A 115,343-nucleotide genomic window follows, 5' to 3' on the forward strand; every position below is an offset into this window, starting at 1 on the left:
AGTAAGTACAACAGATACTAAAAATCTAACACTACCAAATCACTCCTGGAATGCTATAAAACTAAACGGAAGGTGGTACCTCTGCGACCCAACTTGGGCAAGTGGTATACCAAATCCTGCAACAAATCGATTTACTTTTAATTACAATGATGGTTTTTTTCTAGCTAATCCAAAATTATTTGCAGTTAATCACTTCCCTATAGAGCAGAAATGGTGGCTCTTAGAAGGTGAAAATCCGACTTTTGATGAGTTCCTTAACGCACCAGTAATTTATGGGAATGCCTACAAAACACTTGAGCTCCACAATACTCCTAAATACATGCACCATAATTTACAAAGATTTCAAAACCTTAAGCTCCAATATCAGCTTAAAGCTTCAATTGACCCCAAAGACATTTGGCTGTTAATTGATAATGGGTTTCAGTCTAAAAAAATAAAACCCACATCGGTTAAATTAGAAAATAAAAGCCTTAACATTGAGCATCAGTTTAACAGAAAAGGTTTCTTTGATGTTCATTTATATATTGAAGAAGATTTAATTTCCACTTACACAATAAAAGTGGGTAATAACTAAAGCATTTTTAAAGTATTCACCTCTTGCTCTGTAAGATGTTTCCAATGTCCTCTCGGAATATCTTTCTTAGTTAAATGACCTATGGCAACACAATCAATTTTCACTAAATCATATTTAAACGTATCAAAAATGGTACGCAAAATAGTATTACCAGTGTTTTTAATCTTAACACCTACTTTATTCTTAGATTCCCCTTCAATATAGCTTATTTCTTCAACTGTAATAAGCTTGCCTTCTACTTTAAAGCCTTCCTGAATTTTTTTGAGATCCTCAAATTTTAAGTTCTTATCTAGTTCTACTTGGAACAAACGTGCCACACCATTTTTAGAATTGGTAAACTTCTGCACCACCTTATCATCATTAGTAAACAATAATAAGCCTAAAGAGTTTCTTCCAAGTCGTCCTATAGGTTTTATATTAGCATTGGTTGCATTTGCAACTAAATCCATAACCGTTCTGCCTTTGCCTTCTGCAGTAGTGGTGGCAAACCCTTTTGGTTTATTTAATAACACATACACCTTTGCCTCTGGAGTAATACGCTGACCATCAAAACGAACCTCATCAGTACGTTTTACTTTATAGCCCATTTCTGTTATAACTTTACCATTAACAGTAACTAAACCTATTGCAATATTTTCATCAGCTTCTCGACGTGAGCACATGCCAGAATTAGCGACATATTTATTTAAGCGAATTTCATCTGATTGAGAAGCCTTTTTAGTTTGCTGCTTCTTTTTAATAGGAGCATCTCCTCTGGTAAACCTTTTAGATTTACCTTTAGCATTTTCTCTCCCCGAAGTTTTCCCTTTTCCTCTGCTGTCTTGATTTCTGCTCATATCCAAATTTTTTGCAAAGGTATAACAATAGTTAACATTAACTACTTAATTTCTACAGTAGTTTGTCTTTCGGTATTCACTATAAGTTTTGTTACGTCTGGTCTTGAGTAGTGTCCTACAGGATCAAAGTTTTGACGTTCTTCTAACACACGTTTAAAATCAATAGATTGGATAATTAACCCTTCTTTATTAATCACAGGTTCAACAGTCCATTCTCCATCTGGCCCAGCAATACAACTTCCACCATTTGCTAAAGTATCTGGTGCATTTTTAATAATCTCATCTAAATACGGTGTATCTAAAGGAAAATCTGTTTTAGACATTAAACTAGATACTGAAACTACATACGAACGTGATTCTCTGGCAATAAATCGGGTAATATCCTTTGTATTATGATCGCTTCCAGGCCAAACTGCTATATGTAAATTCTCTCCTTGACCATATAAAGCCGTTCTTGGCAATGGCATCCAATTTTCCCAACAGTTAAGTCCTCCAATGGTAAATGCTTTAAGAGGATGTACCCTTAATCCGTTTCCATCTCCTGGTGCCCATGTTAAGCGCTCATCATAGGTTGGCTGCAATTTTCTATGCACAGACTTAATCTTACCTAGTTCATTTATATAAACCAAAGACGCATAGATGCTATGCCCACCTCTATCTGTTGGACGCTCCATAATGCCAAGGTAAATAGCGATCTTATTCTGTTTTGCTAACTGGCAAACATTATCCAATTCACCTTTTTCAATACATACAGAATTATTAACATAATGAGCATGTAATGTTTTATTTAACTCTGTATTCCACTCCGCACCTCCAGTTAAAGCCAACCAAAAGGGATAGCCAGGTAATAAAGCTTCACCAAAAACAATGAGTTCACATTCTTCTTTTGCAGCATCTTTAATTGCCGCTTCTATTTTCTTCAACGTAGCTTCTTTATCTAACCAAACTGGTGCAATCTGTGCCATTGCAATTTTTAACGCTGTATTCATTTATATACGATTTAAAACAATTGAGATGTCAATTAATAAAATAGAAAACACACCAGCCACAATAATAAACTTAAGAATATTATGAAGCATTAAATAATGTGTTTTCTTATTTGATTTCCAGAGTATCAGTAGAAAAATAATGAGCAACATTACACTTAAATAAAAGAAATAATACATATGCCCAATTCTAAAGAATAGAATCAAAGTTATTGCTGCCACTACAGTTAAAACTACTAGTATGGTTAGCATCGCTTTAGAGACTTTTTCCCCATAGACAACAGGAACTGTTCTGTAGTTTAATGCCAAATCCCCTTTAATATTTTCAAGATCTTTTGTAAGCTCTCGCATAGACACTAATAAAAACAAGAATATAGCGTGCGCAAATATGACGAGCTCAAAATTTTGATAATATATGAATATGGCAAAAAATGGAGTAACTGTTAAAATCGCCGAAACTATATTACCCGTCATTGGTTGTTTCTTTAAACGGTGAGAATAAAACCAAATGGCAAAGATGTATAATGCGAAGAAAATAACTGCTTTAAAAGACACATAACTTGCAAAAACAACTGCTAAAAAATTCAACACAAAATAGAAAGACAGCTTAGTATTTTGGCTCACCAAACGGTCTAACATCGTTTTTCTGGGTTTGTTGATTAAATCTTTTTCAGAATCATAAAAATTATTGATAATGTATCCTGCTGCAATCACTGCAGAAGATGCCAGTACCAACATTAATAAATTAAGATCAAAAAGTACTGACTTAATGGTTTTGTTTGGTGCAAAAATGTAAATTGATGCTAAGTATTGGGCAATAACTACTACTAAAATGTTATAACCACGTACAACAGAAAATAAACTGAAAAATTTTAGAAGAATGTGTTTCTGCCGTCTCGATAACATGACTCTAATTTAGTTATATAACCTTTTCGACTACGCTCAAGATGACAGGCAGAATTAAAAGGTATAGACTACTTCTAATTTCTGATCTTTCAGAGCTACTTTAGCTCTATCTATATTCTCTGTAAATCCTAGTATATAACCTCCTCCTCCAGAGCCACAAAGCTTTAAATAGTAATCGTTAGTATCGATACCTTTTTTCCATAGTTCATGGAATTGTTTTGGTATCATAGGCTTAAAGTTATTTAATACTACCTTAGACAACTGTTTTGTGTTTTTAAATAATGATTTTATATCTCCTTTTAAAAAATCGTCTACACAAGCATCTGTATGCTTTATAAACTGGTCTTTTAGCATGCTACGAAAACCTTCATTTTTCATGTTTTCCATAAAAATACTAACCATTGGTGCGGTTTCGCCAACAATACCACTATCTAATAAGAACACAGCACCTTTACCTTCAGTTTTTTGTGAAGGAATACCTGTTGCTTCAATATGATCTTTAGATTTGATTAAAATCGGAAGGCTCAAATAACTATTCAATGGATCCAAGCCTGAAGATTTTCCATGAAAGAACGATTCCATTGCAGAGAAAATAGCTTTTAATTTTAAGAGCTTTTCACGTGTTAGATTCTCTAAAACTGTAATCTTATCAGAAGCATATTTGTCATAAATAGCAGCTACTAATGCGCCACTACTTCCTACTCCATAACCTTGTGGAATAGACGAGTCAAAATACATTCCAGAATTAACATCATTTCGTAATGTATCAATATCAAAAGACACCAACTCATTATCTAAACCTTCTAAATACGTTACAAAACGCTTTAGGCTTTCATTAGACTTCACAGCTTCTTCTGTAGGGTTTTTATCTACTTTAAGTGCTCCATTATAAAAATTATACGGAATAGATAACCCTTTAGAGTCCTTGATAATTCCATATTCACCAAAGAGTAAAATTTTAGAGTAAAAAAGAGGTCCTTTCATTTTAATTTAAGTAGATTACTTTACAAATATACGGATTAATCTTCTATTTGGTTTGCACCAAGTCCTATTTGATCGCAAATATAATGCCCATTTTGACAATGACTAACCAATTCATTTTTAATGAATTCTAAAACATTTACCTTCTCGTTCTCAGGATACAACATATGAATATTTGCGCCTGCGTCTAGAGTAAAACACGCTTTAGAATTTGTTTCGTTTCTGTAGCTCCATATTTTATTAATTATCTCTAAAGTGTTTGGTTTCATTAAAATAAAATAAGGCATGCTGGTCATCATCATAGCATGCAAGGTTAAAGCCTCACTCTCTACAACTTCTATAAACGTGTCTATATCACCTGAGAGTAAACTATTTTTAAGCTTCGCTAAATTTATATGTGCTTGCTTAAATCGCTCTTTAGCAAAGGGATGGCCATACATTAATTGATGACCAACAGTACTACTCACTTGCTTTTCTCCTTTATCAACTAGTAAAATTGTGTCTTGATAATTGTTAAAGTTAGCATGTACTTCTCCTTCAAACCTCACTCCATATAAATCTGAACTTACTGTGCTTTCGTTTTGTCCCCAAACTACAAGTTCCCCTTCAATGCTTCTGCATGCGCTTCCTGATCCTAATCGTGCTAAAAACGAGGCTTTTCTATTGAAATAGTCATCAGCATGATCCATATCTAAGTCTTCTTCAATACTCATTAAACATAAGGCTAATGCGCTCATACCAGAAGCCGAAGATGCAATTCCTGAGCTGTGAGGAAATGTATTACTAGTTTCAATTTTAAAATGGTAATCTCTTAAAAACGGAACATAGGCTTCAATGCGCTCAAAAAACGTTTGAATTTTAGGCTTAAAAGCTTCATTTTTTTCTCCTTCAAAAAAGACATCAAAACTAAAATCGTTTCCTTCTTTCTTAGTATAAGTCACCTCAGTAATGGTCTTACAATTTGAAAGTGTAAAACTTATTGATGGATTTTCTGGAATTTGATTGTCACGCTTTCCCCAATATTTCACCAAAGCAATATTACTTGGTGACGACCATTTTACCTTACCCCTTTCTATATGAGGATTATAGGATTTAAGAATAAAATCTTGTTCTGTCATTGATTTCTAAATATCAGACAAAGATAAGAGTTTTACCATTGTTTTATAATTTCTCGAAGTAGCGCTAACATTTAATTTTCGCTCAAAAAAATTAAGATTAAATTTGGCATTACCATACCCATTGGCACAATAAAAATACAGGCAATCGTTTATAATTTGATACTCTTCATTGTCATAGCTTTTCTCATAAGCTTCTTTAATCAGGTCTTCTTTTGGATATACAGACAATATAGCAAAGTAGCTATTTACTTTTTTAGCTTCAGGAAATGGACAATCGTCAAATATTTTTTTTAACTGCGTTCTAGTTCTAACTAAAACGGAAACCTCAAAACCAAAATGATCTAAAATAGATTGTTTTATTTCGCTTTCAAGTATTTTAGTATCATTACTTAAAGACTGAAAAATGACATTACCAGTTTGTATATAGGTTTTTACATTTTCTAAACCAGATGTAGTTAACAATGCCCTTAGTTCTGCCATCGGGACTTTTTTATGTCCGCCAACATTAATTCCTCTTAAAAGTGCAATGTAAGTTCTCATTATTTTGTAATTGATTGTGATACTATATATGCTCCTGTCCAGGCATTCTGAAAGTTAAAACCACCTGTGACAGCATCTACATTAATAACTTCTCCTGCAAAAAACATATTTGGGATTAATTTACTTTCAAAGGTTTTAAAATTAACTTCTTTTAAGTCTACTCCACCAGCCGTAACAAATTCTTCTTTAAAGGTACTTTTTCCTATTACCTTAAAAACAGCTTCTGTTAACTGTTTTGACAAGCTTTCTACCTGTTCATTATTCATATCTGCCCAGCGTATTGTTTCATTAATATCAGCAAATAAAACCAGTTGTTTCCATAATCGTTTTGGTAAATCGAATTGTGCTGAACCGAAGACTGTTTTTTTTGCAAATTGGTATTTAAAAGCTTTAAGTTGATCTATACACAATTTAAAATCTTGTTGAATAAAATTAATCGCTATTTTAAAATTATAGTTGAGTTTAGCTAATTTAACGGCACCAAAAGCTGAAAGTTTTAAAATCGCTGGTGCACTCATGCCAACATGTGTAATTAACAATGGTCCTTCGGAAACTAAATCTGTTCCTAAGACTTTAACCTCAACATTTTTAGCCACCAGACCTGGAATACTCTTTATACGTTTATCTTTAATATCAAAGGTGAAAAGTGATGGAACTGGCGGCACAATTGCATGTCCCAAACCCGCAAGTAATTTCCATATTTTTGGGTTGCTGCCTGTTGCTATAACAACTTTATTACACTCAAAAGTTTCTTGAGAAGTTTCTATTTTGAATTGCTTATTAAGTTGTGGTGCTTCGACTTCGCTCAGCAAGACATCATCATTATTCTGATAAATAGATTTTACCGAATGATTATAAAGCACTTTTACATTATGTCTTTTAGTTTCTTTCAAAAAGCAGTTTATAATAGTTTGAGACGTATTAGAAACTGGAAACATCCTTCCGTCTTCTTCTATCTTCAACGCTACGCCACGTTCTTCAAACCATGCGATAGTATCTCCTGTCATAAATGTATGAAATGGCCCTAAAAGCTCTTTTTCGCCTCTTGGATAATTTTGCACTAATTCTGAAGGAATAAACTCAGCATGAGTAACATTACATCGGCCACCTCCCGAGATTTTAACTTTCTGAAGTCCTTCTTTACCACGTTCTAGAATAGCTACTGATAAGTTAGGATGCTGTTCGGCAATATTGATAGCTGCGAAAAAACCTGCCGCTCCGCCTCCAATAATTATAATATCTTTACGTTGACTCAATTTAACAATTATGAAATCATAAAATTACAATGATAAAGTTCAAAAGACTAATATTTATTTTGCTTATTACTTCAGCTTGTCAATCCACAGGCAAATTGCAATTTGAAGGCGACATTAGTAATAGCCTTGATGAGGTATCAGCCGCAGAGATCATTAACGGTTCTGATTTAATATGGACCATTCAAGATTCTGGGAATAACAGCAATTTATATGCCTTAAATACTAAAGGAAAAATTGTTAAAGATATTACCATAACCAATGCAAGCAATATAGATTGGGAGGATTTAACATCTGATGAAGATGGTAATATTTACATTGGTGATTTTGGAAATAATAATGAAAAACGAAAGATCTTTAGAATATTAAAAATTAAGCATCAGAATTTAAATCACGGGAGTACTAAAGCAGAGATCATTGAATTTACCTTACCTAAAAAACAAGATTCTAAAGACTTTGAAGCCTTCTTTATTTTTAAAAATTCATTTTACCTTTTTAGTAAAGAAACCAAAAAGTTTGTTGTTTTAAAAGTACCTAATAAAATTGGTAGGCATGAAGCTATTATAAGGTCTGATTACAATTTAGATGGTAAAAAGAATAAAATTACTTCTGCTGATATAAGTGACGATGGCAAAACTATTGTTCTTCTCAACCATGACAAAATCTGGAAACTAAGTAATTTTGAATATGATGATTTCTTTTCTGGAGACATCGAAGCACTTCCCTTTGAACACGACTCTCAAAAAGAAGGTATTGGTTTTAAAACCAACTCTACTGTAATACTTTCGGACGAACGCAATGGAGCTTTGGGCGGTAATCTTTATAGTTTTAATATTAACTAAAAGCCAAATCCAAGCTGAAATGCTAAACGTAAACCATCATCACTATTAAATGCAGAGAGGTTAGCTGTCATCATTTTTGCCATATTTACAAAAAACCCTCCTCCAAATGAATTGTTCCATTTGTCTGAATCATCGTTATCTAACCATACACGTCCATAATCTACACCACCATAAATCCCAATATGAATTGGTAGTAATCCCGTTTTTAGGTTACCAAAATTCCATCGAATATCTGTAGATTGAGAAAAGGCAGATTTACCCGTAAATCTTTGAAATCTATAACCTCTTAACCCTGTCTTTGCTCCTAAAGTTGCCCCTTGATAAAATTCAAAATCATCACCAAGGTTAAAATGCCCTCTAAAATCGGTGGCAAAAACCAATTGCCCGCTCGGAATTAATTTAAGGTCAAACCCTAATTCTGGTATAATATACCCAAAACCTTTCTCTGTATCTACATTATTCTTATAACCTATCTGTAATGATGTTTGAAAGCCTAAAGTTGGAAAGGCCTTATCGTCTTTATTTACAAAATGATATTTTGCATCTATACCATAAAAATCTTGCATATCAAAAACAGGGTTGTTTGCAGGTATTAATTCTACAAAACGACCTTCGGTTCGCTCTACTTCATTACTTTCATAAAGTACACCGACCTTTAAACTAGCTCCTAATTCGCCTCTCCAGATTAATGAAGGTATAAATTTTAACGTTCTGATTTTTACACGATTATAATCTCTATCTACATCTAGCCCATCGTTATCGTCTGCTTCAGGATTAGGAGTCTCATTACCAAATCCAAAAAAGTTAACGGCAAAATTTGGGCTATTAAAATGGGCATCAATCCCAAAGTTTATCTTAGGAAAGACATTAGCAAATTCGCCATAATAATTAAAATCAAACCCACTTGTTGCAAAATAGTAGGCTGCAGAAAACTTATGTTGTGATGTAAACGGGTTTCTCTCAAAACCATATTTAGTAAAAACTGCATTGGCTCCAATTCGTAGTCCATCATCTGGGTTAGCGCCAAAACTTGGTAGTATTTGTGTCGTGTTATTCTTTAGTTTTTTGTAATCATATACGTTGGTATTATAATTATCAGAGAATTTTTGTCGCCCGTTTTTGGTTAAAACTGTATTCTTCTTCGATTTATAGTCGTAATACGTAATACGCTTTCCGTTTTTAATGTTATAAGTATCATTATTTTGCCCTCCTATTAATCGTACTTTTATCATACGATTTCCATCACCAAAGACTTCAAAAGTATCATCGTCATCTAAAGCATAAATCCATATTTCCTTTGTCTCTTCGCAGCTGTATGTACGTTCATGAAATTTATCTTTTTTCTCTCCGCCTTTAATTCTATATGCAGTAACTTTAGTTTTTCCATCTGGTAAGCGTTCAACATCAAACCAATCATCTTTATTTGTTCCTTTTATAACAGCAAATCTATTAACCAACTCAAAATAACGGTCGGATATCTTTTGAAGATTAGAACGTCTGGCCTTTAATGTGTTTTTTAGCCCTTCAACTGTTTCGTCTCTAACTTCCTCTGGCATATTCAAAAATGCATTTTCAATAATTTCGTCAGTGATATTATCTTGAATGTGTTTCACCTCTGCATCCCAAACATCCTTACCAGATTGTGCAATAATCTCCATATCTAATGGATAGGGTTCAAAATTAACACCTTTTACATCTACCAAATCCTCTGAGTATTTTCGAAGTAATCGCGCAGTTGGGATTAACTTAACTGCCGCACCTAATAAAAATCCATCTGACATTATTGAAAATGCTTGATCGCGATCTCTTGGCATAGGTCTGTACACCTTTTTACCATTTTCTTTAAATTCAATCCATCTCCATTGATCTTGATGCCTATCCCAATCGCCTATGAGCATATCAAATAATCTTGCTTTTATATATGATGCTTCGTCCACTATGATATCTTCATCTTTATGAATCTTACTCATCATATCATCAGTACTTAGTAACTTATCTTGGTATCCAAAACTGGCTTTATCACTATGTCCTTCAGAAGTATGTTCTTCAATCATATAAAGTTCGTCACCATACTCATCATTATACTCACCCAATCGTTCTTGCTTAGGGATGTAATACAAAACAGGGTTAGTATGATACACACCTATAGCATCTGCTAAATCGCCAACAACAAAAGGTGCATAAGGATGAGATCCTGTAAAAACATCTAATAATAGCTCTTCTGTAGCTGTATCATCAAACTGACCTTCAATATACTGGTCTTTAAAAAGTACAGCTTGTAAATATTGTAAAGCTTGTTTTCTGAGTGCACGCATTACATACTGTGCTCCATTTTTATCTTCTAATCTTAATGACTTAGATTGGTTTCCTCCTCCTCTACGCACAGGTTTTAAACCACCAAATAATGTATCTAACATAACGCTAGGTGCTTTAACTTTTGTACTAAAGTATTTTCTATAGCGTTCCCCCCAGAGAAATTTACCAAAACCACTAATATCAGTTTCTTCATCAGTATAAATTGATGCTGATGTATGTGTTGGTAAATTAGTTGGAAAATTAACCCTGGCATCTACCTTATTCTCAGAAAAAACTTCTGATTGGAACACTTCTTTTTCATCATCGGCTGAAAAAAATGAAACCAGAGATGAACCATCTTTATACACAATGAGTTTAGCATAGCCTTGTGAGCCATAACCAAATTTACCACTTCCAACATTTCTAACCGCTGATGTTTTAGAACCAGATCCAGACACAATTTGATGTAAATTATCCTCAATTAAATATTGTAAATTATGTTCATGACCTGAGACAAAAACTACTTTTTTATTTACTTGAGCTAAGGTTACTAAACGAAGTTTAAGCTCATTATAACGATTGTTTTGAAGGTCTACATTTGCAACTCCACTTGTTTTTCTGATTACATTTTTAAGAGTGCCCAAAATTGGTAATGGAGACAAATGGCTTACAAAAGTAAACTGTCCTCCATGAGACCCGTTTGTATACATAGGATGATGAATGGCTACAATTGTTGTTTTACCTCTTGATTTCTTAATTAAACTATCAAACTCATCTAAAAAAGCTTGTCTGGTTTTTATATCACAATCATCGTTTATAGTTGGGTGTTTATCCCAATTGGTAATATACCAATGAGAATCAATCAAAATTAATTCTATATCATCTGAGATATGGATTTTATCAATAGGGCATCCTTTTTCTGGTAAAAAAGTATTCTTTCCTAGTTCCTTCTCTACAAGTTTTTCTTGTCCTTTTAATCCTTTTATACCAGAATACCAGTCATGATTACCTGGTATAAAAACAGTATTGCCTTTAAAGTCTTTTACTGCATCCATCTGAACTTGCAATCTGTGTTTTGCTAATTCATATTCAGGATTAGACTTATCTAACAATCCCTTTTCGTATATATTATCTCCAAGAAAGACAGCTGTACTATTCTTTGTTGCCTTTTGCAGTTCTTCCTTAAAAGCCTTCAAAGCTTTTGTGCTTTCTCCTTTTTCAGAATTACCAGCATCTCCAATTAAATAAAATGTGTGTTCAATATCTTTGGTTGGCAAAGGTTTTAATTCTATTTCGCCATCAGAATATTGTGCTTTATATGTTGCGCAAGCATTTAGTATTAAGCCAATAAAAATTATAAAAAAAGTTTTACGAAAGACGCTCATATAAGGGGTTAGTTAATTAATAGTACATCAATATAGCAAATTCTCAGTAATTACTTTTCCCAAAGACTATCTGTGAAGTAATGCTTGCAATCTAAAAAATTAGTATTGATATTAAAACTTGATTTTTTAGCTAATTCTTCAATCTCTTCTATGCTATACTTCTTTGAAAGTTCTGTCCAAATAAGTTCATTATATTCAAAGTCAATTGATGTCTTTAGTTTTTTCAAATAAACTATTTGTTTTCTTAAACTAATGATATAGCTTTTTACATCACCAGTAATTGGATTATAGTGACAATAGAAATCGAAATCATCAATTTTAAAATCTGCATCAAGTTCTCTATTTATTCTCAGAAGTAAGTTTAAGTTAAAACGTTTTGTAATGCCATGGCTATCATAGTAGGCATTGTGGATAGTAATTGGATTTTTCTTTAAATCAAAACCAACCAAAAGTTTATCACCTATTTTCATGTTTTCGTTAAAAAGCTGTAATAATTCTATGGTTTTATCTTCTTGATAATTGCCAACATTGCTTCCTAAAAACAATAGTAAACTTGGATAATCACTTTTTTTATTATCCTTTAAAATTTCGAAATAATCACCTACTTTTGGTTTTATAACTATACTAGGTAAACGTTCCTTTAGCCTAGTCGTTAATAAGTCTATTGCTTCTTGAGAAATATCAATTGGCACATAATAAAAATGAATATTATTATTTACCAAATACTCTAAAAGCTTAAAGGTTTTTAATCCATCGCCTGCACCAAGTTCTATAATATTAAATGGTTGCGAAAACTGCAGTGCTTCAACAATTTGTTTGGATTGCATGGATAGAATTTCAAACTCAGCATCAGTAAGATAATATTCTGGCATATTCATTATTTCCTGAAATATGCGACTACCATTATCGTCATAAAAATACTTAGAGGATAAGTGTTTATTTTTTGCGGTTAAACCATTAAGCACATCTTGTGCAAAAGTATCTGTCATTCTATCTAGCGAGTCTAATTCCTGAAAATTGCCATCTGGTTTGTGGCGTAAAAAAGTTTCTGTATGTGGGTCTGCAATGTCCTTTGGGAGAAGCTACCGAAGCACCACGCATTACTATAGTATTTATCATAAACTTACCATTGTATTCACCTATTGCACCTTCTGCCTTGGTGTAATTTGGATAAGGCAAATAAGCGCTATTTGTCCACTCCCAAAGTTGTCCATAATCAAAATGTTGTGATGCTATCTCCCATTCAAATTCAGTTGGTAACCGCATACCTTTCCACTGTGAAAATGCAAAAGCTTCGTAAAAAGAAATATGATTTACAGGTAAATTTCTTTCAATAACCTTAAACCCCTGAAGTGTATAATGCATCCATTGACCATCAACTTTATACCAATACAATGGTGCTTTTATCTTGTTATTCTGAATCCAATCCCAACCATCGGCATGCCAAAGATTAAAATCTTCGTAACCGCCAGCCTCAATAAATTCAATATATTCCTGATTAGTTATTAATCGATTAGAAATTTCAAAATCATGAAGATAAACTTTGTGTCTTCCTAATTCATTATCCCAACAAAAACAATCTTCATTATGACCTATTTCATAAACACCTTCACTTATGTTAATAAATTCTTGTTCTTTACTTTCAGGTTTTAGACTCATTTCAAAATCTAATTTTGGAAATGAGGACTGATGACCAAAAATATATTTAATATCATAAATTAATAACTCTTGGTGTTGTTGCTCATGTTGCAAACCAACTTCAATAACATCGCAAATATCTTTTGCAACTTCTTCTTCAAGATATTCAGCGATGTTTTTATTCACATGAGCTCTATAGTCTAATATTTCACTTAAGGTTGGCCTAGTCATTAAGCCACGATTTGCCCTAATAACACGATTACCAACATTATTATAATAACTATTGAAGTAATACCCGAAATCCTTATTAAAAACCTTATAGTTGGGTTTATACTTTGTTAATACAAACTCTTCAAAAAACCATGTTGTATGGGCTAAATGCCATTTTGGTGGCGACACAAAATCTACAGGTTGTATCGATACATCTTCTGGTTTTAAGGATTTACAGATTAACTCTGTTCTACTTCTAATACTTAAAAATCGTTCTTTTGTAATTGGGTTCTCGGTAGCTATTTGCACTATTAATCTTGTATTATTTGGGTTTCAAAAATTACTTCACTTGCAATGGTCTTATGAACTGGGCAGCGAGAAGCAATCTCTTTTAATCTTTCTTTTTGAGTAGCATCTAAGTTACCAACAAATTTTAATTTTTTACTAATATGATCAAGGTATTTTGGCTTATCAACCTCAACTTGTAAATCATCACTATGCTTTCTAAAATGGGATATATAAACAAATACTTCTTGCAAATCCCATTTTTTTCGCTCTGCATACATTTTTAAGGTCATTACAGTGCATGCTGCTAGTGCTGCATTGAGATACTCGTATGGTGAGGGGCCAAAATCGCTACCTCCTATATCTACAGGTTCATCAGCAATGAATGTATGATTCTTGGTTTGAATTGAGGTTGTAAAGTTGTCTTCAACGATATTTAAATGACCAACTAATTGCTCTCCTTCAGTACTTAGCATTATATTTTCAACTTTTGGAAAATATCGTTTTGCCCAAGTCCCAATAACATCGCCTACATATTGACTATCCTTTTCTTGCATTAACAGATGGTCTGCATTATCTAAGGTTACAAAGCTTTTAGGATGAAAAGCTGTTTTATATAATTGCTCTGCATTTTCTATACCGACAATTTTATCAAATGGCGAATGCATAATTAGCAATGGCTTTCTTAGATTCTTTACAATAGCTGGCAAATCTGTTTTATCAAATTCTGCCACAAAATCTTCATTAATAACAAATGGCCTACCCCCTATGTTTACTTCAACATTTCCTTCTCCACCAACTTGATTTGAAAACAGATGTTTTACATGACCAACAGTAGCTGGTGCACCGACTGTTGCAACAGCCTTAACAGTATCTAGCTTAGATGCTGCAACCAATACTGCAGCTCCACCTAACGAATGTCCTATCAATAGACTTGGCGCATCGTAATGCTCAGCCATGTATGCATGCACATCTAATAAATCATCTACATTAGCTGAGAAATGACTATCAGAAAATTCACCTTCGCTACGTCCTAACCCTGTAAAATCAAATCTAACGACAGCAAAACCATCTTGCGTTAGCGCCCTACTTATATGCCTTACTGCACTTAAGCTACTACTGCAAGTAAAACAATGTGCAAAAATGGCATAGTAATTCGGTTTTTGATTGGCTGGCAACTCTAAATTTGCATTTAGCGTTACACCTTTTCTGTTTTGTATTTTTAGTTTTGTGCTTTTCATCTTGTGCTGAATTAATTTCAGTATCTATTTAATCTTCAACTTGTACACCTCGCCAAAAAGCGACTCTGTTTTTAATGCCTTTAGCTAATTCTGAAACCTCAGGATAAAACCATGCGGCATCTACATTTTCTTTCCCATCAACGTTTATGGTATAGTAGAATGCCGTTCCTTTCCATGGACAAACCGTATGTGTTTCACTTGGTTTAAAGAATTCTTTTTTTATACTATCGTGTGGAAAATAGTGGTTACCTTCAATAACAACAGTCTCAACGCTTTCTGCTATAATTTGATTATTCCAAATAGCTTTCATAATTATGAGTTTTTAAAATTAAGAACTACAAGATAACATAGAACACCCTACCTTATGCCTTGCCCATTCTGGTCGTTTTGCAAACCATTTTTCGTTTTTTGGTTGCTCATGGTAAGGTTTTTTAAGTAATTGAAATAGTTCTTCAATTAAATTATAATCACCTTTATCTGCACTATCAATGGCTAATTGTGCCATATAATTTCTCAACACATATTTAGGGTTTACCATGTTCATTTTGGTCTGTCGCTCCTGGTCTGTTAGCTCTTCTAGTTGTAATCTTTTGTCGTAAGATATAAACCAACCTTTCCATTGCTCAAGGACTTTATCTTTAATGGCTTCTGAAACATAAAATGCATTGCTAATTATCTCAATTCCAGTTTGCGGATTGCCTTTTTTATAGTTTGAAAGTAACCTGAAGAAGATCGTCATATCTGTTTCCGAAAGTAATAAGCAATCTTCTAAATCTGTCATTAATTGTACATCATTTTCATCTTGAAGCATCAATCCTAACTTAGAACGCATCATATTAAAAGACTTCGTTTCAAAATCTGTTTGATATTGATTTAAAATTATTTCAAAAGGTTCTGCTTCTTCAATTATAGGGTATAAGGCATTGGCTAACTGCAACAAGTTCCAAAGCCCAATATTGGGTTGGTTGCCATAGCGGTAACGTTTGTTCTGCCTGTCTGTGGTATTTGGGGTCCATCCAAAATCGAATCCTTCAAGCCAACCATATGGACCATAATCTATTGTTAAACCAAGAATGGACATATTATCTGTGTTCATTACACCATGTACAAAACCAACACGCTGCCAATGAATAATCATATCTAAAGTTCTGTCTGCAACCTCTTTAAATAATTTAATATAAGTCTCTTTTGAAGGTTTTCCGATATGAGGAAAAAAGTACTTTATCGTATAATCCGTAAGCTTTCTGAGGTTTTTATAATCTTGTCTAGCTGCAAACAATTCGAAATTTCCAAAGCGAATAAAGGTAGGTGCAACCCGACAAACAATTGCTCCTTTTTCGTAATCTGCATTACCATCGTATAGCATATCACGTAGTACATCATCTCCAGACAACATCAAGCTTAATGCTCTTGTGGTTGGCACTCCCAAATAGTGCATAGCTTCGCTGCATAAGTATTCTCTAACAGAAGATCTTAACACTGCCAAACCATCACCTTGTCGGGAATAAGGTGTTTCTCCCGCACCTTTTAATTGTATTACCCAACGACTTTTGTTGTGCTCAACTTCAAAAAGATTGATTGCTCTACCATCTCCTAATTGTCCTGCCCAGTTACCAAACTGATGCCCTGCATAAGCCATAGCATAAGGTTTAGTCTTAGATTGAATTTTAGAACCTGAAAACACGTCTAAGAATGCCTTAGAATTGAGGTCTTCTGCATTTAATCCTATTTCTCTAGCCATCTCAAAAGACACATGTAATAATTCTGGATTTGATGGTTCTCTGGGCTTTACATAAGAATGTGTAGCCTCAAATACCTTACGTCTGGTATTTTCTGTATTAGAATCAGATGGTAATTCTTTATTGAAAGTATCGCTTATTTGTAATCGCATTGTTTTATAATTATACAGCCTTATAACATCTCGTTTCTTTTAGGTAATTATTCATGGTAAATTACGTCTAAAGCTAAATCAAAAAAAGCTTTATAACCTCTAGAGCTAAGATGATTAGCTAAGTTACTACTTTAGTAATTGAAAAAGGTTATAAATAATTCTTAAATTAGGCTCAGATTTTTAGTATATGGAAAGCATTATAGTTGAAGCAGAGAAATACGTTACGTCTTATTTAAATAAAAATTTAGACTCATCTTTTGTTTATCATAATTTAGCTCACACACATCGCGTTGTAAACAAAGTAAAAGAACTTATAGAAGAAAGTGACTTAACTGAAACTCAAAAACAACAATTAATTCTTGCTGCTTGGTTTCATGATTCTGGTTTTACAAAAACCATTGATGGCCATGAAAAAGAAAGTGTAAATATAGCTTCAGAGTTTCTTAAATCGCATAATGTATCCGATGAAAATATCAAAGCAATTTCTAATCTTATCATGGCAACTGAAATGCATTATGAGCCTAAAAATAAGATTGAAGGCTATATAAGAGATGCAGACTGTGCGCATTTATCTAGCAAGAACTATAATGATTATGCCGCGCTCTTACGCAAAGAATGGGAACTAACCCTTGGCAAAAAAGTCTCTAAAAATGAATGGATAAAAGAAAATATCTCGTTTCTAACAAATCATTCCTTCAACACAGATATAGCAACAAGTAAATGGGAAGGCAGAAAAGGGAAAAATTTGGCTGGTCTTCTTCAAAGTCAGAGTAAGATTAAAGAGGATACTGAAAAGTTAAAGCATAAAAAAGCAGAGTTAAACTTTAAAAAAGAGAAACTAGAGTTGCCAGACCGTGGTATAGAAACCATGTTTAGAGTAGCACTTAGAAATCATATAACGCTTAGTGACATTGCGGATACTAAGGCTAATATTTTACTATCGGTAAATGCTATTATCATTTCTTTGGTCTTATCGAATTTAGTTTCTAAGTTAGATAACCCGTCAAATAGTTATTTGATTTGGCCTACGGCTATTTTTGCTGTATCTACAGTTATTTCAATCATATTATCTGTATTAGCTACCAGACCAAATGTTACTAGTGGAAAGTTTACAAAGGAAGATGTTGCTAATAAGAAAGTAAATCTCTTGTTCTTTGGTAATTTTCATAAAATGAAACTCGATGAGTTTGAATGGGCCATGAAGGAGATGATGCAAGACAAAGATTATCTTTATGGCTCACTCACTAAAGATTTGTACTTTTTAGGCTTAGTATTAAATAGAAAATACGGCTTACTTAGACTTACTTATACAGTTTTTGCTATAGGAATTATAATCAGTGTTATTGCATTTGCCATTGCTTTTCAGTTCTCTGGATTGGAGACTGACGTTGCAGATATAGGAAAAACAGTTGGACTTTAAGCTTTTATTTCTTTCATTAAATCGTCATAGGTATAAAAAGCTTTATCGTCTTTATCTTTATGATAAAGCACACTAACTCTTATAGCTTTTAATCCTGTAACAGCCTGTAAATCTTGAAGCTCTACAATTTCTACATCATCATCTAAGTACTTTTTAGATTGTAAAAATTTAATATATCTTAAATATTCTCTCTCATCTTCCTTTTGAGAATATACAATACTAATTTTACCTTTTTGCGTAACACGTTCTTGTGTCCCTTTTATATATGCTTTATCTACACGTTTTTTTACAATTTCGTATCTGGCATTATAAGTGCCATCTACATCAAATTGTTTTTCATCCATTCTAAAACTAATGGATAAAGGTTGATTAAATACCAAAATCATGGAGGCAACATCTAGAGCTACAGGAAATTGTGACTGCATTTGATAGTAGGAGTTTTCCATTTCTACCATGACTTGTAACTGCCACAATCTAAGATTATATAAATATATTGGATTAAAACTTTCCTCTTTTGTTATAGATTCTCCAATGTACATATTATGCTCTACACCATCAGTCTTAAAACGCTCAAAATAATGTGGATACATGGACTGTGCTTCAACTTGTTTTTGATCTAAAAGAAAAGCCATTTCTTTATTAATTAAAGCTATGGTATCATCGTAATGTTTTCTATGATGGTAAAGCACATCAACAGTATCATCTATCTTATTAAAATATTCATCAATGGAATATTTTAATTCATCTGTAGCATAAAGATGTTTTAAAACCGGTTCTATTTCATCTTTAATAAACCCTGAAATTTGCTGCTCGCTATCTACTTGAAAATGTGATTCAAGACCTTCTAAGAAGTTATTTATCTGGTATATATATTGCTCATATATAGGCAAATCTTCAATTTTTGATGCAGATTCCAGAATCGTTTTAATTGTACTTAGTTGTAAGTTTAAGTCTTGTTTTGTTGCCCAATTTCTTGCTTCTGATGAACCTTTTATATCTATTTGCCCATAAAGCGGATATATATTTTCGAACGCTATTTTATTAAAATTCGGTTCGTTACCATTCCACTCCTCTTTAATATAATTTCTAGCTTCTTGCTCAAACCTCCAATGTACACTTGGGTGAATAGATGTACATTCTTTTTGAATAATAGCTTCTATTAAATTCTCTTCCTCATTCTTAGAACGCTCTACTGCAGAAATGATAAACGGCATTACATCTACCAATTTATTGGCGTTGATACTATTTAAAACCTGTGGCTCATTAGATACAATCTCTAAAATCCCCATTAAACCATCATCATTTGCTATTGGCGCAAAAATAGCACTTTTAAAGCCTTGGTCGTACAATACTTTAATATGTGGTGCTTGTCCATTTGAGAGCTTATACATCCTATCTACATCAGACACTGAAAAATATGAATTCTCTTTTATTAGCCTAGAATACGACCATTCACATAATGCATCTTCACATGATAAACTGTCTACTTCATTGAGCAAAAAGCTATTCATACCTACACCATAAACCCGCTCAAAAGTATTTTCTTCTTCATTGTATATAGAAAAACCTACCTCAAGATTCTTAAAACCAAATAGTGAGCGAAAAACCTCATAGAACCCTTGCATAAAACTCTCATCCTTACGCTTGTCTTCTCCTATTAAAGATGATTTTATATTAGATATGGATTGGTCATCTGTGACATCAAAAATGTTTGAAATCACAAAACCTTTAAACTCATAACTATTTGGTGGAAATTTCTCTTTCCAAAGTGCAATATTTTCAAAATTATCAATCAGCTCATCATAATCTTCCTGAGTAATTTTCGGTGCATTTTTCTTTGGAATAATTTCTGTAAAATCTGCATTATATAAAATCTTATAATAACGCATTATACCATTTGCATCAGGAATCTCGTAAAAGAATGGACGTTTAAAGTTAAGGTTGTATCCGTAGCAAAAATTTAAAATAATTGTACATGCAATAATATACCTTTGGTCAACTGGCATGTTTTTGATTTCTAAATCAAAATTATCACCAGCAGTACTTAGAATAGATTTAAAACGCTCTGATGAATTAAAAATAAAATTATGAAAAGGTACCGAAGCCGTCTTAATTTCATTTTTTGTAAGTATAGGACTAAATGCATCTTGAAGAAGGCTCTCAATTTCTTTTTCGTAGGTATTAAATAAAGATGTATCGCTAAAACCTTCTCTTAACAAAGGATTTTCCTCTGCAATCTTTAATACACGACGTGCATTAGCGGTAATAAAGTCATTATCAGTATTGATTAAATCTTCAAACTGATTTAGGTATTTATTAAAGCTAACTTTAAGAATAAGAGGTGATTCTATATTATCATTAATGTCCAAACCGTAATTTTTTCTATAAGCAAAGTTACAAATATTTAAAATAGTCGTTTTTAATAAGACTATCTTACATCATATTTGTTACTAATAAATAGAAGAATTACTTCTTAATTAAGCTGATAGCAAATCCACCGCCTTGAGCAAGATGGATGTTTAATTTTGAAGACGCATCTACATCTATAGTTTCTATATCAATACCTAGTGGGTTGTTATCCCAATGTGCTTCTTTTCCATCTTTATATATGCGTACTTCATAGCTTTGATTTTTGTCCAGAAAACTAAAATCAATCTCAATATCTCTAGCATTCTCGTCTGTAATACCACCTATAAACCAATTGTCTGTTTTACGTTCTTTTCTGGCAATAGTGACATAATTCCCGACTTCCCCATTTAAAACTATTGACTCTTCCCAATCCACACCAACATCTTTTATAAACTGTAAAGGTTCTGGGTTAGCCTCATAATGCTCTACCAAATCGGCTGCCATTTGCACTGGGCTATAGATGACAACATATAAAGCTAATTGATGTGCTAAAGTGGTATTAACTTGATTATCTTTTCGATATGCATTGAACTTTATATTAAAAATCCCTGGTGTAAAATCAATTGGACCTGCCAACATTCTGGTAAACGCTACAATAGATAAGTGTTCTGGTGGATTTCCGCCATCACCAGACCAAGCATTAAATTCTTGCCCACGTAGTCCTTCACGAGAAATAATATTTGGATACGTACGTCGCAATCCTGTTGCCTTTATTGGTTCATGAGCATTAACCGCGACATCATATTCAGCAGCTTTAATTGCTGCATTGTTATATTGATTGACCATATATTGCCCATGATGGTATTCTCCCTTTGGAATTATTTTACCTACATAACCTGATTTTACAGCATGCATGCCATACTTCTGCATTAACGCATAAGCTGTATCTTGCTGTTTTTCGTAAGTCTGTGTTGCAGCAGAGGTTTCGTGATGCATAATAATCTCAACACCCATTTCTTTAGCATAACTAGTAACTTCATCCAAATCATAATCTGGATATGTTGTTACAAAATCGAAAACACCTTCACGGTCTTCAAAACCAATCCATCTCTCCCATCCAGTATTCCAGCCTTCAACTAAAACACCTCCTATATTATTCTTGGCAGAAAAGTCAATAAAATTCTTCACATTTTCAGTTGTTGCACCATGTTTGCCATGAGCTTTTACTGTATCCTTCCAGCTTCCATCAATCATTTCCATACCATAATCCCATGACGATTTTCCTAAATGCATTTCCCACCAAACACCAGTATATTTCATAGGCTTAAACCATGAGACATCACCTAATTTATTTGGCTCATTGAGATTTACAATAAGATTAGATTCTATAAGGTCTGGTGCGTTTTCTGTAATTTGAATAGTGCGCCAAGGTGTATTAAATGGTATACTTCTTTTGACTTTATAATCGGTATTTTTTGAACCAACTAAGCTACTCTTTAAGTTTAAATTTAACGTATCTACTTTTAAAGTCATACCTGAATAATCTACAAGAGCTGCTTCGTGAAAACTAAGATGAATACCATCTTCTCCAACCATAGTTACAGGTGTATTCACAGCGTTTTCAGAAATATATGATTGTGCTAAATTAGTTTTAGGAATATAGGACTTTGCATCAATTTCAGCTAATTTAGTTGTGCTATACAAATGCTCGTAAATGTCCCAATCTCCGGGAATCCAAAAGGTTTTATAATCTTCTGTAAGGTTAAACTCGGTATGCTCGTCTTTAATTAAAGCTTCTGTCCAACCTTCTTGCTTTGGAAATTCATAACGGAATCCAACACCATCATCATAGACTTTGAAAACGATATTTAGCTTTCTTTTTAATTCTGAAGTTTCTTCAAGCTCAATTTTCAATGCGTTGTAATTATTAACAACATCTAATTGTTCTCCCCAAGGCATTTGCCAGGTTTCATTATAACTACTAACACTAGTACTTACTACTCTTAAATTATCTTTAATAGACTTGACCTTCACAAACTCAAAACCTAAATACGAAGTATCTATAACAATCCTATCATTTAACTTCACCATATAGTATGGTTCACCCAAAGAATTTAAATTTAATTCTACATTCAACTTTCCATTTGGCGAAGTAGTAGACAAATTAGTTTTACCATCGTTACTACTTTTACAGGAAAAGAGACAGAATAAGACTGCGAATACAACTAATTTTAGCTTCATAATTATTTCTTTTCTAATAAAACAATGTCAAATTCTGAACTAACAACAGCTTTTCCGTCTACTACAGTAATATTTTGATTAGAATATGCATCATATAACATATCTCCATTCTCAAACACTTTAGATACGTCTAATATTTTCTCTCCTTCGTTTAAATCTAAACCAATAACTACAGAGTCTTCAAAATCATTTTTAGCTAGATTTCTATAAAATACATAAGGTGATTTTGTAATCATTTGATGTACTCCAGCTCCTATTGCAGGATGTTTTGCTCTAAATTGCCCTAACTTTTGCCAATGTGCTAAAACTTGTTTTGTTCTTTTTCTTTTAGTTATAGAATCCCAGTTCATGAATGAGCGTAAGGTTGCATCTCCTTCTGTGCCTGGCACTACCAACGAACGTGAAGATTCGTCACCATAATACACCTGAGATGTTCCTGGTGATAGCAACAATTTGTTTGCTGTTATATAAGGTTTTTTTCTTTGTGCATCAAAAGGACTACCATCATCATGTGAACTCAAATAGTTAAGTGTTCCGAAATCTTTAAGCTCTCCATTTAAAATACCAGAATATTTACTGAATAGATCTTCATAATCTAACTCTTTTGAATTCCATTTGAACTCAAAATTGATTAAACTATGAAAACTTGGAGGATTAAAGTAATTGACTTTTTTATCTCCAAAATCAAAAAACTGTCCACCACTTATGTTATAATTATAAACTTCACCAACCAAATAAAAATCATTATCACCTAAAACCTTATCTGGATTATTCTTTTTGTATTCTCCAAAAGCATAATCACATTCTACTTTAAACTCTTCCCAAACGTATTCTTCGGTGTGTTTAACTGTATCTGCTCTATAACCATCTACACCAAATTCTGTGATATAATCTGTAAGCCATTTTATAATGTAAAATCTTGGTGCTCTTGGGTAACCTGTTCTAGTAAAGAATTCATCTAGTTCTTTTACCTCTTGTTCGTAACGTCCTTCTGCTTTCCACTTTTCTACAAGTTGTAGTGGTAGCTCAACATTATCATTGCTTTCAGTTTTAATATCTGGAAGATTATCCACCAAAGTACAGGTTACTGTATTTTCGTAATTATTGTACTTACATTGCGGATTGGTCCTTACCCAATCATCTGGCCAAACTGGGTCTTTATTAGTCACAGGACCTGTATGATTAATGACAGCATCTAAAACAATTCGTATACCTCTTGCATGTGCTTCTTTAACCAGCTCATGCAAATCTTCTTTTGTGCCATAATTAGGATCTATTTGTGTCCAATCTTTTGCCCAATAGCCATGAAAACCATAAGTAACACCTGTACCTTCATCAGTACCACCATGAATTTGTTCCACGATAGGTGTCATCCAAATGGCATTAATCCCTAAATCTGTAAAATAACCTTCCTTTACTTTTTGAGTCACTCCTTTTATATCACCTCCTTCAAATCCTCTTAATTTTCCTGTTTCTTTTGTTCTATCAAAATTAACATCGTTAGACTTGTCTCCATTATTGAAGCGGTCAGTTAACAAAAAGTATAAGTTGGCACCTTCCCAAATAAATGGTGTTTCAGAACTATTTTCAGGTTTTACAACATCGACCTCAACGTTTTCTTTTGTTGGGTTATTTTTACAATTGACTAACATAAGACTAAGTATTACTACAACTAATGCTCTTTTCATAGGGTTTATTGATTTCTTCTCGATATAAATTTGTTTATACGTTACAAATTCATTCGAAGTGATTACTTTTCTATTTTAAGAATGAATGACTCTAATGGTTTTATATCTATACGTACCTGAGCTTTACCATTTTCTACTTTTAGCATTGACGCATAACTACCATATAACTGATCCGAGAGTTTGTATTCACCATCCGTAAGCTTCAATTTTGAAACCAAATCTTCAGGAAGTTGCAATTCAAAACCATAAGTGTTTTCTGCATTGAAGTTTGAAACGATAATTAATTGCTCATCGTCTGACCAACGCACAAAACTTAAGACTTTGTCATTGTACCATTCTGTATTTTGTTGATTGTATATATGAATATCTTGATAGTCTCCAGCTAGTGCAGAACTATTAATTGTAAAGTTGAGTAAACGCTTATAAAAATCGCGAAGTTCCAATTCTTCTTTAGTGGATTGGCCTCCATCAAAGTTTTTGTTATTAACCCATCTTACTATACTTGGCACAGAACCATAATCAAAAATCGAAGTACGTGTTGGGTCACCAAAGCCTAAATCTTCTGCTCCCGGCTCACCAAATTCCTGACCAAAATAGATCATTGTCGGTGCTGTTGTAGAAATTGCAGAAACTACCATTGCTGGTTTTCCTTTTAATGCATCTCCTGCAAAGTCTGGACTTGCAATACGTTGCTCATCATGGTTTTCTAAAAAATGAAGCATGTGATATTCAATATCACTTAAGTCATCTAAAATTGGTGGAATATTATCTGTTTTTCCGTGACCTTGCATCACATGTTTTAGTGTGTCGTATAACTGCACTTTATCATACAGGTAATCCATTTTGCCTTTTTTGATGTAATCTCTGTATAAATTTGGATTATATACCTCAGCTAATAAAAACGTATCAGAGTTTTCCATTTTTATAGCTGAATTCATATAACTCCAAAACTCAACAGGAACCATTTCTGCCATATCAAACCTAAAACCATCAACTCCCTTAGCTGTCCAATACAAGGCAATATCCTTGAACTTTACCCAAGAACTCGGAATCGTTTTATTACTCCAAAATTCAAAGTGTTTTTTGTAATCTTCATTATCAAAACCATCTGGTAGTTCATCAAAATCTTTCTTCCCTTCTGGTGATACACCGTAATTTACTTTTACGGTTTCGTACCAGTCATTCATATCTGGCTGTGAGGCTCTGGAACCATTCCCTGTCCATTTAGCAGGTATTTCTTCAAACTTGCTATCAGCCATAGGATGGTTTTCACCACCTAAAGGTTGATACCCGTTTTTCCATTCTGGCACTTTAAAAGCCTCTCTCGGATTATAGTAGAAGTTATTATTGACATTATATGTAACTGTTTTATCGTCCTCAGCGCCAAAATCTGTTGTACCTTCAGAGTTGGTTAAACTTTGATAATTACGCGCTACATGATTTGGAACAATATCAATAATAACCTTAAGACCTGCTTTATGCGTTCGCTCAATTAAAGCTTCAAATTCTTGCAAACGATTATCAACATTCTCTGCTAAATCTGGATTTACATTATAATAATCCTTTACCGCATAAGGCGAACCTGCACGACCTTTTACAATATCCGGGTCATCATTAGAAATACCATACTTCGTATAATCTGTTATAACATCGTGATGTGGCACACCTGTATACCATATATGAGTTACTCCTAGATCTTTAATTTCTGATAAAGCTTTATCTGTAAAATCATTGAACTTACCTACACCATTTTCTTCAAGTGTTCCCCATGGTTTGTTTGTGGTATTGGTATTTCCAAAAAGCCTGGTAAACACCTGATATACGACTTCTTTTTTCTTCATTTTCGATTTTATATCTTCAACTTTTGTTTTCTCTAAAGAGTCTTCTTTAGCTTCATCCTTACATCCAACAAAACCTATTGTCAGTATAGCAATTAAGAAGATTTTTATATTTTTCATTTTCTGAATTATTTACTGAGTTTAACTCGTATGTTCTGTTCTCTTGAAGTGTCCCAAATAACACTCAGTGTTAAAGTTTTATACTTTGGATTGTATTTTCCTTTTACTTTGTCTTTACCAATTTTTATACGTTTTGGTTCTTTTTGAATGTTATGTAGTGTTAATTCAATTGTCTTGGTTTTAGCAGAATAATTTTCACCTGTTTTAGCATCAAATTCTATTTCTAACCAGCGCCTTTTAATTTCAGCTTCAAACCTTAAAGTTTGATATTCTTGCTTTTTAATGGCATCTATGGTTTTTCCATCATCAAAATAAAATTCACGCTCAGATACTTCTATGTCATCATGATGATAATATTGAAGTTGAAAATTACTATCGTTATAATCTTTAGTAGATTGCATTGATTTAGCAAGTGGTATGAATGCTCCAGCTCTTACATAGGTTGGAATATATGCAGGATGTGTTTTTATCCCTTTGGTTTGTCCGCCTTTAATAATTTCATCGGTTTCGATATTAAACCAATCTGAAGTTTTTGGAAAATAGACTTCTTGTTCTTTTTTACCCGCTTCTAAGACAGGTGCTACCAAAATATCCTTTCCCCATAAATAGGTTTCAGAATAATTAAATAATTCTGGGTTATCTGGTTCTTCAAACAATAGAGGTCGCATTAGTGGTTTACCATATTGATGATTTTCATACATCAGATTATAGTTATACGGTAGCATACGGTATCGCATTTCTATAGCAAATCTGGCAAAATTCTTTGCCTTATCACTTCTGTAAATAGGCTCACTCGGTACATCTTCCTGAGCGTGTGGTCTAAAAACAGGTTGAAAAACTCCATACTGTAACCAACGTGCATATAACTCATCATCTAAATTTGCACCTGCAAATCCGCCCAAATCAGAATGCATATAGCCAATACCTTGCATTCCCATTTGTAATGCTATTTCTGGTTGAGATTGTAATCCTCCCCAACTACGACTTACATCTCCAGACCAAGGTACCATACCATAGCGCTGACTACCTGAATAACCCGCACGCATTAGAATAAATGGACGTTTATCTGGATTGGCTTCTAAACTTGCTTCATAAACTAATTTAGCCCAGTCGTGTCCATAAATATTATGAACTTCTTGAGCAGAACCCTTAACATGTTGTACCCAATGCGGATGCACTTCGGGCTCTCCTAAGTCTCCCCAAAACCCTGTAACACCTATGCTTGATAAGTCTTTATAAATGTTTTTAAACCATGTATTCCCTTTTTTATCATAGATGTCTATAATACCTGTATTACCAAAATAGAAATCATATTTAGCAGGGTTACCAACAGAGTCTTTTGCAAGAATGTTTTTATCTACGGCTTCATTCCATCGACTTGATGTTGTTAAAACAAATGGCTCAGTAATAAGAATAGTCTCTACATTTTGAGATTGTAAATCCTTTATCATCTGCTTTGGATTTGGAAATGAATCCTTTAAGAATTCTAAATTTCCCATGGTGCCTTTAATGTCTTTTCCGAACCAGTATAAATCCAAAATTATAGCATCTACAGCAATCTTATCCTCTTTAAACTTATTGATGGTCTCGATAGTTTCTTTTTGAGAATGATAGCCAAATCTGCTTGAAAAATTTCCTAACGCCCAACGCGGTAACATGGGTTGCTTACCTGTTAAGCTAGTATAATTTTCAATGATATCATACCAAGATTCACCAACTATAACTTGATAGGTCTTACGACCCGAAATGGTTTCGTATGTTAGTGTATTATATTTTTTACTGTCTAAATCTAAATACCCAATTGGTGCATTGTCGAAATGAATCATGTATTTGTTTGATGACATTACAATAGGCATGGTGTAATTCATCAATTGGGATTCGGTTTGGTAACCATAATGCGCACGATTGAATAATGGCAAACGATGTCCACGACGATTCATCCCCAAAGCTCTTGCTCCTCCTCCGTATAAAACTTCGTCCTTAGTAAGATTGAATTCTATTTTCTCAGTTGAGTCGGCAATAATATTGCCTTTAACCATTTCCATGGGTTCGTGAACATTTTTGTAATAGCCACGTTTCTCAGATATTATTGATTTACCCTTGTAAGAGTAACTAACCTGAAACGGTTTAGTTGTAATAGTAACAGATAGCGCTGTACTTCCAAAAGTGATATCGTTCTCTACATATTTGTAAGTAGTTTCAATGTTTTCAGATTTCATAACAACAGCATGAGACTCACTTTCATAGTTTTCTCCATTTGGAATAAAACTAGCCTGAAGTATTTCTGGCGAATAGAACTGAAATACGTATCTACCGTCGTTAGTTACAACCGTAAATAGTCCATTTTCTTGATTATGGGATTTATAAATTCGATTCGAATTTTGAGCACAAATTGAAATTGAAAATAATACAAGTACTATGTATAAAAATCTTTGCTTCATTATAAAATTTTAAAGACCTCATAGATAAAACACCTACAAGGTCTATATTAGTTGCTATTAATCTTTACCTAAAAGAAACTCTAATGGTTTATCTAAGCGTTGATTCCAGGAATTTTCAGAATGGTCTGTCCCTTCAAAAAACAGGTTCACAGAATTCTTATCCGTATACCCTTTTGCTTTTAAAATTTTATCAACTCTAGGCGCATATTGCGGGTAATGTTGGTCTAAAGTTTTGTTACCATAATCAAAATACAATCTGTGCGTGTTAGGATTTGGTAAGTTTGCTTCCATATAATTAAAAATGGCTTCAGGAAACGGGTTATCTTCCCTAGGCGCAGCGCCTACCCAATGTGTTGATATACATGCGGCTCCTCCAAAAACAATCGGATATTCTGATATGGCATACATAGACATTAAACCTCCCATACTAGAGCCCATAACAAAGGTGTGCGCTCTATCAGTGTATACCGAATAAGAACTGTCAATCATAGGTTTTAATTCCTCAATTAAAAACCTTAAATAATTGTCCCCATTAAATTTTGTATCAGCATTGGCATTAATTGCTTCATCTAAGAGTTTTTCTTGAGTTTCTTTATCTAGAAAGTCAAATGCCTTTTCAGGAAATAAATCCTGCCAACGTATTTGTGGAATATTATGAATGGCCACAACTATAAAATCTTTAGTTTTTTTATCTCTCATTAATTGACTTGCCCACTCATCGACCTTCCATTCTTGCTTGTTCCAGGTGGTTGTACTGTCAAATAGCATTTGTCCATCATGCATGTAAAGCACACTATATTTATTATCTCTTGAATAGTTTTTTGGCAACCAAACATCTACTGGCCTTGGTGTAATATATTGTGATGGAAAGCTATCTACTCTGACTAATTTTCCATCGAATAATTTAGCATTATCAACTGTTCTAAAATGATATGTTATACTTGCAGTACTATCGTCATTAACTTTTTTCCCTTTTTGACACGAAAAGAAAGCTATACAAAAACACAAGATGAATGCCCACTTTTTCATAACTATAGCTTTGTAGTTAGTAGCATTACACCTTTAGATTTCAAATCAATGACATCACCCCATTTTAGAGTTTCTCCAGTAATGATATTCTTAAGTGTTTTTCCCTTTAACCCTATTTCCTTTTGGTAATTAAGGTCTATAGTTATAATATCTTCATTCTTATTTAATATTAAAACAACAGTTTCATCACCCAATGTTCTATACATAAAATAGGTACCAACAAATGGTGCAAAATGCGTAGTTTTTCCTTCATGAATGGCTTTACTGTCTTTTCTGTAGTTGAATAACTTTTTGATGAAAGATTGCATGTCCTTTTGCTCATCTGTAAGACCTTGACCAGTAAATGTATTCACTTTATCTCCTTCCCAACCACCAGGAAAATCTGTACGGATTAATCCATGATCTCCAGGTTTTGCAAAATCGTTCATTAAGATTTCTGTACCATAATACATTTGCATAATTCTAGGCATTACAGCATAAGTTGCCATTGCCATTTTGGTGTTGGTAATATCGCCTTCCATTTGTGTGAAAATGCGACTCATATCATGGTTATCTGGAAACACCATAATATCCTTTGGACTCGCATAATGAAAGTCGTTTGCCAATCCTTCATAGATTTTCACCAAACCTGTATCCCATGACTCTTTTTCCTTTATACCCTCAACTACTAAATTCTGCATAGCAAAATCCATTGAAGATCTTAAGTTAGAGTCGTACCCATCTTTATTATTTGCACCTTCTTGCCAATACCCAATAAGTAACGGATTATAACTCCACTCTTCTCCTACTATACTAAAGTTTGGATATTCAGTCATTATGGCTCCAGCCCAATCGCTCATAAAGTCTTTATCTGGATATGGATAGGTATCTTGACGGATTCCTCCCAATTGAGCTGTTTCAATCCACCAAATGCTGTTCTGAATGATATATCTTGCCATAAAGGGATTACGTTGATTTAAGTCTGGCATTGTTGCCACAAACCAACCCTCGTTGTTTCCTTTTCTATCAGCTTCTGACGCATATATATCTTGATTAGTTGTACGCCTGTGGTTAGAGTTTATGGTATATGAGTTACCCCAGTTTTCTAGATTTTCTTCAAAATTTTCTTGAAGATTAACCCAATCTTTAAAAGGCAAGTCCTTCATCCACCAATGATATAATCCGCAATGGTTAGCCACTTGATCCATAACCAATTTCATACCCTTTTCTTTAAGCTTAGCTGATAATTCCTGATATTCAGCCAAAGTTCCAAAACGCGGGTCAATTTCATACAAATCTGTAACAGCATAACCATGATATGAGCCTCGTTTCATATCATTAGTTAAAAGTGGTTGAGGCCAAACTGCTGTAAAGCCTAAATCGTGTATATAATCTATATGCTGTGTGACTCCAGCAATATCCCCACCATGTCTAGCATAATCATCACTTCGATTTATAGTCTTCTCCAACATTTCTGGTTGCCCCTCAATACCCAATGGCGTATCGTTAGTTGTGATTCCATTTACAAAACGATCTGGAGTTATTAAATAAATAGCATCACTACTGTTGAAACCTATATAATCGTCAGCTGGCTTTACCCGTTCTTTTAATTCATAAGTAGCAATGAGTTCCTCACCCGAGTCTTTTTTAAAAGACATATTGAATTTTCCGGCTTTAGCTTTTGAAATGTCTAAATCAACAAATAAATAATTGTTACTATTATCGCCTTTTGAAACATTTATAATAGAAACTCCTGAGTAATTTACACTTGGTTTATAGTCTGAAATATTTGGATGTTTCACCAAAAGTTGAAGACTATCATTCTTAAAACCAGTCCACCAATTCGGTGGTTCTATACGCTCTATATCATTAACTTCAACCAGAGATGTATCTGATGAAGAAGATGTTTCTGCATTTGGTGAATTCTCTTTACAAGACATTAAAAAAACAAATACCAAAGCTATTAGAGTACTAAATATATTTTTCATACTAGTAAAGTTTTTAATATTCTTGATTTGAGGCGTAATCAATTTTCTTATACTGTGACCAAATTATTTGGTGAAATACTCACGGACTTATCATTAACAACAATTTCTAAATCTTCATTACCTTCTAATTCAAAATGTGTATGTCCTTGGCAAACATTTACTTTGAGTATTTGATGTCTAAAGTTGACCTTAAAAGAATAACCATCCCATTGTTTAGGTATTCTAGGTTCAAAGGTTAATGTATTATCTTTAACACGCATACCACCAAAACCTTCTACGATGCTCATCCAAGTACCAGCCATTGAGGTAATGTGTAAGCCTTCATGTACCTCGTGATTGTAATCATCTAAATCTAGTCGAGATGTTCTTAAATAGAAAGTATAGGCTTGCTCCATACGATCTAACTTCGCTGCCTGAATACTATGTACACAGGGTGACAATGAGCTCTCATGCACTGTGAATGGTTCATAAAAATCAAAATGACGTTCTAATTCTTCAGTGCTAAACTGGTCTTCAAAAAAGTAGAAGCCTTGTAATGTATCTGCTTGCTTAATGTATGGTGAACGTAAAATACGATCCCATGACCATTTTTGATTTATTGGTCGTTGTGACTTATCTAAGTCAGCAACAGAAATTAATTCTTTATCTAAAAAGCCATCTTGTTGCAAATAAACATTATGTTTTTCGGAATATGGAAAATACATATTATCTGCTATAGCTTCCCATTCTTTGATTTCTGCTTTAGACAACTTTGCCTTATTCATTATACGTGTATAATCGGTAGAAAACTCAGAGGCAATACGCGCTATATTTACTATAGTGTAATTAATACACCATTGCGCAATGTAATTAGTATACCAATTATTGTTGACGTTGTTTTCGTATTCATTAGGGCCAGTAACACCAAGGATAACATACTTGTTTTTATCGGTTGAAAATGTTGCTCTTTGATGCCAAAAGCGTGCAATACCAATAAGAACTTCTAAGCCCATTTCTGGGATATAACTATAGTCGCCTGTGTAACGATAGTAATTAAAAATTGCAAAGGCAATAGCTCCATTTCTATGAATTTCTTCAAAGGTAATTTCCCATTCATTATGGCATTCTTCGCCATTCATAGTTACCATAGGATATAATGCTGCACCATTAGTAAATCCTAATTTTTCAGCATTTTCTATGGCCTTACCTAAATGTTTGTAGCGGTAGGTCAATAAATTTCTGGCAACACTTTGATCTTTAGTTGCCATATAAAATGGAATACAGTAGGCTTCGGTATCCCAATAGGTACTACCGCCATATTTTTCGCCTGTAAATCCTTTAGGTCCAATGTTTAATCTTGCATCAGTACCCAGATAAGTCTGATTTAAATGAAAAATATTAAATCGTATGCCTTGTTGAGCTTTAACATCTCCATCTATAGTAATATCTGCCATGTCCCAAATCTTAGACCAGGCATTTTTCTGAGCCTCTAATAAAACAGAAAAACCAGATTTAGTAGCCTTTTCCAGGACTGATTTCGCAGCAGTTACCAATTCATATTTGTCGTGATTTCTATCAACAGTATATCCTCCAAACTTATGTATGGTGTAAGTTTCATTTTGCTTAACTTCATAATTATAACTAAATGAAGCGCTATTAGAATCTGCATTAATATTTGGATTTATGAGAATCGATTTGCCATCAATAAAGACTTGTGACTCCATAAACGTACAAGTATAAAAATCCGTCTTCATGGTCTTAGCCTGAATAAAAGCCTGATTATTCTCGTGGCTTACATTCAACGTATCCCAAAACTTATCATCCCAATTAGTATCTTCGTTTGTAATACCACTATCAATATATGGTCTGTAGGTTATTGACGCGTTAGAATTTAAAGGTGTAACCGAATAGTTAATAGCACCTAATTCATCTATATCCAAGCTCAAAAAGCGTTTTGTATTTACTTTTATTTTTATGCCATTTTTAAGTGTGGCAATAAAACTTCTGGATAGCCAACCTTCTCTCATGTTAAGCTCTCGTCTAAAGTTTTCAACGCTCTTGCAATTATGAAGATCTAATGCTTCGTCATTTATATAAACATTGATACCTATCCAATTTGGCGCATTTAAGACCTTAGCGAAATATTCTGGATAGCCATTTTTCCACCAACCTACTCTGGTTTTGTCTGGGTAGTAAACACCTGCGATATAACTTCCTTGAAATGTAGGTCCCGAATATCTTTCTTCAAAATTGGCACGTTGCCCCATAGCACCATTGCCTATACTAAATAAGCTTTCGGATGCTTTTACATGGCTTGGATCAAATCCTTCTTCTATGATTGACCAATCATTGGGTATGATATAATCTAAATTCATATATATTCTTATTTGAAAGCTCTAATGAGCATTCTATGTTTTAATTTTTAATTAATGCTATTATAAATTCATCTGAGATTTCCGTAAAGTCTTTGAATACGTAATCTGCATCCCTTAGGATCTTTTTGTCTCCAATTCCGATAGAAACCATATCAGCAACATTAGCAGCTTCAACACCTGCGACAGAATCTTCGAAAACAATACAATCTTTAGGGTTAATGTTTAAGAGCTCAGCAGCTATTAAAAACACTTCTGGATCTGGTTTAGCTTTACTAACATCATTACCATCTACTATGGCATTAAAATGTTCTCTTAAATTAACACGCTCTAAAATGGTTCTGGCATTTTTACTTGCAGAACCTAAGGATATGGGTTGCTGTTTTTCTCTCAATCTATTTAATACTCTTGGAACATCTGGTAGAATCTCATTCTCATCCATTTTAGAAATATGACTTAAGTAATCATCATTTTTCTTTGCCATTAATTCCGTAAACTTATCTTCAGAAATTGTTTTATTTCCCCAAGACAATATTTTTTCTAACGACCTTACACGGCTTACACCTTTAAGCTGCTCGTTTTCTTCTTCTGTAAAGTCAATATTTAAACTATTAGCCAATTTTTTCCAAGCTAAAAAATGGTATTTGGCTGTGTCCACAATGACACCGTCCAGATCGAATATGAATCCTTTTTTAGTCATTTAATTTAGTTTTCTACTTTTAAGACTTCATCATCAACATCTTTTACTCTTGAAACAAGAAGAGCAGCAATAATAAATGACACACCACTTAACACTAGAGCGTAGATAGGTTTATCGTTGTATAAGTATTTCACCATTGGACCTCCAATTAGTGCATTTAAAATTTGTGGTAACACAATAAAAAAGTTGAAAATTCCCATATAGACACCCATTTTTCTGGCAGGTATTGAACCTGCAAGAATTGCATAAGGCATTGCAAGGATACTTGCCCAAGCCACACCAACTCCCACCATTGAAAGTATTAACCAATTTTTATCTGGTAAAACATAAAGTGATAGTAGCCCTAATGCACCAACTATGAGTGAATACGAATGTGTTTTCTTACGTCCAATTTTCTTTGCGATAGCAGGCAAGAAAAATGCATATATGGCTGAAACTAAATTATAAACGCCGAACAAAATTCCGACCCAATCACCTGCGTCTTGAAACCCCTTGCTATGAGTATCTGTTATATCTAAACCATAAATGTGCGATGCGATTGCTGGTGTGGCAAAAACCCACATTCCAAAAAGCCCAAACCAAGAAAAAAATTGGACCCATGCTAATTGACGCATCGTATCTGGCATTTTAGCAAAATCGGAAAATATATTTAGTAGACTTGAAGATTCTTCCTCTTCCATGATTTCACCTTCGGCAGCAAGAATTAGAGCCATTTCTTCTGGTGAATACTCCTTGGTAGTTATAACAGTAACTAAAATACTTCCTATTAATACTGCCGCACCAATAAAAAATGACAACAACAGATTTAGGGGAACTTCACCGACACTAGCTTCATTGGTTACACCAAACCAATTGGTTAATACATAAGGTAACCATGATCCTATCACAGCACCTATACCAATTAATATAGTTTGAACACTAAATCCAAGTGTTCTTTGATCTGAAGGTAACACATCTGCAACAAGAGCTCTGAATGGCTCCATGGCAATATTAAATGAAGCATCCATTATCATTAACATTCCAGCACCTACCCATAGCGCAGGCATAAATGCTGTAAACATATCTGAATTGGGCATAAAAATTAAGCCTAAAGAGGCGAGAATGGCACCTACTAAGAAATAGGGTCTACGTCTTCCTAGTTTAGTCCAGGTTCTATCACTATAATGACCTATAATTGGCTGTACAATTAATCCAGTTAAAGGAGCTACAATCCAAAACCATGACAACTCATGAACATCTGCACCAAAAATTTGAAGTATTCTACTTGCGTTAGCATTTTGCAGGGCAAAACCCATTTGAACCCCTAAGAAACCGAAACTTAAATTCCAGATTTCCCAAAAGCTTAATTTACGCTTTTCCATGAAATAGTATGTTTTAAATTAATACTATTCTGACAAGCAAAGCTTATCAAAACTTATGTGTAGAAGTGAAAATATAAGTTTTGATTTGCGGTAAAGATATAAAAGATTTTAAAACCGCAAAGTTAAATTTCTATTTGGTGGACTCGCGCTCAATCAAATCTGTGGCAATAACTACGGTTTGATATTCCTCTTCGACATCCTCATTAATCTCATTTTCTAATTTGTCAATTAAAAGATCTGCAGCTTTTTCGCCCATATGCTGTGCATGCTGACTCACAGTGGTAAGACTAGGCGTTGCATGCTTAGACAAAACCCCATCTGTAAAACCAATTACTTGTACATCCTTAGGTATATCTAGCCCTAATTTTCTGGCAACTTTCATAGCAGAAAGTGCATATAATTCATTAACTGCAAAAACACCATCAATTTTTTTATTAGATTTAAATAGTAATTCTATTTCTGCTTCGAGTTCTTCTAAGTGTACTTTATAGTCTAACGTATCATCAATCTTTAATATTAATTCTGCTTTGGGAGTCATCTTATGCTCTTCTAAAGCTTCCAAATAGCCCTGAGTCCTTAGTTTACCAACACTAACATAGTCTTTAGTGGTAATTAAAGCAATAGATTTACATTTGTTTTCAATGAGTTTTTTTACTGCGTTTTTTGCTCCATTAAGGTCATCAACAATAACTTTATCACATTTAATATCTGATACAACTCTATCAAACATAACAATAGGCATACCCTGGCTCATGGTTTCATTAAAATGATGATAGTCTTGTTGCTGTAAAGTCTCTTTAGAGATTGATAATATAAAGCCATCTATACTCCCATTGGCAAGCATCTCCATATTTATAACCTCTTTAGAGAATGACTCATTGGATAAACCAATAATAACATTATAACCCCTTTTATTAGCTACTAATTCTACACCTCTAATTACCTTAGAGAAGAAATGATGTACAATTTCTGGGATAATAATACCTATAGTATTCGTTTTTCTGTTTTTAAGACTAAGCGCAATATTGTTTGGTCTGTAGTTATAAAGTTTAGCAAATGCTTGTACTTTTTGTTTAGTATCTTCACTTATTTCGGCACTATTTCGAAGTGCTTTCGATACCGTTGAGATAGACACATCCAATTCTCTAGCAATCTGTTTTAAGGTAATTTTTCTCTTCATAATTTTCATTACTCTAAAGACGAATATAACTAAATTATAAAATTTAAATTTCGAATTTCACAATTAAAGCTGTCTTTAATTGAAAATGTGGCATTTTTTAATGTTTTTATCCATATGTTAAACAAAACTTAAAAAGTTTTTAACACGAAAACGTTTTCGTTAGTGTTTACGCTGTTTTTAACACAAAAAACACATTTTATTTACATAGATTTAACCCAAGAAGTGAAAATATAAATCAATTAACTAAGCAATTAACTTAAAAATATTGTATGAAAACATTCTTAAATGCTTTATTATTCTGTTTAATTATGGTACCCGCAACATTGTTTGCACAAACAACAGTTTCTGGTACAATAACAGATAAGGCAGACGCAATGCCTTTACCAGGCGTAAATGTCATTATTAAAGGAACTGCTCGTGGAACAGCTACCGATTTTAACGGTGAGTTCTCACTAGAAGTTAATCAAGGTGAAACCATTGTAATTTCTTATTTAGGCTATATGTCTCAAGAAATAGTCTACAATGGACAATCAACATTAGATGTAGCCCTTGAGGAAGATGCAGCTCAACTTGATGAAGTTGTACTCATTGGTTATGGTTCTACAACAAAACAAGATGCCACAGGTTCTGTTGAAAAAGTTGGAGACGAAGAGTTTAACCGCGGTGCTATAGTAGCACCACAACAGCTTATTGCTGGTAAAGCTGCAGGTGTGCGTGTTACAACTGGTGGTGGAGCCGCAGGTGAAGGTGGTGAAATTAGAATACGTGGTGGTGCTTCTCTTTCGGCAACAAATGATCCATTAATTGTAATCGATGGATTACCAATTGATCAACGTGGTGGAGCGCAAGGAATTACAAATGCATTAAACGCTGTTAACCCAGCTGATATTGAAGATTTTGTAGTTTTAAAAGATGCTTCTGCAACGGCTATTTATGGTTCTAGAGCTTCTAATGGAGTTATTTTAATTACAACTAAGAAAGGACGTGCTAACCAACCTTTTAAAGTTGAGTATGGCTTACAGGCTTCTGTACGTAATGTAGCTAATACCGTTGATGTATTATCTGCACGTCAATATAGAGCCTTAGCTTCAGATCCTCGATTTGATGCATCTTCACTAGGTAATTCAAGTACTGATTGGCAAGATGAAATCTACTCTACTGGTGTAGGTATGATACACAATGTAACGGTATCTAAAGGTTATGAGGATTTTAACTTTAGAGTTAACCTTAACCATTCGTCACAAGAAGGGCCTTTAGATGGTTTGTTTGAAAGAACAGGTGTAAATATGGCTTTTGTACATCGATTCTTAGATAACGATTTGAAATTAACCTTAACATCGAATCTTACACAAAGTGAGTCTGATTTTGCAAATGATGGTGCTATTGGTAGTGCTATTAGATTTGATCCTACACAATCGGTATTTGATGAAAATGGAGATTTCACACAATATCCATTAAATCCTAATGCACCGATTAATCCACTTTGGTATTTAGATCCTGCTAATGATAATGATAGGCAAACTGTAAAACGTGCTATTACAAACTTTAATATAGATTACAGATTCTGGTTCTTAAAGGATCTACGATTTAATCTAAATGCAGGTATCGATTATGCTGAGAATGATGGTCATAAATTTGAAGCAGCAAGACCTAATATTGCAAATGGTGTTGCATTAAACGAAGTATCTTCTGGTCTTAATCGAAATACATCATTAGATTTTTATCTAAATTATAAATCTGAAATAGAATCTTTAAACACTAAGGTTGATATAACTGCTGGACATGCTTTTCAGGAATTTTATATAGAAAGTTTCTTTGATAGAGTATCTAATGCTAGTATTAGCCAAACAGATATTAATAGAAATGCATTAGAATCTTATTTTGCTAGAGCAAGTTTTGACATTGCTGATAAATACTTGATTTCAGCTAGTTACAGACGTGATGGTTCATCAAGATTTAGTGAAAAAAATCGTTGGGGTAATTTCCCAGGTGTCTCTCTTGGATGGAAGATTTCGAATGAAGCTTTTATGGAAGACTCTTTCTTCTCTAACTTAAAACTTAGAGCAGGTTGGGGTGTTACAGGACAGCAAGAATTAAATGATACTAATTATGGTTATTTAGGTATTTATACACCGTCACGTAACGATGCTGCTAATATTCAATTTGGTTACCAACTAACAAATGGGCAACTCGATTTAACTCAGCCAATATTTGTACAAACGCTTCGTCCAGAAGGATTTGACGAAAATCTAAAATGGGAAGAGACTGATCAGTATAATATTGGTTTAGATTTCGGATTCTTTAATAATCGACTTAGTGGTACTATAGATGGATATTATAGAGAAACAAAAGATTTACTATCAACCATCCCTACAGCTGCAGGATCTAATTTAACAGATCTTCTTACAACAAATGTCGGGGAGGTTACCAGTAGAGGTTTAGAATTATCATTAAATGGTGTTATCATCCAAAATGAAGATTTTGGCTGGGATGCTAATGTTAATCTCACATTCCAAGAGCAAGAGATTACACGTTTAAGTTTAAATAACGACCCTAATTACTTTATATTAAATGGTGGTATTTCAGGTGGTGTTGGTAATAACATTCAAATTTGGAGAGAAGGATATGACCCAACAACATTTTTTGTATTTAGACAAGTTTATGATGATAATGGAAACCCAATTGAAGGAGCTTACGTAGATGTTAATGGTGATAATCAAATCACTGAGGCAGACAGACAGCCATACAAAAAAGCAACACCTGATGCCTTTGTCGGTTTTACCAATAACTTGAGATATAAGAATTTAGATTTAAACTTTACATTTAGAGGAAGTTTTGGTAACTATGTATATAATAATAGTGCTTCAGCTAATGGTAATATTAGTGCAGTAGTTAACCAAGCAGGTTACCAAGCTAATGCACATTCTAGCTTCTTAGACACAGGTTTTGAAAACCAAAATCTGTTTTCGGACTTGTATATAGAGCGTGCTGACTTTGTGAGATTAGATAACATTTCTTTAGGCTACACTTTGCCGTTTGAAAAGATGACATTGAGAGCATCTTTAACAGCTACCAATGTATTTGTCATCACAGAGTATGATGGCTTAGACCCAGAGATAAGTAATGGTATAGAAGATAATTTCTATCCAAGAACAAGAGATATTGTATTAGGATTAAACTTTACATTCTAAAAAGATGAAAATTAATTATATAAACAACAAAGCTATGATGTTAAGAACAATGAAAAGCATCTTTATGGTATTTGCACTTGTACTTATGGTACAATCTTGTGAAGATCGTTTAGATTTGCAGCCAGAAGACGCACGTCTTACTGCTGAAGCTGCCTTTGAAGACCCTGCTGCATACAAGCAATTTTTAGCCAAAATTTATGCTGGGATTTCTTTAAGTGGGCAAGAAGGACCTGCAGGTTCACCTGACCTTCAAGGTTTAGACGAAGGGTTTTCTAACTACTTAAGACTATATTGGAAAATGCAAGAATTGACCACCGACGAAGCACTCATTGCTTGGAATGATGGTACAATTCAAGATTTACACGGCCAAGTATGGACCTCTGGTAACGAATTTATCAGAACAATGTATAGCCGTTTAATGTATCAAGTTGCTCTTTGTAACGAATTTTTACGCCAAACTACAAACTCTAAATTAGATAGTAGAGGTGTATCTTCAGAATTACAAGCCGAAATTCAAACCTTTAGAGCAGAAGCGCGCTTTATGAGAGCATTAACATATTGGCATGCTATGGATTTATTTGCAAATCCGCCATTTGTGACCGAAGATGATCCTATTGGAGCATTTCTTCCTCCTCAAATTCAAAGAGCAGATTTATTTGATTTCATAGAATCTGAATTATTAGATATTGAAGCTAATATGGCTGCACCACGTGCTAATGAGTATGGCAGAGCTGATAGAGCTGCCGCATGGATGCTTTTATCTAAGCTTTACCTCAATGCTGAAGTCTACACAGGAACTTCACGTTATGCTGATGTTATTACTTATACAAATAACATTATAGGTGCTGGCTACATGATTCCAGATATTCCTTATTTCCATTCATTCTTAGCAGACAATAACTCTAACGGAGCTCAAGAGGAAGTTATTTTTACTATTCCTTTTGATGGACAAAGAACACAAGCATTTGGTGGTATGACGTTTTTAACGCATGCACCTGTAGGTGGTTCAATGGATCCTGTAGATTTTGGTATTAATGGTGGATGGTTTGGTATAAGAACTACACCAACATTTGTAGAACAATTTCCAGATGAAGAAAATTCTGCTGACGGACGTGAGTTATTATTTACCGATGGGCAAAATAAAGATATTGCTGATGTGAGTAATTTTAATGATGGATTTGCAGTTGCCAAATATAGAAATGTAGATGTTAATGGTAACCCAGGTTCTGATACCACGGGTGATCATACAGATATAGATTTCCCAATGTTCAGGTTAGCAGATGCCTATCTTATGTATGCAGAAGCCGTATTAAGAGGTGGAGGAGGTTCCACTAGTACTGCTGTTGATTACATCAACGAATTAAGAGAGCGTGCTTATGGTAATACCAGCGGTAATATATTAGAAGCTGATCTTAATTTAGACTTTATTATTGATGAGCGATCAAGGGAATTATACTGGGAAGCCCATAGAAGAACAGATTTGATTAGGTTCGGCCAGTTTACAAGCAATGGTGTTTGGCAATGGAAAGGTGGTGTACAACAAGGCACAACAACTCCAGCATATAGAGATGTAATGCCTATACCAGCTACAGATTTAGGAATAAATACCAATTTAGAACAAAATACAGGATATTAATAAAAATAAATTATGAAAAAATTATCAATTTTAGGCCTTTTCATCTTTGCCTTAATAAGTTTTAATAGTTGTGAAACTGAAGATGACGTTGTTTTTACAACTAGTGGCTCAGAAGCAGCAGTAGTAACATTACCAGATAATGGTGCTTCTATAGTTTTAGATATAAACGAACCTATGAGCACAGCGGCTACAATCGTATGGGACGGAGCAAATTACAGTGTACCTACTGCAGTGAGCTACACAGTACAATTAGCATTATCAAACACCGATTTTGCTGCACCTATTGATGCAGGTTCAACTACTGAAAATTTCCTTGTGTGGACCAATGAACAATTAAATAGTGTTGCTGTAAATAATTTAATGCTTACACCATTTACTGCAGCTAACATAGATTTGAGAGTTCAATCTACTATTGGAGATGGTGCTGAACCTAGAAATTCTAATGTTGTAACGCTTTCTGTTACACCATATACAACAGATTTACCAAGATTGGCTGTACCAGGAAATCACCAAGGATGGAACCCTAGTGAAGCTGAAGTAGATTTTGTGCCTTACATTGCAGCTTCTGCATTTGGTGAAACTGATTTTGAAGGTTATGTATTTTTAGACGGTGGTTTTAAATTTGTTGAAGCCAATGATGTAGGAGTCTTTGAATGGGGAAATAAAGATTGGGGAGATGATGGTACATTTTCTGGGTCATTAATTAGTGATGGAGAAACTGATTTATCAGCATCTGCAGGTTATTACTATGTTAGAGCTAATACCGATCCAAATAATGATGGTACAGAACCAGGTACATATACTATTGAAGCTACAAGTTGGGCAATAACAGGTAGCGCTACTCCACTAGGGTGGCCAGATAATGGTATACAAGATCAAGACATGACTTATAATGCTACAACTAGAAAGTGGGAAATTACAATTAACCTAGACGTTAGTGGAGAATATAAGTTTAGAGCAAATGATGCTTGGGGACTTAACTTTGGTACTGATGATAATGATGATGGTTCATTAGACTATGGAGGTGGTAATTTCACTGTTCCAGAATCAGGAATGTACTTAGTAGAATTAGACCTAAGTAATCCAAGAGGTTATTCTCAAACCATTACATTACAATAATATATTGAGATAGTATAAAAAGGCTGTACATTATTTTGTTCAGCCTTTTTTTCTTAAAACTTAAAATATAATGCTATGAAAAAATTATTACTTGTTTTTATCTCATTCTTTGGAGTTTTACATGCACAACAACAGAATGTGATTTTTGAAATTACACCTTGTTCTTTTCAAGATAACGAACCCATAACCATTGTATTTGATGGTACATCTATAGATGAAAGTGCATGGCAAGTAAACAACAATCAACTCTTCTTATGGGCTTGGTCTTTTGATGAAAATGATGAAAATATTCAAGATAGCCCTACCAACGGGCAATGGACCAATAGTGACGCACAAAACATACTTACCTATAATGCTGGTGATGATGAATATAGCATTACATTCACTCCAACGATTTTTTATAATCGACCAAATATAGGAAGTATAGGATTTTTAATTAAAGCCGTTGATGGTACAGGAGATAAAAAATCTCAGGATATAGTCATTGAAGTTGGCGAGTCTTCATTTACAGCAACACGTACAATGCCTGCTACAAGTACACTAGTTGTGGCAAGTGGTAGTAACTTAGAGATTGCTGCTTCAAACACTTGTGGTGATGCTAACTATGTTTTAAGAGCAAATGGTACTATTATTAACTCGCAATCTATGGTGAGCTCTTATTCATATACAGATACAAATATTACAACCACAACATCATATCAATTAGAAGTAACTCAAGGTACTGATACCGAAATTATATCTGTATCTGCTGTAGTAAATCCAGGAACAGTATCGCAAAACATTCCAGCCGGATTAGAAGAAGGTATAAATTATGATGATGCTGACCCAACTAGAGCTACATTAGTATTAGACGCACCATTTAAAGATTATGTCTTAGTTGCTGGTAGCTTTAATAACTGGCAACCATCTTCTAGTTATGCTATGAAAAAAGATCCAACGTCATCGATGTTTTGGTTAGAGCTAACAAATCTTACACCAAATCAAATCGAAACGTATCAATATTGGGTTGTAGACGAAACACCTATTGCCAATAGTCCTGCATTAGTAAAAACTGCAGATCCCTATTCTACTTTGGTATTGTCACCTTTTGATGATCCATTTATACCTGCAGATAGTTATCCTAATCTTCCTGTATATCCCATAGGCCAAGAAAGAGAAGTTACAGTTTTGCAGACCAATCAAACAGAATATCCTTGGGTAGTTACTGATTTTGAAAAACCCAAAAAAGAAGACCTTATTATCTATGAAGTTTTAGTACGAGATTTTGATGGTGACAGAAACTATCAAGATTTAATTGATCGTATCTCATATTTTAAAAATCTAAATGTTAATGCCATTCAATTAATGCCAGTTATGGAATTTGAAGGCAATGAAAGTTGGGGTTATAACACCTCATTTCATATGGCTTTAGATAAATTTTACGGCACTGAAGACAAATTCAAAGAATTTATTGATCTATGCCACCAAAACGGTATAGCAGTTATATTAGATGTTGCTCTTAACCATGCTTTTGGTAGAAACCCTTTTAACAGAATGTGGATGGATGACCCAGATGGTGATGGATGGGGAGGGCCATCTTCTGAAAGTCCATACTTTAATCAGTTCCCTACACATTCATTTAATGTGGGTAATGATTTTAACCATCAGCAAGATCGTGTTAAAAACTATGTGAAACGTGTGGTTAAACATTGGGTTGAAGAATTTCATATTGATGGACTTCGTTGGGATTTAACAAAAGGATTTACACAAAATTGTGGTAATGGTACTTTTGATGGGGATTTTGGTTGTACCCAAATATACCAGCAAGATCGTGTTGATGTTTTAAGAGAGTATGCTGACTATTCTTGGTCATTGGATGAAACACATTATGTTATTTTTGAACACTTAGGAGAATCTAATGAAGAAAAGCAATGGGCAGATTATAGACTTGGTGATGCTATACCAAAGGGTATAATGACTTGGGGTAAAATGACAGAACCTTATGCACAATTATCTAAAGGCTTTGGTGGTGCACCAGCAAACCTTACAGGTGTTGGACATGTGAGTAGAAATTTTAATGACAAACGTCTTGTAGGTTATGCAGAAAGCCATGATGAGGAACGTGTAATGTATTTAACACAAGCCGAAGGTAACCAGGCAGTACAGAATGCTACACTTCTTGAATCTGCTTTACTCAGAGCATCTTCTGTAGCAGCAACGTTAATTCCTGTGCCTGGACCAAAAATGATCTGGCATTTTGGACCTTTAGGTATGAACAACTCTATTTTTACCTGCTCTAATGGTTCTACTAATTTTCCAAATTTTGATCTCGATGGTCAAGGAGATTGTAAACTAGATACTAAACCTCAACCACAATGGACTGAGAACTGGTTAGGAGATGCTAATAGGTTACAAGTCTATGAGGATTATGCAAGATTAAATGCCCTAAAAATAAACGAGCCTGTATTTGAAGCTAATTATAGTTTCAGCCCTATTTCAAATAATATTATACAGCGTTTATATATATGGGATGATAATTTACCATCAACTACATTAAAAAATGTAGTCGTTATAGCTAATTTTTCGGTTGCAGACCAAAATAATATCAATCCAGATTTTCCGTATACCGGAACCTGGTATGATTTAATGGACGAAACAGGAAACACTTCTATTAATGTTACAGGTACCACTAACCCAATAGCTGTGCCTGCTGGACAATTTAGAATATTTGGTAATCAACCCTCTCAAGCACTTAGTATAGAAGATGAAACATTAGCTGGGTTTACTATTTACCCTAACCCATCCAGAACAACATTTAGCATTAATGAAAATGTGTCTAATGTAAAAATTTACAGCCTTACAGGTAAGCTTGTAGAAGCGTATAACGGTAGTTTTACAACATCTGACACTTTTGATATATCAGCTTTAAACTCAGGAATTTATTTGGTTAAAGTAGAAAATAACAAGCAACAATCCATGACAACTAAGTTAGTCAAGCTCTAATTATTAAGTGTTTTTTGAGCAAAAAAGAGCTTCTCAATGAGAAGCTCTTTTTCTTTTTAAAGTATAAATTAAAAAAGCCGAAACAAGAGTTTCGGCTTTTTATCTGTACAGGCGGCGAGACTCGAACTCGCACACCTCGCGGCACTAGATCCTAAGTCTAGCGTGTCTACCAATTCCACCACGCCTGCATTCATCCATTATAAAATGGGATGCAAATATAAACAATAGTTTCAATATTCAAATAGCATTTAAACAAGAAATATTAGTCTTAGTTTTTCTTATTTTTGTTAGAAATCAAATCCTATCATGCAAAATATAAATTCCTATATCAAAGAACACAAACAACGTTTTTTAGACGAACTCATGGAGCTTTTAAAAATTCCATCAATAAGTGCTGATTCAGCCTATAAAGATGATGTTTTAAAAACTGCTGAAGTCATTAAGACTAGTCTACAAAAAGCAGGTTGCGACCATGTAGAAATCTGTGAAACTGATGGTTATCCTATTGTATATGGCGAAAAATTTATAAATAAAAACCTGCCTACAGTATTGGTATATGGTCATTATGATGTGCAACCACCAGATCCTTTAGACCTTTGGAAATCACCACCTTTTGAGCCTGTAATACAACATACAGATTTACATCCAGATGGTGCCATTTTTGCTCGTGGTGCATGTGATGATAAAGGGCAAATGTATATGCATGTAAAGGCTCTTGAATACATGACAAAGCATAATGAGCTCCCATGCAATGTTAAATTTATGATTGAAGGTGAAGAAGAAGTCGGCAGTGAAAATCTAGGGATTTTTGTAGCTAACAACAGAGAAAAGCTTAAAAATGATGTTATCTTAATCTCTGATACCGGAATGATTGCCAAGGATGTACCTTCAATTACAACAGGACTAAGAGGTCTAAGCTACGTCGAAGTTGAAGTTACTGGTCCTAATCGGGATTTACATTCTGGTTTGTATGGTGGTGCCGTGGCTAATCCTATCAATGTTTTAACAAAGATGATTGCATCGCTTCACGATGAGAATAACCATATTACCATTCCTGGATTTTATGATAAGGTTGAAAATCTATCTGATAGCGAACGTGAAGAAATGGCAAAAGCACCTTTTTCTTTAGATGCCTATAAAAAAGCCTTGGATATTGATGCCGTTTATGGAGAAAAAGGATACACAACAAACGAGCGTAACTCAATTAGACCAACACTTGATGTTAATGGAATTTGGGGAGGTTATATTGGTGAAGGAGCAAAAACAGTCATTGCCAGCAAAGCTTTTGCAAAAATCTCCATGCGATTAGTGCCACATCAGGACTGGGAAGAAATTACAGAATTGTTTAAAGTGCATTTTGAAAGCATCGCTCCAAAAGGTGTTAAAGTGAGTGTAACACCTCATCATGGAGGTCAGGGTTATGTTACACCAATTAATAGTATTGGCTATCTAGCTGCTTCTAAAGCCTATGAGCAAACTTTTGGTAAAACACCAATACCGCAACGTAGTGGTGGAAGCATTCCAATTGTATCGCTTTTTGAACAAGAATTGAAAAGTAAAACCATTTTAATGGGCTTTGGCTTAGACAGTGACGCTATACACTCACCAAATGAGCATTTCGGAATTTGGAATTACTTAAAAGGTATTGAAACCATTCCTTGGTTTTATAAATATTTTACTGAGCTAAAAAAATAAGTCTTACTCATTTACAATCTTATAAGTCGAAGATTTATTTTGTGACTTGAGAGTGACAAAATACACACCTGATGGGAAATTATTGAATTCAATTTCAATATGACGTTTTAGGGATTTATGTCTTTCAATCTCTTTACCTAAAATATCATTAATGGTAATATTTAATTCTGCTTCTGTAAAGTTTTCAATCTTTAAAATTGAAATTACTGGATTTGGATAAATTTTTATCTCAGAAGGTAAAAAGTCTTCTGTTGATAATACAGAAAAAGTAACGCAAGTACTTACTTCTGAGCAAGTACCATTACTAACTTCAACAGCATAATTACCACTGGTTAAAGGCACGAATGTTTGATTTGTTTCACCAGCGACTGGCATATTAGTATCACAGTTAAACCATTGGTATGTACCAGAAATTTCGTTAGAGGTTAACGCAGTTGATGATTGTGTAATTGTATGATCTAGATTAACCAAACCAGCTTTTGACACCATATAAGCTGTTACCAGCTTTGTTAATTCTGTCATATACTGAAAGTCTATATCCTCCGCCCTATCACCTGACGTATGATAATCTGGTGTTTGATCATTAGTCTCCCAAGATTCGCCAACTAATACCGCAGAATACCCTTGATTCCAAAAACGTGAGTGATCACTAGCTGTGGTACCAGGATCTACGACAATAGCGTTTAAATCAAAAGTATATGTATTTAAAATATTTATTAAATCATCTTTTATTGCAATAGAGTTTCCTATGTTACGTACATCAATGTCAAATTCATTATCTCCTGCAGTTCCAGGAACATCACCATCATAACCAATCATATCCATATTAATAACACCTAAAATATTATCTCTTGTGTTTCCATTAGTTGCATCAGCTGCCTGCTGTGCATAGAAATTAGCGCCTAACAAACCTATCTCCTCTTCATCCCAAAGTGCATATATAATTGTATTGTCAATACATTGCGCAGATAAAATTCTTGCAATTTCTATAACTGCCGAGACACCTGTTGCATTATCATCTGCACAAAAAGTGGTTACAGAATCGTAGTGCGCGCATACCATATAGATATTATCCTGATTGGTCTGCCCAATCTGTGTAGCGATGATATTTTTTCCTGTACTATTAAAATTCTGGAATTCAACGGTAAGATTAGAAAAGGCTTCGAGTCGTTCTTTAATATAATCCGCTGCTAAATCATTATTACTTTGCACGCGACTAGTTATGGTTTGCATACTACCATCAATCATAGTAGCTTGTTCTCCTGAAAGTTCAGACACACTGAGCTGCAAATTTGAATTACTCACAGCATTGATTACATCTTCAATGGATTGCGCATACGATAGACCAATAACTGTAAAAATAGATAATACAGAAAGTAAAATCCTTTTCATTTTTAATCAAATTTTCTTTTTCAACTATAACAAATATACACATTTGCAACTGCCCTTAGATTTCAATTTTGAATATTAAATATTTTATTCTACATTTGTAGAGTTAATTCTAAATATGTAGAACATGCAACTTTCAAAAACCGAAGAACAATTAATGCAATACCTCTGGAAACTCGAAAAAGCTTTTATGAAAGATCTTTTGGAAGTGTATCCAGAACCTAAGCCTGCTACCACCACAGTTGCAACTTTATTAAAGCGAATGATTGGTAAAGGGTTTGTTGACTATAAAACCTATGGTAAATCAAGAGAGTATTATCCGCTAGTAAAGAAAGAAGATTACTTCTCTAAACATGTTAATGGGTTAATTAAAACCTTCTTTAACGACAGTGCTTCTCAATTTGCATCCTTCTTTACAAGAAAGACAGATTTAACGAAAGAAGAGTTGGAAGAACTTAAATCTATCATTGACCAAGAAATTAAAAATAAGTAATTATGGAAATCTATTTATTGAAATTCTCAGCATGCCTTTTAGTGTTTTGGTTGATTTATGTGTTGTTATTAGAACGCCAAAGGATGCACCAATTTAAGCGCTTTTATCTTTTAGGTTCTATCTCACTTGCTATAATTATTCCGTTACTAACAATTACATATTACATTGAACCTGTAATAAACAACCTTGAAGCTTCTCTAATTTCTATTCCAATAGAGCCTTCTTTTGACAATACTTCTCTTGAAGAGACATCTTTATTAAGCCTGGAAACCCTACTTTGGTGTGTATATGGTCTAGGTGTATTGCTATTAAGTATTCGATTTACAGTAAATCTTGTTAAGCTTTATCGCAATATTTCAAAAAATGAAAAAATAGCTAAGCACTCATTAATCTATGTATTACTTAAAGAATATCGTATACCGCATTCATTTTTTAAATATGTCTTTTTGAATAAATTAAAATTTGAAAATGACGATATCCCAAAAGAAGTATTATTACATGAAGAAACTCACGCCAGGCAGTTACATAGTTTAGATATTATTCTACTAGAGTTGCTACAAATAGTTTTTTGGTTTCATCCTTTGGTTTATATCCTAAAACATCATGTTAAATTAAACCATGAATTCTTAGCAGACCAGGCAGTTTTAGAACACGGTACAGACTCTAAAAATTATCAAAATATCCTATTACAATTTTCATCAAATACTCAAGAATATCAGCTCTCGAGTGCCATCAATTATTCATCATTCAAAAAACGATTTACAGTTATGAAAACACAAACCTCAAAAACCAGAATTTGGTTAAGCACATTTTTACTCATACCTATTGTTGCTATTCTCTTCTACAGTTTTGCCGAAAAAGAATATGTGGAAAAAGACAATTCTGAGATTACAAATGAATTACAAAATGCTAATGACTTACAATTAATTTATACAGGTGGTGCCACTAAAGCCATGATACAAGAATACAATGAATGGATTATAAAGTTTAATACAACGCATCAAATAGATCATTCAAAATACCAGCGTATAGTAGCAATATATGATATGATGACTAAGGAGCAGCAAAACTCTGTTGAGCCTTACCCTATTATACCAGATATGAATTTATCTAAAGTAAAGCCAATCGTCCCTACTCAAGCGCAATTTGAATCATGGAAAGACGCAAATAAATTTGCCATTTGGATTGATGGTAAGCATATATCAAATTCTGAATTGAACAATTATGAATTCAGTGATATTGCACACTTTGTTGGCTCTAAAGTTTACGATAATGCGCGCAGCAAAAAATTTCCACAGCCATTTCAATATAGCTTATACACAAAAAAAGGGTTTAAAGAATCTTATCAAAAATCTACTATTAATAGCTATAACAGTTTAAGTAAAACATATACCGATGCAATAAAAAAATATCTTAACGGTCCACAGACCGATAATTCAGAGCTCAAAATTATAAAGACTCAAGCAGATAAGCTTTATAAGCAATTCACTAAAGATGAATTAGAAAACTATAGCATTTTACCTACTCCTCCTATTCCTGCACAATACAAAGCAACATCTCAACAATCAAAAAGTAAGGTAACTAACAGTGATCCTAATGTTGAAGATACTCAAGATATCTATAATCCGACATTTTTAGAGTACATTATAGAGATGGAGCAACAAGGTACTTCGTTTTATCTCGATAATAAAAAAATCACATCAGAGAAAGCAAAGTCTATTGCTAAAACTAACAAAGGTAAGAGTACAGATATGTTAACTCAAAAAAATGCTAATGGAAAATATATTGTAAAGTTATACTCAACTAAGTATAATGAGACGCAACAAAGAGCATCAAAAAAACAAGTTGACGAATACAATGCATTAGCAAAAAAATATAATAGCATCCCTAAAGGTAAAATGGTGATTAAATATAAAGAACAAAAACGTATAGAGTATCTTTATAGTTTAATGTCGGATGAACAAAAGAAGAATGCACAACCTTACCCTGATTTTCCACCAAAGCCAGAAGTGGTTGAAATAAAAGTACCCGAACCTCCTAAACCTAAAAAACCAAAATACAAAGTAAAGGAGATTAAAGAGGTAGAGCCACCTTCACCTCCAAAGGTTATGAAAATGAAAACTAAGGATGGTAAAGTTGTAGAAGTTAAAGAAATCCCAACTCCCGAGCTTGTTGAGGCCCCACCACCTCCACCGCCTCCGCCAGCACCAGAATCTACTTTGGATTTTGTAATTAGAATGGCAAAGACAAATGCTAAGTTTTTTAATGAAGGGAAATCTATTTCTTCTGACAAAGCCATTGAATTATTAAAAAACAATTCTAAACTAAATGTAAAAGCACAAAAGACAGATACCAAACAACCTTTGGTTTATATTTCTAAAAAGCCAGTGTTGATTGAGGTAAAAGAAAAACCAAAAAACTAAGACACTCAAAATTCAAATAAAAAGCCTCACTAATTGAGGCTTTTTTTATTAAATTATGTAACAAAGTCATAGTTTTGACGTTCTAATATACTATCAATCAAAACAATCAATCATGTTAAAGCAATTCTTCATTTTATGTTCTGGAACGGACACCGATATTTTAAACGACTGTTCCATTGGTGAACAAAATAAATATGCAGGTATTGGAGCAACAGTATTTTTCACAGCTTTAATGGCTGCTATTGCCTCAAGTTATGCACTTTACACAGTATTTGACAATCTATTTACTTCAATATTTTTTGGCATAATTTGGGGGTTACTCATTTTTAATTTAGATCGTTATATCGTTTCTACTATAAAAAAACGTGATAATGTTTTAGACGAAATTCTACAGGCAACTCCAAGAATTTTTCTAGCTATAATTATTGCTGTAGTTATTTCTAAACCTTTGGAGTTAAAGATTTTTGAAAAGGAAATCAATCAAGTCCTTTTAGAGCAGAAGAATGATTTAACCCTTGCCAACCAAAACCAGATTGCACAACAGTTTAATCCTAAAATTGCTGATTTAGAAAACCAAATCTTAGGTCTACAAACACAAATTGACACCAAGGAAACTGAAGTCAATGCACTTTACGACACTTATATCACTGAAGCAGAAGGTACATCGGGCACTATGAAATTGGGTAAAGGACCTGTTTATAAAGAAAAACGCGAAAAGCACGATGCTGCTTTAGCAGAATTGCAACAACTCAAAACTGATAATAAAGCTAAAATCACAACCCTAGAAAGTGAAATTATTGCGCTACAAGGAGATTACAAAACCAATGTTGCAGAATCACAACCCGTTATTGATAACTTTGATGGTTTAATGGCTCGTGTTAATGCTTTAGGTAAACTACCTTGGTTGCCTTCATTCTTTATTTTTTTATTATTCTTAGCCATTGAAACCTCTCCAATCATTGCTAAATTATTATCACCAAAAGGCGAATTTGACTTTAAGTTAGAAGATCAAGAGACCACAGTTAAAAGTTGGACCATGCAACAAGTAGCAGAACGCAAACTACTAGTTAAAACCGATAATGACATTAACAATAAGGTTTATACCGAAATCGCTGATGAAGAAGAGGTAATGAACTACAAGCGAAAAAAAGCACGCGAATTAATGCAACATCAGGCTGATGCGTTTTTGAAAAAGCAAAAAGGTGTGCTTTAGATAATAGTTGTTATTTTTAAGATTGAATTAAATTCAATCTTATGAAAACCATTTATAAATTTTTACTTTTAGTCTTATTTACAAGTTGTATTAGTGTAAAGGCGGATATTCGTAATGAATCCATCCAACAACCTACAAATATTGAAGCAGCAGAAGCCGCAATTAGATTAGTCATGGAGCGACAAGAAATGGCGTGGAATAATCATGATCTTAAAGGTTTTATGCAAGGCTATTGGAAAAGCGATTCTCTTAAATTTTATGGAAGCAACGGACTTACTAAAGGTTGGGAACAAACCCTAAATAACTATAAAAAAAACTATTCCACAAAAGCAGAAAGTGGCACTCTAAGTTTTGTGATTAATGATATATCTAAAATTGAAGGTGATAACTACTGGGTTATGGGAGAGTATCACTTAAAACGAGATATTGGGAATGCCGATGGTGTCTTTATAATTATCTTTAAAAAGATAAATGGAGAATGGAAAATTGTGGCCGATATGTCTTGTTAAATATATAAAAGTACAAAGTGTTTCCGAGAGTATTAATCTGTCACGAAAAACACTAGTCGGAAACACTTTATTTTAAGTCTTATATCATCTGCAATTATGCAGCTACAGTTGTATTTTCTTGTGTTTTAAAATGATCGTACAATTCTTTGCAACCTAAGCCTATAATTGATAATCGCTTAGATTTTGTAATAGATTCATTATGCAATCTTGCTAATGCCATTACACCAGCTCTATCAATGCTTTCAACGCTTTCTATGTCTAATAGAATATCGTCTAGCTTATCAAAGATGTTAGAAAAGTGTGCATTAAACGTTTTAAGATTCAACTTGTTTAAAGTTCCTTTTATCTGAAAACGGTTGTTGTAGTTGGTAATCTGTAAATCCATAATAAATAATGTTCGTTCATACTAATTTAGGGCTATTAATCAGTAAACTTTGGTGCTATTAATTAGAGGGATGACCACAATATCTAACATATTATTTTTGTACAATTATAAAATCGACAAATGGTAATTTAGATTGGATTATGCGAAAAAGTCTGTTTATTTTTTCGATAAACAACACACTTACAACCACATACAGTGTAAGAAACTAAAACTATTGAGATTGTAGTTTCTTGAGATGCGCTTCTAAATCAACTGGCTTATGAATTATGGTTGTAGACACAGGATATTTCTTCAAGAGTTTCTCTGGTCGTATTGGTCGTTTTTCAAATCCACCACCACAATTAGGACAAACTTCTTGTAAAAGCACTACACAATCTTTACAGAATGTACATTCAAACGTACAGATCATAGCCTCATTAGAATTATAAGGTAATTTCTTGTTACAGTTTTCGCAAGTTGGTCTAATTTCTAACATCTTAAATTTTCTTTACATATTGCGTGATGATAACGATTTGCTGGCCATCAACTCTACCTTCTATGTACTCAGGATTTTCATGATCTAATCTTATATTTCGTACTGCTGTACCTTGTTTAGCCACCATACTAGACCCTTTTACCTTAAGGTCTTTTATTAAGACAACAGAATCACCATGCTTTAAAACAACACCATTAACATCTCTATGTACAATTTTGTTTTCATCATCTTCACCATCTCCAGAAGCTTTTGCGAGTTCCAAAGTGTCGTCTTCTAAATACATCATGCTTAGTAAATCTTGTGGCCAATCTGCTTTAATACGATTGAGCATTCTCCAGGCCATAATCTTAACTGCATCATGTTCACTCCACATACTATCATTAAGGCACCTCCAGTGATTGGCATTAATCTTATCCGAATCGTTCATTTGATCAACACAAGTACTACATGCGTATAAAGTTGTATCTAAGCCATTTTCCTTAATATCTGGCACTTTATAAACCGATAGGTTTTCATCAATATCACATAATTCACATTGATTATTACTACGTTGTTGAAGTTGTTTTTCTAAAGACATACCAACAAAGATAAGAGTACTAACCTAGTATACCTTCATTTTTAAGATGCTATTTTTTTAGTATCTGAATTTGAAGGTTTTATATATACTTCGAGCAATTTAGCATTCTGGGCATTAAAAACAACTGACTCACAATTTGCTGGTACCAAAATAGTCTCACCTTTTGCTATAAACTCGCTATAACCATCAATATTAATTTGAGTTTTACCTTCAACGCACATGAATATCACAAAGGATTCACTGGCTGTATAATCTCTTTGATTTAACCCTTTAACATTAAAAATATTAGTGGTAAAAAAATCGCAATCAACTAGATTACTAGTATTTTGTTCTTTTAAGTTGTACTTACACTTTCCATTAGATTGAAAAACCTTTGTCGCCTTTTGAGCCATATATGTATGTAATTCTCTTTTGCATCCTTTATCATCTTCTCTATCCCAATCATACACACGATAAGTTATATCACTTGTTTGTTGAATTTCTGCAGCTAAAACACCAGCACCTATAGCATGTATTTTTCCTGCAGGTATAAAATAGCTATCTCCTTGTTTTACTTTTTCCTTATTAAAAACGTCATTAACATTGTCTGCACTAATAGATTCTAAAAGATCTGTATTGATCTTTTTTAATCCTAAAATAATTTCTGCATCTTCATCGCTATCCATAATATACCACATCTCAGTCTTCCCAAATGAATTATGATGCTTTTTTGCCATTTTATCATCTGGATGTACCTGAACAGACAAGTTAGTTTTTGCATCTAAAAATTTAATAAGTAATGGAAAGTTCTCTCCAAAAGCTTCTATTATTTTATGACCGAGAAATTCACCCTTAAATTTTTTTATTAAATCATTTATAGACTTACCTTTATACAGGCCATTTGAAACTACAGATATGTTTCCTTCTACTCCCGATATTTCCCAACTTTCTCCAACATTTTGTAATGTCGTGTCTTTATTTAAAACCTTAGAGAGTTTTTCACCTCCCCAGATTTTCTCTTTTAATATTGGACTAAATTTTATTGGATATACTTTCATAGTTTATTTTTTTAAAGAATTGACTGTTTGAATTTATTGTTACTCGAATCTTGGGATTTAAAATAATCTAAGAGCGAAAAAATACTTTTGTATAAGGTTGACTTGATGCGTTGTCTACTCTTAATATTTTTATCGAACGCTATGATTTCATCTTTTTCCGCACATAGAGAATTTACTATCTCATTGATATTATACTTTTGTTCTATTAAAGTATTGGCATCTATAAAGCCAAGATGTTTTAGGTCAAAATCATTGAACATAAATCTGGCACCTGCTCGTTTTGCCAACTCTCTATTCACTTTCTTTTTTATTTCCACAATTGAAACTTTGGTTGTACATGTCTCTTTAATTTCTATGAGTTTCTCTAAAGTTTCATCTTTACTTTCATTATCAACAAAACACATTTTAATATGGTTCGTTGACTTAATATTTTCAATAAATATTTTAGAATTTATATCAATCGCGTTGTTATGAAATATGATAATCACACCTATATTCATCTTTAAATAGTCTCTGTTATTAAATAATCTCTAGCTTGTTGTTAACTGTGTAATTAAGCACATGTTTTTTTCTTCTATAAACCCAAGCTATTTGAGCCAACTGCATCACGATTTTTAAAGAATCGTTCATAGACAATTTAGAACCATCCGCGTGTATCCATCGCTTAAGAGGTTGCTCGCAAAGCATTGTCTTAGCTTTATTGAGGCCATAATGAATAGCCATTCTTTTAAAGATCTCAACATCAAATATCCATTGAGTCACAAACTTCTTTTTAAATGCAATTTCAATAACATCCTTTTGAAAGATTTTTGCACCACATTGCGTATCCTTAAAGTCCATAGAAAGGATTTTTCTAATAATAAAATTTATGGTTAAACTGATAATTTTTCGGGCGGACTCCTTTGTTATGTTTGCACCCATTCTCGAAATACGAGAACCACTAACAATTTTAAAATTAGAGTTCTCAATTGTCTTTACTAAATCATCAAAATCAGCCAAATCAGTAGATAAATCAGCATCTAAGAATCCGATATAATCCAAATCATCTTTTTGAGCCATATGTAGCATCCCAAGTCTTACAGCTTCTGCTTTTCCGCCATTCTTTTCACAGTCATATACAGTAATGAAGTCTTTTCTACCTTTCTGTAAATTTTTTAAAACTTGAAGAGTATTGTCTTTACTTCCATCATTTACAAAACATAAATGGTATCCCGAATTTTGGTTTACAAAACTTAAAAATTCATCGCTCAACAAACGTTCTTCTTCATTATAACATGGAATCACAACACCAACGCATCGTTGCTGAATCATAATGTTGCTTTCAGCTTCTAACTCAATACCTACTTCTGGAGCTCCAATTAATCGCTTTACTCTTGCACAGATTTCATTGAGGCTTAATGGTTTTTTCATGTAATCATTTACACCCAATTCAAATGCTTTAGTGATATTATCATCAAGGGTATTTCCAGATAGAATCATTATAGGAGTATCAGATGCTTTAGTTATTCTGATATGAGTGATGATCTCGAAACCAGATATATTTGGCATATTAATATCTACTATTACTAGATCTGGATTAAAAGAATCATATACTTCTAATCCTTTTTTAGCATCGGTTTCTATTTTAACATCATATCCTAAATCTGTTAATCGCTTCTCTAAAGGAAGTAATACTAATTGTTGATCATCTATGGCTAAAACTTTCATAATAATTGATTTTTGTCATTATTTACTATTCAAAAGTACATGAGATGACGTCTTTAAAATTTGAATTTAGATTAACCGAGTATTTAGTGTAGACGAATGGTTGATTACTGTAGTTGAATAAAATGAACACCAGTATTTAAATTATATATCTTTACACTATTGATGACATTATCAATGATTTAAATGAAAAATGCCTCGAACAAATATTTAATTATAGCGCTTCTAACAGGAATTGCTTTTCATGGTGCTTCTATATTTTTCACATTAGAGACAACCTATGATGCACTAATCCATTTGTTTTTTGCTGACCATTATGCCAATAGCTGGTTTGAACCATGGAATTATAAATGGTATACTGGCTTTACAGTAATGAGCTATCCTCCATTAGTACATCAATCCATTGCAGTACTATCTTTTATTGGTGGACTCAAATTTGGTTTATTCAGTATTGCACTAATCGGTATTGTTTTATTCATAACTGGCGTTTATAGGTTTTCCTTATTATTAACTTCAAATAGAGCCGTTGCTGGTTACGCTTCTATATTGGCTGTATTTTCATCTTCCTTTATTGAAACATTACACATCTTTGGACAGTTACCAAGTATTATTGGTATTTCTGTTTTAATGCATTCATTACCTGAAATTTACTTATGGCTTAAAACCGAAAGACCACGTTATTTAGCTACTTCGCTCTCATTAATAGCAGTCACAGTAACCTCACATCATGTTACACCTATTTTCGGAATGGTATTTTTTATTTTTCCATTAATTGGCATGGTGATTATGGATCATACTAGAGAGGGAGTACAATCCATAAAAGCGGTGACAATAAGATTATTCTTAAATAGTTTTATAAAATTATTTAAGCGCATTATAAGCTTTGGCTTACTCTCTTTGGTCATAATAGTTGGGTGTATCCTTCCTTACTGGATCAACTCTAAAAACAATCCTATTACCCAAGTACCAATTCCACATGGATCGAGAGATCATTTCTTAGAAATCACTTCATCTGGACTTGTGTTCTTTTTAATCCCTTGGGGCATTTTATTAATTCTTTTACCATATATATTTTATAGGTTTTATAGCAAACGTTATCTGTTCTTTGGTCTGTCCATTAGTATCTTATTTATTCTGGGGACTGGTGGCACCACTCCTATTCCAAAATTAGTTCTTGGTGAGGCAGCTTTCAATATTTTGACTTTAGATAGGTTTACATTCTGGGCATCAATAATGTCCTTACCGTTATTTGGTGAGTTTACATACAGATTTGTAGAAGGAGATTTAAAGACTTTAATACAATCAAAATTTGGGGCTGTCTACCATCGTATTATTGGTGGCATTTTAGCTGGTCTAGTTTTATTAATGGTCATTTTTACCATGAGCCTTAGCTACTTTAAACCATCTCAACCACAGAAAATAAAGATGCTTCCTATAGTTAACTTCCTTAATCAGGACCAACATGATCAATGGAGGTATATGACCTTAGGGTTTGGCGATCAAATGGCGTGGCTGTCTGCACAAACTAATGCTATGTCTGTTGATGGAAACTACCATTCAGCAAGACGTCTACCTGAACTTACTACAAGACCAATTGAACGCTTAGAAAATTCAAAATTTAAAGGTATCGAAGGTATTGGTTCATTACAGCAATTCTTATCCACACCTGAGAAGTATAATCTAAAATATATTTTTTCTAATGATAAATTCTATGACCCTATTTTATACTTCTGTGGATGGCAACGCTTAAGGCAACTCGAAAATGGCATCATGGTTTGGGAGAAACTAAATATACCTCCTTTATCTTCTATTTTACCTAAAGATGATGTCAGTACATGGCAAAAATTACTTTGGGGAATTGTTCCTTTTCTAATGGTTTTAATTGCCTTTTTATTAAATATACAACCCCTTTTAATTAGGGGATTAAAAAGTAAACTTAAGCCTTTACCTGTATATTTGAACTTTAAGAATGACTATTCTATTTTTTCAAAAGGTCTTCTAAACTTCTCACATATTTGGTCAATCATTTTAGTACTAACCATTGGATTTGGGATATATCAATTCTATGTTAAAAATGAATCGCATCATTCTCCAGAGAATGCTGTGCTAGCATATTACGATGCTTTAGACTTTAAAGAGTTTGAGAAAGCACATAGTTTAATTAATCCTAACAGTAGTTTAACCATTGCGCAGTACATGTTAGAAGTTTCCGTTACTGATGGTTTATTGAGTTCCTATGCTAAACTAGATGCTATTGATACCGAAATCATTAGTAAAACTGATCATCTAGCAAGTGTAAAAGTGAATACGTATTGGATTACACCATTAGAAAAAATACATAAAACGTACTACAGATCACTTACTAAGGTCGATGGCAAATGGTATTTAGAACCCGAAGATATCACAGCCGACTTACCCCCTGACCAATTATATGCAAGTAATAGAACCAATTACTTTAATCAAGGAAGACGACGCATAACTACGGAGCAAACTCACCATGAAGATGTATTAAAGCAACCTGTGCTCGAAATTCTTACCGCTAAGTTGGTGAAGCTAGAGAATAGTTATGCCATTATTGGTGAAGTTCATAATATAGACAATGTTCCAGCTGATATTGTGTTAAAGGGTACTTTATATAATGATGATAACAAAGCCTTAGCCACTTACAATGCTAAATATCACGTAAAGCATAAATTGATGCCTAAAGAAGTAAGTTCGTTTCGCATAAATTTTGAAGGTATTGCTTGGTCTAAAACGAAAGATTCCATACCTAAGACCTTTAATCCAGGTGAATTTACACCAGTAGAATTAGAAGAGCAGCCCACTAAATTTAATCTACAAGCTGCTGGAAATGTTTCGGGTTCGGATTTATTTAAGAGTACAACAGTCTCAATTTCTGAGATTAACAGTAAGCGGATTTCTGGAAACTTATTTAATAGTGGAACAGAAGAAGTCACCATCCCACAATTACTGATATCCTATTATGACACTAACAAGAATTTAGTTTGGGTTGATCATTTATTCGTAAAAAAAGGAATTCGTCAACAACGAAAGCAAGCTTTTCAATATGAAGTATTAGACCTTGATAAATTTCAGGTTATTTCTGGAAATATGAGTAATTGCTTTGTCAATGGACTCCCAAATGAACATATCTCTGATAAGATTGTTTCAGATCGTATTATTAATCATAATAATGAAGAATTACAACCCATAAATCATTCTAATTATAAATTTATAAAACTCGAAACCAATACATACATTGGTAATCCTAACTAATGTCATTAAAGTATTTATACATATCATTAACTATAGTAGCCTCAATATTTGTTGGTATTAGTCTCAAACAAGATTATCAAGACAATGACTATACTTTGACCTCTAATTCATCAATCTATACTGCAGGGGATGCCATTACAATTAAGTTTAAGTATAATGGTAACAGCAATGTCTTTTTGTATTGTTCAAATAGCTATGGGTCCATTATCATAAAACCAGAATTGGATACAACTTTGAATTTTAAAATTCCAGAATCTATATCTAATAAATCCGGAACATTAAATTGGGAATTACGATCAGACAAGAAACTACATGCTGGTCAGATTAAAATATTACCTAAATCAGAAATAGAAAAAACAGAAACCTATATTGGTCCACCAAGCATTGAAGCTGGAGGTACCGATTACACCATGCTAGTCTCTATACCAACAGATGATTTAGATAATCCGATTATTGACAGTACAGAAGTTGCTGTAAAGCATCAGTTCTTAGAACAGCAAGTAATAGATTATATTTATACGAAACATGGCTTCGGCTATAAAAATTTATACTCCTATGAGAAACGTGGTCGCATCCTCATAAACACAGAATGTTTAGGTCTAAATTCTAAAGAATTTGACGTCAACGTTATGCCTACCATTCCTACAAATTTTTCAATTTCTGCCGATCGTATTCATAACTATGCTGACGGTAACCAAATAACTACTTTTAAAACGTCTGTCATTAAAGATCGCTTTAATAATATTGTTAGCGACGGTACATTTGTAACCTTTTTTATTACAAACCAATTAGGCTATAAAGCATCAACTTCTGGAACCACCATAGACGGCATAGCTACAGCTAAAATTTTACATCCAGACCATGAAGAGCTGTGGACTATTAAAGCTTATATTGAAGGTATGGCTAATAGCGAACCCATAGCTTTAAATTATGAGCAAGCTATTTCAGATTTTGAAGTTTCATTTTCTAAAAACAATAGATTAATCACTGTTGGTCCACTTCAAAGTTTTATGCAACAGTATATCCCAGATGGCCTTAATGTATATCTAAATATTTATAAAGCTGGAAAATTAGAACATCAAATTATAGAACAAAGTATAAATGGTTTTGCTAGTTTTAAATTAAAATCAGACCGTTATCCAAAAGGCACTTATACTGTTGAAATTAAAGCTGCCGGGCTCACAAAATCATTTCCAAATCTAATCTATGAATAATAACAAAACCATATTACGAAGTCTCATTTTAATAAGTTATGTTCTTATCATAGCATTAGTTATTTATGGTATAGCTGCCATTTTCTCTTATCTCAATACTGGTGCAGATCGTAGCACTATGCTACACACAGGAGTAAAACAAATAGACCAATATTCACCAGAATTAACTTGGGCACCTTTAGCAAATGAAGGACGATCTATGGATGAGGAAAACCTTAAGGCTATTGAAGACAATTACTTAGATGCCTGGTATGTAAAACATGTGGCCTATATGACCAATACTATGACTGGTATAGATGATTTTTACACTAAAAGTGCGCAGTTAAATATTCAAAATGTTATTTCGATTAACTCTGAAAGCAATACGTTTATTGAAGCCACCACATTAGCACATTATCCTACATTAGAATTTTTTAGTGAAGATGGGCAGTTAGCGGTACTAACAGATCACGATGTTATTGAATATAAAAGAATTTTTAGCAATGAGACACTTGTTGCCCAAGTCAATGAAAAATCCACTTATAAAGTCACCTTATTATTAGAAGATGGCTTTTGGAGAATAAGACATTTGGTTCGTATAAAAAGTGAACCTTATACTCCTGAAGCAGAGCTCAACCCAATTGCTGTTTCTAATATCAAAGGCATTAATTACTATCCGCAAGCAACACCTTGGGATATGTATGGTGATAATTTTGATAGTGAAACCATTGCTAAAGATTTAAAGATTATAAAAGATAGTGGTTTAAATAGTATTAGAGTTTTTGTGCCTTATGACGACTTCGGAAAGTCTAATGTCTCAGAAGTTAAATTAGAAAAGTTAGTTGCTGTATTAGATCTTGCTGAAACATATAATCTTAAAGTTTTAGTGTCCCTTTTTGATTTCTATGGTGATTATTCGGTCTTAGATTGGACCTTAACGCAACGCCATGCGAAATCTGTGGTCAATGCCTTAAAGTCGCACGACGCTTTATTAGGATGGGACATAAAAAACGAACCGAATCTTGACTTTAAAAAACGAACCGAAGATTTGGTCATAGCCTGGTTAGACAAAATGATTGACTTTGTGAGATCGCAAGACCCCAATCATCCAATTACAATCGGCTGGTCTAATACTAGCAGTGCGACATTGTTAAATAAAAAGTTAGATTTTATATCCTTCCATTACTATGAAGATGTCAGTAAACTTTCAGAAGCCTATACTTCGTTGCAATCTAAAATAAAAGACAAATCTATTGTGCTAACAGAATATGGACTGTCTTCTTACAGTGGGTTATGGAATCCTTTTGGTAATTCTGATGACGATCAAAAAGATTATCATCAATCTATGCAAACTACTTTTTCAGAAAACGATATTCAGTTTATGGCATGGACACTTTATGACTTTGCAGAAATACCAAAGGAAGTCGTTGGGCGACTTCCTTGGCGCCAAAATGCGCAAAAGCATTTTGGATTTATAGACGAAAATGGGATTAAAAAGCCTTCGTTTAAGTATATCTCAACTAAAGAATAACTTCGTGCGTGTTAGTGTTGCTATTAATTAAGGGGCTAACAACGCGCTTTCGTTCTATAATTTGTTTAAATGTTTGTATGTACATCTCTGCTATTTGAGACATTGGATGTGCAGTAGCTGCTTTATAATTTTCTTTTGCGATATTCTGTCGATGTGCTTCATTAGTCACTAAAACTTCTATGGCTAATGCTAAACTTTCTATACTTGTAGGTTCAAAAAACTCTCCTCTGTAGCCTTCATCTTGTACCAACAAAGCTAAATCTCCTAAATCTGGCATTACTACAGCTTTACCATAACTACCCGCTTGATGTAATACACCAGAGCTTCCTGTTGTAGAGGTGTAAGGAAAAACAACAACAGCGCTTTCGTTAAAAATGACTGGTACATCTTCTTCCTCAACATAACCTGTAAAACGCACCTGTGGTATGTACTTATATTGCTCTTTTACATCTTCTAAATAACCAGGTACATTTGGATTATCAGTACCTGCTATGACCACTTCTAAATCTAAACCTGTAGATTTTCTAACCATCTCTACAGCTTCAATCATGCCTTCCACTTTTTTATAGGTTCCAAATTTTCCGAAAGTCATAATCTGTAATGGACCTTTTGGTAAATTATAGTCTGGTTCTTCTGGAATTTCAAAGGTGCCGTGCGGAATTAGCTTTACATTTTTAGCACCATATTTATCTTCTAAAATATCAACGTACTTCTGCATTGTAACAGCAACTGTATCGGCTTTTAAAATTAACTTTGTTAACGTCGAGCCAATGAATCCGTAAATCTTTTGCATGAGTTTATTAGATGTGAAACCTGCATTTCCTAAATCTACTTCCTCTAAGATATTGTGTAATAAAACAACATTAGGAATCTTCTTTAACTTACATACTAAAGGCAACATAAGCCCTAAGGCAGCAGCCACTTTCTTATCTCCAAACTTCATAAACTGAAGATTAAATAATACTGAATCTGGCTTTGTTTGGTTAATTGCTTTTGTTACCGAAACGATGTTTTTATAACTATTAAATGTCCAACATTCTTTCACAGTAACCTTACATCCTGCTTCTGTAAATTCTATATCTTTGTCTCCTTCAGTTTTATCAGTTAACAAGATTAATTCTGTAACATCTTGGTGTTGTCTAAACTGCTTTACTAAATGGTATGCATATTCGTTTAAAGTGACTTTACTTGGAGGATATGCCGTTACGATTGCTAGTTTCATGATCTATGTTTTTTAAATATTATTTTTTGTTTACAGTACAAATTTGGGCTTAATAAAGGATAAAAACTGTTGACTTTAGATGGGCTACTTTTAAGTGTAGACGAATGGTATCTTACTTTAGATTAGACCTTTTATGATATAATGATTCACCTTTGAAAAACAGTAATTGAATAACTAGTAATAATGCCATAGCTACAATTTGCATATGTACTACCTCACCTAAACTATCGTGAAAGAACACCACTAAAACCATTTGTAACATTCCGAAAACACCTGAGATAATCACTGGCACATATTTATCTAAAGACAAGTAGTAATAGGCAAATATATTTGAGATGGCAAACATTGATGTGGCAATGGCATATTTCCATAATAAAGGTGCCATAGCAATATAAGCTTCACCAAATAATAGTTTTATAATAAACTCTGGACAACTTAAGCATACCGACACAATTATTGCAGAAATTGCAGTGATATACCCTACATATTTAAACAATACTGTTGCTGTTTCCTTACCTTCCTTTTGCAATTCTACCACAGCTGGTAAAAGCAACATCACAAACATCCAGGCTATGAAATATACAATACGTCCTATCAATGCTAATGAGGCATACAAACCTGCTTCGTAGGATTCAAAATAGTGTTTCACCAATAAGATGTCACTGTTGTTTATAATAATCTGTGTGAGTTCGTAAAAAGCTGTTAATAAAAAGAAACGTTTAATTTGCTTGCTGTAGGTCTTCTCTAATGGCAATAGCTTATTAAAGCTAATTTGCTTCACTTTAAATGGGAACAATCCAAATACAAAGGATAATAAAATCCCAGTAGCTATAACCCAAGACGATTTAATACCAAATAGTAGAATAATACTAAGAGTGATGAATAAACGGCTCAGCATTTCACCTTGATAGGTAATCGACAAAGATTTATATGCTTTTTTGCCTTGGTATGTACCACGATTAACACTCATTAAAAAATAAAGTGGGACGCCACAGCCAAATATCACAAACATACTTGCGGATGATGTATTAAACACCTCTTGTAACTGTGATGCAAATACAATGATAAGTAATCCTAAAAGTACTCCTACTCCAAGAGCTTGCTGATATACTTTAGTGATAAAACTTTTAAATACGCTATGCTCAAATAAGACTGAAAACTTTGCAGTTACCAGTTGAAATGTCATGGCAATAAAAGAAAGCACCAATAAAAATGTAATGAGTACTGCAGCATCAGCAAACTGAGCAGGTCCAAGTATACGACCCAAAATAAGGTTGTACAAATAATTACCTCCATTAACAACCAGAACACTTACCATAAATAATTGCTCTGGTGTTAATTTTCTCGACTTTAATGTGGCTAATGCTTGCATGACATTCATTGTTATCTTAATGTACCTTTTTATGCTGCCGCTTCAGTAAATCTAAATTCATCATAGATCTCTTTGCAACCTAATCCAACCATATAGAAACTTCTATTATAGTTGAGGGCAATATCATATAAAGCTTTTAAAGCGCGTAATCCACTTTTATCTATTTCAGTAACGTTTTCTATGTTAAGAGTTAAATCACCTAATGCATTTAATAAGATTTCACAGTGGTTTTGAAAGTGCTTCACCGTTGATGCATTGATTGCTCCTTCTACTAAAAATTCTCCGTTATTTTCTTTAATTGTAAGTGCCATAATGTTTTAATTTTTAAATGGTTATTCGTTCAATTCTGACGTAAATATCCTCAGTATTTCCATGTATGAGCGTTCTATTTCGACGGATGGTCGTTTGCTGTAGATGAATGAAGCACTACCTGTCCGTAACTTGCAAATAGTTAAATACAACAGTTATGAAGACCTTAAAATCTATTATTACCATTACTATAACATTATTTGTATTACAGGTATCTGCACAGAACATGCAAGACGGTTTCACCTATTTAGAAACTGGTCAGTACGCTAAAGCAGAACAATTCTTTACAACTATATTAAAAGACCATCCAAACAATAAAACTGCTCGTCTATGTTATGGACGTGCTATAGGATTAAACGGAAAGACAGAAACAGCACAACGCGTATTTACAAAACTGCTAGAAGACTATCCCAATGACTATGAAGTAAAGTTAAACTACGGAGAATCTCTATTATGGAATAATAACTTCTCTGAAGCCAAAACCTATTATAAGAATTTAGTGACTGAGAACTCAAATAGCTTTGCCGCTTTATTAGGTTTTGCCAATACACTATCTAATTTAAAGGAGTATGAAGCTGCATTAACTTATATCAATAAAGCCTTGGAGGTGTCACCAGGAAACCCAAATGCGCTGACCTCAAAAAAGTACATCTATTTAGGTTATGCCTACCAAAACCAACAAGCACAGCAGTATGATAAGGCCGAAATGCTTTTAACCAAGAACCTTGAGTTGTTTGGTGATGACAAAGACACGCTTTTAAATCTTGCTAATCTGTATTTGATTTGGGAAAAGTTAGACCAAGCAGAAGCCACTTACAAACGATTAGCTGAGCAGCCAGAACATAAAACACAAGCTTTAAACGGACTCGCTTTAGTAACTCATCTCAAAGGAAAAGAAAAGCAAGCATTAGATTTGAGTACGGAAGCCTATAAACGTATAACAGATGCTACGGAAGCTACTATTGCACAGCAAACTACAGAGCGCTATGCCCAAGCCTTAATCTGGAATAAAAAATATAAAACAGCTCAAACATTAATAGACCAACTGATCACGGATTACCCAAACCAAAATTGGGTCTTAGCTTTATGTGCCACTTTAAACATTTATAAGAGCAACTTTAAACAAAGTTTAGCCGATTACAACCAAATCTTAGCTAACGATAGTACTTCTTTTGATGGTAACTTGGGTAAAGCTAATGTCTTAAAAGCTTTAGGTCGTTTTGATGAAGCTTACACCTCAGCAAAAAACACGCTTAAGTTTTATAACAACCAAAAAGATGCGGTGAACTTTATTAATATAATGAACGTCAACTTTAGCCCAAGCTTAGACTCTAAAGCCTCGCATACGTTTGACAATGGAGATAATAAAGCCTATACCTTTAATACTAACGTCACTTATCCATTATCTCGACGATTGAGTCTATTAGGAAACTATAACTATAGAACCACAAACAATACCATAACCAATAATACAGCCAATTCTAATAACTTGTCGTTAGGACTGGCTTACCAAGTGGTGCCAAATATCACTTTTAAAGGTACTGCAGGATTAACCTCTGCGAAAGCAGAAAGTACAGATTATACGCAACTCTTAACAGATCTGTCTTTTACTATTAAAGCCTTTAAATTACAAACCTTAGCTATGGGTTATAAACGCCAGGTAGAAAGTTTTAATGCCGATTTATTAGATAGAGAGTTGGTACAGAATAACTATTACGCTAACTATAACTTAAGCACCAATGTTAACTTAGGTTGGTACACGCAATTGATGCACACAGCACAAAATGATGGTAATACCAGAAACTTAGTATTTACCTCATTGTATTATAACCTCTTACCAAAACCAAATCTTAAGGTGGGTGTAAACTACCAATACATCACCTTTAAAGACCAGGTACCAACGATTTACTTTAGCCCTGAGAAATTTAATGCCTATGAGGTTTTTGTAAATTTGATAAAAGATGAAGCGACTGCAAAACCCAACCAGTGGTTTTATAATGTCACTGGTGCCTTTGGTTACCAATTTATAGAAGACGACCCTAAACAAACGACTTATAGATTACAAGGTGCCTTTGGTTACAAATTCTCTGAACGTAGTTTACTCAATATCTATGGCACACATAGTAATATTGCCTCTGCGACTGCTGCTGGATTTACCTTTACTGAGATTGGGTTACGTTTTAAGTGGGTTTTGGGTAAAAAGTAAACACTTTTCTTTAGCTATTTTGTTATCTATTGTTAATGGTCCTAATTGGTTATATTTATAGTGATATTACGAGTTAGCATCAACCAGATATGAACGTACTAAACGAAATTGAAAAACAAATTGAATCAATCAAAAAAATTGATAATTCTCAATATTTAGATTCAATACTTGTTCATATAAGAAGAGCTGAATTTTATTATAATCAAGGTAAAAACGATGATTATTTTTTTAATGATGTAATTTACAGAAGTAATCAGGCTTATGAGGGAGCCTTAAAAGAATCATATAAAGTTTTAGCAGACAAAAATCAAGAAGAAGTTTCCAGAAAAACACCAAACGACATTGAGAAATATTTTGAAAGCAACGATGTTTTTAGAGAAAGAGTTTTGCAACTATTCAAAAATTATAGACAAGAGTGGAGAAATAAATCTACTCACGACTACAAATTATTTTTTGATAATAATGAAGCATTCATTGCTCTGATGTCCGTTACTAGTTTTGTTCATTTATTATTGAACCAGATTCAAGAAAAATTAGCATACAATGAACAACAAAAAACGATAGAAATTCATAAAGAAATTATAGAAAAAACAAAGAAAATAATAGAATCTAAAACAAAAAAATCGACAACAAAATTGATTGAATTAATCAATGACTTTTCAAAATTAAATGGAGAAAGTATTTTTGAAAAAGGAAATGATATTAAAGAGTTTGAAATAATTGGTCTTTTCCACGCATTCATTACTTCAATAGACAAAAATATTGAGATTCAACGTGAGCCAAAAATCTCAATTGGAAGACAAAGTATTAGACCCGATTTTATAATAAAAGTAGATAATGATCCTATTATAGTAGAATTCAAAAGATTAAAAGCTAGAGGTTCAATCGAAAAGAACATATTCAATCAAGTCTTGATTTATATGCAAGCTACAAATATTACAAAAGGGATAATCTATTTTGCAAGGTTCAACTCCTCTGAACCAAATTTAGAGGTAAAAGAAGAATTAATCGAATTAAATAATATACAGTATCAAATTACAATGATTTCGACATAAAAGGTAATTGATAACTTAAAAAATTACGTCAGATTCTACTACGTCCAAATCCACTCGGAATTACTAATATCAGCCACTTATTTCGATAATAATTACTAACTTTCCCATAACTGACGGTTTATTAGACCATTATCAAAATATTCATAAACAACCAAATAATCTATAATAAATGCGAAAAAATAGTCTTGATTGGAAAGAATATGAAGCTATTACCAAATACATTTATGAAACGTTAGGTAAAGAGTTTGGCGTTACAATTTTGGGTTATGGAAATACTTGCAAAGTAACTGGAAAATCAGGGAATACTCATCAAATTGATGTTTTGACCACGCAATCTAACGGAGTGCATCAGATCCGAACAGCCATTGAATGCAAATACTTAAAGAAAAAAATAAATAAAGATACCGTTATGAAGGTATTAGGTACTATTCAAGATGCTCAAATAGATAAAGGTGTTATAGTTTCAAAAAGCGGTTTTACTAAAGATGCTGTTGATTTTGCACGAGAATATAACATTGGACTTGTTGAATTAAGAGAAGCTGACGAAAAAGACTTCACTGAAAGTCCTAAAGAAATACATCTTGCAGATTTACTGGTCAAAGCCGAAATACTTATAACAAGGCCACACATATTGAACATTAGTATTGGGGATAATCAAATTATAAAAATCAAAGATGAATGGGATTATTATAAATATACAGTAATCACAGAAAAAAAAGGAAAAGTTCCCTTATTAAACTATGTGAACGAATTTAGAAAAGAAGTAAATCACCAAAATAAAAAAAACAAAATAATCACTAAACAATTTGAAATTCCTAACGCACTTCTCTTTAATAATCAATCTGACAAATCTGTCAAGCTCGATAAAATTATCTTAACAGGTCAGCTAATAGAAATCGATGCCAGCAAAAACCTAAACTTAAGATTGATTGATCAAGTTTGGCTAATTATGAAATCAATATTTGAAGAAAGAACATTTACTTTTTCAGAGAGTGGATTAATTGTAGAGCATAAAGGAAAATAATATAGAAACTAACAACGTGGATAATTCAATGTGGCTTAATTACTAACCTTAATTACAATATAAAACAAAAGGCAAAAGCTTTCGCTTTTGCCTTCTGCACTTAAGGTATTAATTAGGGTTAATTAACAATCAATTTTAAGGGATTAATCTCGTACTGACTACTCACAATTTTACAGAAATATAAGCCTGTACTTAGATTATTTCTGTTAAAGGTGATGCTGTTTTTACCTGCTACAGCATTATAATTGGTATGATAGATTTGCTTACCGGTTTGGTCGTACACTACAAATTGTACAGTTTCTGTATGTTTTAGTGTAAAGCCTAGTGTGGTTTTAGAGCTCATTGGGTTAGGATACGCTCTTAGTGTTCTGGTATCACTTTCAAACTCATATATCGATAAAGCACTATCCTGTGATAATCTTAAGTTTTCTAAGTGCATTAGTTTAGAGCTTGCTGTTCCATCTTCTGATACCATAGTAAAGACTAGTGTTACCACATCATCTAATACAGGATCTACATCCGTAGCACTCATAAAATCTGCTAATGGTAATACAAAGTCTTGCATGTCGCTACCTAAAGCAATCGTCATTTTGTACTGGTCTTCCCAATTGGTAATGCTTGCTTTTACAAATACAATTTCTATATTCCCTGTACCTTTTACACTTAATTTTAAAGTATTGTAGTCTGTTAAATCCACTGCTTTAAATCTTGGTGTTAAGGCTCTATAAGCAGCCATATAGGTATTGGTTGTAGCTCTTAACTCTACATTACGCTCAATCGGGAAATCTGTGGCTTCAAAATCAAAGTCATTAGCAGTAACATGGTATAAACCAACTTCAGTACCCTCTTGCGAGTCATCAATGCCCCAAGGTCCATCAGACATAAACACGTCGTCTGGTGTGGCAACACCATCACCAATTCTAAAACCGATATCAAACAACCCTCCTGTTTCTACAGTTAAATTAGTGATGTATTGCCCACCCAAGGTTAGGGTATTATTCATGTTTTGAAATGCGCTGGTCTCTGTGGTTCTGTAACCAGCATCTAATGTTACGGTTTCTGTAGCATTGGTATTTACAATTTGTAAGTCTAAAGCACCATTAATGTACTGACCTTTTCTTACAAATACCGTTGGTGGTGTTGAGTTATTGTACTCCGTAATTGGTTTTTCAACATTCAATAAATTCAGTACTTCTTCTCCTAAACGGTATAAATCATCGACAGAATTAGTCCATATCTGAAAATTATAGAATGTAACATTGTCTTCGTACTGATCTAGGTTCCAATGGCTTTCTATAGCAAAGTTCTCATCATTATTAATCACTTTTGCCGATAAGCTTAATACAAACTCATAAGTGCCATCCACATTTTTAATAATTGACTTTATAAAATCTTGCTCATTAATCGTCATGGTATTTACAGAAATTAATTCTGCACCTAATAAGCGATCACAGATATACTTGGTATGCTCGTAGACTCCATCTTCAGTTTTTAAAGCTAAGATGGTAGCAAAGGGTGTGTTTTGATTCATATAATCTACGGCATAGATCTCAGTGGCATTGGTAATATTTACTAAGTCCGCTGGTGTAGATTCTACAGCTTCAGTTTCCCCAATTACTTCTAAAGGAATAAAGTCTTGTAACGTAAAGCCGTTATTAGCATTTCTTTGGGCATACTCAAAACCACGCATTAGTCTGGGAGCAGTACTTCTATTGAAGGTATATCCTGTTTTTGCTCTGTTAAAATTACGTGTATTTATTTGTTCTGATAATCTGTTATTGCTTTCTAATCCACCATCATTACCTCCAGATGTTGGTGGCTCAATGACCTCACACATTCCAAAACCAGAACATGAAGGATCTTCGCAATCAATCAATCCGTCACCATCATCATCAATACCATTATCGCAAATTTCTTGTGGTACAGGCGCAGTAGGACAACGTGCTCCATCATTACTTGCACTAGAGGGTCCGAAGGCAAATAAATTAGAATCCATATCAGCCGAAGTATTTACTTCTTGTACATTTTGGATTACATAGATGGTCCCTGTTTGGTTTGCCGACACATAAAAACGCCCATCTACATCAAAATAAACAGCTCCATAGGTATAATTATTACCTGCTAAAATTGGTACTTCACCCAATGATGTTACAACACCATCGTCCGGGTTGATTCTGTATAAAACATTTGTGTTCTTTTCTACGGTATACATCTGACCATCTACGGCATTAAATGCCCAATCATGGATATTAATATCTAGCGATAAGTTTTCTGTTGCATTGTGTTGTATATAGTTTGAAGACTCAGGATCTAAATCAATTTTATAATAGGTTATCCCTCCTCCTTTTAAGTAATACATACCTTCTGCACTAATACCTCCTACATAACGGTTACTGTCTGGAAGTTGTGGTACATTATAAATTGACGTTGTAAAATTCTTACCTATTCTAACAATGTCTTTAGAGTTTTTTAGCGATCCCCAGATAAATCCATCAGCAGGATTATAGGCTGCTGCATTAATTGAAGCTTCAGTAACATCTTCGTGTACTAAATATGAATTTCCTGATGCTAAGTCTATTGCATAGACATCATTGTATTGAAATAGGTAAGCATTATAGTCACAGTTAAAAGGAATATCCTCTTGTGCAGGACCCATAAAACTAATTGCTAATACCGTGATTAGTAATAGTTGTTTTTGTAAAGTGTAAAGTTGGGTTTTCATTCTGTTTCATTTTTAAATTCTGAAACAAATCTAGCCTTCGAATACCCCTTTTCCATAGATTTTCGATTGATCTGAAAGGGATAACGTTAGAACACCATTAAGTGTCGGTGAATGGTTTTTGCATTTCTAATTAGCGGCAAAAAAATAAGGCAGAAGAACGTTCTCCTGCCTTGTCTTGCTATTAATTCAATTTTAAACCTACTCTATGAATTGATTCAAAGATAGATAGGATTCTTCTTTGAAAACTTAAAATTCGTTGATTGAACTGAGTGAAAGGTTGGATGGCGTTTTTGAAACGATAGTTTGTTTAAAGCAGATTAAGTCGCTTCATTAATTCTGGTCGGTTAGAGCGACTTACAGGAATTACATCTTTCTTTATCAATACACTATTGTCTTCTATATCAATTATCTTGCCTACATTGATAATGTACGAACGGTGAATTTTTAAGAATAAACTATCAGGAAGTTTCTCTTCAATCTTCTTTAATGTAGAATGTACAGTGTAGTTTTTATCTTCGGTTTTTATAAGAATATAATCGCCTTTAGCTTCTACTAAATAAATACTAGGAATATCAATCTTTATTAAGCGTCTATCGATATTCACATACAAGTCATTACCAGAAGTGGTCTCGACATGCTCGGATGAGTTTGAATTGTTAGATGCTTTTACCGGCGATGCTTCTGCTTTCTGAATTGCTTTTTGAAATCGCTCTGGTGTGATTGGTTTTACTAAATAATCAACGATACAATCATATTCAAAAGCCTGGATCGCAAAATTAGCATCTGATGTAGTCAATATAATTTTTGGTGGATTTTTAATGGTTTCAATAAAATCGAAACCTGTAAAATCTGGCATATGAATATCAAGGAAAATGAGGTCAACCTCATTTTGATTTAAATATTTTATGGCCTGAATTGCATTAGGAAACTCTTCTAAAACAGTTAAGCTTGTTACGTTACTACATAATTGACTAATAATAGCTCTGGCTGTAGCTTCGTCATCGATAATAATACAATTCATAAAATAGGCTTATAAGGTCTTTAAAAAATCAGTCATGTTTTGTAAAATAGATTCAAAATCTGCTTTACCTTCTATACTGTTTTCTATGAGGTTATGTTCATAGTTTACAGCAACTTCATAACTTTTTACGAGTCCTAAAATACTAATTTTATGTTTAAGTTTATGGACATTTTCAGCGGCTTCTTTAAAATTTTCTGCTTCTATATTATCAAAGTAAACTTGTTTTTCCTCTGGAAACTCCTTTTGTATAATATCTAGGAGTTTTTGCTCAAAGGCTTTATCACCACCAGACATGTTTTCTATATAGGATAAATTGGGTTGTTCCATGATTTACTTTTTAAATGTAAAGAAAAATGTTGTGTCTTCATTAGGTTTAGACTCTAACCAAACTTCTCCTTTATAAAGATCTACAATCTTTTTTACGATAGATAAACCAATTCCTGAGGATTCTTTATTCTTATTAAGCGCATGAAAGATTTTAAATATCTTATCATGATGTTCTTTTTTAATACCTATACCATTGTCCTTAATTGAAAACTGATAATACGACTTATGCTCTTTAACGTCAATTTCTATCAGTCCTTTGGCTTTATCATTAAATTTAATAGCATTGCTAATTAAGTTTTGAAACAACTGTTGCAGTTTTGTTTTGTCTCCAGTAACAGTTGGCAGGGTATTAATGACATTAATGGAAATATTTTTGGGTATGTATAAAATCTGCTTCAGTTCTTCAATAAGTGCGTTTAAGTCTATATCTTTTTTATCTTTAGAATCTGATCCAATACTAGAATACAGTAGAATATCTGAAATCAATAACTCCATTTTTTCAAGTGTAGTTTCTATGAGTTCAAAATTCTGGATTGTAACCTCATCTAACTTGCCTTTATTATCTTCTTTTATCCAGCTAACTAATGCATCAATACTTCGTAAAGGGGATTTTAAATCGTGAGATACGATGTGTGCATATTCCTGTAGCTCATCATTACTTTTACCTAAGGCATCTAATAAGGCAATGTTTTTTAATTCTACTTTTTCGCGTGCTCTTAGGTTAATTGCACTTTTTAACTGCATAGCAACTAGACTGGCAATATTTTTAAGTGTCCTTAAATGTTCCTTTGTAAAATAGTGTTTAGAATGGTGCTCCGAGTCTATGACACCTATAACTTTTCCGTCACTAATAATTGGGACAGATATTTCAGAAAATCGTTGTTTATCATCAACAATGTACCTACTATCCTTGCTGGTATCATCAATAATTTCTGCTTTACCTGTTCTCGCTACGCTACCTACAATGCCATCACCAATAGGCAAGATGATTTTGTTTTCTATTTGTCTGTTTTTATTGAGCTTAGTACCATAGGCAGCAATTTGCTCCAAGGTCTGTTCTTCATTATCTACCAGATAGATAACACAATCTTGTGTATCTAAGTATTCTGCAATATTATTGATGATTTCCCAGGCAATTTCGTAAATATCCATCTTACCTAAAAGCGCCTTAGCAACATCATTAATCATATCAATAATTAATGATTGCTCGCGCTCTAAAGTAACATCTTCAACTAATGCAACTTGATATTTTATATCTCCCTTTTTATCTCTAACAGCACTTACATTAGTTTTTGCCCATAGCATAGAGCCATTCTTCTTTCTATAGCGTTTCTCAATCGCAAAATTATTTAGCTCACCAGAATCCATCTTGTCAAGATAGGCTTTAGATTGCGGGAAATCTTCAGGGAAAGAAATATCTTTAACTGTTAGCTTTGAAAGCTCATCTTCTGTGTATCCTAAAGTCTTTTGAATTGATGCGTTAGTTCTTAAAATTTCACCTCCTTGTGTAAGCACAATTCCTATTGAAGAATTTTGAACAATAGCATCTAACTGACTCTTTTGTTCCTCAACTATTTGGTTTATTCGTTTAGTCTCGGTAATGTCTCTTACAATACCTTGTGCTGCCATTGGCACACCATTTTTATCAAACACTAAACTTGCATTGATATGCACCCATTTTACTTCTTTAGTTTTCGTGTACACCCTAGCTTCATAATTTTTAAAGAAGCCTTTAGTCTGTAATTCTAAAAACGATGTCATGGCATACTCATAATCCTCTTTGTAAATAAGACTAACTACATTAACAGATTCTTTATCTACATCATAACCAAACAGCTCTGTCGCAGCGTCATTAAATTTTAGAACATTTCCATTGACGTCCATAATGACATAAGCGTCAACTATGTTTTCGAATATGCCTTGTAATTCGGAAGTGGTTCTATTATATAAAGACGTTAACTCTGCGTGAGATGCTTCGAGCTTTTTATTAACCTCATAAAGTTCAGCAGATTTTGCTTCCAGGATTTCCTCGGCAGCCTTTCTTGATGCTTTCTCACGAGCTAATGCGCGTTTAAGAATATCTAACTCTTCTTGACTCATTATCCCTTATTGATAAAGAACCTAACTTGTGTACCTTCTTTGTTGAGTTTCTCAAATTCAATAGTTACTGGTACCTTAAACAATTTAAATGTCTCAAGCATTAGACCTTTACCGAGCATATAAAGTGCCTTATCAGACTTATAAACCATAATCATTTTATCTTCCGTTCGCTCTTCCAGATCGAAAGTAGGGAGTTGGGCATCTGGATAAATTTTTTGAACCTCTACATGTATATGGTTTTCTATAGATGCTAATAGGTTCATTGGATCTTTATAATGTTCAACTAAATTTGGGTGTGTTTTTATCAAAGCAGCAAATAAATGTTCTGAATATACCATTAATAAATCATCTACTGATATATCAGTATTTTGACTTAAATGAGATATGAGTTGTAGCATTTCAGAAAATTCGTAAGTCCCAACCGCAGTATATATTCCTGCAGATTCTAATTGAGATTGGTTAATGATTTTATCAACCATTGCCAAACCAAACTTTTTTTCAACGAGCTCTAAAAACTCTGTAAATATAATACCTTTCATTATGCTTTGATTAGTTCGTTTACACTCCAATATGCTAATAATTTTTCGATTTTAGAAACATAATCTTCATATTTTAATGGTTTTAAGACATATCCTGCTACACCTATTTTATAACATTCTAATAAGTCTCTATTATTATTAGATGTTGTTAAAATAATTGTCGGTATATACTTCAATACATCATCAGATTTTAAAATTTTTAAAAACTCAATACCGCTAATTTTAGGCATGTTTAAATCCAGTAAAATAATATCTGGAAGGTTGTCTTTTTTCTCTAAGAGTTTTAGAGCCTCTTCTCCATTATTTGCTTCAATGACTGAGTGATTTAATTGTAATGATTGCATTACTCTATTGAGCTTCATTACTTCAATCATGTCGTCTTCTATTAGTAAAATATTGAGGGTTCTCATGTTTTGCTTTTACAATTAAAAAAGCAAATTAGATGAAATCCAAAAAAACATTGGTTTTATTCGGTTGATTGTGTTTAAGTGTCGATGGATGGCAATTAAGTGTCGACGAATGGTTTTTGATAAAATTAAGTTGTGGGTTATATTACGTCTGCAGACTCTATTATTGATAGTTGTGCTTCACGTTTACTAACTTCAAATTCTTGTAAAAACTCTACAGATAAAAAGCTTCCATTAGTGGATTTTAGATAATTTTCTAGTTGATTTATAAATTCTAGATGTCTCAACCTTTTGTCTAGTTGCAAATTCGTTAAATAATCTTGTTTATTTATCTCTAAATTTTCTTGGTGATTTTTATCAGATTTATCATTACTGCTTATTGCTTTATAAAGGTACACAAAAGCTTTATTAAAGGTATTTAAAAGTAAATACATTGTTAGTATAATAACTAACGAAATGGCATAAATAGCATATATACTCATCGTCTAGTGTTTTAAATTATTGATATAAAACCTAGGCTAAAATTAGATATACAAATAGTTATTATGAGCTTTTTTCGACGAATAAATGTCTTGAAACGTTGGTTAGCAGGATTTTAACTTTAAAGAAATTATTTAAGCTTAGCTTGTGTTTTTTTAGGCAACCCTTTTACCACCATATTATATGAATGGTCTATTAGATCTGTAATAAGTTTAGACGAAAGCTCTCCTGTATGAATGTAAACACTATTCCACTGCTGTTTATGCATATGATAACCTGGTTTAATACTGTCATATTCCGCTCTTAATTCTTGCGCATATTCTGGATCACATTTTAGATTAATAAATGCTTCACCATTTTCCCATCGCTTTAATGATGCTAAAGCAAACATTTTATTGCAAACTTTAAAAACGAGCGTATCATTATCAAAAGGAAAATGCTCAGTGACCTCCTTTTTGTTTATGCAATAATTTCTGTAGTCCTCGATGTTCATGTTAATTACAGTTTTCAAAAATAACTTCTGTTGCACTATAGGCGTTAATTAATGTTTCGTTAGACCCTAAAGCTCTACTCCATAGAAGCATAAATTCATTTAACTGTTGATCACCTTGTAGAAAAGCCCCGTGCATTAATTGATTTAACCAGTCTTTATTAACACTATTATTTTTTCTTTGAAATTGATAAACCTCTTCTAGCCCTGTTATACAATCAAATCCTGTAATATCAATATAATTTGTCTGTTTATAAGATTGCCAAATAACATCATTAAGGTCTAATAAAGCCAATTTAGACCCAACAAACATATTCATCTCACCTCTAACTCTAACTGTATCCTTATGCTTTAAGTACTTTTCAAACTTTAAGTCTTCGATAATACCATCGGACTTTTCTTCAAAAAGTTTAGTAGAATCCTTATGTATAAAAATCTCTTGGTCATTATTTAATTTTGAAAACACATAAGACGATCTTTCATACATTTTTCTACAGATAGAATCATAAACAATAAGCTCTGCTTTATTATTATTGATTTCTTGCATTACCATACTCAAGGCATTTTGCTTAGCTTCATTAAGCTGACTATTATTATAATAATCGGTAAGATACAACCCTGCAATAACACCAAACATTGTAGAAAATAACGTTATCACCCAATTGTCTTTAAAAAATTTTGAAAGCTTCATAACCTTACGAGTCTAATTGCTTAGGTGTTTTGTCATCAATTTTTAAAGCCGAATAATCTAAAGTCCAACCAATAGTCTCAACTAAATTTTCAATTAATTGAATGGCTTCTAAAGCTTCATGTTTGGCAACATTATACAAGCCACTTTCTGGAATTTTATCCATAATATGCTCCTTTGCTTTGGTATGTAATTCCGTTAAATCTGAAGCTTCAAACTTATTAAACATCCCATCTTGCTTATCGTAATAGTTAATATTACTTTCAATTGATAATACTTCGGGCTGAGGGAAATGCGACAATACTACGGTTTTACTTTTAGAATTTGAATGCATCTGCACTTTGCTCAAATCAAAGCCCACGTGAGCTTTAGCATTAATGACTACCAAAGCCTTTTTTCTACTAGAAATGAGTTTTAAGAACTTCTCTTTAACATCTTCGTAGTGGTAAATCTCTGCAAAATCACCTTCGACAGTTATAAATTTGCAAACTCTTTTTATTTTATCTAAAAGCAAAACGGATTGCGCATTGGTTGTTTGCTTAGTACGCCATTGTTTATACAAGGTAACCAAACCTAAAGTTACCAGAATACTAACAATAATTATAAAAAATGTTTCCATATGTGTAATTGAGACACCATCGCGACATCTTATGTCACAAGGTCTTACTCTATAATTTTATATAATATAGGTTTACTTGGAGTTGCATCATTTTCAAAAGGTGCAATTTGAAGATTAAGTAAATAGCAACCGTCTTCAATTTTATTTGACACATAAATAAACTCTGTAATTGTTGCATCTTTTCGTAATTGCCCATGATAATTCCAAAAGGCTCTATGTCCTTTTAACTGACCACCATCCTCTTCTCTGTCCACACTTGGTAAATCGACTAGTAGATGCTTTATACCTTTTCTAACCAATAACTTAATGGCGTCTTCTTGAAAATAGGTCCAGTTGGTATGCGAATACTGTCTCGATTTTTTGTCTTTGGTATTTGGAATTGTACGGACTACAATCGCATCTCGTTTTTTATTACCTAAAACAAATTGCAATTGCTTTGCTGAAATAACATAGTCTTCACCTAATTTTTCCGAGGCAACTGTTACGACCTCTGCTAAAAAGAAAAATTGTTTTAAGTATGTATTAATAGGATACTTTTCTTTTGTAATATGCCCAACCGTTTCTGTATGTGTACCGTGAGAATGTGGGTTAAACGTAATTGTATTAAAATTTACCGCCGCACCTTTTTCTACACTTATTATATCACCATCAAACGTCTCGGGCTCAATCTTTGGCGCACCAATATACCATGCATTTACATTAGACACATCTGCTTTTATAGATATAGAAATATCTAAAGGCTGGGATAAATCTACTTTTAATTTTTTAGAATTATACTGAATTGTAGTTATCACGATATATTAATTTTAAATAATTCTGAAGCAATACCATCACTTAAAAATTGCCCTTGTTTTGTGACACGTAAATGTTCACCATCAATATACAACAAATGCTGATTTATAAAAACATCTGATTGTTCAATTAGATAATCTTTAAAGACTATACCAAAATCTTTTTCAACTTTAGCAAACGAAACACCCCAAATAGTACGCAAACCTGTCATAATATATTCATTATATCTATCCGTTTTGGTTAAAGTCTCTATTTCTATAGGCAGCATATTTTGCTGAATAGCTTTAATGTATTTTGAATTGTTTCTTACATTCCAACCACGTTGTTTCCCATTAAATGAGTGAGCAGAAGGCCCAATACCTATATACGATTTACCTTGCCAATACGCAGAATTGTTCTTACTAAAATAACCCTCTTTACCAAAATTTGAGAGTTCATAATGTACAAAACCCACCTCATCGAGTTTGTCCTTTAAAAGATGAAACTGTTGGTGTGCTTGCTCATCATCAACATCGTCAATGACCCCTTTTTCTATAAATGAAGCTAATGCCGTTTTTGGTTCAACAGTTAAGGCATAGCTAGATATGTGTGATACATTATAACTCAAAGCAGTTTCTATATTCTTTAACCACTGTTCATTTGTAACTCCCGGAATCCCATAGATTAAATCCAAAGAAATATTATCAAAGTGTTTTGTGGCTTCTTCTAAACAAGCTTTCGCCTCTTCTACATTGTGAGCACGATTCATAAGTTTTAGATCGTGTTCAAAAAACGATTGAATACCTATTGATAAGCGATTAATTACACTTTGGGAAAGTTCAATGATTCGATCTTTGGTTAGATCATCTGGATTGGCCTCTAAGGTAATTTCAGGCTTATCAATTACACTGTAATGCTTATAAACGGAATCCATCAAAAATTGTAATTCGGTATTAGATAATAATGAAGGTGTACCTCCACCAAAATAGATGGTTTCTACTGTAGTATTTTTGAACTCATTTTTTCGAAGTACTAATTCTCTAACTAAAGCATTAATCAACTCGTCTTTCTTCTTTAATGATGTTGAAAAATGAAAATCACAGTAATAACAAGCTTGTTTACAAAATGGAATATGGATATAGATGCCAGCCATTTTACTTCTTTACCCTATCTTCATTCTGCTTAACAAAAGCTCCCCAACCCGAGTAACTTTTACCAACAGTTACTCTACCTTGGTTATAGAAGTGACAAACCGCAGCAGCCAAACCATCTGTAGAATCTAGATTTTTAGGCAACTCTTTTAACTTTAACAGGCTTTGAAGCATTTTAGCTACTTGTTCTTTACTGGCATTACCATTGCCAGTAATGGCCATTTTAATTTTCTTTGGAGAATATTCGGTAATAGGGACTTCTCGAGATAAGCCTGCTGCCATTGCTACACCTTGAGCTCTTCCTAATTTTAACATACTTTGTACATTTTTACCAAAAAATGGAGCTTCAATAGCAATTTCATCAGGATGATAGTTATCAATTAATTCTACTGTACGTTCAAAAATGAGTTTTAGTTTAAGGTAATGGTCATCATACTTTTTGAGTTGTAGCTCATTAAGCTGCATAAAGGTCATGGTTTTACCGACCACTTTAATGAGCCCAAAACCCATAATGGTTGTACCAGGATCAATGCCTAATATTATTTTTTCTTTACTCATTGTCTTAATCGCAAAATTGACAACCGCTTAATGATACCGCCAATCCAAAAGTTAAATTAAATACATTACCATTAAATGCTCCCAGACCACTTAAAACCGGGTCGTAATCATCTAACGATGTTAAACCATAGATGTAAGCTAAATCTGTATATATCGAAACTTTTTCGCTTATGGCATAGTGAACCTCTAAGCCTCCAAGAAGATTTAAATACGATTGTTTATTTTCATCAAGATTACCTAAAGGCTTTACAAAAGAGTATCCTGGGCCAGCATGTAAAACAGTCCTAATTCGAGGTGGCAAAAAGCCAATATATCTTGACGGATCATAAACAAATTGCACATTAATTCTCGAGTAATTTATCTTCACTTCTGGGGAAACATCATCTATCTTAAAACGGTTAAAACCATAATCTAACTTAATACCATATTCTTGCTTAAACATATGCTGAACACCTATATTCACTGTTGGCAAATTAATGGATTGTGCTTCAGCACCCTCTATAAAACCACCCGCCGAAGGGCTATTAAAGCCAAGGGCAAAAAGTGCTTTCCATTTGCTGGTATCCTTAAATTGTGCATGACTATTTAAAGTCATTAAAATAATACTTAAAAAGAAAAGGTATTGTTTTAAATCTGGCTTCATGTATAGTTTTTGGTTTAATTTGCATAATGCACAGCAACGTACCTTACAAAACTAAGCAATTCTTCTTTGTACTTATTAAAATGAGTATTGTAGTTGGTGCATTTTATTTTATCTATTCAAAATTAGCCGAAAACGAGAATCTACAGTTCAGTGAGTTTTGGTCGTTTTTAAAAGAAAATGATACATTTTCGATAAAAAATGTTGTTTTTTTAATCATTTTAAGTGGTTTTAATTGGTTTTTTGAAATTTTAAAATGGCAATATTTAGTTAAATCCATAAAACGTATTTCATTTAAAAACGCTTTAGAACAAAGTTTAGGTGGCTTAACAGCTTCTTTAATTACACCCAATCGTATTGGCGATTATGGTGCAAAGGCTGCGTATTATGCTAAATCGTTTAGAAAACGAATTGTATTGCTGAACCTTTTGGGCAATATGGCTCAAATGACCATTACAACAGTTTTGGGTGTGATTGGGTGTGTCATTTTTGTAAACCACTATCAAATAGATATCAACTATTATAAAGTGACTAAATTTGGCCTTATCCTTATTATGATCAGCGTTTTTGCAATTTTTAGCATAAAACAAAAACGTTTTAAAATAAGAGGCTATTCGATTGAACGTATTTTAGATTATATCAAAGGGATTACTACTAAAACACACACTATTAATATTGGTTTAGCACTGGTTCGTTATTTGATTTTTTCTTTTCAGTTTTACTATTTATTAACCGTATTTGGTGTAGAAGTTAATTACGTAAAAGCTATGGTTGTTATAACCAGCATGTACTTTTTGGCTTCTATTATTCCTTCCATTTCAATTTTTGATGTGGTTATAAAAGGGAGCGTTGCCGTTTTTCTATTTGGTTTTGTTGAAGTTAATGAACTTACCATATTATCCATTATTTTGTTGATGTGGTTATTAAATTTTGCTATTCCGAGTTTATTTGGAAGCTATTATGTGTTGAATTTTAAACTACCTAATACTGAAACATGATCTCTACTATAGCTATAATCATTATTATAATCTACCTTTTCTTGATTAGCATTTTTATCTATGGTTTTGATAGAGTTGATGATTTTAAGCTTCGGGATTTGAAACCAAAAACTAAATTTTCGATAATTATCCCTTTTCGAAATGAAGCAGAGAACCTTCCAAAATTATTGGACTCGATTTTAAAACTGAACTATCCCAAAAATTTGTTCGAAGTTATTTTGGTTAATGATGCATCAAATGATACTTCGGTTGAAATTACCAGAAGAATTCTTAATGCAAAACCTTTCAAAAATGATTTTACTCAATCTGACGTTGTAAAGATTATTCAGAATAATCGTATTACAAACGCCCCTAAAAAAGATGCTATTAACTCAGCAATTAATGTTTCAAAATATGAATGGATTATAACTACTGATGCTGATTGTGTCTTACCTATATATTGGCTTGATACTTTTGATGAGTGCATTCAAACCCAAAACCCAAATTGTATTATAGCTCCTGTGGCTTATTATGGTCACACCACTTTTTTTAACCGATTTCAAGCCCTGGATTTTATGAGTTTACAAGGGGTCACCATTGGAGGGTTCGGAATTAAAAAACCCTTTTTATGTAATGGTGCTAATTTTGGTTATCAAAAATCTATTTTTAAATCCTTAAACGGTTTTGAAGGCAATAATAGCATCGCTAGTGGAGATGATATTTTTTTGTTAGAAAAATTTAAACGGATTAACTCTAAAAAAATAGTCTATCTAAAATCGAAAAATGCCATTGTATACACCAATCCTGTGTCAAATTTCAGGCAACTAATTCAACAGCGCCTGCGATGGACTTCAAAAACAAGTCAGAATCCTAATTGGTTTTCGAAGTTTGTTGGCATTATTGTTTTTTTAGCTAATCTTGTCTGTATGAGTTTGATTCCTTTGCTAATGCTTCAACTTATAGCACCAAGAATTGCACTGGCTCTTTTTGTGATTAAGCTTGCTATAGATTTTTTGCTATTATTTAAAACTACTCGCTTTTTAAAACAGGAAAACGTCTTGTATTCTTTTATAACATCTAGTTTATTATATCCGTTTTTTAGTGTTTATATCGTTATTCTTTCCTGGTTTAAATCCTATAACTGGAAAGGAAGAACCTTTAGAAAATAATAGCATATTGAATATTTTTGGTAGCTTTACTAAAACCAAGTCATAATTAAAATGAAAAAGATATTAATTATTCTACTTTTCAGTTTTGCTTTTCAGCTCAACTATAGTCAAGAGACCTATACCGTGAATGGTGAAACACTAGAACTTAAAACCGAAATTGAGGGGCAACTAGATTTACTTTGGAATATCATTGACGGTAACTATCGCTACTTTGTAAGAACCGAAAATGGTAATATAACTGAGCTTAAAAACACTAAAAATACTGATAAAAGCTACCAAGAAGAGTATAAAACGACTTTAAGTAGCCTAACTAATGGGATGTCTACTAAAAAATTAAAATTAACACTGTATAGCCTTAGAAATTATCTCGATGCCTACAATGCTTCCGTTGATGCGACCTATGCTTCAACTTCAACAGAACGTAAAGTACAGTTTAGACTTGGTTTTTCTGGTGGAATTACCAACAATCCATTTGTTGGTAACCCTGACAATAAAAAAGTACCAATGTTTGGTGCTGAATTAGAAATTTATGAAGCTAATGTTCTGCCTAGGCATTCTGGTTTTTTGCAAGTGCGCCATGCTTTAGACAATGATGACTTTCAGTATAGCACTACAGAATTTTCATTAGGCTACCGTTATAGAGTTATCAATCGAGAGCGTTTTTCTATTTATGGACAGGTGAAGTTGGCAACCGTGAACTTTACTAGCGTTACTTTTATTAATGATGACGATATGGAAGTTGATCAAAGTGATACTTCTTTTGATATTCCTTTTATTTTCGGAATTGGCTCGGACATTAAGGTTAGTGACAACAGCTACGTCACTATTATCTATGGTGAATTGTTCGCTCTTTTATTAGATAACCAAGGTAACTTTTCTTCTGATATTGCTATTGGCTACAAATTTAATTTATAGATGAGTTTACGAAATTTTAAAACATCTAATCCGGTTTTTAACGGTTACTTTTGGGACGATGGTAAGTCATCTACAAAAACTATGTCTGTAACAGGCATCTTTTTTAAATCCATGTTTGGTATTTTAATTATTGCTGCTATTACTGCCTATCTCTGGAAACTAAATGAAGCTGGCACACCAATGCGCTGGTTTACACTTGGTGGTATGTTAGGTGCTATTGTAATGAGTATTTTAATTTCCGTACGCCAAAATTGGGCTCCTTTTTTAGTACCCCTTTATATAGTTGCAAAAGGGTTCTTTTTAGGTGGGTTTTCGTCATATGCTCATCGAAACTTCCCCGAATTACCTTACCAGGCTATTGGTGTTACCATAATTACTTTTTTTGTAATGCTTTTGTTATACCAACTTAGAATCATTGTTGTTACCAAAAAACTGCGAAGTGTTATCATTACTGCAACTGTTAGTATTATGGTAGTGTATCTGATTTCCTGGATTTTGAGCTTCTTTGGTATAAAAACCTACATATGGGGAACATCTTGGTTCGCCATTGTTTTCAATGTATTGGCTGCCATTGTTGCATCCTTTGCTTTGCTTTTAGACTTTGATTATATAGAACGTTATAAACATAAAGCTCCGAAGCAAAAAGAGTGGTTAGCAACCTGGGGGCTTTTAGCAACACTTATTTGGCTCTATGTAGAAGTATTACGATTAATGCAAAAGTTGGCGATACGGTTTTAATCAATTTTTACAATAACAGGCAATTCAAAAACAGTAGTAACCTGTTGGCCTCTTTTTATAGCTGGATATATTTTAGGAATAGTTTTTAAACTTTCGCGTAGTAAGCTATCAATTTCAGGTATTTGAATTTGTGTTTCTGATTTTACAGCAATGCTTTCTACTTCTAAAAGCCCCTTATTATCAATAATAAGTTTTAATCGAATAGTATCATTAACATCTTCTGTCACTATAATATTTTGTACTTCTAAATAATGATTAACACTAGTTAATAACGTATTTTGAAAACAAAGTCTGCTGTCTTCTTTTGCTGTAATAGAATCGCAATTGCTAAAGGTAGGGTAGGTGTCTACATCATTCCAATTGAAAGCTTGCAGTTCTTCTTCTAATAAGTCTTTAGAGTTAACTTTTTTCTTTTCAAAATAACTACACGAGCTTACGAATACTAAAATAAAAAGAAAAGCAATTGGTTTCATTAGCACATTTTGATACCGAAATGTACGATTTTTTGAAATTTTAGTCCTCTTGCAAGAATTTTTCTTCTTTAAGTTGTTTCAACCGATCTTCAGCAAATCGCTTAAATATTGACTTTTCATGTTTTTTAATATAGTCCTTATACATCTTAATTTTAGTATTCGTATCCTCATAATACTCATCTTTGGTTCTAATGATATAAAATTCTATCATCTCATCAGACGGATCCTCCTTTAATGCTTTTTGATACGCTTTTATAGCTTGCTCATATTTTTTCTGACGGTTTAATACATAAGCCAAGCGCTTGTACTCATGTGACAAAGGCCTATCCATTATCTTTAAAGCTTTTGATATATATTCTTCGGCCTTTTCAAATTTATGCAAACGTTCATAGTAATTACCAATAACATAAATAGCATTAGCATCATAAGGATTGTATTTTAAAGCCTCTTCTCTGTGAGCAATAGCGTCTTCATAATCTGAATTCTGCGCATAACTCAGGCTTAGTTTTTCATGAATAAACTCAGATTCTTCACCAAGGTCTAACAACTTGTTAAACCACACTACGGAATGTGTATGATAATCTTGATGGTAATACGTTTAGGCTTTAAGGCTTATGAGTTCTACATTATTGGTATAACTTTCGAGTCCTATATCGATGTAATAATGTGCCGTTTGATATTTTCGTTTTACAAGATAGTGCTTAGCTATTTTAAATATTGCTTTTTGGTGTGTTGAGTCTAAATTAAACGCCTTTGTATATGCATTTAACGATGCACTATCCTTTTGTTTTTCTAACACTATACCTAATTCATAATGAGAATTTGGGTTAAGGCTATCCTTAATAATCAAGGACTTAAAGAGTATCTCAGCTTGCTTATAATCTCTTGTGTTTCTTAACAACTTAGCATACTCATATTTTAAAAGTATATTTTCCGGGTTAGTAGTTATCGCTTTTTTATAATTTACCAAACCCTCACCATAGTTACCAATAGCAACATAGGCCTTTGCAATTTTATCATAAACTTCATTAGGGTTTTTAACGGACTTATAGACTTCAATAGCCTTAGAATAATTTCCAAGAGCATAGAGTTCATCAGCTTTTTGTTCAATATTCTGAGTAAAAACCAACTTAGTAATGGCACATAAAAGAGCTGTAAACAGGTTTTTTTTCATCTAAATCTTATTCTTTTCATCATTTACAATTTGAAATACAATTGGTAAACTATATGTTACATCTACTTTTTTATTGTTATATTCCCCAGGAATAAACTGTGGAAGTAAACTAATAACTCTTGTGGCTTCTCCATCTAATTTTTCATGAGGTGAACGTACCTTTATACTTTTCACCAAACCTCTTTTATCTATTGTAAAGCCTAAAAAAATACGTTGTTTTCCATCTGATAGGTCTAATGTTTTTGGCAAGTCTTTATTAAAGTTTAGATTGACAAAGGCTGCTACAGCTTGAGAGGTACATTTCTTTCGTTCCGCTTCAATCTTAATGTTTTTACACTCTGGATGTATAGGTGCTGTTTCAATAACTGAAAAAGATATTTCTTGAAGATTAGTAGAATCTTTCTTCGGCAAATTTTGAATAAATCTCTTATAATTCGGAGTAGTTGGATCTACAGTATTATCTTCTGTAATTTGAAACACAATTGGTAATGAATACGGTACAGTTACCAAATTTCCTTTTTGTCTTCCAGGAATAAATTGTGGTAGCGTTTTTATAACACGTATTGCTTCATCTTCTAATTCTTGCCTTGACGCTCTAGCTCTAACATCCTTAACAAGTCCTTTCTTATCAATTTTAAAAGACACAAATATGCGTTGTCTACCATCTAATTTTAATGAATCTGCTATACCTTTATTGAATTTACTATTAACATGCTTAGCAATAAAATCACTCATGCATCTTTTTCGCTCAGCATTAGTTAGCAAATCTTTACAGTTTGTTGTTGTAGGCACTTCTTCAATAATACTAAATGGTATTTCTACTGACTCTATTTCTTTAGTAATAGCATTAGGTTTGTTTGGGCTTACAACAACTGAATCTATCTGTAAGGTAGATTGTGATTGACCATTAGTAATTATTATTTTTCTATAAGAATCATCCTTTTTTATCAATTCTTTTGATATCGCAGTCTCTTGGTTTTCGTTTTTTTCTTGAGCTCTAACTTCAGTTGATGTGTATATCAGCATAGATAATACAACAGGTATTAAAACCGTGTACTTTATAAGATTAATCTGCTTTGATCTTGATTTCTGAAGCATTTTTATTCGTTTTTTGATTAATGATTTTTTGAAAAATGTATTGGTAAATGAGATGTTATTAACATCAAATATTTGATTGAGTAAACTTTGATAATATTCGCTTTTACCATTTTGTTTCACAGCTTTAGCATCGGCAATATACTCGTGTAACTCCTTAATTCTATTTTGATAGATATAAATTAATGGGTTAAACCAAAATGCAATTCTTAAGATTTCAAAGACTAGTAAATCTAAGGTATGCCATTGTTTAACATGCACCAACTCGTGTTTGTAAATCGTTATTTTCTCTGATTCAGAAATACGGTCCCCCAGAAAAATGGTATTAAAAAAAGAAAATGCAGCACTACTCTTTATTAATTGAACAATAAGCACATTACCTTTCCAACGTTTTGGATTAACTCTTTTTAACCAATACAGTTTTGAAATCTTAAGCATAAAAAATAATGCAGCCACAGCTATACCAATATATAAGACGATTTGCCATACAGGAGTCTGTGGTTGTTCTATGATAATACCTGATTGTGCTGCCACTAAAACCTCATAATCAGAAGGCACTATTGTACCTATAAAAACCTCTGGTAATTGAATAACCATATCTTTAGTAGTTATTCGTTGCAACTCAGCAAGTTTAACAAATGGCAAGACCAGAGATAATACAGATGTAGCCATTAAATAAAGCCTATTGTAATTAAAGAAGGTTTCTCGTTTTAAAAACAAATCATAAACCAATAAAAACAAGGCCTGAAATGCTATAATTTGAAGTATTGTATATAACATGATTATTTGTTTTTATTAATCTCAATTAATAAAGTTTCAATATCCTTTACATCAACATTATTCTTTTTTACAAAAAAAGAAACCATACTCTCAAAAGACCCTTGAAAATAATTATCTACTAATTTATTGATGGACTGATTACTATAAGCTTCTTTCTCCACAATCGGAAAATAAATATGACCTTTTCCTTGCTTTTCGTAATCTACAAAGCCTTTAGATTCTAATATCCTAACAATTGTAGAAACTGTATTGTAAGCTGGTTTAGGTTCTGGTAAAATTTTGATTAAAGATTTTACATTAGCTTTTTTCAGCTGCCATAAGGCTTGCATAATCTCCTCTTCTGCTTTTGTGAGTTGTTTCATAATTCAGTATTCAAATATAACTAAATTTTTAGTTTAAACTAAAAATTTAGTTATAAATGTAACAACATCCTACTTTTAGCATCATATAATAAATTTAAACTATTTACATGGAACTATTTTTAGTGCTCCTTGCGCTACTATTAATGTTATTAGGAATTATAGGAAGTTTTTTACCTATTTTACCAGGACCGTTAACCAGTTGGTTAGGTCTTTTAGTATTGCACTTTACTGATGGAGTCGAGTTGAGCAATACTTTTTTAATTAGTACGCTAATCGTCGCTGTATTTATATACGTATTAGACTATATAATTCCTGCTATAGGTACTAAACGTTTTGGTGGTAGTAAAGCTGGTATGATTGGTACCACGCTTGGTCTAATTATTGGTTTGTTCTCCCCAATACCATTTGGAATTATTGTTGGTCCTTTTGTAGGTGCACTGATTGGCGAAATGATTCATCGAAATGACATGAAAAAAGCTTTAAAAGCAGCTTTTGGATCTTTTTTAGGCTTTGTTGCCTCTACGTTTTTAAAATTCATTGTAGCTGTAATTTTCCTTGGTTTTTTTATTGTAAAACTATCAGAGCACAATACCAATTTCTTCTAAAAGAAAAAACCTAGTAACTTTAGATGTTACTAGGTTTAATTTTCTTGCTATTAACTCAACAATTACTTAAGAGGGATTAATTAATTCTTGTTGACTTAGTGTAAAAGTAAATAACTGATTGGACTTTTTGTTGCGGAAAAACCGTAGACTTGTTGCGGAAAAACCGTAGTTTTCAGCATTGAAAGGGGGTTACAGCCTATTTTTTACTTCAATTAATCAGTGTTTTTTTCATTTTTTCTACAGATAACCTTTTTCTCTGGCTTCTTCTAGTAAAGTTTCGTCTTTACCATCTGTAACTGAAAATAATAATTTTAATTGTTTTTTTCGTTTTTCGATAGCACTTGTAGATAACGGAATATACTCGCTTAGGCTTTTGGTTTTTATGCCCTGAGACAATAAATGTAGAATTTTTCTATTAACGTCATCAACATATATCTCGCTCCTAATAGTTTTTTTTACGTAGTTGCTTACTGTACTACTATAATAGGGAGGATATCTTAAAATTTGCTGAAATGCATCAGCCAATTCCATAGACGTCAAATCACTTTTGATTAGAAATCCATCTGGGTTTATTTCTTTAATAATATTATGAATGCGAAACGATTCATTAAACATGGTAAGGATTATAATCTTAGCATCTGGCAACACTTTCTTTGCTAAAAGTGCCAGGTCCTCACCAGAGGCGTATCTCCCATCTTCAGAAGGCGGTAAGCTAATATCAAAAAAACACACATCGTAAGGAGTATCCTTAGAAGCTCTATTAATCATTAATTGTGCTGTATCACAATTATTAGCTGTGTCAATTAGCAAGGTTTGGTCGTCTTCTTTTGTTGCCATTAATACATTTTGGTAGCCCTCTATAATTATTGGGTGATCATCTACCATTAAAATGTTAATATGTTTCATCTGTTTTTATATTCAAAATGTTAGGGGACAGATGCAATTCGTCATTAGTTATCTACTAAAAACTTAAGATATATTATGACGCATTTCATGTCGATTGGTTTATGTAGGGAATCTTAACATTAACAATTGTACCATTACCAGATTGAGAGGTAAAGGTGATTTTTCCATTAATGTCCTCAACGCGAGACGTCATGTTTTTTAAACCAATGCCTTTTTTGCTTTTCGATGTGTCAAATCCCTCTCCATCATCGATGATGTCTAAGCAAATTACACTTTTTTCTAATGAAATACTAATTTTTATAGCTTTAGCATTGGCATGTTTGTAAATATTTTGCATGGATTCTTGTATAATCCTGTAGATATTAATTTTAGTTTTATTGGGTACAATATCCCAACTGATATCATCTGTATAATCAAAATCATATTTTAACCCATAAGCTTGGGTCTGGTTTTCAATAAGTTCTGAAACAATATCCATAAAACCTGTACCTGAGACAAAGTCTGTATTTAACTCATGAGAAATTTTACGAATATCTTCTTCTATAGTTTTAAGCTGACCAATATAATTTGCTCTGGTCATCATAGCCTCCTTCCCATCTTTAAAATTGATACTATCCAGACTTAAGCGTGTCCCGAAAAGGCGACCCAAAACACCATCATGCAATTCTTCTGAGATACGTTTCTTTTCTTGAGTTCTGGCTTCATCTACTTTGTCTTGTTGCCCTAGCATTAAGTTATAGATATCTTCGTTAGCTTTTTGCTGTACTTGTATGAGTTTTAACTTTCTGTTTTTGGCACGTTGAGAAATTACCACGTATACAAGAACCGCAGTCAATAATAGACCAACAGATAAAATGGCCAAATAAAAATTCTCCTTAGAGATTTGTTCGTTTTCGGCTTCGAGTTGGTCGGTTTCGTATTTAACTCTGGCAAATTTATTTCCTACTGCTCTTTGCTCAATTTCAAGACTATCAGATATCCTAATATGCTCTCTCAAAAAAGATTTTCCTTTCTCTCCTTCATAAACATGAGATAATGTTAATAAAACATCCATCTTATATTCATTATTAGATATCCTATTAGAAATAGCTAGTGCTTCACTACCATATTTAATTACTAAATCTCTCTTATTATGGCTAAAGTAAAACTTAGCCATTTCTGAAGCCACAGCCATGATTGTGAATTCATCGCTTAATTCCTTAGAAATTTCATATGCTTCTTTGAAGTAATTTTCTACAGTCTTAAACTTATAGTTCCCCGACTCAAATTGTGTTTTAGCTATATTTATAATTATTGCTGGATAAAATGTAGGGTCTTCGTCATCGTATTCAGGTCTCAAAGGCAACAGATCTTCAAATAACTCCAAAGCTTTAGAGTAATTCCCCATAAGCCTATAAATATTAGCTTTATTATTTATTGAAAAAACTTCATTAATAAAACCATCTTCCATGTCTTTTGCATAAGAAATTGATTTTTCGTAATACTCCAGAGCATTGTTATATTCTATAAGTTTTTCTGAATTTATAGCTAATAAATTATATAAACTCCAATATAGATCTAGTCTATCTTCAGACCTCTCCAGACGATTTAAAATTATTATTGCCTTGAACGCATCTTCTTCCGATCCAATATAGGCTCTTTCAAGCTGTTGAATATCCGCTAAGTAGTATAGTGCTTCAGCTTTATTCTCTGAAATCTCTTTTGGCCCATAATATTCAAGTGCTTTAGAATAGAAAAAATATGCACTATCATTTTGTTGATTAAACCGATAATAGGAGCCTAAATTTGAAGACGTAACTGTAATTGCATTTGTATCATTTAACTTTAAAGCTAGCTCATAGTTTTCTCTATTAAGTGGAACATATTTGTCATACTTTTCGTTGAAAAAATAAATTATAGACAAATTTCGCTGAACTCTTAAACTTATAGAGTCAACATTAATATCGTCAGCATATCTTAATGACTTCAAAGCATATTCCAACCTCTTATCTAAATCTAAATTAGTAGTCTTAGAAAGAAAATAGTACTTGCTTATCGAATCTAACTTCGCCTTTGATTGACTAAAGTTTAAACCAGTTGCTATAAAACATAAAAAAATAAATAATAATTGTTTCAAATATCAGTCTTTACTTTATTCAAAAATAGGCAAATCAAAATATATAACAACAAGAATAGCCCATGACTATTATCATGAGCTATCTTATATATAAAATAGATTTATTTAAGCTTGAGACTTAAGCTTAGCTTTTTTCTTATTTACTACAAGCAAATCTTGAGGAGTGTATTCTTTATAAGTCGGTTCATCATTTACAATCTTATCAGATTGCACACCAGAAACAGTTAAGACTAATACTGCAACTAAGGCTAAAGTAATTTTTAGGGTTTTCATAAGTATCAATTTAGGGTTTATTAAATAGTCAATATTAAACTTGTGTAACGATAATCGTTACGTTGAGGGAAGGGAATGGATAATTAACTATTCTAGGGTTTTACCTAAAATTGTACTAAAATAAAAACGAGGGATGTTTTAGTAGACAACTCGTGCCTGATAGTAAAATGGATTAAAATTTTCCTTGATAAGTGATTTGAGGACTTAAGAAGGTCTACAAATATAGAGTTATTCACTTCTAATGAAGAAATATCGTCGATTAAATGACGTTTTTAATCGATTAAATGCTTATTTACGTTTAATAATACACTAAAATCACATTAAACCTACTTAGATAACTTCTATAAATTTAGTCTCAAAACAAAAAAGCATCCCGATTTTCTGTAAGGAAAAAAGGAAAGCCTTTCATTGGCAAGTTCTCAAATTAATTGAGAATCTTACTACTACTCCTGGATTGCTCCAGGAACAACACAACGTCTTTATACTAAAAAAGCTCTAATTTCTCAGAGCTTTTAAGCAATTTTTGCGGTCTGGACGGGACTCGAACCCGCGACCCCCTGCGTGACAGGCAGATATTCTAACCAGCTGAACTACCAGACCGTTGCGTAATTGCGAGGGCAAATATACATTGCATTTTTAATTTCGCAAATTTATTTATAGAAAATTTCAACATTATTAGTACTTAAATTTAAAATAAGATTGGAGTTATCTTTTTAAAGTAAAGTGACCTACTTTTTTTACCCCATTTTTAAATTTAACTTCGAACCAATAATCATTAACGGGTAACCTTACACCGTTATATTCTCCATCCCACCTATATCCATTAGTAACATTAAGATCAGCAATAAATTTACCATACCTGTTAAAGATTCTAATGGATTCGTATAATTCTACATCTAGACCCTTAATTGCCCAAAAATCATTAACCCCATCATCATTAGGTGTAAAAAACTTAGGATAGCCTATTAAAAAGATATCTTCATCAATACCTGGTTCGCAACCATTGATGTCTTTAGCGTAAATTGTATATGCTCCAAACGGAACACCATTAAATGTATAATTATTAGAATTTCCGAAAAAATTTATTCCATCAATAGAAAACTCATAACTACTATTACCATCTACACTAACATTTATGGTATTGATATTGGAGCCTTTAATAATCTCGATAGAGCTAAAAGTTGGCGCCTCTACCCTATCTATTGTAAATTCTTTAGAAAGCGAGCACTCAACACCATTTTCATAGATATATGCAATATGCGTATAAGTACCAACTTCTGTTGTGCTAAAATACTGGCTGGTTGATATAATATCATTATTACCATCTAACCATTCGAACCTGTAATTAGAACTAATCCCTGATATTGAAATTGGTTCTTCACCACACAAAGTATATGCATCATCTATCTCTATTAGTGGTTCAGAATTTACGATTAAATCTATGGAGCCTATACCTCCGCAATTTAGATCTTCATCTTCAATTCTTATCCAAATTGTTGTTGATGCCGATTCTATACTTCTTAAGCGATTCTGACGTGTTTGCGCTTCTAAAAATGATGAATGGATGGTAATTAAGCTAGATTCTAATAAACCCAACTCATTGCGCACATTATCTTTAATATCTATGACATTAAAGAAGCCTATTGCATCTCCAGACACGTCATTTGAATCGTCACACACAATAACGTCTGATAAAGTTATAGGCTGAGCAAAAACAGCTCTTACTGTAAAAGAACCTATTGTAGAACAACCCTTTTCATTAATAACCTTAACAAATATTTCTTCATCAGGAACAGTATTAGTATAAGTTTCTGGATTAGGAATTCTATCGACATCTCCCTCAGCATCACTTAGAGTATTGTAAAAAATAAGTTCTTCATCTAAATCTGGGTTTGTAATTTTATCCTTAATGTTAAATAGATTGAAAAGCGAAATTCCATCACTATTATTATCACATTGTATTAATTCTTCATTAGCATTTAAAACAGGTCGCTCGTTTACTAAAATCCTCTTTGAAGTCGTAATTTGACGATTATTAACCGTAATAGTTACTGATACGTTATAACTTCCTGGATCGTCATATATGTAATTTGGGGTAATATCATTAGACGCATTACCATCCCCAAAATCCCATTCCGCTGCGGTAATATCTGCATAGGTGTCAACCTCAAAAAGAATTGGGTCATCTTCGCATCCTTCAATATTTAATATCCTTGTTCTAAAGTAAGACTGTATAAAATTGGGCAATCCTCTTCTTGATAATCTTCCATTTAAGTTTACTTCGTTATGAAGATAATTAGCACCAATACCTAACTGACCTGGATTACTTACAACACCTAAAAATTCTGTACCTATACTATTACTTTGTGGTAAAGCTCTATAAATTTTTGAATTTTTTGATAGTTGTAACGCTCCACTGAAAGATGTTCCTTCATCTTCATGTAAGACAATTGAGGGCGTTATAAAGGGATTACCTTCTATGTTATACTGACGTAATATACTTTTGGGGTCACCCTCTACGCCTAATGTTTCAGGGCTCAAGAAACCCTCACGTAGTAGTGAAGCATATAAGTACTTTGAATCATTAGAAAATTCTATGCCATGCACCGAAACAATCTCAAAAAATGCAAAAGCTGTTAGTAATTTTCTTTTATTAGCAACGATACCAGTTTCGTTATCAAAATCGAAAATAAATAAATGATCTTCTATTTCTGTAGGTCTATAATTACTACAAGCTATTCTTTTACCATTTGGAGAAAATTTTAAAATCCCTTCTGGGATGCCTTTAAAAAACAATCCATCAGAACTAACAACTGGACCTTCAATACTGCCATCCATATTTATTTTATATGCATAAAATGACATGTTTTGACTTCCTTCTTCTCTTACTGTAGTCATAATCCAAATTGACCGTCCGTCTGCATGATGCACCGCAGATAACTTACCAATATCTCTACCAGGTCTTATGATTCGTGTATTTTTTTCAATTACACTTCCAAGACCATTATCCTGGTTCATATCAATTTTAGAGAGGTATAAACCTTCGGGGACAACTAAGTTTTCATTACTTCTACCTAAAGTAAAAAGATAATACAAACCGTCGGTATCAGTAATAGGGATAATTATTGAGTTTTGAAGCGCATGTTGATAGCTTTGATAATTTACATTGTTTCCTACATCAGCTGGTGTAAGGTTAGATAAATTACCATTATTCATTTGTTGATGATTTCTGTTCCAAACTTTATCCCCTTCACTATAAAAAAGGAGATCACCTTCTAGATCAGAAATAACAGCAGAACCAGCAGGCGCCAACATAGTACCATCTAACAGTAGTTGAGGATTAGTATTAGGTGTTCCAAAATTAAGACCTGCAAAATTACCAAAGTACCAATTGTCTGTTTCATTATTTTGCGCAAACAGATGACTACTTATAAATGCAATAACAATAAAAAAATATACCTTCATTTTATTGTATGTATAATTTATTTACAAAACAAAACTAGCAGAATAACTCAAAAATTTAGAGATATAGCTTTTTTCAAAGATACTAATAAACCTAATAGTATAATAATATCAATGACATAAGCGGTATAATTAACGTTTATATGGAATTACAGACCACTAAACTATATGTTTTTTGGCCGTTCATATTGAGAATAATTCTACCTACACAAATTTTTGTCGCTCTATCATATAAGTCGTGAGTATGTTATTAAAACCCTTATTAATATCCGTTTCAACATACTTTATTCTATATTGCCCACACTTTAACCTTAGGTTGTTAAAGTAATCTTTAACTGCTTTTTCATAATTATCTTTAACATTATCGGCATACAGGTTAATATATTCACCTGTTTCAATATCTATAAAGCGTTTGGGTCTGTTATCAAAATTAAATTCTAATTCCTTGGCTTTATCAAAAACATGAAATAGCACCACTTCATGCTTATTATGCTTTAAATGTCTGAGAGCTTCAAATAATTTTTCATCATCTTCTGAAGTTTGAAACATATCCGTAAAGACAAAGATTAAAGACCGTCTATGAATCTTCTCTGCAATCTGATGCAAATATCTATAGGTTTCGGTCGTTTTAGAATTAGGTTTTGAAACAACAGATGCGCTCAATTTGTTCAATAACATCTGGTGATGGCGATCACTTCCTTTTTCTGGAGAATAAAAATCATAGGCATCGCTATAAATACTCAACCCAACAGCATCGCGTTGCTTCTTAAGTATGTGCATTAACGATGCAGATGCTAAAGCCGAAAATGCAACTTTGTTAAGGTTATCAATTGTTGTACCTGCAGATTCAGGATAATGCATTGAGCTACTATTATCTAAAATAATATGACAACGAAGATTAGTTTCCTCGTCATAGCGTTTAGTATACAGACGGTCTGTTTTAGCATATAATTTCCAATCTATATGCTTAGTACTTTCGCCTTGGTTATAAATTTTATGCTCGGCAAATTCTGCTGAAAACCCATGAAAGGGACTTTTATGCATCCCGGCAATAAAGCCTTCTACGACTTGCTTAGCTAACAACTCCAGGTTTTTAAAACCTCCTGCTTTATTAAGTTCTAATTGTAAATCCATGAGTTACCGAAACTAAAAAAGGTTTGTCGTATTGACAAACCTTTTATCATTTCTTTTAGAGTAATTAGACTATAAAAGTGCATCGATAGCTTCAGCATAAGCATTTTTAGGCGCTACACCAACTTGACGACCTACAACCTCACCATTTTGAAAAACCAAAACTGTAGGGATGTTTCTTACACCATACTTAGCAGCAAATTCCTGATTAGCATCAACATCCACCTTACCAACTATAGCTTTACCATCGTATTCAGTACTTATTTCATCAATGATAGGTCCAACCATACGACAAGGTCCACACCAAGCGGCCCAAAAATCAACCATTACTGGTTTATCACTCTTTAAAACTGTTTCTTCAAAAGTTGCATCTGTTATTTCTAATGCCATAATATTTATTTTAATGTATTTCACTTCAGTTTAATATGCAATATTAGTCAAAAAAAATGCCAAACCTTACATTGGCAGTATTTGATTTCATTATAATACCATTGTTTAAATACATATACATTTTGGGTGCAACCTAAGGGTCAGGCTGTACGTTATATCTTTTTTGTTTTTTGTTACAAAAAAGATTGCCGCTTCTATCCTTTTGCGCAACATAAAAATAATTATGCAACTTTTTAGTTGCTTATTAAAATTATTTTTATAATTTAGCAACCATATAGTTGCGTATAAATGAATCTAAATCGAACATTATGACAAAAACAATCACAAAAGAAAAGGTATTTCATCATTCCATAGATCAGGTCTGGAATGCCATTACAAAAGCCGAAGAAATCTCAGCATGGTTTATTAAAGCAGATTTTAAGGCAGAAAAAGGGTATAAGTATCTCTTTACATCAGAACCAAATGAAAAAGGATGCACCACCATAAGCGGAACCATAAAGGAAGCTAATCCATATCTGTTAGTTTACACTTGGGTTGTAGCAGATACTAAAGTAGAAACAACTGTTTCGTGGAAATTGGTAACCGTAGAAAATGGCACAAAACTACATCTGGAACACTCTGGCATCGAAAACTATGCTGGTGAAACTGCCATAGAAATGTTTAACAGCTTTAATGGTGGCTGGGACAATTGCATTAACTTACTCATGGACTATTTAAAAGAAGAAGTTAATGCAGAATAATATCAATAAACTATTTAAAGCCATTGCTGATCCTACAAGGCGTGAAATTTTTCACGCCTTAGTGATCGCAACCTCAGCATTATCCATTACTCAAATCTCAAATCAGTTTGACATGAGTAGACAAGGTGTAACCAAGCACATTAAAATATTAAATGATGCTGGTCTTGTACAAATGAGCGAACAAGGTAGAAATCGATTTTGTTATGCCGACCCAAAACCCTTAAAAGAAGTGAATAAATGGATGCAATTCTATTCGCAATTTTGGGATGATTCGCTAAATAATTTAGACAACTACCTTAACGCTAACAAAAATGCTTAACCAACATATAAACATCTCCGATTCGGATTATAAAAAACAGATTAAAGTATCTTCTAATGCTAATCAGGTATTTAGAGCTTTAACAGAAGACATACATCTATGGTGGTCAAATACCAGTAATACTTTTCAAAAAGAAGGCGGACAGTTTACAATTCATTTTGAAAATGGGTATTGGTGGACTTTTAAAATTATAGAGTTTATTCCTAATACAGAGTTAATATGGAAATGTATAGATGGGGAACCCGATTTTAATAAAGAATGGATTGGTCATATTTTACACTGGCAAATTGTTGAAGGCACATCTGAAACGACCATTAATTTTCATCAAGCAGGTTTAACACCAGATATTGAATGTTACGATATTTGCTCTACCACTTGGGATATGTTTATTACTGAGAAATTAAAGTTACATCTTCAAACTTCAGTTTAAATAATAAGTATACTCTAAAACAACTGACCTAACTCTAATAGTATTCTAACTCTCTTTCTGTTATAGTTTTAATAATCCCATCTTTAATATGCGAGCGGGTAATCCAATTATCCCTATCATCATACTCATATTCAAAAACCTCTATATGTTCATTAGAATCTGAATTTAAGATTGTATGAATTTCAGTCTCTATTAGGTCATTAATACTGTAATGATACTTTATATTTTTTTTGTACTTTAATATATTTCCTCTGTAAATGATTTCAGATATCAAGTCCCCTACTTCGTCGTAGCTATATTTCATTCTGCTAGAAATGTATTCCTCAGAAACTTCAACTTCATTAGTCCCTAATATATAAAGTATTTCTTCTATAAGATTACCACTAATATCATATTTGTAATGAGTAATTGAACGCTTATCTCTAACTAAAGAGGTCTCAATCATTTTTATTAGATTACCTTTTTTATCATAATCATAGGTGTATATAATCACTTTCCTTTCGCCTGAGTAGAATTCTTTCTTGATTAAATAATCTGTATCACTATAACTTGATTCTGATAAACTGTGTATACTATTATCTTCATAATATTTAACATGTTTACGCTCCAATCCCCTTGAATTATATGTCCATTCTATTCTATCCTTGATACTTCCCCATTCTATTATTTCACCTTTGTCATTGATTTTAGGAAAATATCGATACCTGAATTTAGGTCTTCCGTTTACATCGTAAATAGTATATGTACCAATATTATTAGAAAAAATACTATCCCTATTTAACTCACTAGTTTCATAATGTCTCTGGTCTACTTCATATATCGTATGCTCTTTTATAGATTTAACACCTTTAGAAACACTAGCTGTATTAATTTTTGATTGACCTTCAATTTCCCAATTGCTGAAGAAAAAAAATGATACTAAAAAAAGTAGAACTGAATTTTTCATTTAACCTAATTCAACTTATACATCACATCCTGTTCTTCAAGCTCGTTTAATAATTCTTGAGAGATCTTAATTTTCTGCTTTCGACTTGGCATGATGAGCTTTAGCTTCTCTGCATTGTCATAAACCAAAAAGTTCAATGAATTATTACCATCATGCATTCTAAATAAATCTTGTAGATTAGAAATCTTATCCGCTTCTAAATCATCAATATTTAATTGAATAGATAACTTTTTGGCATAGGTATCCATAACATCATGCAGTAACTGAAAACTATTAAACTGAATTCTTGGGTCGCCTTTTTTACCTGTATCTCTGTTGACCCAACCTTCTTTTATAAATGCTCTGACATATACAAACGAATTAATTACAAAGAAGTGTCTAAACTTTAAATAATCCTCACCAAAAATTCTAAACTCATAACTGTCTGTATAATCTTCAATAGTGAATAATGCCCAACCTTTACCTTGCTTACTTACACGATGTTGTACATCGGTGACGACTCCTCCAAAAGTAACTTCCCGATTCACAATAGATTCTAAGTCATTAAATACAGAAATGGTTCCGTTACAAAAGGTTTTCATTTCAATCTTAAAATCATCGAGCGGATGACCAGATATATATATACCAACCACTTCTTTTTCGCGAGAGAGTTTTTCCATGGTTCCCCAATCCTCACATGGTGGCACTTGTGGTTCTGCGATTTGCACACCACTAGCTTCGCCAAATAAACTTACCTGAGCAGAATTTTCATTTTCCTGATGCTTAGCACCATATTTCATGGCCTTTTCTAAAAAGGTAATACCATCACCATCATGAGCAAAATATTGCGCACGATGTGTGTCTGTAAAACAATCAAATCCACCTGCATTGGCCAAACCTTCAAACGATTTTTTATTGGCTGCTCTTAAATCTACGCGTTTTGCTAAATCAAAGATGGACTTATAGTTACCATCTTCTTTTCTGTTTTGCACTATTGTTTTCACAGCTCCATGACCAACTCCTTTAATAGCTCCCATACCGAAACGGACCGCGTTATCTTTATTTACAGAGAACTTATAGTAACTTTCATTAACGTCTGGGCCAAGTACAGGTAAACGCATACGTTTACATTCTTCCATAAAGAAAGTCACGGACTTGATATCGTTCATGTTATTAGATAGTACAGCAGCCATATATTCTGCTGGATAATGGGCTTTTAAGTAAGCCGTTTGATAAGCAATCCAAGCATAGCAAGTAGAATGCGATTTATTAAATGCATAGCTCGCAAAAGCTTCCCAATCCTTCCAGATTTTCTCAAGTTTCTCTTTATCCATGCCTTTTGCAGCAGCCTGTTCAATGAACTTAGGTTTCATTTTATCCAAAACCGCTTTTTGCTTCTTACCCATGGCTTTACGCAATACATCAGCTTCACCTTTTGTAAAATCTGCTAACTTTTGAGATAGTAGCATCACTTGCTCTTGATACACCGTAATACCATAAGTTTCCTTGAGATACTCTTCTAATTCAGGTAAATCATAGACAATCTCTTCTTTACCATGCTTACGATTAATGAAACTTGGAATATACTCCATTGGTCCAGGACGATAAAGCGCATTCATAGCAATTAAGTCATCAAAAACTGTTGGCTTAAGATGCTTCATATGCTTCTGCATACCTGGTGATTCGTATTGGAATATCCCAACGGTTTCTCCTCTCTGGAACAACGCATATGTTTCTTCATCATCTAATGGAAAATTCTCAGGGTCGAGCTCAATACCATGTTTAGCCTTTACAATCTTAACAGTATCCTTAATTAGAGTCAAGGTCTTAAGACCCAAGAAGTCCATTTTTAACAATCCTGCACTTTCAACTACTGAGTTGTCAAATTGTGTGACATATAAATCGGAATCTTTTGCAACTGCAACTGGTACATAATTGGTGATGTCACCAGGTGTAATAATGACACCACAAGCATGAATCCCAGTATTACGCACTGAACCTTCTAATATTCTGGCCTGATTAACCGTTTCTGCCTGTAGGTCTTCACCATCAGAAATATTAAGTAATTGGTTAACCTTATCTAATTCTTCCGATCGGAATTTACTCGCTAATTCCTTTTCACTCTTTCCGAAGATCTTTCCAAGCTTAGACATATTCGGAATCAGCTTGGCAATATGGTCGGCTTCATTAAGTGGTAAATCCAATACACGAGCTGTATCTCTAATAGAAGATTTAGCTGCCATGGTTCCATAGGTAATAATCTGAGCTACCTGATTGGCGCCATATTTATCAATAACGTATTGCATAACACGGCCACGCCCTTCATCATCAAAATCGATATCAATATCTGGCATACTCACACGATCTGGATTTAAAAAACGCTCAAAAAGTAAGTCGTACTTAATAGGGTCGATATTGGTAATCCAAAGACAATAGGCAACCACAGAACCTGCTGCCGAACCACGACCTGGCCCAACAGAAACATCCATATTTCGTGCCTCGCGAATAAAATCTTCAACAATTAAAAAGTATCCCGGATAGCCTGTGTTTTCAATAACGCTTAACTCAAAATCGAGACGTTCTTTTATTTCTGGTGTTATATCTCCATAACGTTTTTTAGCGCCTTCGTAAGTAAGATATTTTAAATAGGCATTCTCACCTCGCTTTCCTCCATCGACTTCATCATCTTCATGCTTAAATTCATTAGGAATATCAAAGGCAGGTAATAATACATCACGAGCTAATTCGAAAGGTTCAATCTTATTAACAACTTCTTGAATATTAACTATAGCTTCTGGAATATCTCTAAATAATGCCTTCATCTCTTCTGAAGACTTAAAGTAATACTCTTGGTTTGGCAAACCATAGCGATAACCACGTCCACGACCTATTGGCGTAGCTTGCTTTTCTCCATCTTTCACACACAAAAGAATATCATGTGCATTCGCATTTTCCTGCTCAACATAATAGGTGTTATTTGTAGCTACTAACTTAACATCATGCTTTTTTGCAAATTGAATTAAAACTTGGTTAACACGATTTTCATCTTCCTGATTATGGCGCATTAATTCGATGTACAAGTCGTCTTCAAAAGTCTCTTTCCACCATAGCAAGGCTTCCTCAGCTTGGTTTTCACCTATATTCAACACCTTACTAGGTACTTCGCCATAAAGGTTTCCTGTTAGACAAATAAGGTCTTCCTTATATTGCTCTATAAGTTGTTTGTCAATTCTTGGCACATAGTAAAAACCATCTGTAAATGCAGCAGACGATAGTTTCGCTAAATTGTGATAACCCTTTTTATTCTTCGCTAGGAATACGATTTGATAACCATTATCTTTTCGGGTTTTGTCGGTATGGTTTTCACAAACAAAAAACTCACAACCTATAATCGGTTTTATAAGTTTCCCTTTCTTTTCTTCACCATTTTCTTCGGCCTCTGCATGTTGTGTTTTTATAGCCTTATTATGATTAGAAACCGCACTTACAAAATGAAATGCACCCATCATATTACCATGATCCGTTAAAGCCACAGCAGGCATATTTTCTTTAGCCGCAGCAGCAACTAAATCTTTAATACTAATTGTGGATTGTAGAATTGAAAACTGAGAATGGTTATGTAGATGAACAAAGTCAACATCTGCTAATTGAGAAGCAGCTTCTTTATTCGTTTCTGTTGGAACTACATCCGTTTGCTCCTTTTGAAGTCTTTCGTTAATCTTAGCGCTTTCGCGCTTAAGGTTAATATGTTTTAATCCTATGAGCTGAATCGTATCTGGATTCTCTTCAGAAAATCTCTGAAAGTAATCTGGTTGAACATCGAGCTGTTCTACTGTATACTGTTCTTTTCTAATTAATTCTAGAAAGCAGCGTGTAGTAGCCTCGACATCTGCGGTAGCATTATGTGCTTCAGCAAAAGGTTGGTTGAACAAATATTGATGAAGTTCTGTTAGCGTTGGTAATTTAAATTTACCTCCTCTACCTCCAGGAATTTGACACAAACTGGCAGTATGCTCAGTACAAGTATCTAAGACAGGTAACTCTTGTAATGGGTTAGCAACATCTTCGCGTACAAACTCCGCTCCCATAATATTTAAATCGAACTTTACGTTTTGTCCGACAACAAACTTAGTTTTAGATAGAGCAATATTGAACTTTTCTAAAACTTCAGCTAATGGCACACCTTGTTCTTGTGCTAACTCTGTAGAAATACCATGAATTTTCTCAGCATCATAAGGGATATTGAAACCCTCTGGTTGAATTAAATAATCTTGATGCTCAATACAATTGCCCATAGTGTCGTGCAACTGCCATGCAATCTGTATAGCTCTGGGCCAGTTATCAGTATCAGTAATTGGCGCATCCCAACGCTTAGGTAAACCTGTTGTTTCAGTATCAAATATTAAATACATAAAGTTCTTTTGATGTAAAAAATCGGAACTTTAAAATTAAGAAATAATGATACTCTAATAAACTAAAGTTATAAACAGTTGTAAACAAAAAACGCTACTCTATAAAGTAACGCTTTGTACAAAATTTTATTAATTTTTTTTTAGGCTTGTAAGTAATCTGGAACCCCATCGCCATCTGAATCTAAAGCATCATCAGGATTTCCGTCGCCATTTGGGTCAGCATTTTCATTGATAGTAAGTATCCCATCACCATCGTCATCATCGTCTAAATAATCTACATCACCATCACCATCAGTATCAACAGGGTTTCCATCCATATCTACAGCTTCATACATTGTTAAAATTCCATCATCATCATCGTCGTCGTCTAAATAATTAAAAATTCCATCACCATCAGAATCATCACCAGGGTCCTCTAAATTCCCATCAGGATCACCATCAAAATTTTCAAACACATTAGGAACACCATCACCATCAGCATCACCGCAGTCTAAACCATCAAGTACTGCTTGAATGCTTCCATCTTCATCGCTACAAACATCAATTTGTTGTTGCAAATAAAACTGATATTGTGCGCAAAGCATATTGTAATTACCAATAGTTGCTGCATTATACTGCGATTCTGCTTCTACTCTATTAGTTGTTGCATGGTCACATGTAAATTGGCAATTATTAAGTTCACTAATCATAGTTTGTATATCACCATCTACATCGCCACAAAAACTACGTTGTTCGTCAAGTGCTAGAGAATAAGCATTGCAAGCAGCTTCAAAAGCATCACTATCTATAAACTCCACACCATTAAAAGTAGCTTCATAAGCCGTTAACGCAGCATCAGATACTATCTCCTTATCCAAACATGTTACTGGATTAGCTGGAATAGCACCAGAGGCCAAAGGCACTCTAAAAAAAACTCCTCTCGAATAACCTACGGAATTTAAACCTGAAGCATCAAAAGCCAAAAATCTAAATGTGCCAGAAAACCTGCCTTTAGTAATATCTATTTCTTCGATTACAATTTCACCCAATTCCGGATATATAGAAACACTTGGATCTGGTCTATTGTTAGTTGAAAATACTGTCCCAAAAGCGTCAATGTATTCTGCTTCGATAGTATTAACATCACCTGGCACATATGTTCCTTCACTAACAGATGGCACTCTAAGGTTAACAGTTTCTACATTATTTGTTCCGCTTATGGTTAAAAAACCATTAGCATCAATACTAGCAGAAAACGATTTAGCACGCCATAGTTGATTAGCACGATCGCCCTGGAAAGCTGGCGTATTAAATTGAACTTCGTCACCACAACTAAACAGTGTTAAAAAAACGAAGGATATAAGGAATAGTCTTTTCATTTTTATATAGGATAATTTTATCCGTTTCAAATATAACGAAACAAGAGTCCCAAAAGTATAATATTTTTTTTTACTGAGCATATTGAACCCTCTTCTTTTAGTTAAAATGAAATTCTTTCAGTTAAAACGATATAAAGTATTGAGAATTGAAAAAATATACTATCTTTGCGCCCTCATTAATAACAGAGGTCGAGAACCTCACTAATTAATTATTATGCCTGTAAAAATTAGATTACAAAGACACGGTAAAAAAGGAAAACCTTATTACTGGATCGTAGCAGCGGATTCTCGCGCTAAAAGAGATGGTAAATACTTAGAGAAACTAGGTGCTTACAATCCAAACACAAATCCTGCAACTATTGAATTAGATGTTGACGGAGCTGTAAAATGGTTGCAAAATGGTGCGCAACCAACTGACACTGCCAAAGCTATTTTATCTTATAAAGGTGCTATGCTAAAAAAACATTTAGCAGTTGGTGTTAGAAAAGGAGCTTTAACTGAAGAGCAAGCTGAAAAGAAATTTAATGCTTGGTTAGAAGAAAAAGTAGCAAAAGTTCAAGCAAAAGCTGATGGTTTATCTAAGGCTGATGCTGATGCAAAAGCAAAAGCACTTGAGGCTGAAAAAGCAGTAAATGAAGCACGTATCGCTGCCGCTGCACCAGTTGTTGAAGAAGAAGCTACTGAAGATGTTGCTACTGAAGAAACAACAGCTTCTAACGAAGAAGAATAAAAAATTTATTTTTATACTTTTAAACCCTGACATGTATGGTCAGGGTTTTTTTATTCCCGTGAAAATGGGAATCTCAAGTACAAATAAAATGAGATCCTGAAACAAGTTCAGGATGACAAATAAATTTGTCATGAAAAAAGAAGATTGTTTTTATTTAGGAAAAATTGTAAAAAAGTACAGTTTTAAAGGTGAGCTTTTGGCCAAACTTGATACTGATGAGCCTAATTTATACGATAATCTAGATGCAATTTTCATAGATCTAAGAGGTAATTTAGTACCTTTCTTTATAGAATCTTCTCAATTACATAAATCTGATTTATTACGTATAAAGTTTGAAGATGTAGATACTGAAGCTGATGCTGATACACTCTTAAAATCCGAATTATACCTACCTCTAGAATTACTACCAAAGCTGGAAGGAAACAAATTCTACTTCCATGAAATCATTGGTTTTTCTATTAAAGATGAATATTTTGGAAATGTTGGTGTCATAAAAGGAATTAATGATTCTACTGCGCAAGCACTATTTGAAATCGACCGTGATGGTATAGAGATTCTAATTCCAATGAATGATGAATTTATTGTAAGTGTAGATAGAAACAACAAAATGATTACCGTAAGCACTCCTGAAGGTCTAATTGATTTATATCTATCTGAGTAATGAAATCACACCCTTTTAGATTTAAAGAGTTTTCGGTAAATCAAGATCGCTGTGCTATGAAAATTGGTACAGATAGCGTCTTACTTGGGGCTTGGTCTTCAGTTAAAAATAATACTTACGCTATACTTGACATTGGATCAGGAACAGGTATACTTTCATTAATGCTAGCGCAACGTAGTAATGCGCAACAAATAGAAGCTATAGAGATTGATGAAAATGCTTTTGAGCAATGTTCGGAAAACTTTGAGAACTCTCCTTGGAATGACCGCTTGTTTTGTTATCATGCTTCTTTACTCGAGTTTGTTGAAGAAGTTGATGATAAATTTGACCTCATAATTTGTAATCCGCCATTTTATTCCGAAGATTATAAAACAGATAATAAAGCAAGGGATTTAGCACGCTTTAATGATGCTATGCCTTTTGAACACTTAATTTATGCTGTAGCCAAACTCCTTATACAAGACGGTCTGTTTTCTATTGTAATTCCTTTTAAAGAAGAATCAAGGTTCATTGAATTAGCCTCAACAGTTGGTCTATTACCTAAGCGTATACTCCACATTAAAGGAAATCCTAACGCGGGCATCAAACGAAGTTTAATAGAATTTACCTTTACAAAACAAGATCCAAAAATTTCTGAATTGGTCATTGAAACCGCTCGTCACCAATACACAGAAGATTACATTAAACTCACCAAAGATTTTTATTTGAAAATGTAATTGAGTAGTTGGGCAATGCAAACGTTTTCGTTACTTTTGCTTATCTAAAAAAACTACTAGAAATGAAGCCAGATTTATTCGAAGCGCCAGATTATTACAACTTAGACGAGTTACTTACAGAGGAACACAAATTAGTACGAGACGCAGCAAGAGAATGGGTAAAACGTGATGTTTCGCCTATCATTGAAGAGGCTGCGCAAAAAGCAGAATTTCCTAAGTCTATTATTGGAGGCTTAGCAGAAATTGGTGCTTTTGGTCCTTATATTCCTGAAGAGTATGGTGGAGCTGGTTTAGATCAAATCTCGTATGGTTTAATTATGCAAGAAATTGAACGTGGAGATTCTGGTGTGCGTAGCACAGCTTCAGTACAATCCTCTCTAGTGATGTACCCAATATGGAAATATGGAAATGAAGCACAACGCCAAAAATACTTACCAAAATTGGCATCTGGTGAATGGATAGGTTCTTTTGGTTTAACTGAACCAGATCACGGAAGTAATCCTGGTGGCATGACTACCAATTATAAAGATATGGGTGATCATTATCTCTTAAATGGTGCCAAAATGTGGATTAGTAATTCACCATTTTGTCAAATCGCAGTAGTTTGGGCCAAAAATGAAGAAGGTCGTATCCACGGGTTAATTGTAGAGCGAGGTATGGAAGGTTTCTCCACGCCAGAAACCCATAGTAAATGGTCACTTAGAGCTTCGGCTACAGGCGAGCTTATCTTTGATAATGTAAAAGTCCCAAAAGAAAATTTATTACCAAACAAATCGGGCTTAGGAGCACCGCTCGGTTGCTTAGATTCAGCACGTTTTGGTATTGCATGGGGTGCAATTGGTGCAGCAATGGATTGTTACGATACTGCTTTAAGGTATAGTAAAGAACGTATACAGTTTGGAAAACCTATCGGGCAATTTCAACTACAACAAAAGAAATTAGCCGAAATGATCACAGAAATTACCAAAGCACAATTATTAGCATGGAGACTTGGTGTAATGCGCGAAAATGGTACTGCTACCTCAGCTCAAATTTCTATGGCAAAACGTAATAATGTGGATATGGCAATTAATATTGCCCGCGAAGCCAGACAAATGCTAGGAGGTATGGGAATTACGGGAGAGTATAGTATAATGCGTCATTCTATGAACTTAGAAAGTGTTATTACATATGAAGGCACTCATGATATTCACTTACTAATTACAGGTTTGGATATTACTGGTCTTAATGCTTTTAAGTAAATCGCTTATAAACATATGCATTTCTGGGTATTAGATTTATAATACAATAAAAACCTAAAAGATGCTTCTCTAATCGGGAAGCATTTTTTTATGATATCGTATCTTTACTAATATGAAAAAGCGCTTTCTAATTTTATGTGCTATACTATTCTCATTTGCTTGTAAAACTGATGACGATCCATCGTCATATATTCCTAAAGCTTATAACATATTAGCACTTGGAGATAGTTATACTATTGGACAGTCAGTTTGTGAAACTTGCCGTTTTCCTGAGCAACTAAAAGACAGTTTATTACCAAGATTTCCTGTCGAAGATATTTTTAGTGTAAAAGTAATCGCGCAGACTGGTTGGACAACAACAAATCTCATTAATGCTATAGAAGCCGAAAGCTTAACTAACAACTATGAACTAGTAACCTTATTGATTGGTGTAAATAACCAGTTTCAAAACAAACCATTTTCTCTATACGAGCAGGAGTTTCCTGAATTGTTGAATAAAGCAATAGAATTGGCAAATGGAGATAAAGAAAATGTCATTGTTGTATCTATACCTGATTATGCATTTACCCCTTTTGGTCAAAACAGCAGCAATGCCGAGACAATATCATTAGAAATAGATATATACAATAATTTTGCGCAAAACCATTGTAATACAAACAACATTACTTTTGTTAATATTACTGATATAACACGAGCAGGTTTAAATCAGTCCAACCTTATTGCTTTGGATGGTTTACATCCTTCAGCTTTAGCATATTCAAAATTTGTAGAGCGTTTGCTCCCAATTGCTTTTGCAAAAATTCAATAAGTTTTACTACTTTAGTTCGAAACCCACTCTATGTCTTCAAAATCGAGATTAGATCGCGCTTATAAAAATGCTAAACGCATTCCGTTTGATGATTCTTCAAAGTTCATTTTATTCAGCGATTGCCATCGTGGCGATAATAGTTTTGCAGATGATTTTGCCAATAATAGAAATATTTACTTTCATGCTTTAAAACATTATTACGCTGAAGGTTTTAATTATTGTGAACTTGGTGATGGCGATGAGTTATGGGAAAATCTCTCTTTTGAATCTATACTTCACGCACACAAAAATGTGTATTTACTCATGAAACAATTTCATGATGAAGGTCGGTTACATATGATTTGGGGGAATCACGATATGGTATATCGTAATCATGACTATGTTGAAAAGCATTTATCTACCTATTTTGATCCAAAAATTGGCGAAAATGTAGAATTATTTTGCGACATAAAGTACCATGAAGGTATTGTTTTAGAGCATACCAAAACTAGACAAAAATTATTTCTATGCCATGGTCATCAAGCAGATTGGTGGAATTACCTCTTCTGGAAATGGAGTCGTTTTATGGTTCGTATTCTTTGGAAACCTTTAAATGTTATGGGTATTGCTGACCCTACAAGTCCTGCAAAAAACTATAAAGAATTGATAAAAGTAGAACGAAGAACCAAAAAATGGATTATTGATAATAATAATCTCATTACCATTGCTGGCCATACCCATAGACCACGTTTTCCAGAACCTGGCGATATTGCTTTTTTTAATGATGGTAGTTGCGTACATCCTCGAAGTATTACTGGTATTGAAATTGAGGCTGGTAAAATTTCTCTTATAAAATGGCAAATCGTAACCACAGAAGATGGTACTTTAAAGATTGATCGGTTTTTATTAGAAGGACCAACTGCTTTGATGGATTATAAGACAGAATAATTAACTTTCTGGAGCCAGTTCAACCTCTAAGCCTTCCATGTCTGAAGTCATTTGAATTTGACAACCTAAACGCGAATTATCTTTTACGTAGAACGCTTCGGAGAGCATAGCTTCCTCATCATCTTGCATTTCTGGCAACTCATTATCACTCAGCACATAACACTGGCATGATGCACACATCGCCATACCACCACATACACCTATTGTACCTTCTGGAGCCAACTCGTAAGAGCGTACAACTTCCATAAGGTTCATAGCCATATCAGTAGGGGCTTCAACTTTATGTACTACCCCTTCACGATCAATGATTGTTATATTTATATCTGGGTTATCCAATTATTCTATGGCTTTAACTACAGCTTTTGGTGCCTCTTTACGTGTGCCATCAAATCCATCTATTCCGCTAACCGTAGTATATTTTAAAACATATCTTTTCCCTGGGTTTATAATTTGATATGCCGCCTGACACATAAGTGTCGCCTCATGAAAACCGCAAAGAATCAGTTTTAGTTTTCCTGGATATGTATTAACATCTCCAATAGCAAAAATACCTGGAATATTAGTTTGATAATCTAAGGCATTATTCACTTTAATGGCATTTTTTTCAATTTCTAAACCCCAGTTTGCAATAGGGCCAAGCTTAGGTGACAACCCAAAAAGTGGCACAAAGTGGTCACATTCTACTTCAAACTCCTTTTCTATATGCTGAGCTTGTTTTACAACAACTGCTTTAACCTTGTCATCACCAACTATACCAACAACTTCAGCCGGAGTAATTAAGTTGATCTTGCCAGCATTTTTAAGCTCTTGTACTTTCTCTACAGAATCTAAATGCCCACGAAATTCATTCCTTCTATGAATCAATGTCACTTCGGAAGCAACATCACTTAAAAAAATACTCCAATCTAGTGCAGAATCACCACCACCTGCAATAACTACTCTTTTATTACGATATATCTCAGGATCCTTAATCATATACTCAACACCTTTATCTTCAAAATCTACGATGTTATGAATTAAAGGTTTTCTAGGCTCAAAACTCCCCAGACCACCTGCAATGGCAACTATAGGAGCTTTATGTTTAGTTCCTTTATTGGTAGTAACAATAAATGTACCGTCTTCTTGCTTATCAATAGTCTCAGCACGTTCACCAAGTGTAAAACCTGGCTCAAACTGCTTGCATTGTTCCATTAATTTATCTGTTAAATCTCCTGCTAAAATCTCTGGATAAGCAGGTATATCGTAAATAGGCTTCTTCGGATAAATCTCCGAACATTGCCCACCTGGTTGTGGCAGCGCATCAATTAAATGGCAT

Annotated in this window: 96 protein-coding genes and 2 tRNA genes (2 of these 98 cut by a window edge); 32 read left to right on the forward strand and 66 right to left on the reverse strand. The window is 33.3% G+C overall.

Annotated elements, in window-relative coordinates:
• Positions 1–574: the 3' portion of a transglutaminase domain-containing protein gene (locus Q0912_RS09480; RefSeq protein ID WP_299114429.1), read on the forward strand. Its footprint begins 443 nt before the window's first position; 574 of the gene's 1,017 nt are visible here — the last part of the coding sequence; the start codon falls outside the window, past its left edge; it ends in the stop codon at positions 572–574.
• Here the strand turns inward: Q0912_RS09480 and Q0912_RS09485 are convergent.
• The 7 genes from Q0912_RS09485 to Q0912_RS09515 are packed head-to-tail and all read right to left on the reverse strand — an operon-like array spanning position 571 to position 7,197.
• Entirely contained in the window at positions 571–1,410 is an 840-nt protein-coding gene (locus tag Q0912_RS09485; protein ID WP_299114431.1) for a pseudouridine synthase, read from the reverse strand. The genes Q0912_RS09480 and Q0912_RS09485 overlap by 4 nt on opposite strands.
• Positions 1,411–1,451: 41 nt before the next feature.
• A complete protein-coding gene (locus Q0912_RS09490) occupies positions 1,452–2,399 on the reverse strand; it encodes a carbon-nitrogen hydrolase family protein (protein ID WP_299114433.1) in 948 nt (315 codons plus the stop codon).
• A complete protein-coding gene (locus Q0912_RS09495) occupies positions 2,400–3,302 on the reverse strand; it encodes a geranylgeranylglycerol-phosphate geranylgeranyltransferase (protein ID WP_299114435.1) in 903 nt (300 codons plus the stop codon).
• Between the two features lie 54 nt (positions 3,303–3,356).
• Entirely contained in the window at positions 3,357–4,286 is a 930-nt protein-coding gene (locus Q0912_RS09500) for a mevalonate kinase (protein WP_299114437.1), read from the reverse strand.
• A 35-nt stretch (positions 4,287–4,321) separates the two neighbouring features.
• Positions 4,322–5,401 (reverse strand): diphosphomevalonate decarboxylase, encoded by a 1,080-nt coding sequence (locus Q0912_RS09505; RefSeq protein ID WP_299114439.1) that lies wholly within the window; start codon positions 5,399–5,401, stop codon positions 4,322–4,324.
• Positions 5,402–5,407: 6 nt separating this feature from the next.
• On the reverse strand, positions 5,408–5,941 hold the full coding sequence (locus tag Q0912_RS09510) for a DUF1697 domain-containing protein (protein ID WP_299114441.1): 534 nt from the start codon (positions 5,939–5,941) through the stop codon (positions 5,408–5,410).
• The gene (locus Q0912_RS09515) at positions 5,941–7,197 is read right to left on the reverse strand and encodes an NAD(P)/FAD-dependent oxidoreductase (protein ID WP_299114443.1); all 1,257 of its coding nucleotides are present in this window, start codon (positions 7,195–7,197) and stop codon (positions 5,941–5,943) included. Before Q0912_RS09515 ends, Q0912_RS09510 begins: the two co-directional genes overlap by 1 nt.
• Positions 7,198–7,226: 29 nt before the next feature.
• Here Q0912_RS09515 and Q0912_RS09520 point away from each other — a divergent pair, with 29 nt between their 5' ends.
• The gene (locus Q0912_RS09520; protein ID WP_299114445.1) at positions 7,227–8,036 is read left to right on the forward strand and encodes a hypothetical protein; all 810 of its coding nucleotides are present in this window, start codon (positions 7,227–7,229) and stop codon (positions 8,034–8,036) included.
• Here the strand turns inward: Q0912_RS09520 and Q0912_RS09525 are convergent.
• The 6 genes from Q0912_RS09525 to Q0912_RS09550 are packed head-to-tail and all read right to left on the reverse strand — an operon-like array spanning position 8,033 to position 16,981.
• A complete protein-coding gene (locus Q0912_RS09525) occupies positions 8,033–11,716 on the reverse strand; it encodes a metallophosphoesterase (RefSeq protein WP_299114447.1) in 3,684 nt (1,227 codons plus the stop codon). The genes Q0912_RS09520 and Q0912_RS09525 overlap by 4 nt on opposite strands.
• Before the next feature lie 50 nt (positions 11,717–11,766).
• Positions 11,767–12,705, reverse strand: coding sequence for an L-histidine N(alpha)-methyltransferase (locus Q0912_RS09530; protein WP_299114449.1), 939 nt, complete (start codon positions 12,703–12,705; stop codon positions 11,767–11,769).
• A gap of 1 nt (position 12,706) precedes the next feature.
• Positions 12,707–13,873: an ergothioneine biosynthesis protein EgtB gene (gene egtB, locus Q0912_RS09535; RefSeq protein WP_366125128.1), complete on the reverse strand. Its 1,167-nt coding sequence runs from the start codon at positions 13,871–13,873 to the stop codon at positions 12,707–12,709.
• A gap of 2 nt (positions 13,874–13,875) precedes the next feature.
• The gene (locus Q0912_RS09540; RefSeq protein ID WP_299114451.1) at positions 13,876–15,090 is read right to left on the reverse strand and encodes a bifunctional alpha/beta hydrolase/OsmC family protein; all 1,215 of its coding nucleotides are present in this window, start codon (positions 15,088–15,090) and stop codon (positions 13,876–13,878) included.
• Between the two features lie 28 nt (positions 15,091–15,118).
• Positions 15,119–15,400: a DUF427 domain-containing protein gene (locus tag Q0912_RS09545; RefSeq protein WP_299114453.1), complete on the reverse strand. Its 282-nt coding sequence runs from the start codon at positions 15,398–15,400 to the stop codon at positions 15,119–15,121.
• A gap of 18 nt (positions 15,401–15,418) precedes the next feature.
• Positions 15,419–16,981 (reverse strand): protein adenylyltransferase SelO, encoded by a 1,563-nt coding sequence (locus tag Q0912_RS09550; RefSeq protein WP_299114454.1) that lies wholly within the window; start codon positions 16,979–16,981, stop codon positions 15,419–15,421.
• Positions 16,982–17,168: 187 nt separating this feature from the next.
• On the opposite strand from Q0912_RS09550, the gene Q0912_RS09555 reads away from it, so the two are divergent.
• Complete coding sequence (locus Q0912_RS09555; RefSeq protein WP_299114456.1) at positions 17,169–18,401, forward strand: Pycsar system effector family protein; 1,233 nt, start codon at positions 17,169–17,171, stop codon at positions 18,399–18,401.
• Here the strand turns inward: Q0912_RS09555 and Q0912_RS09560 are convergent.
• The 11 genes from Q0912_RS09560 to Q0912_RS09610 form a co-directional block, all read right to left on the reverse strand.
• Entirely contained in the window at positions 18,398–20,770 is a 2,373-nt protein-coding gene (locus tag Q0912_RS09560) for a GAF domain-containing protein (protein ID WP_299114458.1), read from the reverse strand. The genes Q0912_RS09555 and Q0912_RS09560 overlap by 4 nt on opposite strands.
• A 97-nt stretch (positions 20,771–20,867) precedes the next feature.
• The gene (locus tag Q0912_RS09565; protein ID WP_299114460.1) at positions 20,868–22,991 is read right to left on the reverse strand and encodes a glycoside hydrolase family 97 protein; all 2,124 of its coding nucleotides are present in this window, start codon (positions 22,989–22,991) and stop codon (positions 20,868–20,870) included.
• Positions 22,992–22,993: 2 nt separating this feature from the next.
• Positions 22,994–24,679 carry an alpha-amylase family glycosyl hydrolase gene (locus tag Q0912_RS09570; protein WP_299114462.1) on the reverse strand — a complete coding sequence of 562 codons (1,686 nt, stop codon included), beginning with the start codon at positions 24,677–24,679 and terminating at the stop codon, positions 22,994–22,996.
• Between the two features lie 62 nt (positions 24,680–24,741).
• Positions 24,742–26,637, reverse strand: a complete 1,896-nt coding sequence (locus Q0912_RS09575; RefSeq protein ID WP_299114464.1) for an alpha-amylase family glycosyl hydrolase — start codon at positions 26,635–26,637, stop codon at positions 24,742–24,744.
• Between the two features lie 8 nt (positions 26,638–26,645).
• Positions 26,646–29,078 (reverse strand): TIM-barrel domain-containing protein, encoded by a 2,433-nt coding sequence (locus Q0912_RS09580; RefSeq protein ID WP_299114466.1) that lies wholly within the window; start codon positions 29,076–29,078, stop codon positions 26,646–26,648.
• 57 nt (positions 29,079–29,135) lie between these two features.
• Entirely contained in the window at positions 29,136–30,107 is a 972-nt protein-coding gene (locus tag Q0912_RS09585; protein ID WP_299114467.1) for an alpha/beta hydrolase-fold protein, read from the reverse strand.
• Between the two features lie 2 nt (positions 30,108–30,109).
• Entirely contained in the window at positions 30,110–32,074 is a 1,965-nt protein-coding gene (locus Q0912_RS09590) for a glycoside hydrolase family 13 protein (protein ID WP_299114468.1), read from the reverse strand.
• A 47-nt stretch (positions 32,075–32,121) separates the two neighbouring features.
• Entirely contained in the window at positions 32,122–34,428 is a 2,307-nt protein-coding gene (locus Q0912_RS09595; RefSeq protein WP_299114469.1) for a glycoside hydrolase family 65 protein, read from the reverse strand.
• Positions 34,429–34,468: 40 nt separating this feature from the next.
• Positions 34,469–35,125: a beta-phosphoglucomutase gene (pgmB, locus tag Q0912_RS09600; protein ID WP_299114471.1), complete on the reverse strand. Its 657-nt coding sequence runs from the start codon at positions 35,123–35,125 to the stop codon at positions 34,469–34,471.
• Positions 35,126–35,130: 5 nt separating this feature from the next.
• Entirely contained in the window at positions 35,131–36,486 is a 1,356-nt protein-coding gene (locus Q0912_RS09605) for an MFS transporter (RefSeq protein ID WP_299114473.1), read from the reverse strand.
• 130 nt (positions 36,487–36,616) lie between these two features.
• Positions 36,617–37,666, reverse strand: a complete 1,050-nt coding sequence (locus tag Q0912_RS09610; protein WP_299114475.1) for a LacI family DNA-binding transcriptional regulator — start codon at positions 37,664–37,666, stop codon at positions 36,617–36,619.
• A 269-nt stretch (positions 37,667–37,935) separates the two neighbouring features.
• On the opposite strand from Q0912_RS09610, the gene Q0912_RS09615 reads away from it, so the two are divergent.
• The 4 genes from Q0912_RS09615 to Q0912_RS09630 all read left to right on the forward strand — a co-directional run bounded on the left by Q0912_RS09615 (position 37,936) and on the right by Q0912_RS09630 (position 46,594).
• Entirely contained in the window at positions 37,936–40,857 is a 2,922-nt protein-coding gene (locus tag Q0912_RS09615; protein ID WP_299114476.1) for a SusC/RagA family TonB-linked outer membrane protein, read from the forward strand.
• A gap of 4 nt (positions 40,858–40,861) precedes the next feature.
• Positions 40,862–42,493, forward strand: coding sequence for a RagB/SusD family nutrient uptake outer membrane protein (locus Q0912_RS09620; protein ID WP_299114478.1), 1,632 nt, complete (start codon positions 40,862–40,864; stop codon positions 42,491–42,493).
• Positions 42,494–42,505: 12 nt separating this feature from the next.
• Complete coding sequence (locus tag Q0912_RS09625) at positions 42,506–43,612, forward strand: SusE domain-containing protein (protein WP_299114479.1); 1,107 nt, start codon at positions 42,506–42,508, stop codon at positions 43,610–43,612.
• A gap of 75 nt (positions 43,613–43,687) precedes the next feature.
• Positions 43,688–46,594, forward strand: coding sequence for an alpha-amylase family glycosyl hydrolase (locus tag Q0912_RS09630; protein ID WP_299114480.1), 2,907 nt, complete (start codon positions 43,688–43,690; stop codon positions 46,592–46,594).
• 106 nt (positions 46,595–46,700) lie between these two features.
• Here Q0912_RS09630 and Q0912_RS09635 read toward each other — a convergent pair.
• A tRNA-Leu gene (locus Q0912_RS09635) sits at positions 46,701–46,782 on the reverse strand.
• A gap of 118 nt (positions 46,783–46,900) precedes the next feature.
• Here Q0912_RS09635 and Q0912_RS09640 point away from each other — a divergent pair.
• The gene (locus Q0912_RS09640; RefSeq protein ID WP_299114482.1) at positions 46,901–48,289 is read left to right on the forward strand and encodes a dipeptidase; all 1,389 of its coding nucleotides are present in this window, start codon (positions 46,901–46,903) and stop codon (positions 48,287–48,289) included.
• Between the two features lie 3 nt (positions 48,290–48,292).
• On the opposite strand, the gene Q0912_RS09645 is transcribed toward Q0912_RS09640, so the two are convergent.
• Positions 48,293–49,681 carry a M28 family peptidase gene (locus Q0912_RS09645; protein WP_299114484.1) on the reverse strand — a complete coding sequence of 463 codons (1,389 nt, stop codon included), beginning with the start codon at positions 49,679–49,681 and terminating at the stop codon, positions 48,293–48,295.
• A gap of 124 nt (positions 49,682–49,805) precedes the next feature.
• On the opposite strand from Q0912_RS09645, the gene Q0912_RS09650 reads away from it, so the two are divergent.
• The 4 genes from Q0912_RS09650 to Q0912_RS09665 all read left to right on the forward strand — a co-directional run bounded on the left by Q0912_RS09650 (position 49,806) and on the right by Q0912_RS09665 (position 54,316).
• Complete coding sequence (locus Q0912_RS09650; RefSeq protein ID WP_299114486.1) at positions 49,806–50,171, forward strand: BlaI/MecI/CopY family transcriptional regulator; 366 nt, start codon at positions 49,806–49,808, stop codon at positions 50,169–50,171.
• Between the two features lie 2 nt (positions 50,172–50,173).
• Entirely contained in the window at positions 50,174–52,594 is a 2,421-nt protein-coding gene (locus tag Q0912_RS09655; RefSeq protein ID WP_299114488.1) for a M56 family metallopeptidase, read from the forward strand.
• 112 nt (positions 52,595–52,706) lie between these two features.
• A complete protein-coding gene (locus Q0912_RS09660; protein ID WP_299114490.1) occupies positions 52,707–53,807 on the forward strand; it encodes a DUF4407 domain-containing protein in 1,101 nt (366 codons plus the stop codon).
• Positions 53,808–53,848: 41 nt separating this feature from the next.
• Positions 53,849–54,316 (forward strand): nuclear transport factor 2 family protein, encoded by a 468-nt coding sequence (locus tag Q0912_RS09665; protein WP_299114492.1) that lies wholly within the window; start codon positions 53,849–53,851, stop codon positions 54,314–54,316.
• Positions 54,317–54,410: 94 nt separating this feature from the next.
• Here Q0912_RS09665 and Q0912_RS09670 read toward each other — a convergent pair whose 3' ends face one another.
• From Q0912_RS09670 to Q0912_RS09695, 6 genes are all read right to left on the reverse strand, one after another.
• Positions 54,411–54,701, reverse strand: coding sequence for an STAS domain-containing protein (locus Q0912_RS09670; protein ID WP_299114494.1), 291 nt, complete (start codon positions 54,699–54,701; stop codon positions 54,411–54,413).
• A gap of 211 nt (positions 54,702–54,912) precedes the next feature.
• The gene (locus tag Q0912_RS09675; protein ID WP_299114496.1) at positions 54,913–55,176 is read right to left on the reverse strand and encodes a DUF1272 domain-containing protein; all 264 of its coding nucleotides are present in this window, start codon (positions 55,174–55,176) and stop codon (positions 54,913–54,915) included.
• 1 nt (position 55,177) lies between these two features.
• Positions 55,178–55,753 carry an alkylphosphonate utilization protein gene (locus tag Q0912_RS09680; protein ID WP_299114498.1) on the reverse strand — a complete coding sequence of 192 codons (576 nt, stop codon included), beginning with the start codon at positions 55,751–55,753 and terminating at the stop codon, positions 55,178–55,180.
• Between the two features lie 41 nt (positions 55,754–55,794).
• The gene (locus Q0912_RS09685; protein ID WP_299114500.1) at positions 55,795–56,790 is read right to left on the reverse strand and encodes a type I phosphomannose isomerase catalytic subunit; all 996 of its coding nucleotides are present in this window, start codon (positions 56,788–56,790) and stop codon (positions 55,795–55,797) included.
• An 11-nt stretch (positions 56,791–56,801) separates the two neighbouring features.
• A complete protein-coding gene (locus Q0912_RS09690; RefSeq protein ID WP_299114502.1) occupies positions 56,802–57,194 on the reverse strand; it encodes a hypothetical protein in 393 nt (130 codons plus the stop codon).
• A gap of 115 nt (positions 57,195–57,309) precedes the next feature.
• Positions 57,310–58,497, reverse strand: coding sequence for a glycosyltransferase (locus tag Q0912_RS09695; RefSeq protein ID WP_299114504.1), 1,188 nt, complete (start codon positions 58,495–58,497; stop codon positions 57,310–57,312).
• 183 nt (positions 58,498–58,680) lie between these two features.
• Between Q0912_RS09695 and Q0912_RS09700 the strand changes: the two genes are divergently transcribed.
• The 3 genes from Q0912_RS09700 to Q0912_RS09710 are packed head-to-tail and all read left to right on the forward strand — an operon-like array spanning position 58,681 to position 64,494.
• Positions 58,681–61,770, forward strand: a complete 3,090-nt coding sequence (locus tag Q0912_RS09700; protein ID WP_299114506.1) for a hypothetical protein — start codon at positions 58,681–58,683, stop codon at positions 61,768–61,770.
• Entirely contained in the window at positions 61,770–62,984 is a 1,215-nt protein-coding gene (locus Q0912_RS09705) for a hypothetical protein (protein WP_299114508.1), read from the forward strand. Before Q0912_RS09700 ends, Q0912_RS09705 begins: the two co-directional genes overlap by 1 nt.
• Entirely contained in the window at positions 62,977–64,494 is a 1,518-nt protein-coding gene (locus tag Q0912_RS09710) for a glycoside hydrolase family 2 TIM barrel-domain containing protein (protein WP_299114512.1), read from the forward strand. Before Q0912_RS09705 ends, Q0912_RS09710 begins: the two co-directional genes overlap by 8 nt.
• Here Q0912_RS09710 and Q0912_RS09715 read toward each other — a convergent pair.
• From Q0912_RS09715 to Q0912_RS09725, 3 genes are all read right to left on the reverse strand, one after another.
• Positions 64,484–65,716 carry a glycosyltransferase gene (locus tag Q0912_RS09715; RefSeq protein ID WP_299114514.1) on the reverse strand — a complete coding sequence of 411 codons (1,233 nt, stop codon included), beginning with the start codon at positions 65,714–65,716 and terminating at the stop codon, positions 64,484–64,486. The genes Q0912_RS09710 and Q0912_RS09715 overlap by 11 nt on opposite strands.
• A 112-nt stretch (positions 65,717–65,828) precedes the next feature.
• A complete protein-coding gene (locus Q0912_RS09720; RefSeq protein ID WP_299114515.1) occupies positions 65,829–67,088 on the reverse strand; it encodes an oligosaccharide flippase family protein in 1,260 nt (419 codons plus the stop codon).
• 29 nt (positions 67,089–67,117) lie between these two features.
• Entirely contained in the window at positions 67,118–67,399 is a 282-nt protein-coding gene (locus tag Q0912_RS09725; RefSeq protein WP_299114520.1) for an STAS domain-containing protein, read from the reverse strand.
• 155 nt (positions 67,400–67,554) lie between these two features.
• Here Q0912_RS09725 and Q0912_RS09730 point away from each other — a divergent pair, with 155 nt between their 5' ends.
• The 3 genes from Q0912_RS09730 (at position 67,555) to Q0912_RS09740 (ending at position 71,682) form a co-directional block, all read left to right on the forward strand.
• Positions 67,555–69,603, forward strand: coding sequence for a tetratricopeptide repeat protein (locus Q0912_RS09730; protein WP_299114522.1), 2,049 nt, complete (start codon positions 67,555–67,557; stop codon positions 69,601–69,603).
• Positions 69,604–69,692: 89 nt separating this feature from the next.
• Positions 69,693–70,658, forward strand: coding sequence for a hypothetical protein (locus Q0912_RS09735; RefSeq protein WP_299114524.1), 966 nt, complete (start codon positions 69,693–69,695; stop codon positions 70,656–70,658).
• 169 nt (positions 70,659–70,827) lie between these two features.
• The gene (locus tag Q0912_RS09740; protein WP_299114539.1) at positions 70,828–71,682 is read left to right on the forward strand and encodes a restriction endonuclease; all 855 of its coding nucleotides are present in this window, start codon (positions 70,828–70,830) and stop codon (positions 71,680–71,682) included.
• A gap of 118 nt (positions 71,683–71,800) precedes the next feature.
• Here the strand turns inward: Q0912_RS09740 and Q0912_RS09745 are convergent, their stop codons facing one another.
• The 14 genes from Q0912_RS09745 to Q0912_RS09810 all read right to left on the reverse strand — a co-directional run bounded on the left by Q0912_RS09745 (position 71,801) and on the right by Q0912_RS09810 (position 84,198).
• Positions 71,801–74,404, reverse strand: a complete 2,604-nt coding sequence (locus Q0912_RS09745) for a T9SS type A sorting domain-containing protein (RefSeq protein ID WP_299114540.1) — start codon at positions 74,402–74,404, stop codon at positions 71,801–71,803.
• A gap of 307 nt (positions 74,405–74,711) precedes the next feature.
• Positions 74,712–75,425, reverse strand: coding sequence for a LytTR family DNA-binding domain-containing protein (locus Q0912_RS09750; RefSeq protein ID WP_299114541.1), 714 nt, complete (start codon positions 75,423–75,425; stop codon positions 74,712–74,714).
• Between the two features lie 9 nt (positions 75,426–75,434).
• Entirely contained in the window at positions 75,435–75,752 is a 318-nt protein-coding gene (locus Q0912_RS09755) for an Hpt domain-containing protein (RefSeq protein WP_299114542.1), read from the reverse strand.
• A 3-nt stretch (positions 75,753–75,755) separates the two neighbouring features.
• Complete coding sequence (locus Q0912_RS09760; protein WP_299114543.1) at positions 75,756–77,852, reverse strand: PAS domain S-box protein; 2,097 nt, start codon at positions 77,850–77,852, stop codon at positions 75,756–75,758.
• Complete coding sequence (locus tag Q0912_RS09765; protein ID WP_299114544.1) at positions 77,852–78,391, reverse strand: heme NO-binding domain-containing protein; 540 nt, start codon at positions 78,389–78,391, stop codon at positions 77,852–77,854. Before Q0912_RS09765 ends, Q0912_RS09760 begins: the two co-directional genes overlap by 1 nt.
• The gene (locus tag Q0912_RS09770; protein WP_299114545.1) at positions 78,391–78,801 is read right to left on the reverse strand and encodes a response regulator; all 411 of its coding nucleotides are present in this window, start codon (positions 78,799–78,801) and stop codon (positions 78,391–78,393) included. Before Q0912_RS09770 ends, Q0912_RS09765 begins: the two co-directional genes overlap by 1 nt.
• A 137-nt stretch (positions 78,802–78,938) precedes the next feature.
• Positions 78,939–79,280, reverse strand: a complete 342-nt coding sequence (locus Q0912_RS09775; RefSeq protein ID WP_299114546.1) for a hypothetical protein — start codon at positions 79,278–79,280, stop codon at positions 78,939–78,941.
• A gap of 128 nt (positions 79,281–79,408) precedes the next feature.
• Entirely contained in the window at positions 79,409–79,771 is a 363-nt protein-coding gene (locus Q0912_RS09780; RefSeq protein ID WP_299114547.1) for an MmcQ/YjbR family DNA-binding protein, read from the reverse strand.
• Position 79,772: 1 nt separating this feature from the next.
• Complete coding sequence (locus tag Q0912_RS09785; RefSeq protein ID WP_299114548.1) at positions 79,773–80,459, reverse strand: hypothetical protein; 687 nt, start codon at positions 80,457–80,459, stop codon at positions 79,773–79,775.
• Between the two features lie 4 nt (positions 80,460–80,463).
• The gene (locus Q0912_RS09790) at positions 80,464–81,075 is read right to left on the reverse strand and encodes a DUF4230 domain-containing protein (protein WP_299114549.1); all 612 of its coding nucleotides are present in this window, start codon (positions 81,073–81,075) and stop codon (positions 80,464–80,466) included.
• Positions 81,076–81,119: 44 nt separating this feature from the next.
• Positions 81,120–81,869: a cyclase family protein gene (locus tag Q0912_RS09795; RefSeq protein WP_299114550.1), complete on the reverse strand. Its 750-nt coding sequence runs from the start codon at positions 81,867–81,869 to the stop codon at positions 81,120–81,122.
• A complete protein-coding gene (gene hemW, locus Q0912_RS09800; RefSeq protein ID WP_299114551.1) occupies positions 81,866–82,999 on the reverse strand; it encodes a radical SAM family heme chaperone HemW in 1,134 nt (377 codons plus the stop codon). The genes Q0912_RS09795 and hemW overlap by 4 nt, the downstream gene beginning before the upstream one ends.
• A 1-nt stretch (position 83,000) precedes the next feature.
• Positions 83,001–83,555 carry a crossover junction endodeoxyribonuclease RuvC gene (ruvC, locus tag Q0912_RS09805; protein WP_299114552.1) on the reverse strand — a complete coding sequence of 185 codons (555 nt, stop codon included), beginning with the start codon at positions 83,553–83,555 and terminating at the stop codon, positions 83,001–83,003.
• Between the two features lie 4 nt (positions 83,556–83,559).
• On the reverse strand, positions 83,560–84,198 hold the full coding sequence (locus Q0912_RS09810) for a cell envelope biogenesis protein OmpA (protein ID WP_299114553.1): 639 nt from the start codon (positions 84,196–84,198) through the stop codon (positions 83,560–83,562).
• A gap of 26 nt (positions 84,199–84,224) precedes the next feature.
• On the opposite strand from Q0912_RS09810, the gene Q0912_RS09815 reads away from it, so the two are divergent.
• Genes Q0912_RS09815 through Q0912_RS09830 form a run of 4 tightly spaced genes read left to right on the forward strand, consistent with a single transcriptional unit; the run spans position 84,225 to position 87,994 of the window.
• On the forward strand, positions 84,225–85,193 hold the full coding sequence (locus tag Q0912_RS09815) for a lysylphosphatidylglycerol synthase domain-containing protein (RefSeq protein WP_299114554.1): 969 nt from the start codon (positions 84,225–84,227) through the stop codon (positions 85,191–85,193).
• Positions 85,194–85,234: 41 nt separating this feature from the next.
• Positions 85,235–86,341 (forward strand): glycosyltransferase, encoded by a 1,107-nt coding sequence (locus tag Q0912_RS09820; RefSeq protein ID WP_299114555.1) that lies wholly within the window; start codon positions 85,235–85,237, stop codon positions 86,339–86,341.
• A 51-nt stretch (positions 86,342–86,392) separates the two neighbouring features.
• Positions 86,393–87,256 carry a hypothetical protein gene (locus Q0912_RS09825; RefSeq protein ID WP_299114556.1) on the forward strand — a complete coding sequence of 288 codons (864 nt, stop codon included), beginning with the start codon at positions 86,393–86,395 and terminating at the stop codon, positions 87,254–87,256.
• Positions 87,257–87,994: a Bax inhibitor-1/YccA family protein gene (locus tag Q0912_RS09830; RefSeq protein ID WP_299114557.1), complete on the forward strand. Its 738-nt coding sequence runs from the start codon at positions 87,257–87,259 to the stop codon at positions 87,992–87,994.
• Here Q0912_RS09830 and Q0912_RS09835 read toward each other — a convergent pair.
• The 5 genes from Q0912_RS09835 to Q0912_RS09855 are packed head-to-tail and all read right to left on the reverse strand — an operon-like array spanning position 87,991 to position 91,878.
• Entirely contained in the window at positions 87,991–88,467 is a 477-nt protein-coding gene (locus tag Q0912_RS09835; protein WP_299114558.1) for a hypothetical protein, read from the reverse strand. The two genes, Q0912_RS09830 and Q0912_RS09835, sit on opposite strands and share 4 nt — an antisense overlap.
• A gap of 40 nt (positions 88,468–88,507) precedes the next feature.
• On the reverse strand, positions 88,508–89,029 hold the full coding sequence (locus tag Q0912_RS09840) for a tetratricopeptide repeat protein (protein ID WP_299114559.1): 522 nt from the start codon (positions 89,027–89,029) through the stop codon (positions 88,508–88,510).
• Between the two features lie 36 nt (positions 89,030–89,065).
• Positions 89,066–89,641 (reverse strand): hypothetical protein, encoded by a 576-nt coding sequence (locus Q0912_RS09845; RefSeq protein WP_299114560.1) that lies wholly within the window; start codon positions 89,639–89,641, stop codon positions 89,066–89,068.
• Entirely contained in the window at positions 89,642–91,516 is a 1,875-nt protein-coding gene (locus Q0912_RS09850) for a M56 family metallopeptidase (protein WP_299114561.1), read from the reverse strand.
• A 2-nt stretch (positions 91,517–91,518) separates the two neighbouring features.
• Positions 91,519–91,878 (reverse strand): BlaI/MecI/CopY family transcriptional regulator, encoded by a 360-nt coding sequence (locus Q0912_RS09855; protein ID WP_299114562.1) that lies wholly within the window; start codon positions 91,876–91,878, stop codon positions 91,519–91,521.
• A 107-nt stretch (positions 91,879–91,985) separates the two neighbouring features.
• Here Q0912_RS09855 and Q0912_RS09860 point away from each other — a divergent pair, with 107 nt between their 5' ends.
• Positions 91,986–92,483, forward strand: coding sequence for a DUF456 domain-containing protein (locus Q0912_RS09860; protein ID WP_299114563.1), 498 nt, complete (start codon positions 91,986–91,988; stop codon positions 92,481–92,483).
• Positions 92,484–92,720: 237 nt separating this feature from the next.
• Here Q0912_RS09860 and Q0912_RS09865 read toward each other — a convergent pair whose 3' ends face one another.
• From Q0912_RS09865 to trxA, 7 genes are all read right to left on the reverse strand, one after another.
• Complete coding sequence (locus Q0912_RS09865) at positions 92,721–93,389, reverse strand: response regulator (RefSeq protein WP_299114564.1); 669 nt, start codon at positions 93,387–93,389, stop codon at positions 92,721–92,723.
• Positions 93,390–93,474: 85 nt separating this feature from the next.
• Complete coding sequence (locus Q0912_RS09870) at positions 93,475–95,505, reverse strand: tetratricopeptide repeat-containing sensor histidine kinase (protein WP_299114565.1); 2,031 nt, start codon at positions 95,503–95,505, stop codon at positions 93,475–93,477.
• A gap of 105 nt (positions 95,506–95,610) precedes the next feature.
• Positions 95,611–95,778, reverse strand: coding sequence for a hypothetical protein (locus tag Q0912_RS09875; protein ID WP_299114566.1), 168 nt, complete (start codon positions 95,776–95,778; stop codon positions 95,611–95,613).
• A gap of 526 nt (positions 95,779–96,304) precedes the next feature.
• Positions 96,305–96,378, reverse strand: a tRNA-Asp gene (locus Q0912_RS09880).
• A 105-nt stretch (positions 96,379–96,483) separates the two neighbouring features.
• Entirely contained in the window at positions 96,484–99,243 is a 2,760-nt protein-coding gene (locus Q0912_RS09885; RefSeq protein WP_299114567.1) for a T9SS type B sorting domain-containing protein, read from the reverse strand.
• Positions 99,244–99,444: 201 nt separating this feature from the next.
• Complete coding sequence (locus Q0912_RS09890) at positions 99,445–100,374, reverse strand: DUF58 domain-containing protein (protein ID WP_299114568.1); 930 nt, start codon at positions 100,372–100,374, stop codon at positions 99,445–99,447.
• Between the two features lie 69 nt (positions 100,375–100,443).
• Positions 100,444–100,761, reverse strand: coding sequence for a thioredoxin (gene trxA, locus Q0912_RS09895; protein ID WP_218545481.1), 318 nt, complete (start codon positions 100,759–100,761; stop codon positions 100,444–100,446).
• 308 nt (positions 100,762–101,069) lie between these two features.
• On the opposite strand from trxA, the gene Q0912_RS09900 reads away from it, so the two are divergent.
• Genes Q0912_RS09900 through Q0912_RS09910 form a run of 3 tightly spaced genes read left to right on the forward strand, consistent with a single transcriptional unit; the run spans position 101,070 to position 102,250 of the window.
• Entirely contained in the window at positions 101,070–101,501 is a 432-nt protein-coding gene (locus tag Q0912_RS09900) for an SRPBCC domain-containing protein (RefSeq protein ID WP_299114569.1), read from the forward strand.
• Positions 101,491–101,820, forward strand: coding sequence for a metalloregulator ArsR/SmtB family transcription factor (locus tag Q0912_RS09905; protein WP_299114570.1), 330 nt, complete (start codon positions 101,491–101,493; stop codon positions 101,818–101,820). The genes Q0912_RS09900 and Q0912_RS09905 overlap by 11 nt, the downstream gene beginning before the upstream one ends.
• Entirely contained in the window at positions 101,813–102,250 is a 438-nt protein-coding gene (locus Q0912_RS09910; RefSeq protein ID WP_299114571.1) for an SRPBCC domain-containing protein, read from the forward strand. Before Q0912_RS09905 ends, Q0912_RS09910 begins: the two co-directional genes overlap by 8 nt.
• Before the next feature lie 34 nt (positions 102,251–102,284).
• On the opposite strand, the gene Q0912_RS09915 is transcribed toward Q0912_RS09910, so the two are convergent.
• From Q0912_RS09915 to Q0912_RS09925, 3 genes are all read right to left on the reverse strand, one after another.
• Positions 102,285–103,196, reverse strand: a complete 912-nt coding sequence (locus Q0912_RS09915; protein WP_299114572.1) for a hypothetical protein — start codon at positions 103,194–103,196, stop codon at positions 102,285–102,287.
• A 5-nt stretch (positions 103,197–103,201) separates the two neighbouring features.
• Positions 103,202–107,587 carry a DNA polymerase III subunit alpha gene (dnaE, locus tag Q0912_RS09920; protein ID WP_299114573.1) on the reverse strand — a complete coding sequence of 1,462 codons (4,386 nt, stop codon included), beginning with the start codon at positions 107,585–107,587 and terminating at the stop codon, positions 103,202–103,204.
• A gap of 140 nt (positions 107,588–107,727) precedes the next feature.
• The gene (locus Q0912_RS09925; protein WP_299114574.1) at positions 107,728–108,945 is read right to left on the reverse strand and encodes a DUF6252 family protein; all 1,218 of its coding nucleotides are present in this window, start codon (positions 108,943–108,945) and stop codon (positions 107,728–107,730) included.
• Positions 108,946–109,159: 214 nt separating this feature from the next.
• Here Q0912_RS09925 and Q0912_RS09930 point away from each other — a divergent pair, with 214 nt between their 5' ends.
• From Q0912_RS09930 to Q0912_RS09955, 6 genes are all read left to right on the forward strand, one after another.
• A complete protein-coding gene (locus tag Q0912_RS09930) occupies positions 109,160–109,675 on the forward strand; it encodes a 30S ribosomal protein S16 (protein ID WP_299114575.1) in 516 nt (171 codons plus the stop codon).
• A 130-nt stretch (positions 109,676–109,805) separates the two neighbouring features.
• Positions 109,806–110,336, forward strand: a complete 531-nt coding sequence (rimM, locus tag Q0912_RS09935; RefSeq protein ID WP_299114576.1) for a ribosome maturation factor RimM — start codon at positions 109,806–109,808, stop codon at positions 110,334–110,336.
• A complete protein-coding gene (locus tag Q0912_RS09940; RefSeq protein ID WP_299114578.1) occupies positions 110,336–111,052 on the forward strand; it encodes a methyltransferase in 717 nt (238 codons plus the stop codon). Before rimM ends, Q0912_RS09940 begins: the two co-directional genes overlap by 1 nt.
• 62 nt (positions 111,053–111,114) lie before the next feature.
• Positions 111,115–112,293, forward strand: a complete 1,179-nt coding sequence (locus Q0912_RS09945; RefSeq protein WP_299114580.1) for an acyl-CoA dehydrogenase family protein — start codon at positions 111,115–111,117, stop codon at positions 112,291–112,293.
• 112 nt (positions 112,294–112,405) lie between these two features.
• Positions 112,406–113,101: an SGNH/GDSL hydrolase family protein gene (locus Q0912_RS09950; protein WP_299114582.1), complete on the forward strand. Its 696-nt coding sequence runs from the start codon at positions 112,406–112,408 to the stop codon at positions 113,099–113,101.
• A gap of 30 nt (positions 113,102–113,131) precedes the next feature.
• The gene (locus Q0912_RS09955; RefSeq protein WP_299114584.1) at positions 113,132–114,028 is read left to right on the forward strand and encodes a metallophosphoesterase family protein; all 897 of its coding nucleotides are present in this window, start codon (positions 113,132–113,134) and stop codon (positions 114,026–114,028) included.
• Here the strand turns inward: Q0912_RS09955 and Q0912_RS09960 are convergent, their stop codons facing one another.
• Together Q0912_RS09960 and Q0912_RS09965 are read right to left on the reverse strand one after the other, a co-directional pair.
• Positions 114,029–114,364 carry a 2Fe-2S iron-sulfur cluster-binding protein gene (locus tag Q0912_RS09960; RefSeq protein ID WP_299114586.1) on the reverse strand — a complete coding sequence of 112 codons (336 nt, stop codon included), beginning with the start codon at positions 114,362–114,364 and terminating at the stop codon, positions 114,029–114,031.
• Positions 114,365–115,343 carry the 3' portion of an NAD(P)/FAD-dependent oxidoreductase gene (locus tag Q0912_RS09965; protein ID WP_299114588.1) on the reverse strand. Its footprint extends 83 nt past the window's final position, so only the last 979 of its 1,062 coding nucleotides appear in the window; its start codon lies beyond the right edge, outside the window; the stop codon is at positions 114,365–114,367. It lies immediately after the preceding gene.

Source organism: uncultured Winogradskyella sp. (genome assembly GCF_947498345.1).
Classification (GTDB): Bacteria; Bacteroidota; Bacteroidia; order Flavobacteriales; family Flavobacteriaceae; genus Winogradskyella.

Bases quoted from the DNA above. Each gene is read 5' to 3' on its own strand.
- Q0912_RS09610 (WP_299114475.1), bottom strand. From the start codon at position 37,666: ATGAAGAGAAAAATTACCTTAAAACAGATTGCTAGAGAATTGGATGTG.
- pgmB (WP_299114471.1), bottom strand. From the start codon at position 35,125: ATGACTAAAAAAGGATTCATATTCGATCTGGACGGTGTCATTGTGGAC.
- Q0912_RS09770 (WP_299114545.1), bottom strand. From the start codon at position 78,801: ATGAGAACCCTCAATATTTTACTAATAGAAGACGACATGATTGAAGTA.
- Q0912_RS09825 (WP_299114556.1), top strand. From the start codon at position 86,393: ATGAAAAAGATATTAATTATTCTACTTTTCAGTTTTGCTTTTCAGCTC.
- Q0912_RS09680 (WP_299114498.1), bottom strand. From the start codon at position 55,753: ATGTCTTTAGAAAAACAACTTCAACAACGTAGTAATAATCAATGTGAA.
- Q0912_RS09675 (WP_299114496.1), bottom strand. From the start codon at position 55,176: ATGTTAGAAATTAGACCAACTTGCGAAAACTGTAACAAGAAATTACCT.
- Q0912_RS09785 (WP_299114548.1), bottom strand. From the start codon at position 80,459: ATGAAGCTTTCAAAATTTTTTAAAGACAATTGGGTGATAACGTTATTT.
- Q0912_RS09570 (WP_299114462.1), bottom strand. From the start codon at position 24,679: ATGAAAAGAGCATTAGTTGTAGTAATACTTAGTCTTATGTTAGTCAAT.
- Q0912_RS09690 (WP_299114502.1), bottom strand. From the start codon at position 57,194: ATGTGTTTTGTTGATAATGAAAGTAAAGATGAAACTTTAGAGAAACTC.
- Q0912_RS09660 (WP_299114490.1), top strand. From the start codon at position 52,707: ATGTTAAAGCAATTCTTCATTTTATGTTCTGGAACGGACACCGATATT.
- Q0912_RS09485 (WP_299114431.1), bottom strand. From the start codon at position 1,410: ATGAGCAGAAATCAAGACAGCAGAGGAAAAGGGAAAACTTCGGGGAGA.
- Q0912_RS09550 (WP_299114454.1), bottom strand. From the start codon at position 16,981: ATGCGATTACAAATAAGCGATACTTTCAATAAAGAATTACCATCTGAT.
- Q0912_RS09735 (WP_299114524.1), top strand. From the start codon at position 69,693: ATGAACGTACTAAACGAAATTGAAAAACAAATTGAATCAATCAAAAAA.
- Q0912_RS09670 (WP_299114494.1), bottom strand. From the start codon at position 54,701: ATGGATTTACAGATTACCAACTACAACAACCGTTTTCAGATAAAAGGA.
- Q0912_RS09555 (WP_299114456.1), top strand. From the start codon at position 17,169: ATGGAAAGCATTATAGTTGAAGCAGAGAAATACGTTACGTCTTATTTA.
- hemW (WP_299114551.1), bottom strand. From the start codon at position 82,999: ATGGCTGGCATCTATATCCATATTCCATTTTGTAAACAAGCTTGTTAT.
- Q0912_RS09530 (WP_299114449.1), bottom strand. From the start codon at position 12,705: ATGACAGATACTTTTGCACAAGATGTGCTTAATGGTTTAACCGCAAAA.
- trxA (WP_218545481.1), bottom strand. From the start codon at position 100,761: ATGGCATTAGAAATAACAGATGCAACTTTTGAAGAAACAGTTTTAAAG.
- Q0912_RS09525 (WP_299114447.1), bottom strand. From the start codon at position 11,716: ATGAGCGTCTTTCGTAAAACTTTTTTTATAATTTTTATTGGCTTAATA.
- Q0912_RS09885 (WP_299114567.1), bottom strand. From the start codon at position 99,243: ATGAAGGTATATTTTTTTATTGTTATTGCATTTATAAGTAGTCATCTG.
- Q0912_RS09710 (WP_299114512.1), top strand. From the start codon at position 62,977: ATGAATAATAACAAAACCATATTACGAAGTCTCATTTTAATAAGTTAT.
- Q0912_RS09640 (WP_299114482.1), top strand. From the start codon at position 46,901: ATGCAAAATATAAATTCCTATATCAAAGAACACAAACAACGTTTTTTA.
- Q0912_RS09520 (WP_299114445.1), top strand. From the start codon at position 7,227: ATGATAAAGTTCAAAAGACTAATATTTATTTTGCTTATTACTTCAGCT.
- Q0912_RS09910 (WP_299114571.1), top strand. From the start codon at position 101,813: ATGCTTAACCAACATATAAACATCTCCGATTCGGATTATAAAAAACAG.
- Q0912_RS09940 (WP_299114578.1), top strand. From the start codon at position 110,336: ATGAAATCACACCCTTTTAGATTTAAAGAGTTTTCGGTAAATCAAGAT.
- Q0912_RS09645 (WP_299114484.1), bottom strand. From the start codon at position 49,681: ATGAAAAGGATTTTACTTTCTGTATTATCTATTTTTACAGTTATTGGT.
- Q0912_RS09705 (WP_299114508.1), top strand. From the start codon at position 61,770: ATGTCATTAAAGTATTTATACATATCATTAACTATAGTAGCCTCAATA.
- Q0912_RS09890 (WP_299114568.1), bottom strand. From the start codon at position 100,374: ATGGATTTACAATTAGAACTTAATAAAGCAGGAGGTTTTAAAAACCTG.
- Q0912_RS09500 (WP_299114437.1), bottom strand. From the start codon at position 4,286: ATGAAAGGACCTCTTTTTTACTCTAAAATTTTACTCTTTGGTGAATAT.
- Q0912_RS09850 (WP_299114561.1), bottom strand. From the start codon at position 91,516: ATGTTATATACAATACTTCAAATTATAGCATTTCAGGCCTTGTTTTTA.
- Q0912_RS09615 (WP_299114476.1), top strand. From the start codon at position 37,936: ATGAAAACATTCTTAAATGCTTTATTATTCTGTTTAATTATGGTACCC.
- Q0912_RS09925 (WP_299114574.1), bottom strand. From the start codon at position 108,945: ATGAAAAGACTATTCCTTATATCCTTCGTTTTTTTAACACTGTTTAGT.
- Q0912_RS09490 (WP_299114433.1), bottom strand. From the start codon at position 2,399: ATGAATACAGCGTTAAAAATTGCAATGGCACAGATTGCACCAGTTTGG.
- Q0912_RS09750 (WP_299114541.1), bottom strand. From the start codon at position 75,425: ATGAATTGTATTATTATCGATGACGAAGCTACAGCCAGAGCTATTATT.
- Q0912_RS09945 (WP_299114580.1), top strand. From the start codon at position 111,115: ATGAAGCCAGATTTATTCGAAGCGCCAGATTATTACAACTTAGACGAG.
- Q0912_RS09665 (WP_299114492.1), top strand. From the start codon at position 53,849: ATGAAAACCATTTATAAATTTTTACTTTTAGTCTTATTTACAAGTTGT.
- Q0912_RS09950 (WP_299114582.1), top strand. From the start codon at position 112,406: ATGAAAAAGCGCTTTCTAATTTTATGTGCTATACTATTCTCATTTGCT.
- Q0912_RS09540 (WP_299114451.1), bottom strand. From the start codon at position 15,090: ATGAAAAGCACAAAACTAAAAATACAAAACAGAAAAGGTGTAACGCTA.
- Q0912_RS09865 (WP_299114564.1), bottom strand. From the start codon at position 93,389: ATGAAACATATTAACATTTTAATGGTAGATGATCACCCAATAATTATA.
- Q0912_RS09745 (WP_299114540.1), bottom strand. From the start codon at position 74,404: ATGAAAACCCAACTTTACACTTTACAAAAACAACTATTACTAATCACG.
- Q0912_RS09855 (WP_299114562.1), bottom strand. From the start codon at position 91,878: ATGAAACAACTCACAAAAGCAGAAGAGGAGATTATGCAAGCCTTATGG.
- Q0912_RS09505 (WP_299114439.1), bottom strand. From the start codon at position 5,401: ATGACAGAACAAGATTTTATTCTTAAATCCTATAATCCTCATATAGAA.
- Q0912_RS09685 (WP_299114500.1), bottom strand. From the start codon at position 56,790: ATGAAAGTATATCCAATAAAATTTAGTCCAATATTAAAAGAGAAAATC.
- Q0912_RS09775 (WP_299114546.1), bottom strand. From the start codon at position 79,280: ATGAGTATATATGCTATTTATGCCATTTCGTTAGTTATTATACTAACA.
- Q0912_RS09955 (WP_299114584.1), top strand. From the start codon at position 113,132: ATGTCTTCAAAATCGAGATTAGATCGCGCTTATAAAAATGCTAAACGC.
- Q0912_RS09580 (WP_299114466.1), bottom strand. From the start codon at position 29,078: ATGAAGCAAAGATTTTTATACATAGTACTTGTATTATTTTCAATTTCA.
- Q0912_RS09620 (WP_299114478.1), top strand. From the start codon at position 40,862: ATGAAAATTAATTATATAAACAACAAAGCTATGATGTTAAGAACAATG.
- dnaE (WP_299114573.1), bottom strand. From the start codon at position 107,587: ATGTATTTAATATTTGATACTGAAACAACAGGTTTACCTAAGCGTTGG.
- Q0912_RS09860 (WP_299114563.1), top strand. From the start codon at position 91,986: ATGGAACTATTTTTAGTGCTCCTTGCGCTACTATTAATGTTATTAGGA.
- Q0912_RS09565 (WP_299114460.1), bottom strand. From the start codon at position 22,991: ATGAAGCTAAAATTAGTTGTATTCGCAGTCTTATTCTGTCTCTTTTCC.
- Q0912_RS09695 (WP_299114504.1), bottom strand. From the start codon at position 58,497: ATGAAAGTTTTAGCCATAGATGATCAACAATTAGTATTACTTCCTTTA.
- Q0912_RS09815 (WP_299114554.1), top strand. From the start codon at position 84,225: ATGCACAGCAACGTACCTTACAAAACTAAGCAATTCTTCTTTGTACTT.
- Q0912_RS09510 (WP_299114441.1), bottom strand. From the start codon at position 5,941: ATGAGAACTTACATTGCACTTTTAAGAGGAATTAATGTTGGCGGACAT.
- Q0912_RS09780 (WP_299114547.1), bottom strand. From the start codon at position 79,771: ATGAACATCGAGGACTACAGAAATTATTGCATAAACAAAAAGGAGGTC.
- Q0912_RS09900 (WP_299114569.1), top strand. From the start codon at position 101,070: ATGACAAAAACAATCACAAAAGAAAAGGTATTTCATCATTCCATAGAT.
- Q0912_RS09700 (WP_299114506.1), top strand. From the start codon at position 58,681: ATGAAAAATGCCTCGAACAAATATTTAATTATAGCGCTTCTAACAGGA.
- Q0912_RS09625 (WP_299114479.1), top strand. From the start codon at position 42,506: ATGAAAAAATTATCAATTTTAGGCCTTTTCATCTTTGCCTTAATAAGT.
- Q0912_RS09875 (WP_299114566.1), bottom strand. From the start codon at position 95,778: ATGAAAACCCTAAAAATTACTTTAGCCTTAGTTGCAGTATTAGTCTTA.
- Q0912_RS09730 (WP_299114522.1), top strand. From the start codon at position 67,555: ATGAAGACCTTAAAATCTATTATTACCATTACTATAACATTATTTGTA.
- Q0912_RS09585 (WP_299114467.1), bottom strand. From the start codon at position 30,107: ATGAAAAAGTGGGCATTCATCTTGTGTTTTTGTATAGCTTTCTTTTCG.
- Q0912_RS09760 (WP_299114543.1), bottom strand. From the start codon at position 77,852: ATGAGTCAAGAAGAGTTAGATATTCTTAAACGCGCATTAGCTCGTGAG.
- Q0912_RS09715 (WP_299114514.1), bottom strand. From the start codon at position 65,716: ATGAAACTAGCAATCGTAACGGCATATCCTCCAAGTAAAGTCACTTTA.
- ruvC (WP_299114552.1), bottom strand. From the start codon at position 83,555: ATGAGTAAAGAAAAAATAATATTAGGCATTGATCCTGGTACAACCATT.
- Q0912_RS09605 (WP_299114473.1), bottom strand. From the start codon at position 36,486: ATGGAAAAGCGTAAATTAAGCTTTTGGGAAATCTGGAATTTAAGTTTC.
- Q0912_RS09830 (WP_299114557.1), top strand. From the start codon at position 87,257: ATGAGTTTACGAAATTTTAAAACATCTAATCCGGTTTTTAACGGTTAC.
- Q0912_RS09845 (WP_299114560.1), bottom strand. From the start codon at position 89,641: ATGAAAAAAAACCTGTTTACAGCTCTTTTATGTGCCATTACTAAGTTG.
- Q0912_RS09630 (WP_299114480.1), top strand. From the start codon at position 43,688: ATGAAAAAATTATTACTTGTTTTTATCTCATTCTTTGGAGTTTTACAT.
- Q0912_RS09650 (WP_299114486.1), top strand. From the start codon at position 49,806: ATGCAACTTTCAAAAACCGAAGAACAATTAATGCAATACCTCTGGAAA.
- Q0912_RS09905 (WP_299114570.1), top strand. From the start codon at position 101,491: ATGCAGAATAATATCAATAAACTATTTAAAGCCATTGCTGATCCTACA.
- Q0912_RS09720 (WP_299114515.1), bottom strand. From the start codon at position 67,088: ATGCAAGCATTAGCCACATTAAAGTCGAGAAAATTAACACCAGAGCAA.
- Q0912_RS09575 (WP_299114464.1), bottom strand. From the start codon at position 26,637: ATGAAAAATATAAAAATCTTCTTAATTGCTATACTGACAATAGGTTTT.
- Q0912_RS09755 (WP_299114542.1), bottom strand. From the start codon at position 75,752: ATGGAACAACCCAATTTATCCTATATAGAAAACATGTCTGGTGGTGAT.
- Q0912_RS09655 (WP_299114488.1), top strand. From the start codon at position 50,174: ATGGAAATCTATTTATTGAAATTCTCAGCATGCCTTTTAGTGTTTTGG.
- Q0912_RS09835 (WP_299114558.1), bottom strand. From the start codon at position 88,467: ATGAAACCAATTGCTTTTCTTTTTATTTTAGTATTCGTAAGCTCGTGT.
- Q0912_RS09595 (WP_299114469.1), bottom strand. From the start codon at position 34,428: ATGAATTTAGATTATATCATACCCAATGATTGGTCAATCATAGAAGAA.
- rimM (WP_299114576.1), top strand. From the start codon at position 109,806: ATGAAAAAAGAAGATTGTTTTTATTTAGGAAAAATTGTAAAAAAGTAC.
- Q0912_RS09810 (WP_299114553.1), bottom strand. From the start codon at position 84,198: ATGAAGCCAGATTTAAAACAATACCTTTTCTTTTTAAGTATTATTTTA.
- Q0912_RS09495 (WP_299114435.1), bottom strand. From the start codon at position 3,302: ATGTTATCGAGACGGCAGAAACACATTCTTCTAAAATTTTTCAGTTTA.
- Q0912_RS09790 (WP_299114549.1), bottom strand. From the start codon at position 81,075: ATGGAAACATTTTTTATAATTATTGTTAGTATTCTGGTAACTTTAGGT.
- Q0912_RS09740 (WP_299114539.1), top strand. From the start codon at position 70,828: ATGCGAAAAAATAGTCTTGATTGGAAAGAATATGAAGCTATTACCAAA.
- Q0912_RS09590 (WP_299114468.1), bottom strand. From the start codon at position 32,074: ATGAAAAATATATTTAGTACTCTAATAGCTTTGGTATTTGTTTTTTTA.
- Q0912_RS09545 (WP_299114453.1), bottom strand. From the start codon at position 15,400: ATGAAAGCTATTTGGAATAATCAAATTATAGCAGAAAGCGTTGAGACT.
- Q0912_RS09915 (WP_299114572.1), bottom strand. From the start codon at position 103,196: ATGAAAAATTCAGTTCTACTTTTTTTAGTATCATTTTTTTTCTTCAGC.
- Q0912_RS09765 (WP_299114544.1), bottom strand. From the start codon at position 78,391: ATGAAAGGTATTATATTTACAGAGTTTTTAGAGCTCGTTGAAAAAAAG.
- Q0912_RS09930 (WP_299114575.1), top strand. From the start codon at position 109,160: ATGCCTGTAAAAATTAGATTACAAAGACACGGTAAAAAAGGAAAACCT.
- Q0912_RS09725 (WP_299114520.1), bottom strand. From the start codon at position 67,399: ATGGCACTTACAATTAAAGAAAATAACGGAGAATTTTTAGTAGAAGGA.